The organism is Vibrio sp. MACH09 (genome assembly GCF_033238805.1).
In the GTDB taxonomy this organism is placed as follows: Bacteria; Pseudomonadota; Gammaproteobacteria; order Enterobacterales; family Vibrionaceae; genus Vibrio.
In genome coordinates, this window is sequence record NZ_BSFZ01000001.1 from 3,055,409 (window position 1) to 3,170,751 (window position 115,343).

Here is a 115,343-nt window from a genome sequence, read left to right on the forward strand (position 1 = left end):
AGCGCCACCTCGCATCTAACGGTAGATACCCAGTAATGCATTTGAGTAGATTAATTGTGTTCTCAGTGCATTCTGGATTACCATACCATTTGTTATCACACCCCAATGAAGTAGAAACGTGGCGAATAGAGATTATGTAAGACGTGGGCAGGGACAAAAGAAAAAACCGGCCCGAAAAAAAACCTCCGGCACTCCTTGGAAAGCCGGTATTCTCGCATTAGTTCTTGCGGGAGGGTTTGGCTACGGACTCTATTTATTGAATAATGATCCCGAACCACCAACACCCGCTCCAAGTGTGAAAAAGGCCAGCAAACCTGTTAAGAAAAAAGCGCTACCTCCGCTTCCAGAAGAGAAATGGGAATATGTGAAGTCTTTACCCAATAAAGAAGTAAAGGTTGAAGCTAAAGAACAAGTTATCTCTGAAATTCCTTATATAATGCAGTGCGGCGCTTTTAAAACTCTGCAGCAAGCGGAAGAACGAAAGGTCAATATTGCTTTTCAGGGCATAACCAGCAAAATCCGTAAAAAAGAGGGCAGTAGCTGGTACCGAGTAGTATTAGGTCCATATACGCTAAAGCGCGAAGCAGAAAAAGATCGTCATAAACTGCAGAAGGCCAAAATAGAGCCTTGCGCGATTTGGAAAGAGTCCCAGTAATTTTCTCCTATTTAAGTAGAGATGAGATCCGCTAAAGATCTCATCTTTACCTTGAAAACTCCCCCAACTATCCTCATATATTCTTCAACTCACTAGTTAAATATGAAGAGGCTAATCTCGTGACTACTATCGTATCAGTACGCCGCAATAATAAAGTTGTTATTGCCGGTGATGGGCAAGTATCTCTTGGCAACACAGTAATGAAAGGGAACGCCAAAAAAGTACGTCGCTTATATAACAACAAAGTACTAGCAGGGTTTGCTGGCGGAACAGCAGACGCATTTACTCTTTTTGAGCGCTTTGAGAGCAAACTTCAAATGCATCAAGGCCACTTGACCAAAGCTGCCGTTGAACTGGCAAAAGATTGGCGTAGTGATAGAGCACTTCGAAAACTAGAAGCCATTTTAGCCGTAGCCGATGAAACGGCCTCTTTGATAATCACGGGTAACGGTGACGTGGTTCAACCAGAAAACGATTTAATCGCCATAGGTTCTGGTGGCAATTTTGCTCAAGCAGCCGCAACAGCTCTGCTAGAAAACACCGAATTAGACGCTCGTGAAATAGCGGAAAAGTCACTCAAAATTGCGGGTGATATTTGCGTGTTCACTAATCATCACCATACGATTGAAGAGCTAGAAGTCACGGCCGAATAAGAATTGAGGAAATAGCATGTCTGAAATGACTCCTCGTGAAATAGTTCACGAATTAAATCGCCATATTATTGGCCAAGATAAAGCCAAACGTTCTGTTGCCATTGCGCTAAGAAACCGTTGGCGCCGTATGCAGCTTGACGAAGATCTGCGTGCTGAAGTAACCCCTAAAAATATTTTAATGATAGGTCCAACAGGCGTCGGTAAAACAGAAATTGCTCGCCGACTTGCGAAGCTCGCTAATGCGCCATTTATTAAAGTAGAAGCGACTAAATTTACTGAAGTTGGTTATGTTGGCAAAGAAGTTGAAACCATCATTCGCGACTTAACAGACGTTGCCGCTAAGATGACTCACCAGCAAGCGGTTCAAAAAGTGCAATTTCGCGCACAAGAACAAGCTGAAGAACGAGTACTTGATGCTTTGTTGCCACCACCTCGTGACGCATGGGGACAAAACGAGCAACCCGCAGAAGACAACTCCAATACTCGTCAAATTTTCCGTAAAAAACTGCGAGAAGGAAAACTCGACGACAAAGAGATCGAGATTGACGTTGCAGCCCCGCAAATGGGTGTCGAAATCATGGCTCCTCCTGGCATGGAAGAGATGACCAACCAACTTCAAGGCATGTTCCAAAACCTTGCGGGAGATACAAAGAAAAACCGCAAGATGAAGATCAAGGATGCCTTTAAAGCGTTAACAGAAGAAGAAGCCGCAAAACTTGTCAATCAAGAAGAGCTTAAAGAGCAAGCTATCTATAATGTTGAGAATAACGGCATCGTTTTTGTCGATGAAATAGATAAAATCTGTAAACGTGGCGAAAGCTCTGGCCCAGATGTTTCACGCGAAGGTGTTCAACGTGATCTATTGCCGTTAATTGAAGGCAGTACCGTCTCCACTAAACACGGCATGGTAAAAACGGATCACATCCTATTCATCACCTCTGGTGCATTTCAGGTAGCCAAACCGTCAGACCTGATCCCTGAATTACAAGGTCGTCTACCCATTCGTGTCGAGCTTGAAGCATTAACTAGTCACGACTTTAAACGCATACTAACTGAACCTAGAGCGTCATTGACGGAACAGTATATCGCCCTAATGAAAACCGAAGAGGTCGATATTTCTTTCTCTGAAGATGGCATTACCCAAATTGCAGAAGCCGCATGGCAAGTCAATGAGACGACCGAAAACATCGGTGCTCGTCGTTTACATACTGTAATGGAGCGATTAATGGATGAAATATCCTTTGATGCTACTGACAACCCAGGTAAGCAGTTAGTTATCGATAAAGAATATGTCGACAGTCGTCTTGGTGAGTTCATCGAAGACGAAGATCTAAGCCGCTTTATCCTGTAATTTGTCAGATAAATTACTTTAGCTGCTTTAAAAACTGGTATTTTTTATAGCATTGCGAGAGAAAGTCCACCTGAGCGATTCAGGTGGGCTTTTTATTATCTGTACAATTGATATACTTCGAACATTAATTTGAGGTAACAATGTAAATGAAGCAGTCAATAGCAATATGGCTTGATGCCGCTAGGCCAAAAACTTTGCCCCTAGCACTCGTCTCAATAACCACTGGTAGCAGTTTAGCCTACGCCAATGGCCATTTTTCCTTTGCTATCACTGCGCTTGCATTACTAACCGCCATTTTTTTACAAATACTGTCCAATCTCGCCAACGATTTTGGCGACACGCTCAAAGGCACAGATAACGAACAACGCTTAGGCCCTACCCGAGCAATGCAATCTGGTGCAGTGTCCACGCAAGAGATGAAAAAAGCCATTATAATCAATATCGTTTTGACCATAATTTCTGGCTTAGCACTTGTTCTCTACTCTTTAGACAGTTTCTCTAATATTCTCACCTTTATCGGTTTAGGCTTACTCGCTATTTTAAGCTCGATTGCTTATACCATGGGCAGCAAACCGTATGGTTATGTCGGATTAGGTGATCTATCAGTATTTATCTTCTTTGGTTTATTAGGTGTCGGTGGCACATTCTTCTTACATACTGGTGCGGTAAACTTAGACATATTAATTCCTGCGATTGGCTGTGGGTTACTGGCGGTTGCAGTATTAAATATCAATAACATGCGTGACATTGAAAATGATGAGGCTTGTGGAAAAAGAACCGTGGCCGTTCGACTCGGTCAGCAGTCCGCTAAGTATTATCACATCGTATTAATTGGTGTCGCTTTTTGCTCTTTTGTCTATTACCTTTACACGCACAGCACCACCATCTGGATCATCGTTCCTTTCTTTCTATCCGCAATAACGCTGTTTAAACATGGCCGAGAAGTACTTGAGTCAAGCTCACCACTACTGATCGCCCCAATGATGCCGACAATAGTTAAATGCGCCTCGATTACTAACATTCTGTTTTCTCTGATAGTTGTGGCACAAACTCTTACGAGATAATTGAGCCTCGTCATTGCAAAGACATTATCAACAGATATACTTCTAAAGATATTAACTAAATAAATGAAGATGATGCGTATGGAATATAATACTTCTGCCCTGTGCGATATTTACCTAGATCAGGTTGACGTTGTGGAACCAATGTTCAGTAACTTTGGTGGGTGCGCTTCATTCGCAGGTCAAATCACCACAGTTAAGTGTTTTGAAGATAATGGCCTTATTCGTACCGTACTTGAAGAAGACGGTAATGGACGAATCTTACTTGTTGACGGTGGTGGCTCACTCCGCAAAGCGCTCATTGATGCTGAATTAGCTGCGCTTGCTGAAGAGAATGAGTGGGAAGGTATGGTCATTTATGGTTGTATCCGCGAAGTCGACGAACTTGAAGACATGAGTATCGGTATTCAGGCATTAGCCTCTATTCCTGTTGGCGCGAGTAAAAATGATATTGGTGACATTGATGTGCCAGTCAACTTTGGCGGCGTCACATTCTTACCTGAAGATTACGTTTATGCAGATAACACCGGCATTATCTTGTCACAAGAGCCTCTTGAAACTCAGTTGGATAGCACTGATGAAGATGATGAGGACGATTTTGATACGATAATGGATGACGATCAGTAAGTTATCTCTTGTTCACAACGAAAAAAAGCCATTGAGTCGCTGATCGAATTCAATGGCTTTTTTGTATTTAGACTGAGTCAAGTAACTTTAAAATGGACTAGAAATTACTCCACATCTTCCATTTTACCAAGTAGCGTTCTTATCCGCTCTTGCCACGCGTCATGCTCTACTTGCATCTGCTGGTTTTGTTGCTCTAATTCTGCTTTTTCAGCTTTCACCGAATCCACTTCTTCACCAATTTGTTGGTTGGTTTGTTTTAACTCTTCAACTTCCATTTGAAGCAAGGTAATAGTATCTACCGCAGTTTGAATTTTCGCTTCAAGTTGTTCCAATACATCTAAAGACATTTTCGCTTACCTTAAATAATTCTGTATCGCTTATTCTACTCAGACCTCGCTCAATAGGCATATACTATCTGATAAAAAATGTGTCAGATGCTCAAATTTAACTCGATTATTTACAATTCCATGATGAAACAACTGATCAGCATACCGTTAACAAGCTCCTCAAGGGTAACTATTGGCTTTGTTGTAAACACACAAGTTAATCAAATAATGTCTAACTAGAACAGCTTGTACTAAGCCATTTTGCACATCAAACAAAAGCAAACGTTTACTAATTTGTGTGATAAAATCCCGCCAAAATTTTCCTATACAATTTAATTGGAGCGAATATGAAACGCGATTTAGCAATGGCATTTTCTCGAGTAACTGAGGGTGCTGCACTTGCTGGCTATAAGTGGCTGGGACGAGGAGACAAAAACGCGGCGGATGGTGCTGCCGTTGAAGTAATGCGTAGCTTGCTAAATAAAACCGAAATCGATGGCGAGATCGTCATTGGTGAAGGCGAAATTGATGATGCCCCAATGCTTTATATTGGCGAGCAAGTTGGCGTCGGTGGCGACAGCGTTGATATTGCAGTAGATCCTATTGAAGGGACTCGTATGACAGCAATGGGACAAGCCAACGCATTGGCTGTTCTTGCTGCTGGAGAAAAAGGGAGTTTTCTAAAAGCGCCTGACATGTATATGGAAAAGCTTGTTGTCGGTCCTCAGGCAAAAGGATGTATCGATTTAAACAAGCCGTTGGCTGAGAACTTAGAAAACATCGCCAAAGCGTTAAATAAAACGCTTGATACCCTTGTTGTTATTACTTTAGCAAAGCCTAGACATGACCAAACTATTATTGAAATGCAAAAAATGGGTGTACGTGTTTTTGCTGTTCCAGATGGCGATGTTGCAGCGTCTATTCTTACCTGTATGCCAGATAGCGAAGTGGACGTAATGTATTGTATTGGTGGCGCACCAGAAGGCGTTGTCTCCGCTGCTGTAATTCGTGCGCTCGATGGTGACATGCACGGAAGACTTCTACCTCGTCATGAGGTAAAAGGTGACACTGAAGAGAATCGTCGCCATGGCGAGCTAGAACTCACTCGCTGCAAAGAGATGGGCGTGACGGCTGGTATTGTATTAACCATGAATGATATGGCACGTAGTGATAATGTTGTCTTCTCTGCCACAGGTATTACCAAAGGGGATCTGCTAGAAGGTATTACTCGTAACGGTAACATTGCCACAACCGAGACACTGCTTATTCGCGGCCGCTGCCGAACGATTCGCCGTATTAAGTCTATCCACTACCTTGAGCGAAAAGACCAAGAAGAGAGAGCGTTTATTCTTTAGATCGTCTTTACTCTCAATCAACGACATTGAATAACCGAAAAAAGCACGCCTGTGTCGTGCTTTTTCATTTCGATTAATCAAGCATTTGCTTTATAAATTACTTTCTTCATAATATGTATTAACCTTGAAAGGGAATCCATTTCTTCGATTATCTTTCTTGAACTGAACCTGTTGATGCCGTTCTGAATCCTGCATCTTGAGGTCACTTGAGTATATGCTTGCTAACTTGTCTTATTGTTGATTAGGGTAAAAATGAAAACCGCAGATGTAATTCTAGAAAAACTGAAAAGAGACGGTTCAGTTACAGCAAAACAGCTCGCTGAAGATCTTAACATGACCAGCATGGGTGCAAGACAACACCTACAAGCTCTAAATGATGCAGGTTTGGTGGAGTTTTACGATGTTAAAGTGAAAGTAGGACGACCCACACGAAACTGGAAGTTAACCAATAAAGCACACAACCAATTCTCGGATCGACATAACGAACTTTCTATTCAGGTGATTGAAGCGGTGGGCACACTATTTGGTCAGGAAGGCATTAATCAGGTTGCCTTAGAGCGTGAAAAACAGATGCTATCCCGTTATCAAAACGAATTAGAATCTATTGATAATCTAACCGATAAAATCAGTAAGCTTGTTTCGCTTAGAGAATCTGACGGCTACATGGCAGAAATGCAAATCACCGCTGAAGGGACATTGCTGATCGAAAATCACTGCCCAATATGCAAAGCAGCTACGTCTTGCCCAACATTATGTCAATCCGAACTCAATGTTTTTCAATCACTTTTTGGCGACGACGTTCATATAGAACGAACCGAACACATCATTAATGATGAGCGCCGCTGCGTCTATCTAATCACCCAAAACTGATATTTTTCTTTCCTATCTCTTGTTATTCATCCAAATCTGATAAACAGCCTGACCAATCAAAATTTCACCTTATTGGCCTTTATTGACTAAACTGTAGTTAACGGCCAGCTTGTATGTAAGGAGAGCTTTATGGAGAATAGTGCTGTTTATGACCCAGAGTTACCATCATTTGACGAGTTGGTTGACTTAGCAGAGAATGATCCGCAAGAGTTCGACAGATTCAAGTTGGAGCTGTGTGAGCAAGTGATTACTATCGCGTCGGTAGAGATGCAACCAAGGTTACGAGCCCAACAAAGCCATATAGATCGTGTCATTAAACGCTGTAAAAACCCCTATCAAACCAACATGGTATTAGCGCAAGAGCTCAGTGCTCAAATGGGAAAATTTAAAGTCGCTTTAGAAGGGGATCTTGATAGTGTACAGAGCGCAGAGATCATTCCTTTTTCTCCACGACAAACACAATGATCATCAAGTTATAAAACGACTTTTTGGAAGGTGCTTCTATCCATATCTCGCATATTTACCGATAAACTTTTTACACCGCTAGCCTGTTCAGTAAGTACGGCCATTAAGTTTGCTGACAGTTGCTGCTTTTGTTCTTGCGTTCGACCATCTAGCAGCTCAAACGTAATATGGATAAAATCTTCACTATCGCTTAGCTCACCTATCAACCAATGATGACAACGGAGAGCACGAGATTTAACGTCAATGGCTTGAAACAGATCACTATCAATAGCAACCTGATGTAAGTCTTCTAACAGTCCCTGAATATTCACTCGTTCATCTACAGAATTGGTGTACTCTAATACTAAGTTTGGCATTAAGTCGTCCTTGCACCTTTTGTCTCTCTATTGAAACTAGGATTTTAAAATTAATTAACATTTAAGATACATTAAACATCGCATCCTCTGTAAAATTAGCTATCATTTTGTTTGCTAGATCACTCTCAACCATTTTTGCTCCATTCTGTTGTCGGAAAGATCCGCAAAAGACATGATTAGAGTCATGATCTAGCAACCGTTATCTGTTATATTCTTTCGTAATCTTGTTTTATTTTTACATTAATTATTTTGGAGATATCCTTATGCGTCATCCTGTAGTTATGGGTAACTGGAAACTAAACGGCAGCAAAACAATGGTCACTGAGCTGCTAAATGGACTTAACGCTGCACTTGAAGGCGTAACTGGAGTTGACGTAGCAGTAGCTCCACCTGCACTTTATATCGATCTTGCTGAGCGTCTGATCAAAGAAGGCGGCAACAAAATTATTCTTGGTGCTCAAAACTGTGACGTAAACAACAGCGGTGCTTACACTGGTGATATGTCTCCTGAAATGCTTAAAGATTTCTCTGCATCACACATCATTATTGGTCACTCTGAGCGTCGTGAGTACCATGAAGAATCCGATGAGTTCGTAGCTAAGAAATTTGCATTTCTAAAAGAAAACGGCCTAACACCAGTACTTTGTATTGGTGAGTCAGAAGCACAAAACGAAGCTGGTGAAACGGTAGCAGTATGTGCTCGTCAACTTGATGCTGTAATTAAAACACAAGGTGTTGAAGCATTAAACGGTGCTATCGTAGCGTATGAGCCAATCTGGGCTATCGGTACTGGTAAAGCAGCAACAGCTGAACAAGCACAAAACATCCATGCAGCTATTCGTGCACACATTGCTGAATCAAGTGAAGAAGTAGCGAAGAATCTTGTTATCCAATACGGCGGTTCTGTTAAAGCTGAAAATGCAGCAGAACTATTCTCAATGCCTGATATCGATGGCGCGCTAGTTGGTGGTGCAGCTCTTGATGCACAAGGTTTTGCCGCTATTGCTAAAGCAGCAGCTGAAGCAAAAGCTTAATAAACTCTGTTTATAGCATTGAACGAAAAAGTCAGCATTTGCTGGCTTTTTTTATGGCTCATTCATAGTCACTCTACTCAACTTCTCGCTCTGTAGAGTGAAACTTGAAAAAGTAGACATAAAAAAACGGCAATCATCAGATTGCCGTTTTTGAATCTTTTACCATAGTAGATTGCGTTAGAACAACTCGTCAGCCACTTGATACAGATCGGTACGAACAGGACGCTTCATATTTTCAATCGCATCAATAATGTCGTGATGTACCAACTCTTCTTTTTGGATGCCAACACAACGTCCACCATGGCCTTCCATTAATAGGTGCACGGCATAGTTGCCCATACGAGAGGCTAAGACACGGTCAAACGCTGTAGGACGACCACCACGTTGAATATGACCAAGAACTGTTGCTCTTGTTTCTCGACCCGTTGCCTGCTCAATATCTTTGGCTAGATCGTTCGCATCCATCATCAACTCGGTTAAGGTAATAATAGCGTGCTTCTTACCTTTGGCGATGCCATTTTGTAAGCTTTCTATTAGCTCTTCCTTGCTCCATGGCTGCTCTGGCGTAATGATGTACTCACAACCACCAGCAATAGAAGACATTAGAGTAAGATCACCACAATGACGTCCCATAATCTCAACAATAGAAATACGTTGGTGAGAAGATGACGTATCACGTAAACGGTCAATCGCATCTATAACAGTGTTCAATGCGGTTAAATAACCGATAGTATAGTCGGTTCCAGCAATATCATTATCGATAGTACCCGGAAGACCAATACATGGATAGCCCATCTCAGTTAGCTTCTTAGCTCCCATATAAGAACCATCACCACCAATAACAACCAGAGCTTCAATACCATGTTTATTAAGGTTTTCTATCGCTTTTTCACGAATAGAAACCTCTTTGAACTCAGGAAAACGGGCAGAACCTAAGAAAGTACCACCGCGGTTAATCACATCAGAAACACTAGAACGGTCAAGCTTTTCAATGCGACCTTCATAAAGGCCAAGATAGCCATCATAAATGCCGTACACCTCAACACCTGCTGACAAAGCGGTACGAACAACACCGCGAACCGCAGCATTCATTCCGGGTGCATCACCCCCACTCGTCAAAACACCGATTTTTTTAATCATGCTCACCCTCGATATCAAATCAAATATAAAACTTTAAATGCCATAAATGGCGAAAATATAAAATGCGTTGTACTTGTTCATTGTTTTTCAGCTATTTCTTTTATAGTACAACACTGAAACTTTTTTACTTATGAAAGAGTATTACAATTTTGCTGAAAAACTTAGTTGATTCATATCAGAATCGAACTTACTTTCACTCTTTTGCACAAAATATAGTCAAACAATGGCTAAAATGCCCTATTTCTGTAATAAAATATCTTTACCACCCTTGTTCTAATTGCTCTTTTTCACTGCTATAAACAACAGAATATGGGTCTTGATGAATAATAATATCCGAACCGGGAAAAATCTGTTCAATGTTGCTTTCAACCTGATCCGAAATCTTATGCGCTTCAATCAGGGCGATTTCATCACTCAGTTCTAAATGGAGTTGTATAAAACGAACGGGGCCAGACATTCGAGTTCTCACTTGGTGCACCCCGAGAACGCCATCCACTTGGACGGCAACTTGACGAATTTTATCTAGCTCTTCTTCAGGAAGTTGGCGATCAAGTAATGATTGAATCGCTTCGCTCACCATTTTGTACGCGCTGATTAAAATAAAAATACCAATTACAATGGCGAACACCGCATCGGCTTTGGTTACGCCGAAATAACTTAACCCTAGTGCGACTGCAATTGCTAAGTTCATATAGAGGTCAGTTTGATAATGCAAAGAATCGGCAGCGATAGCTTGGCTACCGGTTTTTCTAACCACGTATTTTTGAAAAATCACCAGACCAAGCGTGATAACAAAGGCAAAAATACTGACGTAGACACCAAGTTCAGGAGAGTTAAGCGGTTGAGGACGGAAGAAGCGATCAATACCATTTAAAATGAGAAAACAAGCGGAACCGGAGATGAACATCGCCTGTGCCAATGCCGCTAGCGATTCGGCTTTACCATGACCAAATGTATGTTCTTTATCTGCGGGCTGTAAGGCATACCGAATAACAACGAGGTTAACCCCCGATGCTGCAATATCCAATACAGAATCGATCAGTGAGGCCAACAAGCTTACTGAGCCCGTTATCCACCAAATAGCAATTTTAACAATCAGTAATAAGGTCGCTACGCCAGTTGCCGTCCATGCGGCAAGAGTAACTAGTCGACGGTATTCCTTTTTCATATTCAGCTAAAATGAGTGTATTTCAAGCTGATTATAGCGGTCATTATGTGACTTGGGTATGGATTTATCATGAAATAAAATAGAAAAGAGGCAGCCCTGTGGCTGCCTCATTGATGTTGTTAACGAAAAGTCTGCAATCCTAATTTGATTGAGTATTCTTCATCTTACTCATTTTGCGCTCCATTCTTTCTGAGCATTGTTCCATTCTCTCTTGCTGAAGTTCTTTCACTTTCGCTTTTTGCTCATCCGTTAAAATGTTCATCATTTCATGGCGAGCTTGCAGCATTGCAACACGGCGTTCAGTCTGTTTCTCTACCATAGTTGCCGCAAGTTCCTGAGCTTTTTGTTGGTCAAAATCAGCGGCTAATACCAAGTCTTGTACTTCTGCTTGATACGCTTTCATTTCGGCCTGAAATTCGGCTTGATTCTCAGAAAATTTTCCACGCATCTCATCACGTTTTGCCTGACGAAGGTCTTGGAACTGATCTTTCTGCTCATCGGTTAGGTCTAAATCGCGAAGCATACCTCTATCCATGCCACCACATTTACCACCAAAACCATCTCGGTCCATACCTCGGCCGCCATCTTTACCACCAAAAGCATAAGCACTAGCCGTTGCAAACATCATTGGAAGAACAGCAGCAGCGATAACGATTTTTTTAGTCTTGTTCATAATTAATTCCTTACTCAACTTATTATTCGGTGCTGTCTTCACAGCGGTTGAGTATAGAATAGGATCTGCAAGGTAAAGCAACGTATAGACAACGTAAAGAATCGTAAATAGACAAGCAGTAGCGTTTTTTCTTTGTAAGATCAACAATAGTAAACAGCAATTAGCGAATACAAAAGGTGGCTTGGTTATGAGTGCAACAAACATTTTATTGGTTGATGATGACACTGAATTAACATCATTACTAAAAGAGGTACTCACCTTTGAAGGGTTTAATGTTACCGAAGCCAATGACGGCGAAGCAGGACTTGCATCAGTGCATGAGAGTATCGACCTTATTCTATTGGATGTCATGATGCCAAAAATGAACGGCATGGACATGCTTAAAAAGCTTCGAGAGAACTGGCAGATCCCTGTACTTATGCTGACGGCAAAAGGAGAAGAGATCGACAGAGTGATCGGTTTAGAGCTCGGTGCCGATGACTACCTGCCAAAACCCTTTAGTGACCGTGAGCTTCTTGCCAGAATTAAAGCCATATTACGTCGAACTCAGCCATTAAAGTCCAACAAAACCAGCGACTATATCCAATACCAAGACATTAAGGTTTATCCAGGAAAGCAGGAAGCATTCTGCTCTGATGCGCCACTGGATCTCACCACAACAGAATTTGCTCTTTTAGCTTATTTTGTGCAACACCCCGGAGAAAGTGTCACCAAAGAGTCATTAAGCATGGAGGTATTAGGCAAAAGACTGGCGCCTTTCGATCGAGCGATTGATATGCATGTATCCAACCTGCGAAAAAAACTTCCCGAGCGTGCCAATAAAAAGCCTCGAATAAAAACCCTCAGAGGAAGAGGATATCTGTTGGTTGAGGAGGATTAATGCGCATTCCTAAAATCTCTAACCTATACGGCCGAATATTCGCTATTTTCTGGTTTACCATGTTTTTGGTTCTCATTGGCGTTCTGATCGCACAGCAGTTTGACCCAAGACAGATCCATTCCGCACCACAACGGAATATAAACAAGTTAGAGCGAATTGCCGGTTACATTACGGAAGAGTACGGAGATCGTTATTCTCTAACGGCTTCTCTGATGGAGTTAGATCGTTTTTCACGCAAAGAGAGAGGGGACGATAAGAAAAACTACTACTTAACGGATACCAATGGCGCACTAATTACGAAACATAGCCGAATGCAAAGTAAGGCCATACAAAACTTCATCACCGGTTTGGACAGCTTTGATCATCCTCAGCAGCGTCTCTATGGTCGCCTATTAATTGTGGGGCCAGAACCTGTAGTTATCGCTGGTACAACCATGTTTCTCTACCTTAGCGAGAAATGGGACAACAGAACGCCGCCATTTTTATTGCAGTTATTTGATAAACCTTTTCAGCTGCTCCTTGTGGTGATGTTCATTAGTACACCGCTACTTATGTGGCTGGCTTACGCATTAAGTAAACCCGCAAGACGTTTACAACAAGCAGCCTTAAGAGTCGCCAACGGAGAATTTGTGGTTGATCCTAAATTGGAGAAAGGCAGCTCAGAATTTAGAGAAGCTGGAGCCGCATTTAACCAGATGGTACTGGCAATTAACCAAATGATGTCAGGCCATCAGCGGTTACTTTCTGATATTTCTCATGAGCTTCGCTCCCCATTGACACGCTTACGTATGGCAAACGCACTAGCAAAAAGAAAACAAGGGGACAGTGACGAACTCACTCGAATTGATACCGAAGCAGAACGCTTAGAGAAAATGATTGGTGAGCTGTTAGAACTGTCGAGAATGCAAATGAACAGCCATCAACAGCGCGAAGAACACAGCGCTTCAACACTATGGGCGGAACTGATTGCTGATGCTCAATTTGAAGCAGAGCAAGTAAACAAAGCGCTGGTCTATAGTGACATTCCGCAATGCAATATCACGGGAAATCCAAGCTTATTAATGAGTGCCGTAGAGAACATTGTGCGCAATGCCATTCACTATTCTCATGGCAAAATCGATGTTCAGTTCACTTTACAACAGCAAACTCTTAGCATTTGTGTTTGCGATGATGGTGGTGGGGTACCTGAATCTGAATTAAGCGATATATTTAGGCCATTCTATCGAGTGTCAACCGCTAGAGATAGACACTCCGGTGGGGCAGGATTAGGGTTAGCGATAACGGAAAGCGCCGTACGCCAGCATAATGGCTCAATTAAAGCAGAAAAAAGCACTTTGGGCGGCTTAAAGGTCACCATTACACTTCCCGTCCAGCAGTAAGTGTCCTGTCATTAAAAAACTTCACTGCGGTACTGGTTTGTACCGCAGCATTCGTTATACTTTCGCCTCATTAACCAATTCGCATCATCAGTACATCCATACTGCCAACAGAGTGACCACAGATACATGTTAGACATCGCTTTATATGAACCTGAAATTGCGCCGAATACCGGTAATATTATTCGCCTATGTGCTAACTGTGGCGCTAATCTTCACCTAATCGAGCCACTAGGATTTGACTTAGAAGAGAAGAAAGTTCGCAGAGCGGGGCTAGATTATCGTGACCTTGCTAGAGTGAAAAGGCATAAAGATTTAGCGGCATTTATAGAGTATTTAACCGATCAGCGAGAAGGTGATTTTCGTTTAATTGCCTGCACAACAAAAACCACTGGCCACCATATTGATGCGAGTTATCAGGATGGCGATGTTCTACTTTTTGGCCCCGAAACACGAGGACTGCCTGCGGAGCTTATTGAAAGTTTACCGATGGAACAGAGAATTCGAATTCCTATGATGCCTGATAGCCGTAGCCTAAACCTCTCTAACGCCGTAGCCATTATTGCGTTTGAAGCATGGCGTCAGCAAGGTTTTGAAGGTGCAATATAATCTAGAGTTTATTAGAGCCAAATTAATTTAAGCGGTTATTACCGTCATTGTTGTTTGGCTTTGTATCAGCCTCATCCTCTTTACGCTCATATTCTCCCTCGAAGGTATTGTTATCATTTTGAGTGGAGTTGAATGGATCTTGTCCAAATGGAGATTGACCAAAACCGCTCTGAGCATGAAAGCCGCCCGAAGAGATAGAATTCACTTTCACTCGCTTCATTAACTCTTTGGCAATTTTAGCTCTAGGCGCAGGAAGCAATACCAACATACCGAATGCGTCTGTCATAAAACCGGGAGTCAATAACAACACGCCGGCAACCGCCAACATTACCCCTTCAAGTATCTGCTGAGCCGGTATTTCACCTTGTTGAAGGCGACCTTGTACTGACATTAGCGTCTGAAGCCCCTGACTTCGTACCAACGATGCTCCCACAAAAGCCGTCACCAACACCAATGCCATTGTTGGCCATAACCCCAGAAATCCACCGACTTGAATAAATAGGCCAATTTCAATGACAGGAACACAAATAAACAGCAACAGTAAGATAGGAAACACAGGCACTCCAGTAGAATATTATTCACCTCATGCTATGAGGTTTTGTTAGCTTACAGCATACCCTATCAAGCGACGAATAAATAATCTAGCCTTACAGGAGCACACTAAAATGTCCTACAAAAATTCGCTTATATAGAAATATGTGATATCACGTACATATAGAAAAAAAAATGACATATTATTGACAATAAAGGTGATCCATCTACTACTTTTCTAACTATAAAGAAGTATTATGCGCCTGAAGCCCGGAAGGATTAGGAGCCAAAAAATCTGTCGAATGGATTCTTTGACACAGAAATGGCCAGAAACTAAAACAATGTCAGCATAATTATCCAAAGGCTAAAATTATGACTAAAATTAAGAATCCAAAAGCAAAACCAGCAACACGTATTGAGCACGATCTACTCGGCGAACGTCATGTTCCTAACGATGCTTACTACGGTATTCACACTCTTCGAGCTATCGAAAACTTCAATATTTCCAACAACACCATTTCTGACGTACCAGAATTTGTTCGCGGCATGGTAATGACCAAAAAAGCGGCCACATTAGCAAACAAAGAGCTGAGCGTTATTCCTAGCCAAGTAGCAAATTACATCATTCAAGCGTGTGACGTTATTCTTGAAAGTGGTAAATGCATGGATCAGTTCCCTTCGGATGTATTCCAAGGTGGCGCAGGTACATCAGTCAACATGAATACTAATGAAGTAATTGCCAACGTTGCGTTAGAGTTAATGGGAAAAGAAAAAGGTCAATACGAGTTTATTAACCCAAATGACCATGTAAACAAAAGCCAGTCGACCAACTGTGCTTATCCGACAGGATTCCGCGTTGCTGTATACAACAGTATACAAAAGCTTATTGACGCCGTTGAATACCTTAAAGGGGCATTTGAACTAAAAAGCCAAGAGTTCGATAAAGTTCTGAAAATGGGCAGAACTCAGCTTCAAGACGCTGTTCCTATGACTGTAGGACAAGAGTTTAAAGCGTGGGCCGTCACCATAGACGAAGATATTCGTAACTTAAGATACACATCCAAACTATTGCTAGAAGTGAATTTAGGTGCAACCGCTATTGGTACTGGTCTAAATGCGGCTGATGGTTACCAAGTTCTTGCCGTTAAGCACCTTGCTGATGTATCAGGTTTAAAATGCGTTCCAGCGGAGAACCTGATAGAAGCAACTTCAGATTGTGGCGCTTACGTAATGGTTCATGGCTCACTAAAACGCTTAGCCGTAAAATTATCCAAGATCTGTAATGACCTTCGTTTACTTTCATCAGGACCAAGAGCTGGTTTTAACGAACTCAATTTACCGGAACTACAAGCAGGATCTTCTATTATGCCTGCAAAAGTTAACCCTGTGGTTCCAGAAGTCGTTAACCAAGTCTGCTTTAAAGTGATGGGTAACGATACCACCATCTCTTTTGCCGCTGAAGGTGGTCAATTACAACTTAACGTAATGGAACCTGTTATTGCACAAAGCATGTTCGAATCACTCGATCTTCTTAAAAATGCTTGTATTAACCTACGTGACAAGTGTGTAGATGGCATCACAGTAAACAAAGAAGTATGTGAAGCGTTTGTGTTCAACTCTATTGGTATTGTGACCTACCTGAATCCATATATTGGCCATCACGAAGGCGATATCGTCGGCAAAATCTGCGCAGATACCGGCAAGAGTGTTCGCGAAGTAGTACTTGAACGAGGACTACTGACAGAAGATGAGCTTAACGACATTTTCTCTGTCGGCAATCTAATGAAGCCGCAATATAAAGCGAAACGCTACGATTAGCAGGGATAAGCAACGGAAAGGATTCCTCAAATTTAACAAGGGCTTACACTTTAAGCCCTTTTTTAAATCCAGTTTTTATTCTTTTACTACACATTTTAATAAAACTTTGAGGTACAACCTATGGTTATGATTCAATTATTGGTCGTTCTACTATTCATATTCTTGGGGGCAAGAATCGGTGGTATTGGTATCGGCTTTGCTGGTGGTGCAGGTGTGATCGCACTTACCATGCTACTTGGACTAGACGCTGGTAGCATACCAGTTGACGTTATTCTAATTATCATGTCAGTTATCACTGCAATCGCGGCTATGCAAGTTGCTGGTGGTATGGATTGGCTGGTTGATCTTGCTGAGCAATTTCTACGTAAAAATCCAAAACACATTACCTTTTACGCACCAATCGTTACTTACGTAATGACACTGCTTGCGGGTACAGGTCATACGGCATTCTCTACTTTGCCGGTTATCGCCGAAGTAGCAAAAGAGCAAGGAGTTCGTCCATCACGACCTCTATCTATTGCCGTTGTTGCCTCACAAATCGCGATTACAGCATCACCAATTTCAGCCGCGGTTGTTTTCTTCTCTGGGATTCTTGAGCCGCTAGGTGTTGATTACCTAACACTACTTGCGGTATGTATTCCAACAACATTCGTTGCCTGTATGGTCGGTGCTTTTGTGGCTAACCTAATGGGTAAAGAACTCAAAGATGACGATGTTTATCAAGAGCGTTTAGCAAAAGGGCTAATTAAAATGAAAGGCGCAACAAAGCGTGACATTTTGCCTTCAGCTAAAACATCCGTTTACATCTTCTTAGCGGCAATCGTTGCAGTAGTCACCTACGCGACAATGATTAGTGGCACAGTAGGATTAATCGAAGAACCTACTATTGGCCGTAACCATGCCATTATGGCGCTTATGTTAACAGCGGCGACCGCCATTGTTATGATCACAAAGATTGACGCATCTCAAATCGCCAATGCTGCGACATTTAAGTCTGGTATGAGTGCTTGTGTGTGTGTTCTTGGTGTTGCATGGTTAGGTGATACCTTTGTTTCCAGCCACATTGCTGAAATCAAAGAGTTCTCTGCAAACCTTCTAGAACAGTATCCTTGGATGCTTGCGATTACTCTATTCTTTGCATCTATGCTGCTTTATTCTCAAGGCGCAACAACTACAGCGCTAATGCCAGCGGCACTTGCTATTGGTGTTGCACCACTGACTGCGGTTGCTTCTTTTGCTGCGGTAAGTGCACTGTTTGTACTACCAACATACCCAACACTGCTTGCAGCTGTTGAGATGGATGACACGGGCTCTACGCGTATTGGTAAATACGTATTTAACCACCCATTCTTCATTCCGGGTGTGGTTACTATCGCAACATCTGTTGCACTTGGTTTTGCTTTCGGTGGTCTTATTCTGTAATAGTTAAGTCACTTTAAGGTATTCATATAAGGAGGCTCTGCCTCCTTTTTTATTTCTCACCGTAGCAAAACTCTGCACTTAACTCATAGTCGATTAAGCTGCACCAATAACTCGCCATATATTGGGTATAAAATTTGATTAAATAACGATAAGATGAAACTAATTGTTTGGATCATCGGTCTGATGTTTCATAAGTAATAATTGGGTTTACTACATTTTATGCGCGCATTTTTATCCATTGTATTTATTAGCCTGCTTTCGATCTCTTTCTCCTCTTTTGCCTTATTTGGCAAAAACGATCAACAGAGCGCAGTTTCTTCATTTGATAATGGCAATAGTCGTTTTGTTACCGTTAATGAGGCATTCCCTTTCTCCTCCAATCAGGTAAATAGTACCGTTTACTTAAATTGGGATGTAAAACCAGAGTATTATCTGTATCAGCATCAATTCTCCGTTAGCATCGAAAACGGTACGATTGGCTCTCTTGTTCAGCCACAAGGAAAGCCGTATAAAGATCAATTTTTTGGTTCGGTTCAAATTTACACCGAGCCGCTCACCATACAAGTACCGGTTACCAGTATTAATGATAAAGCGCGACTTATTGTTAAGTACCAAGGCTGTGCAAAAGCAGGGTTCTGCTATCCCCCTGAAACACGTTTAATAGAGGTAAATCCTCTCTCCGCAAACGACGCCTCCGTGGCTTCATCAGCGGAGCAAACTAGCGCAACGAGTAACAACACCGTTCAGCAAAACACCTTATCTGACAATCAAGAATCGTTACTTGCCGGACAGCTAGCGGACAACTGGTGGACGCCATTACTTTTTCTTGCTCTAGGTATTGGACTGGCGTTTACACCTTGCGTGTTCCCTATGTATCCAATATTGACTGGTATCGTTCTTGGTAATGGCAAATTATCGCAATCTAGAGCGTTAAGCTTATCCTTTGTTTATGTACAGGGGATGGCTTTAACCTATACCTTACTTGGTTTAGTTGTTGCCTCTGCCGGATTACAATTTCAGGCGGCGTTGCAGCACCCTTACGTGCTCATTGGCCTAAGTATCATGTTTATACTATTGGCACTTTCTATGTTTGGTGCGTATACCTTGCAACTGCCCTCCGCCATTCAAACCTGGTTAAACAATCAAAGTAACAAACAGCAAGGTGGCAATATTGGCGGGGTGTTCTTAATGGGCGCCATCTCAGGCTTAGTCTGTTCACCTTGCACTACCGCACCACTTTCTGGCGCCTTGCTTTATGTCGCACAAAGTGGCGACCTACTAACGGGAGGAGTCGCTCTTTATGCACTCGGCCTAGGTATGGGTATTCCACTGATCACCGTTGCCGTATTCGGTAATAAATTGCTACCTAAAGCGGGTGCATGGATGGACAGGGTAAAAATCCTATTTGGCTTTATATTGCTTGCCGCCCCTATCTACTTACTAGAACGTATTATTCCAGCACAGTGGGCTGTCACATTATGGGGGCTACTAGGTATTTTTGCCTTTGGTTGGCTATACCATTTAAAAAACAGCCTAGAGTTTGCTGGCTGGAAACAGAGTTTATTAGGTATTGTCGCCATGTTAGGCATTTTAGCCTCTGCACTCCCCGTTTATAATCAATGGAGTGGCAACCACTCATCTGATGCCTATCAACCTACCATTAGCTTTACTCGAATCGCATCGGTAGAAGAGCTGGAACAGCAACTTGTTCTGGCCAACAAAGCCAACAAACCTGTGATGCTCGACTTTTATGCCGATTGGTGTGTGGCATGTAAAGAGTTTGAAAAGTACACCTTTCACACGCCCGAAGTTGAAGAGAAACTAAAAGGCTATATCTTGCTGCAAGCAGATGTCACCAAAAACAGTCCGGCAGACATTGCACTGTTTAAGCGTTTAAAAGTGATGGGGCTACCGACCATCGATTTTTGGGATGCTGATGGTAATTATCAGTCTCGATCTCGATTGACCGGTTTTATGGAAGCAGAACCATTTATAGAGCACCTAAATAAACAAAATTAAATGATGCTAGGGGATTTCTATACCCTAGCCTTGTTTATTTGCAAATGACGCTTCAATACGCAACTAAAATCAGATAAAAGTCGATACTGTTCAGAAATTTAAGCTAGAGTTATTGTCCAAAATACCAAAGCGTACAATACTTGCTTTGTTAACTGAATATTTACTAAATAATAAAGAGTGTATAACGTCATGGATTCGACCTACACAATTATCATCGCTGATGATCATCCATTATTCCGCAACGCGCTATTTCAGTCAGTTCATATGGCGATAAGTGGCGCAAATCTATTGGAAGCGGATTCTCTTGATGCCCTACTACAACTACTCAATAAAGAAGCGGAACCCGATCTATTACTGCTTGATTTAAAAATGCCCGGAGCCAACGGCATGTCAGGTTTAATTCAACTCCGCGCAGAATACCCAGACCTACCGATTGTGGTGATTTCCGCCAATGAAGAACCCAGTGTTGTTGCACAGGTAAAACTTCACGGTGCTTTCGGTTTTATTCCCAAATCCAGTGACATGCGAGCATTAGTTAGCGCGTTGAACCAAGTGCTTAATGGTGACCCCTTCTTCCCTGAAGAGCTGTTAAAAAACAGCCATGTTAATACTGACTTATCTGAAAAAATTGCCTCGTTAACACCGCAGCAATATCGTGTGCTTGGCATGTTGTCTGACGGGTTGCTCAATAAGCAAATTGCGTATGAGTTAAATGTCTCTGAAGCCACCATAAAAGCGCATATGACCGCCATATTCCGTAAGCTAGGAGTCCAAAACCGGACTCAAGCTGTGATCCTTCTACAACAACTTGAACCAGAAGGTTAGACCTTCGGCTAAGTTAACATCTTATTAACAAGGTCATTTTCTAACTCACCCTTCATAAACGCCCATATATTGGGCGTTTATCTATTTTAGCCCCCGACTAAAGTTGCACTGAGATATTCTAATAAGGCTGCTAATCTAAATTCCGTAACAGTTTATTAACACCAATAACACAACGGAAGGAGAAGGCCATGGCATTCGAATCATCGAATCACGCTCAAGCCTACTGGAAGGAAAACTTGACCATCATGGGGTCGCTACTTGCAATCTGGTTCTTAGTCTCTTATGGCGCAGGAATTTTGTTTGTAGATGCTCTGAACTTAATTCAATTTGGCGGCTTTAAACTAGGTTTCTGGTTTGCTCAACAAGGTTCAATATATACCTTTGTGGCGCTGATTTTTGTTTATGTTGCGCGAATGAATTCGCTCGATAAAAAATACAACGTACAGGAAGACTAAGAGGCTTTGGAAATGGATATTCAAACTTGGACCTTTATTTTAGTCGGTATTACATTTGCGCTATATATCGGCATCGCAATTTGGGCTCGCGCAGGCTCTACAAGTGAATTCTATGTAGCTGGCGGTGGTGTACACCCTGTCGCGAACGGAATGGCAACCGCAGCAGACTGGATGTCAGCAGCTTCATTTATTTCAATGGCAGGTATCATCTCGTTTATCGGTTATGACGGTGGTGTATATCTTATGGGTTGGACAGGTGGCTACGTATTGTTGGCACTATGTTTAGCTCCGTACCTACGTAAATTTGGTAAGTTTACCGTGCCTGATTTTATCGGGGACCGTTACTACTCACGTACAGCGCGTATGGTAGCCGTTTTCTGTGCCATCTTCGTCTCGTTTACTTATGTAGCTGGACAGATGCGTGGTGTGGGCGTGGTATTTGCTCGATTCCTAGAAGTTGATATCAATATGGGTATCATCATAGGTATGGGTGTGGTTTTCTTCTACGCTGTATTAGGTGGAATGAAAGGCATTACTTATACTCAGGTTGCTCAGTACTGCGTACTTATCTTCGCATTCATGGTTCCAGCAATCTTTACTTCACTGATGATGACAGGTTCACCGGTTCCGCAACTTGGCTTCGGTTCAACCATGGCAGGCAGCGATGTCTATCTACTGGATAAACTGGATGGCTTAACGCAAGAACTTGGCTTTACCGCCTACACCGACGGCTCCAAGAGTATGGTTGACGTATTCTTTATCTGTGCGGCTCTAATGGTTGGTACTGCGGGTCTTCCTCACGTAATCATCCGTTTCTTTACGGTACCAAAAGTATCTGATGCGCGTATCTCTGCGGGTTGGGCTCTAGTATTCATCTCAATTCTATATACTACTGCTCCTGCCGTTGCTGCATTCGCTCGTGTAAATATGATTGATACCATTAACGGTCCAGACATGAAAGGTGTTGCCGCAGCAGAAGCACCAAGCTGGTACAAAAACTGGGAAAGCACAGGTCTGGTAGCATGGGAAGATAAGAATGGCGACGGTAAAATGTTCTATTCTGGTGACTCTCGTAACGAAATGAAGATCAACCGAGATATCATTGTATTGGCATCCCCTGAGCTTGCTCAACTTCCAAACTGGGTTGTTGCACTGCTAGCAGCGGGTGGCTTAGCGGCTGCATTGTCTACCGCGGCAGGTCTGCTCTTGGTTATCTCAACCTCCATTTCGCATGACTTGTTGAAGAAAGGCTTTAGGCCCAACATGACGGATAAACAGGAACTGCTCGCCGCACGTTTAGCCGCCTTCTTTGCCATTGTTTGTGCGGGCTACTTAGGTATTAACCCTCCAGGGTTCGTAGCACAGGTGGTTGCATTCGCCTTCGGACTAGCTGCATCGTCCTTCTTCCCTGCCATTATCCTAGGTATCTTCTATAAGAAGATGAACAAAGAAGGGGCAATTGCCGGTATGCTTTCTGGTATCGCATTCACAGCGGCTTACATTATTTACTTTAAGTTTGTAAACCCTGCTGCGAATACACCAGACAACTGGATGTTTGGCATCAGCCCTGAAGGGATTGGTACACTAGGTATGTGTGTTAACTTCGTTGTTTCAATTGTAGTGAACAAGTTTACTGCAGAAGTTCCAGCAGACGTACAAGAGATGGTTGAGTCAATTCGTTACCCTAAAGGCTCTGGCGCAGCGCACGATCATTAATTATCGAAGGATTTAACATCCAAGATAACTCAAAGAGCAAGCTAACTTAGCTTGCTCTTTTTTATTTCCTCTCTCAATATAAAATACCATTTAACCTGAGCCCACCTACCCTTCTTTCAGAAAATACCTATATCATTTTTAGTCACAAAATAACCTATCAATCTAAAATAATGAATCAGAAATGATTTAACCCTTACCTATAAAAAACCTCTCTTTTTACAAGTAAAACCCTAAATATAAAATTTTAAACAAAGAAGAATTTTCCTATTTATTAGTTTTAAAAGAAGTGTGACTCTTACCCAAAAATAAATAACACCATAGGATTTAATAGATGAGCATCAAGCCTATTTTTAGTCACCCTTTATCTATAAAAATCAATTTATCCCCACCCAAAAGATCCACTGCTAAAATAATCACATTTATAGCAACGCTATTTCATATCACTGGTTACACTAGCGAAGGATTAAACAATGACACAGTAACCATGGTTCCCTTTATTGGTATACAAGGGGAATATAATCTTCCAGAAGATAAAAGTTATAATAGTAAAGAACCAGAAACGTTTGGTTATGGCATTTTGTTTGGCATTCAATTTAATCAAGCCATGAGCTGGGATCTAACCTACAACTTCGACACCCAATATTCCACCAAGGATACCAACGTTGATATCAACGCGGTCATATGGCAAACCGGTGTAAGGTACGACTACTACCTCAATAATCAATTCAGCCTATATGGCAGATTAGCAGCCAGTTACTGGGATGTAGAAAAAACCTTTTCTACAACCAGAGTGAAACAATCAAACAGCGGGCTTTCTCCTACAATCGAAATGGGCTTTGGATATGATCCGAAACCCAATTTATCCTTATACTCCGGCTATCAACTAATCAGTGGTATTGGAGGAGACAGTACCGGCTCTTATGATGACCATAGTTTACTGATAGGGGCAAAATATCGCTTTGCTAACAATAATCTCACCGCTAAAAAAACATCCGTTAAAAAAGAAGAAAATGAGCGCGTAGAGCCCAACATTAAAATCGTTAAAAGTCGTGATAACTTTGTTTTCCTCCAATTAGACTCTAATAATTTTTCCAGCAACAGTGCAAAGCTAAGTTACCGTAGCTTATCTAAACTCGATGAACTGATTTTATTCCTTAAAAAATACCCTAACTCAACAGTTAGAATAGTGGGTCACACGGACTCAACTGGCTCCTATAGTCACAATATGAACCTGTCGTTGAAACGAGCCAAATCAGTCTCGTATGTATTATTAAACAGAGGAATAGAAAAGAGCAGAATAAAAGTAATTGGTCGAGGTGAAGAACAACCCATCGCCTCAAATTCCACCTCTGAAGGACGAGCGCAAAATAGAAGAGTCGACATTATCATTCCAAACTTTAATAACCAACAATAAGACATAATTAATAAAAAATACACTTATACATCCACATCCTTTAAATGCTTTTAATATTTAGGTCTTCCCAATGAAAATATATTCATTTGTAACGCTATTGATTAGCTCACTCTTTATTATTACTGGCTGTAATAATGAAGATGCGTTTTCCAATCCTAATAATTCCGCCTCAGAAATTACAGCCCCTCCACCCGTCGTTCGCCCCCCAGCAACAGCAAACTTACATAGCTTAACTATCGTGCCGCATGATTACGGCACTGTCGTGACATCCCCTCAAGAAATGTTTGTCAACTCATCACTAAGATTAAAAGTAATCGGTGCATTTGATGACGGGCTTGATTACGACCTAACGAATAAAGTCACGATAAGCAGTAGTAACAATACCGTTGCGTCCGTCACTGGCAACTTAGTACAAGGAATGGCATCCGGATCCGTACAACTATTTGCAGACTCTAATGAGCATACCGGCATAAGAAGTCCAGCATATGACCTAAACGTGCTAGATAGCAGTGATGCAGGCACTATCAATGCTGGTGTTTGTGGTAGCCAAATAAATGATAACAACTTGACCAATGCTAAAGATGGCTGCATGAAACTCATCAGCGATGATCGCGGAAACTGGTTTACCTCAAATCCAAGTATAGTATTTATTAATGCACAAGCTGGTTTTACCCCAGTTCACAGTTCAGATCCCGCGGTCCCACGCCCATATAAAACTTATTCAGGAGAAGATAGTGAAATTGGCTATACCCCAGCAGGATTAACGAACTTTGCCCGATTCTTCCAAGGTTATCCTGACAATTTTGACGGAGGACAATATGAGCTATGGTGTAATTATCTGAATGAAATAGAGTTCGCAGGAAAAAAGAACTGGGATAGAGTAACAGCACCCGAACTTGCCAATTTAGTCTCCTACAGAGGCGCGTTACGAGCCAACTATGGTTGGCCAGCGGAAAACCACTACCACACCAAAACTGTAGCACCAATTACTGGTGCAATCGCGGTAAAAGTCAACGGAGTTCTAAATGAAAAAGTGATAACAACAGGCAGACCCTACTACGCCAGTTGCACTTCTCGCGGCAACAACTAGAGACTCTTAGTCACAAAAAACAGAGAGAATAGCAAGGTTAGCATTGGAGTCACAACACGCTCGAATGCTACCTCTTCTTTAGGTGTGGCTTTGATTGTCTAACCCTAACTGATCCATGGTAATAATAAGATGATAAAACTTGTTTTGGTTCTGTTTCTATTTCTAGTGGTATTTATCGATCTAGTACTGATTGAATCTCAATTTACCTATGATAATAAACAGCAGCGACTTAAGCTCAGTAATATAGAGCTTATCTCTAATGGTTATGTTTCCTTTTGACGCTAGATTCTACACACCATAAGAATCAACTCACTCGATTCAACACCGCTCGTAGTTTTAACGGTTTGACAGGTTTAGCAATAAAGCTAAAGCCATTAGATTTGATGGCGCTTAACATATCTTCTGTTCTATCGGCACTGATAATAACCCCTTCAAAGTTATCTCCTAACCTTAAACGACACTGTTGTAGCACCTCTAATCCAGTTCGGTCATAATCCAGTCGATAATCAGAGAAAATAACATCAGGAACCCACTCATGCTCAAGTATCTTCATGCTCTCAACCAGATCTTGAGCGGTTTTTACCTCACAGCCCCAGCGTTCTAACAAGTTACGCATTCCAAGTAAGATATCCAGCTCGTTATCTACACAGAGCACTTTTACATGTTGCAATGGTGGGCTAACAGGTTGAGGAGTGACCTCCAATAACTCTGGTAACGCGCTACCACGAGATAAGGTGATAGAAAATACCGTCCCCTCTTCTGGCCATGAACGTAATCCAATCTGATGTTCTAATACTCGCGCTATCCCTCTAGATATTGCCAAGCCTATCCCCAATCCCTGTGACACATGGCTTGGATCTCCCCGGGTAAATTCTTCAAAAATTTCGGTCTGCTTTTCTGGAACGATCCCCTTGCCGTTATCCCATACCTCGATTCTAACGTCACCGTTCACACGTCTCGCCCCGAGCAATACTTTTCCTCTCGGGTTATAACGAAACGCATTAGTTAAAAAGTTTTGCAGTACTCGCCGGAGTAACTTGGCATCAGAATTAACGATCAGTTTGGAGGGCACCATGTGAAAATCGATTTGCTGCTGCTTTGCCAGTGCGCTAAATTCTGCATTGAGATTATGCAATACTTCATCAATTGAAAAATTCTTAATATTGGTTTCAAGCTTTCCTGATTCTAGGCGGGAGATATCAAGCAGATCACCAATCAACTCTTCAGCCGCGCCAAGTGCGCTTTCAATATGGCCTGACAGTTTCTTAGTTTCTGATTCCTTTGCGGTTTCAGAGAGTGAAGAAGCAAAAAGACGTGCTGCGTTTAATGGCTGCATAAGATCATGGCTCACCGCGGCGAGAAAACGGGTTTTAGACTGTGACTCTGTATTGGCGTTTTGAGTAGCAGAAACCAACCTTTTGTTCAGCTCTTCCAACTCTTTCGTTCGCTCTAAAACTCTACTTTCTAAGTTCTCATTGGCTTCTTTTAATGCCTTTTCTGCCTGACGAAATACCGTGATATCGGTAAAGCTCATAACAAAGCCACCACCAGGCATCGGATTACCTTGCACCTCAATAACCCGTCCATCAGGATAGGTTCGGGAAGAAGTATGCTGAGTGCCACACTCTAAGTGATAGACCCTTTTTCTTACATGTTCTTCAGGATCACCGGGGCCACACAAACCTTGCTCAGCATTGTGCCTAATCACATCAGCTATCGGTCGTCCGACTTGTACTAGACCCGCCGGAAATTCAAACATTTCAAGATACCTTTGGTTCCAAGCAACCATTCTCAACTGCTTGTCCACCACGGTAATACCTTGGCTAATATGCTCAATCGCCCCTTGTAGCAGACCCCGACTAAAGTCATACAGTTCGGATGCTTCATCCACTATGGTTGCCACTTCTTCCAACTGCATGTTTTTACCCTTCAATGCAGAAGTAAGTACCAACTTCGCAGATGAGGCACCAAACACACCAGCGAGCAATCGTTCTGTATGACGAATTAACCCAGAAGAAGCTTGCTGATTAGGAAGCAGTGTTTTGTTTTGCTGACGCCAAAAATTATTAAATGATAAGCGCGCTCTGGGTCGACCTACAAAACGAGATGCCAGCATTTCTAGCTCAGCCACAGTGACTCGACTTTGATAGAGACTGACATTTTCACTTTCAGGTAATGGGGTACCTACAAATGCTGCCGACTGTAAGCGTTCACTTAAACTGGCTCTAGTAACCAGAGAAATGGTGATATAGCAGAACGCATTGATGAGCAGGCTTAGCGCCATTCCCCAATCAGAATCGGTTAACGACCAGCTGGCTAACAGCTCTGGTGGCTGTATCAACCACAACAATAAATTACTGCCAGAATCCCCCGCTAGCATATCAGTCTGGCTCATCAAGGTAACAAGCCAGATGGTAAAGCCAGCTAACAGACCAACATAAACCCCTTTTTTATTTCCTAGTCTCCAGTACATTCCACCAATCAATGACGGGGCAAACTGTGCAATTGCAGCAAAAGAGAGCAAGCCAATAACCGATAATGATCGAATGCTATCCAGCGCCATGTAAAAACCCCAAGCACCAAATAAGATAAGTAATATTAATGCTCGACGAATATTAAGTAGTAAACCGGAAAAGTGGAGATGGGTTCGCTGAGAAAGGCGCATCCGACGTAGCAGAAGAGGTAAAACAAGATCATTAGAGACCATAATGGCCAATGCGATGGTGGAAACAATCACCATACCACTCGCCGCCGATGTGCCACCTAAAAAGGCCAATAACGCAATATCGTCAGCGCCAAATGCCAAAGGCAAACTGATCACATAGGTGTCTGCCGGACTACCAGATAACAAGCTCTGTCCAACCCATGATATAGGCAGAACAAATAACCCCATCATAATCAAGTAAGCTGGAAACACCTTTCTCGCAACATGCAGGTCTTGCGCTCTCTCATTCTCCACCACCATGGTGTGGAACTGCCTTGGCAAACAGATGATCGCGGCCATGGTTAACAGGGTATGAATAACCAATCCCGGTATATTTGGCGACTGATAACTTTCAATCGCCATATCAATCAACTTAATCTCTGAACGGCTTATCGCAAGGTAAACAATGAATAACCCCACCACCAAAAACGCCATAAGTTTAACAATTGACTCAAACGCAACAGCCATCATCATGCCTCGATGATGCTCCGTGTTATCAATGTGTCGCGTGCCAAACAACATGGTAAAGACCGCCAAAGCCCCAACCACAAACCATGATATATGACTGTCTTGATAACCCAATTGGCTATTCAAATCCGGGGCGAGGATATCAAGCCCCATGGTAATACCCCTAAGCTGAAGGGCGATGTAAGGTAAAATTCCGACGACAGCAATAAGGGTCACAGTGACGGCTAACCCTTGGGATTTCCCATATCTGGCGGCAATAAAGTCAGCAATAGAGGTGATATGTTCACGCTTAGCAATAAGAATTAGCCGCGCCAGTATCCGCCAGCCAAAAGCGAACACAATTATCGGGGCGATATAAATGGGTAAAAAAGACCATGGGTTGCTACTGGCTTGCCCCACGGTGCCGTAAAATGTCCAAGAGGTACAATAGACGGCAATGGAAAGGCTATAAATCCAAGGGCGCCAATTAGACAACCACTTGGTTTGCCTATCTCCGTACCAAGCAATAAGAAACAGAATCCCGAGATAAGTGAGCGTAACGGGAACAACCAGCCAACCTTGCATTTATATATCCTTATATAAAAAACCGAGATATTGGAATCTCGCCAGTTAGTGTATACCCAAAATGTTTCAAGTTGCAGCAAGGCTGACGTTAAATGAGATCCTTAAAACAGAGAAATTTAATACAGGTCAGTTTAGAAAAGAGAATATCAGGCAGGAGAAAGTAACCAAAAAAAAGCATGGGAAGTCAGACAACATTCACCATGCTTTAATCATCATTGCTATTTTACAGACATAAGCGCTAACTCGACATTTTCGCTTCGGTCAAAGAACTGTTCTTCTCCACCTTGACAAATAGAGCCATCACCCCCATTGCCGCCATGCCCCAAAAAACATTGGCACCATATAACTCATATCCCCAGCCGGTTAATGCCGTCATTAAGGCGGTAAACGCGCCCATTGGAATGGCATTATAGAGGGCTTGAAGTGGCACAACCTCGCTCTCTCTTGCTCGCTGAATATATTGAATCGCAGCGATATGCGCCGCAGCAAAAGTCACACCATGCAGCATCTGTACGAAAGCCAGCACCCACAACTCGGTCGTTAATGCCGTCAGGCTCCATCGGACGATCACACCTACTGAGGCTATCAAAAATAACGTACGTAAACTCAAACCAGCGAACAAGCGTTTACTGGTGGCAAACACGGTAATTTCTGCGATAACACCAAGGCTCCATAAATAGCCAATAATGCTTTCTGCGTGCCCTGCGCCTTTCCAGTAGATCGAACTGAAACTGTAATAAGCCGCATGACTACCGTGCAACAAAGAAAGCAGAACAATAAATCTCAACACTTCTTTATCAGCAAGTAGAGCCATTAATTTTGGTCGTTCACTGCTCTCTTCATCGGTTGTAATTGGTGCTGGTGTCGGCGTTCTCATCGCCAAAAGCAGACCGACTGCAGTACCAGCCAATGCCGTATGCACAATCATATCTGTGCCATAGAGAGAAACCAGATAACCCACTACGGTGGAGCCGGCTATAAAGGCAATTGACCCCCATAAGCGCGTCCGACCGTAATCGAGCATCTTCATCTTGGAGTAGTAGTTAGCCATTGCATCAGACAGCGGAATTGCAGGACCACAACAAGCATTAAATAGAATGGTGGCTAATGCCATCAGCCAGAAGTTTCCACCGGTAAAAAAATGGAACCAGATAAAGATTACCGACAAAAAGCTTAGCCAACGAATCGCGGGAAGCAGATACTCTACCTTATGTAATCTTGGTGTTAGCACTAGGTTGGCAACGCAACGGGCGCCAAACGCTATCCCCATAAGTAGGCCAATATCTCCCGCTGATACACCTTGGTCTTCAAACCAAAGCGCCCAAAACGGAATATACACCCCATAGGCAAAAAAGAAGCCAATAAAGTACTGTGAAATCCAGCCATAAGGGGTCGGAGAGAACATAATAAACCTGAACTTTGAGATAAGAATTGTCGCGCATATTATGCAGTGCTTATCTCTCGCAAAAAAGGAAATTGTTGAGTTATTTTATTTCCTCCTAACTCATTCATGTTTGTTACAAAAAAAATGGCGTATTAGACCAAAGTCGTCTGGATGAAAACAGCAAATTAGTCAGACTTACAGTAAGGTTATTTCACTGGTACTTATCGAGCTATGCCTGACAAATTTAATATGCAGTCGCCACCATTTGATCGGCTACTGGAAGATCAACAAAAACTACTACGCTCTTCACTGGACGTGGCCTACTATCGTGAAACAGAGACGATATTAAAGTCTGGTGCAAAAAGTGAATACCTGTTTATCCTCATTAAAGGGGCCGTTGAAGAACGCTCTGCTGACGACAGCGAAATATTTGCTCACTATGCCAACGATGATATTTTTGATGTACGTTCTCAATTCGACGACTTAAATAAGCATAAATACATCGCCTTAGAAGATACCCTTTCCTACCTTTTACCAAAAAAAGTATTCCTAGATCTTTATAGCGCTAATGGCGAATTTGCGGCTTACTTCGACAATAACCTCGCTAAGCGACAAGAGCTGATTGAAGCGGCTCAGCAGCAGCAAAACTTAGCGGAGTTTATTCTCACCAAGGTGGATAACTCGATATATCATCCACCATTAATACTGCAACCAACGCTGCCACTTATTGATGTCACGAAACAACTAAAAGAGAACGGCATTGATGCCGCACTAGTGAGACTGGACGACAATGATCCTCGTATTCTCAATCAACCCAACCAACATCCATACGGAATCGTAACCCGCACTAATATGCTGCACGCCGTCATGCTAGACAATCACCCTCTTGATACACAAGTTGGTGATATCGCCACTTTTCCAGTGTTCCATGTTGATGATGGTGACTTCCTGTTTAACGCCATGATCACCATGACCAAAAACCGCATGAAACGAGTGATGGTTTGCGATGGCAATGACGCCGTTGGCATGCTAGATATGACGCAGATACTCAGTGCTTTCTCTACTCACTCCCATGTACTGACTTTAAGTATCGCCCGAGCCACCAGCATAGAAGAGCTCGCTCTAGCGGCAAACAAACAGAGACAACTGGTCGACAGCCTGTTAGGAAATGGCATCCGAACTCGATTTATCATGGAGTTAATCTCTGCCGTTAATGAACAAATTATCGAGAAAGCCTTCGAACTGACTATTCCACCCGCAGTAAGAGAACAGATATGTTTGGTTGTTCTCGGCTCCGAAGGTCGAGGCGAACAAATTCTAAAAACCGACCAAGATAACGCCCTGATCGTAAAAAATGGCTTTAACTGGCCAGAAATGGAACAGACGATGAATAACTTAACGCATGTTTTGCAGCAGTTAGGTTACCCTCTGTGTCCCGGGAAAGTAATGGTCAATAACCCAACATGGGTTAAGTCAGAAAGCAACTGGAAGAAAACTTTATCTGCATGGGTGAACAAAGCACATGCAGAGCAGGTAATGAAAATTGCCATCGTGGCCGATGCTCACGCGGTGGCAGGAAACCACTCTCTACTGGCACCAATCAAGCAACACCTCATCACCTTAATGGCCAATCAGGAACTTATTTTAACCGAGTTCACCCGACCAGCACTCAACTTCTCTATTCCGCTAACACTGTTTGGTAATGTGAAAGCTTCCAAGTCAGGAGTGGATCTAAAACAAGGGGGGATCTTCCCAATTGTTCATGGCGTCCGGGCTCTTGCGCTAGAAAACAGCCTAAAAGAGAACAACACCTTTGAAAGAATAGAAGCGCTACAAAAACACAAAGTTCTGGAGCAGGAAACCGCAGACAACTTAACCGAAGCACTAAAACTGTTTTTTAAACTTCGCTTAGCGCAACAGCTATCACAACAGCACAGTCACAATAAAATAGACCTCAAACTGCTAGACAGAACTGAACGAGATCTTCTTCGTCATAGTTTGCACGTGGTCAAGAAATTTAAACAGTGGCTTGGTTACCACTATCAAATCAGAGATTAGGCCTATAGGTCTTAAGTAGTAGATATGAACTGGCTATCAAGAAAGTGGTGGCATTACAAACTTAAAGGCTCACCCTATCAGCCTCTATTTTTGCCTTGCGATCATAAAGAGTATGTATCATTAGACTGTGAAACCACCAGCTTAGACCCCCTTCGGGCAGAGCTGGTGACCATTGCTGCGACAAAAATCATCGACAATAGAATCATCACCAGCCAACCTTTCTATGTCCGTTTACGCGCACCGCAATCCTTAGATTCAGGCTCCGTAAGGATCCATCGTATTCGTCACCAAGACCTGATAGATGGTATGAGTGAAAAAGACGCCATTAGCGCTCTGCTAAAATTTATCGGCAACCGTCCATTAGTGGGTTACCACATTCGCTACGACAAGACTATTCTCGATATCGCTTGTCAAAAACACTTTGGTTTTCCTTTGCCAAACCAATTAGTCGAAGTCAGCCACATTTATCATGAAAAGCTAGAACGTCATTTACCTAACGCCTATTTTGACCTGAGCTTAGACGCCATTTGCAAACATTTAGATCTACCGGAACAGGATAATAAACATGACGCATTGCAGGATGCGATATCCGCGGCTTTGGTTTATGTCCGGCTTACCTATGGTGATTTACCCGCACTGACATCGGCCTATTTGCGTTAGCTCACTCACTGGTCAGCTAAGCTGCTAATTTATCCTAAAGTCTAATTGAGAAAACACCCGCTATAACCGACAGTTACATCACTAAAAGCGACTATGCTTATACAAGAACATAACAAAGGTGTGCAAAACCACGCCTCTGATAGTCAAAAGCCCAATAAAATAAACTCAACGGAAGTTTGCTGAATCACAAGGAGAGAAGCAATGAGTGTGTATCCGGTCAAAGAAAATATCAAGGCTCAGACCCACGTTGACAACGACACCTATTTATCAATGTACCAACAGTCCGTTAGTGACCCTGAATCTTTTTGGGGTGAACACGGCAAGATCGTCGATTGGATAAAACCATTCAGCCAAGTTAAAAACAGTTCATTCGACCCCGGCCATGTTGGTATAAAATGGTTTGAAGATGGCACGTTGAATGTATCGGCAAACTGTATCGACCGTCATTTAGCGGATAAAGGTGATGACGTTGCCATTATCTGGGAAGGCGACGATCCAGAAGAAGATGAAAGCATCACATTTAACCAACTGCATGAAAAAGTCTGTCGTTTCTCTAATGCATTGAAAGAAGCGGGCGTAAACAAAGGCGATGTCGTTTGTCTTTATATGCCAATGGTGCCTGAAGCCGCAGTTGCTATGTTGGCATGTACCCGCATTGGTGCGGTACATACCGTGGTGTTTGGCGGTTTTTCTCCGGAAGCTTTATCGGGCCGTATTATCGACTCCAACGCGAAAGTGGTCATCACAGCTGATGAAGGTATTCGTGCAGGACGTGCGGTTCCACTCAAGAAAAATGTTGATGAAGCGTTAACTAATCCTGAAATCAAAAACATCTCTAAAGTTTTGGTCTTTAAACGTACAGGTGCCGATGTAGCTTGGCATGAACATCGCGATGTTTGGTGGCACGAAGCGGTTGCTAATGTATCGGACAACTGCCCACCAGAAGAGATGAAAGCAGAAGATCCACTCTTTATTCTTTATACGTCTGGCTCTACAGGCAAGCCAAAAGGGGTACTCCATACCACCGGCGGTTACCTAGTTTATGCGGCCATGACCTTTAAGTACGTCTTCGACTACCATCCAGAGGATACCTTCTGGTGTACCGCCGATGTGGGCTGGATTACCGGACACACCTACTTGGTTTATGGTCCATTGGCTAATGGTGCAAAAACCATCTTATTTGAAGGTGTCCCTAACTATCCAAATACTAACCGCATGAGTGAAGTGGTAGATAAACACAAAGTGTCTATTCTTTATACCGCTCCAACGGCTATTCGTGCACTAATGGCGAAAGGCAATGAAGCGATCGAAGGCACCAGCCGAGACAGCTTACGCATTATGGGCTCAGTAGGTGAACCTATTAACCCTGAAGCGTGGGAGTGGTACTACAAAACCATTGGCAACGAAAAATCACCGATTGTCGACACATGGTGGCAAACCGAAACGGGTGGAATCCTAATTACTCCGTTACCGGGTGCGACAGAACTAAAACCGGGCTCAGCGACTCGTCCTTTCTTTGGTGTACAACCCGCGCTAGTAGACAACATGGGTAACATCGTTGACGGAGCTACCGAAGGTAACCTAGTGATTTTGGACTCATGGCCGGGACAGATGCGTACCGTATATGGTGATCACGACCGCTTCGAACAGACATACTTCTCGACGTTTAAAGGCATGTACTTTACCGGAGATGGTGCGCGACGTGATGAAGATGGCTACTACTGGATCACCGGACGTGTCGATGACGTACTAAACGTTTCTGGACACCGTATGGGTACAGCAGAGATCGAATCAGCACTCGTGGCGTTTGATAAGATCGCCGAGGCGGCAATTGTTGGTGTACCTCATGACATCAAAGGTCAGGCCATTTACGCTTACATCACCCTTAATGATGGCGAGTTCCCAAGTGCAGAACTTCATAAAGAGGTAAAAGAGTGGGTTCGTAAAGAGATTGGCCCAATCGCTACCCCAGATGTTTTGCATTGGACCGATTCCTTACCAAAAACTCGTTCCGGTAAAATTATGCGTCGTATTCTTCGTAAAATTGCAACCGGAGATACAGGTAATCTTGGAGACACCTCCACACTGGCAGATCCAAGCGTTGTCGACAAACTGATCGCAGAAAAAGCAGAGATGTCGTAGCTCGCGAACGCACTTTACTCCATTAAACCGCCGCAATTGTGGCGGTTTTTACTTTCTCCATTTTCACTTCTCTTGTCATTTTCCCATTACTTCACTCGCAATTGGCGACATAAACACCGTTTTTCAGCCTCATTGATTGTCAAAAGTGTTAACCCGGTTACAAATCAAAAAACTCAACCATGGAGATTAGACCAGTAAATTGCTGCTATTTGCTGTGAATTAACTATAATCGGAGTCTAAAACGATGATTGACTGAATTTTGACTGGAAAAAACACATTTGCTCGCAAATAATTAGAACATTCTAATTTGTAGCCACGTTAAAGGAAGATAACTCCAAGATGACAGCAAAGTTACGCATTCTGCTCTTAAATGGGCCAAATCTTAACCTGTTAGGTGTTAGAGAGCCGGGTCATTATGGTTCTCAGACTCTGGAACAGATTGTCGCAGACCTATCTAATCATGCTCAACAAGCGGGTGCAGAGCTGCAACATCTTCAATCAAACCGAGAGTATGAGCTGATCGAAGCGATACACGACGCTCGGGATAACATCGATTTTATCATTATTAATCCGGCAGCATTTACCCATACCAGTGTTGCTTTGAGGGACGCTTTACTTGGGGTCGCAATCCCATTTATTGAAGTGCACTTGTCCAACGTTCATGCACGTGAACCATTTCGCCACCACTCATACCTTTCAGATAAGGCAGTGGGCGTAATTTGTGGACTGGGTGCCCAAGGTTACCAATTCGCATTGACTGCAGCGATTAATCAGCTTCAGTCAAACTCATAAAGAACTAATATCGTTTCGCTCTGTCATAAGTAGCGAGAAACGTTTAACAGATAAAGAGAAAGAAAAGATGGATATTCGTAAAATAAAGAAGCTAATCGAACTGGTTGAAGAGTCTGGCATTGCTGAGCTTGAGATTTCTGAAGGTGAAGAGTCAGTACGAATCAATCGATACAGCAACGCACCAGCGGCTGCCGTTCAATATACAGCAGCACCTGTAGCAGCAGCGCCTGCGGCACCTGCAGCGGCACCAGTAGAAGCAGCAGCACCGGTTCCAGCTGAACCTGCGGGCCATAAAGTTCTTTCTCCAATGGTAGGTACTTTCTACCGTTCTCCAAGCCCTGAAGCGAAAGCCTTCGTTGAAGTTGGTCAATCTATTTCTGCTGGCGACACATTATGTATCGTTGAAGCAATGAAAATGATGAACCAAATTGAAGCGGACAAATCAGGTGTGGTTACCGCTATTCTTGTTGATGACGGTGCAACCGTAGAATTCGATCAACCACTTGTTGTTATCGAATAATAGAGGTTAGCCAATATGCTAGATAAATTAGTCATCGCGAACCGAGGTGAAATTGCACTTCGTATTCTTCGCGCATGTAAAGAGTTAGGGATCAAAACGGTTGCCGTTCACTCAACGGCAGACAGAGACCTAAAACACGTATTGCTTGCCGACGAAGCTATCTGTATCGGTCCAGCAAAAGGGATCGACAGTTATTTAAACATCCCACGTATTATTTCAGCAGCTGAGGTAACTGGCGCTATCGCTATTCACCCTGGTTATGGCTTTCTATCTGAAAATGCCGACTTTGCTGAACAAGTAGAGCGCAGCGGATTTATCTTTGTCGGCCCGAAAGCCGAAACGATTCGCATCATGGGCGATAAAGTATCTGCTATTACGTCAATGAAAAAAGCAGGCGTTCCTTGTGTACCGGGTTCTGATGGTCCATTAGATGACAATGCAGAACTAAACAAAGCCCACGCTAAACGTATTGGCTACCCAGTCATTATCAAAGCATCTGGCGGCGGCGGCGGTCGTGGTATGCGTGTTGTTCGCAGCGAACCTGAACTAGTTGAAGCAATTGCTATGACTCGTGCAGAAGCTAAAGCAGCCTTCAACAACGATGTGGTTTATATGGAGAAATTCCTAGAAAACCCTCGTCACGTTGAAGTTCAAGTGATTGCCGATGGTCAAGGTGGTGCAATTCACCTTGGTGAGCGTGACTGTTCAATGCAACGTCGTCACCAAAAAGTCGTTGAAGAAGCACCTGCTCCGGGTATTACCGCAGAAATGCGTAAATACATCGGTGAACGCTGTACCCGTGCTTGTTTAGAAATCGGTTATCGTGGTGCTGGTACGTTTGAGTTCTTATATGAAAACGGCGAGTTCTACTTTATTGAAATGAATACTCGTATTCAGGTAGAGCACCCTGTTACAGAAATGGTGACTGGCGTTGACCTAATCAAAGAGCAACTTCGTGTTGCAGCAGGACAACCCCTCTCCTTTACTCAAGACGATATTAAGATCCGTGGCCACGCGGTTGAATGCCGAATCAACGCCGAAGATCCTGAACGTTTCTTACCTTGTCCGGGAACAATCAACCGTTTCCATGCTCCGGGTGGAATGGGAGTTCGCTGGGAATCTCATATCTACACGGGCTATACGGTTCCACCTCATTACGATTCAATGATCGGCAAGCTAATCACCTTTGGTGAAAATCGCGATGTGGCGATTGCTCGTATGAAGAACGCACTGAGTGAAATGATTGTTGAAGGCATTAAAACTAACGTGCCGCTGCAGCAAGAAATTATGAATGACGAAAACTTCCAACACGGTGGCGCAAATATCCACTACCTTGAGAAGAAACTTGGTCTTCAATAAGAAACTGCTATTCACTAAAAACGGCCTCAATTGAGGCCGTTTTTTTTTCGCGTTCTGCTCTCAAACTAGGCTTAATTAAACCCCAGATTCATTGCCCCATAAATACACATGCAACTGTGGCAACACTTTTACATCAAACCAGCGCCGCTTGGTCACTTCTTCCACTAAGGTTCTGGTTTTCTCTGTTAACTTTGCTATATCTGCCTCACCGTCTAGATCCGTATTGCACGGTTGCAAGTAAATCGGAATATCCACATAGCGATCACGAATATCACTCACCCATTGCAGATCCATATCCTCAGCAATGACTATTTTAATACTCACCTCAACATCACCGGCACTAATTAAGCAATGCTCAAAACGTTCTCGAATAAATTTCATTTTACTCGACGGAGGCTTGGGGCTAAAAGTAATCTGGTCAAGCATCGAAAACCAAGGCGCCGCAACACTTCCTTGCGTCTCTAAAGCAAAGCTATAGCCTTTTTCTTTACCCAACTTAATAAGCTGAGAAAGATCCTGCGTAGCTGGATTCCCGCCCGATAAGGTAATCAAAAGGGGTTTACCGTCACTTAGTGCGACCACTTTTGCCATCACCTCATCCGCGCTCATTTCTACCCACTGAGAACGATAGTGATTATCCACCGCATAAAGGGTGTCACACCAACCACAACGAAAATCACACCCTGCGGTACGAACAAAAATGGTCGGTGTGCCTATTGCGCTTCCTTCCCCTTGAATTGTCGGGCCAAAAATTTCAGAGATGATTAACATGGTCGATACTCTGCCCACGTTTTTTCTGTTTCAGATACACTCACCGCACAAACTTCAGGCCATCGTGCATAACACCAATCAAACAGGTGCTTTGCTAACTGTTCTGCTGTGGTGTTGTCATCACCCAACACATCATTTAGGTGACGATGATCCAAATGCTCATCAATGTAATTTTTTAGATCAGATAATTGGCGATAATCACGAACAAAGCCGCTTTCATTTAGAGTCTCTGCTGCCAACTCAACCACAACTTTATAGTTGTGACCGTGCAGACGGGTACAAGGATGATCTTCCGGTAAGTTGCGTAACTGATGAGAAGCGCAAAACTGAAACGATTTACTAATTCGATACATAAGTGCATTGTCCTATAGATAATTAACAATGCAGCACAAAAACTCACCACTGAATATCAGAGTGAGTCTGTTTTTAACCTGGTGCTACGACAGGGCTTATAAAAGCCCACACAGTCTATCATTTCATCTCCTTAGAACAAGTCACTTGAACATGGCGCTTTTATTCATGATTCCCTGTACAAATAGACAGTTAAATGCTTGAATGTCTCTGATATCACATTTAAAACCGAGTTTGTTATGGCGCAACTTTTATCTACAATTTCTGTTACTTCACTATCAGGTGTCGGGGCGAAAGTCGCAGAGAAGTTGAGCAAAATAGGCGTTAACTCGGTTCAAGACCTTTTGTTTCACCTACCCTCTCGTTATGAAGACCGCACCCGCATTTATCCCATAGCCCAACTTCACCACGGTTTGTGGGCCGCCGTTCAGGGCGAAGTCATGGCTGTTGATACTATTTTTGGCCGCCGAAAAATGTTGACGGTAAAAATTAGCGATGGCAACGGTACGGTTACCTTGCGGTTTTTCAACTTTACCGCAGCAATGAAAAACAACTTTGCTCAAGGTAAACAAGTTCAAGCTTACGGTGAAGTTAAGCGTGGTAACTATGGGCTAGAGATTGCCCATCCAGATTACACCTTTCTTCATGGTGAGAAATCCCCCGCGAGCGAACAGAACCTAACACCGGTTTATCCCACCACAGATGGGTTAAGGCAGCTCACCTTACGTAATTTAACGGAGCAGGCATTAGCCCTATTGGATAAAGTCGCGGTCGAAGAGTTATTGCCTTCTGGCTTATACGATCGTCAATTAACCTTGGCAGAGGCGTTACACCACATTCATCGGCCTCCATCCACCACCAACTTAGACGATTTTGATTTAGCAAAAACACCCTCGCAAAGACGGCTGATTATTGAGGAGCTGTTGGCACAAAACCTATCTATGCTTGCGGTGCGCAGCAAAGGCCAACAAGATAACGCCATTGCATTGCCTTATGCTCAACGGTATCAACAGCAGTTACTCTCTCAATTGCCCTTTACTCCAACCGCCGCGCAAACCCGTGTGGTCAAAGAGATACAAGAAGACCTAAGCAAGCCTCACCCAATGATGCGCTTGGTGCAAGGAGATGTAGGTTCAGGAAAAACCTTAGTGGCGGCATTAGCAGCCTTACAAGCGATCGAACAGGGTTACCAAGTTGCATTAATGGCTCCGACAGAACTGCTTGCAGAACAGCACGCTGTAAACTTTACTCAGTGGTTAGAACCTATGGGGATTTGTGTGGGATGGCTTGCAGGAAAACTCACTGGAAAAAACAAACAGCAGCAGTTATCACGAATCGCCACTGGTGAGGCGCAAATGGTAGTTGGTACTCATGCACTGTTTCAGCAACATGTAGAGTTTAACCATCTGGCATTGGTAATCATTGATGAACAGCATCGCTTTGGTGTTCATCAACGCCTCATGCTGAGAGAGAAAGGAGAAGCTCAAGGAGCATTCCCTCACCAGTTAATAATGACCGCCACTCCTATTCCACGGACACTGGCAATGACCGCTTACGCGGATTTAGAAACGTCTGTAATTGATGAGTTACCGCCGGGACGTACGCCGATACAAACGGTGGCGATCCCTGATACCAAACGGCAAGATATCATTGAACGCGTTAAAAATGCTTGCCTGAATGAAGGTAAACAAGCCTATTGGGTATGTACCTTAATTGATGAGTCCGAAGTGTTAGAAGCACAAGCTGCCGCAGATACCGCGGAAGAGTTGCAGCGAAGCTTGCCAGAGTTACGTATTGGCTTAGTACATGGCCGTATGAAACCAGCCGAAAAACAAGCGGTCATGCAGCAATTTAAAGAGAACCAATTGCACCTGTTAGTTGCTACTACCGTGATTGAAGTTGGTGTGGATGTCCCTAACGCCAGTTTGATGATCATAGAGAACCCAGAACGTCTTGGCTTGGCGCAATTGCATCAGTTGAGAGGCCGAGTAGGTCGGGGGCAAATTGCCAGCCATTGCGTGCTTCTCTATCACGCACCACTATCAAAGACAGCACAAAAGCGCCTTGGAGTATTAAGGGAGAGTAACGACGGCTTTATCATTGCGCAGAGAGACCTAGAAATACGAGGACCGGGTGAATTACTCGGAACAAAACAGACTGGCCTGGCGGATTTTAAAATTGCCGACTTAGTAAGAGATCAGCAACTTATTCCTGAGATCCAAAAAATGGCACGTTATATTCACGATAATTACCCTAAAAACGCTCACGCTATTATTGAACGTTGGTTAGGCGAACGAGATATATTCGCCAAAGCCTAACTCTGCAAAATCTCACTCACTAAAGCTTGAATCACTAAAGTATTGAGCACCTCAGTGAGCGGCTTCAATTCTCCCGAGCTGAGGTTACTTACCGGCTGGAAAACTGATTTGGGCTTTGAGCCCTCCATCATGGCGATTATTAAAAGATATGGCGCCAGAGTGATGGCGTATTATGCGCTTAACAATGGCTAAACCCAGCCCAGTACCTTCACTGCCTCTGGCACTATCTCCTCGAGTAAAAGGTTCCATCAGTTTTCCGACTTGGCTAGGCTCAATACCGGGGCCATTGTCTTCGACACTGATCCAAATAAAATGGTTATCCGCGGTTCTCCCCGATGAGACTTTTATCCACCCTTCCCCATACCGTGAAGCATTAACAACTAAGTTGGTGATGGCGCGCCTAATTGCGGTCGGGCAAGCCTGAATCGTGCTGTCGTGTTCCATCAAATCAAGGTGGATGTCCAGTTTATTGTCTGTCGCGGTTGCAGACACAACCCCTTTTATCTGTTCATTCACATCGACACTTTGAAAATCTGCCAAGTTGGCAGGTTTTAAGTAATCCATAAATTGATTGATGATTTCATTACACTCTTCTGTATCTTGAATAATGCCTTCAACCAAGTAGTCATCTTTGGTCTCCATCATTTCTGTTGCCAGACGAATACGCGTTAATGGAGTACGCAGATCATGGCTGATACCTGCCATTAATAAACCTTTGTCATCTTCTAGCCGTTGAATACCTTCTGACATTTGATTAAAAGCCTGACTCACCGCTTTAATCTCACTGGCTCCCCTCTCTTTAATTGGAGGAGGGACCTCCCCTCTTCCCACCATATTTGCCGCGTTAACTAAACTCATTAATGGCCTATTTTGAGCTCGAATAAATAGCCAGCCACCAATAAAAATAATCACAGCCATAAATAAGCTATTAAAAAACAACAGAATAAACTCTTTTTGTTGCAGTTCAGATAGGGGGACTCTCAGCAATAAATCGGGTAAGGCATCTAATTTCAACCATAAAATATAACTCTCTTTACCACTGGCCAGCCTTACTTCTGTTGGGGTATCAAGATACTCACTCATCTCTTCACTTAAAAAGTCGATGCTGGTAGCACGATCAAACTCCAGATGAATGGGCTCACTACTTACATGAGCCGTTACTCCCAGTTTCTCCAACAGTTTTCGTTTAGAAGGCGCTTCCAGATAAACCCCTTTCTCTAACTCAACGTCTTCTACCAGCATCAGTTTTACTTCATAGGAAAGTATTTGGTTAAACTGCTGAATACTAGGCAATAAAGCGTAATTTATAACGGTGAAGTACGAAAAAATCTGGCTGGCGATAAGCACGAATACAAACAGTACAATTGCTCGAGTGCGGGAGCTCTTAAATGGCATAGTGGCCTCAAATAAAACCCCGAGGGTAGAGCTCGGGGCTGTGATCAAATCAATTTAAACATCTTTTCCGTCAGGGACAAAAACATAACCTAATCCCCATACTGTTTGAATATAGCGTGGATGACTGGGATCTTCCTCTACCATTCTGCGTAATCGAGAGATTTGAACATCAATGGAACGTTCCATTGCTGAATATTCTCGTCCTCTGGCCATATTCATTAGCTTGTCTCTGGACATCGCTTCACGCGGATTATTAACCAAGGCTTTAAGAACAGCATACTCACCAGACGTTAATGGCATAGCCTCATCACCACGGAACATCTCTCTGGTGCCAAGATCCAACCGAAAATCACCAAACTCGACATACTCACCATCACTGCTTGGGGCACCCGGCACCTCGACGACTTGACGACGAAGTACAGCATTGACTCTCGATAACAACTCTCTAGGGTTGAATGGCTTAGGCAAGTAATCATCTGCTCCCTGATCCAAGCCGAGAATACGATCAGCTTCATCACCTTTCGCAGTCAGCATAACAATAGGAATAGTATTCCCTGCTTTTCTTAGTCGCCGACAGATTGATAAGCCATCTTCACCGGGAAGCATCAAATCCAATACCATCAAATTAAAATTTTCACGCTGCAATAAGCGATCCATCTGTTCTGCATTAGCCACACCCCGAACCTGAAACTCTTGCTCGGAAAAATAACGTTCAAGTAATGAGCGTAATCTTACGTCATCATCTACAACTAAAATTTTATTATTCTCTTGCATTCAAACTCTTCCATCACTCAGTTAATGGTTATAGCACTAAAAAGCATACTCAAATATCACATTTGTTTAGTAAAAATCATGAAAACAATTGTTAAAATTTGTGTCAATTATGAACTCAAACTGAATAAGTGGCTCATAAACCATTAAGTCGCCACCACTATACTCACCCTATTTCCAATGCATCCTAAATATCTTACTTTACTGTTGAGAGTACTGTTGTGAGCCAAGTTAGCCTTTTTCTAGGCGCATTTTTAGATGCGCTGATAGGACCCAATTTAATTGTACCGGGAGAACCATTTTTAATTGCTGCCGGTTATCAATTGCATCAAGGCAGTTATCTGGCGGTATTCTCAGTCCTGTTAGGTGGTTTTTTAGGTGACCAACTCAGTTATCAAATAGGTAAAAAATACGGCCGAAAAGGCAGTAAAAAACTGATTAACTGGCAACCAAAACTACGCCGCACCATGGCCAAATGCCGACTGTTAATGGTCAAAAAAGGTAACTATGTTCTCTTATTTGCAAGGCTACTCGGCCCTGTCGCTTGGGTCGTGCCTTTTATGGCTGGCACCAATGGCATTCGCTGGCGACGATTTACCGTTTATTCTTCTATAGGTCTGATACTTGGTGTGGGACAGTTTATTGTATGGGGGTATTTGCTCTCTTATGGAGTAGATAATGTTGCCGCGTTAAGCAAGGTTAAAACATTTTTACTCGCCCACCAGTATAGTTTACTCGCTCTATTCGCCGCCGGACTGTTTCTTTATGTCGGCATAAAATACAAGTACCGCAATATTGCGTTAAAAAGCTTCTCCATTTTTTTACTTGGAATGTTGAGCGCTAACTACAACTACTTTTTTTGGTCTGCTGATGACTTTCAACCCAGCAGCAATAACGCAACGATCTCGTTGCAAACTGAACAAATTAGCTTTAAGGCTTACCCGTCTCCATCAATAAATGATGACGCACAAGCGATCAATGTTATTTTTATTGGTGCCTCACCTGCACCATTGATGAACAGACTAGGTTGGATAGAAAATAAAACCTTCTCTCGGCACGATATTGGATGGACAGATTACATTGCGCTGCTAATGGCAAACACCCCACCTGTTTCGGATCTATTTTGGCAAGATCAACCTCAACAGCTGGCCTATCAGTTACCCGGCAATTTATTACATCGCAGCCATATTCGCTGGTGGAATGCAGGGATTGATGCCACTTCAAACCAGCCAATATGGCTGGGGGCCATAAGCTACGACAATGGACTTAAAATTACTCCCTACCTTGGCATGCTCACTATTTTGCACAGTATTGATCCTGATGTGGATGAACAACGCGACAAACTCGCTATGCAAATCAAAACCAGTCTAACCACTCACTTTTCAGAGTTGGTTGCTATTGGGCACCCTATACCACCAAGCCAACAACTCGACTATTTTACCGATGGCCACATACTGGTAATAAATGACACGCCCACCTCCCTTGCCCTTAGCCAATAAATAAGGGAGGTAAACAGGCTAACCGTTTAGGTTAAGCGGCTTGATATACCAGTCGTGGTAATCCGTGTTACTGCTTGTAATCAATTGAGTTGATAAACCACTCTTTCTCACCCTCTGGCGTGCGAACCACAAACTCGTCGTCCACCTCTTTTTTTAACAGAGCACGTGCCATTGGAGAGTCGATAGAGATATAGTCTTTAGCATCGCCATAAATCTCTTCAGGGCCAACGATACGAAAGTTCTTTATTTCGCCCGCCTCATTTTCTATCTCAACCCAAGCACCAAAAAAGACTTTGCCTTCTTGCTGAGGCGAGTAATCCACAATGGTAACCTCAGGCAAAAACTTTCTTAAAAAACGAACCCGCCGATCGATCTGTCGAAGCAATCGCTTGTTAAAGGTGTAATCCGCATTTTCTGAACGATCCCCTAAACTTGCAGCCCAAGTCACTATCTTCGTCACCTCTGGTCGCCGTTCATGCCATAAATAGTCGTGCTCTTTTTTTAGCTTGTTATAGCCTTCACGAGTAATTAGCTTGGTTTTCATACTTACCTTAATTTATATACGTATCTTCGTTTTATGTTTATCGAGCACTTACCAAAATAGTACCAAGATAACCGCTTTTTCTCTTCCCCTATTGTAACGAGTGAATCGAGGACAGACACTTTAATGACGATTAATTGAGGACGCTAAACAGATTTCTGCTAAACTCCATGGCAATTTAAGCTACCCATAGAATCATTCCCATGCCTTGGATTCAAATAAAATTTAACGCCACTGATAAAAATGCTGAGCGCATCAGCGATATGTTGATGGATGAAACTGGCGCACTTTCCGTGACCTTTTTGGACGCCAAAGACAATCCCATTTTTGAACCCTTACCAGGCGAAACTCGTCTATGGGGAGAAACGGACATCGTTGCCCTTTATGATGCAGAAGTAGATACCAACCAAGTCATCGAACAAGTTAAAGCCTCAGATATGCTAACCGCTGACTTTGCTTACAAGGTTGAGCAACTAGAAGATAAAGACTGGGAACGGGAATGGATGGATAACTTCCACCCAATGCAGTTTGGTGAGCGCCTGTGGGTTTGCCCAAGCTGGAAAGAAGTGCCAGACCCTAGCGCCATCAACGTTATGCTAGATCCCGGCTTAGCATTTGGTACTGGCACCCACCCAACCACCTCTCTCTGTTTAGAATGGTTAGAAAAAACCGACCTCAAAGGAAAGACCGTTATTGATTTTGGTTGTGGTTCAGGAATTTTAGCTATTGCCGCCATAAAATTGGGGGCAGAGAAAGTCATTGGTGTCGATATTGATCCTCAAGCCATCATCGCCTCTAAAGATAACGCAGAGCGAAATGGCGTGGCAGATCAATTGCAACTTTTCTTACCTCAAGACCAGCCAGAAGGACTGATCGCCGATGTGGTTGTCGCCAATATTTTGGCTGCACCATTAAGAGAACTCTCTGGAGTAATCAAAGGATTAGTCAAAAATGGCGGTGAAATTGCCATGTCAGGTGTATTAGATACACAAGCTGAAGACGTCGCAAATTATTATAAAGATGAATTTGCCATCGACCCAATTGCAGAAATGCAGGAGTGGTGTCGTATCTCTGGTAAAAAAAGCCAATAAACAGCACCAGTAATTGATTGAATTTTAGACAATTTACAAAACAAAATGTAAATGCTCAAAATTTAGTCTTTTCACGCATCAAAAAAATGCGTAAAATGCGCGCCCTTGCTGGTACAGAACTGTGAAGACGTTTTGAGAATCGGAAAACACCAACTTAAGAACAATTTGATCGTCGCGCCGATGGCCGGAGTTACTGATCGACCTTTTCGTGAGTTGTGCCTTCGATACGGCGCGGGCATGGCAGTCAGTGAAATGATGTCGTCTAACCCGCGTGTATGGAAAACGTCAAAATCCCAACAGCGCATGGTGCATGAAGGTGAATCGGGCATTCGCTCAGTACAAATTGCCGGGTCAGATCCACAGCTAATGGCAGAAGCCGCTCAGTTTAATGTTGATAATGGTGCACAAATTATCGATATCAATATGGGTTGCCCTGCAAAAAAAGTAAATAAGAAACTTGCAGGTTCAGCACTACTGCAGCATCCGGAGATGATTAAAAATATCCTCTCTGCGGTGGTTAATGCGGTAGATGTACCAGTCACACTGAAAACCCGTACTGGCTGGGACACAGACAATAAAAACTGTGTAGAAATTGCAAAAATGGCCGAAGACTGTGGCATACAAGCCTTGGCACTCCATGGGAGAACAAGAGCTTGCATGTACAAAGGCGAGGCAGAATACAACAGTATTAAAGCGGTAAAAAACGCCATTTCAATACCCGTTATCGCCAATGGGGATATCGACAGTGTTGAAAAGGCAAAATATGTACTGGATTACACCGGTGCAGACGCTTTAATGATTGGTCGGCCTGCCCAAGGTCGTCCTTGGATTTTTAAAGAGATCCAACACTATTTGGAAAACGGCACCACGATGCCCGCGCTCCCTTTAGAGGAAGTAAAGGCAATTTTACTTGGTCATGTTCAAGAGCTTCATCAATTTTATGGTGAGTTTCTTGGCCCCCGAATTGCTCGTAAGCATGTTGGGTGGTACTTAAAAGAACATGAGCAAGCCAGTGAGTTTCGCCGTACCTTCAATGCCATTGATGTTGCTCATGAGCAGCTTGATGCGCTAGAAGGTTACTTTGTAAAATTTGCATCATAAATTACGAGAAGAGCTAGACATAATATGTTCGAACAAAATTTGACTTCCGAACCACTAACAGTAACTACTGTAACTTCACAAGATCAAATCACTCAGAAACCTCTGCGTGACTCTGTAAAAGCATCTTTGAAAAACTACCTTGCTCAGTTAAATGGTCAAGACGTGAGCGAGCTTTACGAATTAGTATTAGCAGAAGTTGAACAGCCGCTACTAGACACCATTATGCAATACACTCGCGGTAACCAAACTCGCGCAGCTAACATGATGGGCATTAACCGTGGCACTCTTCGTAAGAAGCTGAAAAAATACGGCATGAACTAATCTAGATTAGTTAACAAAATGATTTTAAAGCCCAAATAGCATTGCTATTTGGGCTTTTTGTTTTGTTGCTAGAAAAACCTTCTACTCACATTTACTTACAAACTGATCTGCCTCAACCAACAAGCAATTATTGTTAATACAAATAGATTTGTTAATAAAAAATAAGTAATACTGATTAAAAGAGGATTAAGTTCATTGTAGTTGGTGACTTTATGGATATATACACCTTAGCAATCTACAGCTCCATATTAGCAATCATAATCGCTAGTGCACTGCTAATAACTCATAGATACATGTTTGCAGGGATAGCAGTGGGAGTTGATCAAGTGGGTTATGCTGTCCTGTTATTGGGCTTAAGCATTGTTCCTCTAGCACTAGGTTTTACTCAATCTTCAACATATGTGGTTTTTTTCTCAAACTGCACATACACCATAGCTTTTTGTTTATTACTTGCAGGAATAACAATATTGCGAGGGGCAAATCACTCTCTACTTTTAGTGTCGATTATAGTGACTATTTTTGCCATTGGTTTCTTTGCTCACAATACCATTCTCTCTCCCTCTGTTACATCAAGGATTGAAACGCGAAGTGTCTTAGTTGTTGCCATATGTGTACTAACTATTTACGCAAACCATTCAGGGACAAGGAAAGACAATGATAAGGCCAGGCTTCTACTGAATCTGACTTTAATCATAAATGCTTTGTACATGACTTTTCGGGCCATAGTAACCTTATCAGACGGGCAGATCTTAGATTACTATTCAACATCAGATATACATAAACTGTCCTTTGTTATCACCACCATCACCATTATCAGCTTGGTATTTACTGTATTTTGGATGTTAACCGATCGATTATTAAAACAGATCTACCACTCCTCTATAACAGATGAACTTACGGGACTTTATAATAGAAAAGGTCTACGAAAGCTTATTCCTCGTTTTATCCATAAAGAGCATGAAAGTAATATATCGATACTTCTTGCTGACATAGATCACTTTAAGGTGATTAACGATACGTTCGGTCATGACTATGGAGATAAGGTGATAAAACACTTTGGTGAAATCCTTATAAAATCATGCAGAGAAAATGACGTTTGTTTTCGTTACGGGGGAGAAGAGTTTATTGTTATTTTGCCGAATACTAATGAAGCCCAAGCAATGCAAATAGCTGATAGAATTAAGGTTTACACTAAAAGTCGCTCAGAGGCAGAACTCTCATCTGGTCAATACACCGTGAGCATTGGCTTAACAAAGGCTCAGAATAGTGATGACTGGAGCTCCTTAGTTAACAGAGCGGATAATGCTTTATATGATGCGAAAACCAAAGGACGTGATTGTATAGTTAAACACTAACTAACGAGTTTCAGCACCTTTGATAACCTAACAAATCAAACTCTTATTGCACACGATTCTTCATTTTTATACTCTTACCAAGCACTGGCAACATCCAGTGTCGGGATTAGAGACCTCGCATTCATTTCTGGGCACATGAACACTAGCAACCTCTAGTATCTAATGTGCGTTGTTAGCACACCTATAAAATTTGCTCGGGCTCTTTAACCCGTAGTAATGAAATATTGGTGAGTTAAACTGGCAACTATAGCTGGCTACTTCGTACATAAAAACCTTGTTCAGTTAAATATCAAGGACTGGAGTCTTTCTGGTGTTCGCTATTGATATTGATGGAGGCATTTATGTCCGATTTTTACCAACAAGTTGAAGATTTTATTCTTTGTGCGGTCGCTGATAATTCAACAGAGGATCATGCTAACAATACCGAGGTTGCCCTGTTTCTGTTGTCATTACTCTCTAGCCATAAGAGAGAAGAGTTAGCGCAATTACAGCAAGATGAGTCGTAAACATTTAAACGCCCTTGTGGGCGTTTTATCATCTGAGACGAGTATACATTCGGAGAATGGCGACGAACTTTAGAGGGTGAAGGTAAACGATTAAAGCCTATTTACTCTTCCTTGGTTGGCTCTTGCTGCTTTATAGAGGCTCTTCTATTCCATATGTACTCAGGGGCGCAACTGGCACAATCATTACATACTATAGTTTTCTCTAAAATCCTACTTCCCCATGGAGGAAGCGCCCACTCTTCAGATAGTATTGAACTTCCGCAAAATGGGCATGGTTTGCTATCACTGAACGAGATATCACTATCTTCTTTCATTTATTATCACCATTTGACGTTACTTAATTAATGAAAAATGGCTTTCTAACTCGTTAAGCCAGCGAGAACGTTTTTTATCTGATGCAGGCTTTACTTGTGCGTAATTTATCCATTTTCGATTCTTCACGCCAATCTTCCAAAAAGTACCAAGAAGCATGGCTTTTTTAATGGCGTTACCAAACAGAAGACGATAAGCAAAAGAGGGGGTATTCATTGTCGTGATCATCGTGACTCCTTTTAGATTATCTAAAAGCGAATACATCCCTAATCCAGTATCTTTATATTGATATGCAATGCCCGGAAAAACGACTTTATCTATAAAGCCTTTCATTAGTGCTGGCATCAACTCCCACCAAATCGGGAAGATAAACACAATATGATCAGCCTGCTCAATACGCTGTTTATATTGCAGTACTTGAGGGTCTAACATTTGATGTGCTTTCTCAGGTTCAGTTCGTGCCAACGCAAAAGCTTGCAGATCTTTTGCTCTCATCACTGGGTCAAAGTTATCTTTATCTAAATGGATCAAATCAATGTCATGATTGGCGGAGGTTAAACCATTCGTAACGGAATTTAACAGGGCATTACAGAAACTTCCCTCGTAAGGATGATTGAACACTACAAGAACTCGCATATATACCTCTTTTACAAAACGGCGACGCGAGACATCTTAGAGCAGCAGGAGCCACAGCAACGATAACATATGTTATCAATTGCTCTATTTTCTACATCGGATTCGGCTTAATGACACAGATGTAATCCCCAAATACGACGCGATGTAATGTTGCGGGATCATACGGATGCTCTCAGGATGGGTTTTAAGTAACTCTTGATAACGTTGCTGAGGCGTATCTTTAATGCGGGATAGAAAAAGCCGTTGGTAGTGCCTTAACCTCTCACTGACGAGTTTAAACCCAGCTTCTTGTAACTGCGGAGACTGAGAAATTATTTGCTTAAAATCCACCATGGGCATGGAATGTAAGGTTGTAGGTAACAAAGCTTGATAGGAAAACGGGCTAGGTTCGCTAAATAATAAGCTATCACAAGCCGTTATGATGCTGCCCTGCATAAAAAACTGAAAGGAGATATCTTTTCCGTCTTGGTTGAACCAAGAGCGAATACACCCAGTTTCAACAAAATAGACGGTATCACATACCACACCTTCTTCAATAATGGTCTGTTTTTTACTGAGTTCAGTTTTTACTACATGGGGCTCTAACGCCGACCAGATAACGCGGGCTGTGTTCATAGGCTTACCCCATTAATGATATTTAACTATGCTGCCAGGGTCTGTACTAAAAATAATAAATTAAAATATAAAAAGAGACACACCCAAACCCGCCATCAGCTGGTTTGGGTGTAATGTTCATTACTTTAACGGATCATTATCAGGCAATGCGCTGTGTATCCACAGAGCCAGTCGTTTTTTAACATTTTTGCCGTCGGTTTTATCGGCTGGGAGAGGAGTGATTTGCTTTACTTCGACTAAGAACAAGTAAAGTGCCTTAGCTTTTATGGGTTGCGCAGTTGCGTCATCAAACAGCTGAAAGCCCTGCATTTTCGCCATCTTACTGCCCACTTCTAATGCTTTTTTGAACAGCTTGTCTTCATTCATTATCTTGGTCGTTTTCGACACATGCTCACCATAGATATCATCAAATTGTTCAATGAGTATATATTAAAAAAAAGCGCTTTGTTTTTAAACTGATAGCAAATACTAAGCGTTGTACTTTTAATATTTCTATAGCAAATCCGATATCCTCTATTATTTCTATCTCTACGAAATGCTGATATCTTTACCCGCAGTCGTCATTGAACATCACGCTCACTAGGAAGCTTCATTATGAAATCAGCAAGCACAGCCGTATTAGCCCTTAGCGCTGTACTTTTTGTATCTGCCTGTGCAGAAATTAAAGAGACAGGAAAAACCATTGGACACTCCACCAAAGAGATCACGACATCGATCGGGCACGCTTCTCGCGACGCGGTTAAAGCCGTTGGTGAAAGCACGTCTAAGGTTGCCGATGATATTGAAAAAGAGCTGAATAAATAACAAGATAGCGTCCGTCAGTTCACTAATTCTTGCAAAAATACGTACCTATTAGCATTTTCATTAATTTGAAGAATAAAAACTGCTGTTTTAATAGTCGAAATGTATTAAATATGTCAGTATCCACTCGACAATAATAACTACATATCGTTTTAACGCAGTGATAGGTAACACAGTAAATGTTTGATATTTTTATAGAAACCGTTGCAGCACTTTTTGCTACAGTGGTTTTCTTTACGATCTTAAAAGCAACTACCCACAATTTAATTAAACAGCAGTCCGGCATTAAGTTAGTTGTTGCTGGATTTGGGTTGCTGCTATTTAGCCTAATTATTGATGTTACAGATAACTTTCCTTCTCTAAACTATCTAGTTGTTATTGGTGATACTGAGTTTCAAGCTTTCCTTGAAAAAGTACTTGGAACGCTACTGGGCTTTATTATTCTCGCCATGGGCTTTCGTCGCTGGCTTCCTAGTATTCGCGAGTTGCTGGAAACCCGTGAGTCTTTGGATCAACTCACCATTAAGTTAGATCAACGAGTTAATGAGCGCTCACTAGAGCTTCTGCAATCTAATACCCAATTAAAGCAACAAATTGTTCAACGTGGGGAAATAGAGCGAGAACTAAAATATCAAGCCCTGCATGACGCTTTAACTAAGCTACCAAACCGTCCTGCACTGATGGACTTCTTGAACTGTGAAATTTCTCGCGCTAGCTGCCAACAATATTTTAGTGCAGTGTTATTTTTTGACTTAGACAATTTTAAACAAATTAATGATTTACTTGGTCACGAAACCGGAGACAAAGTCTTAAAGATCACCAGTGATCGGTTAGAGAAAATTCGTCGCGACAAAGACTTTTTAGGCCGTTTAGGTGGCGATGAGTTTGTATTAGTTTTAACCGCGTTAAGCTCAGATAAAGAGAGTGGCATTCAAAAAGCACAAACTATTGCACAAGATATTATCGACACATTAGATAAGCCAATACACCTTGCTGAACATAAACTAAAAGCAGCCAGCTGTATTGGCATCAAACTATTTCCGGAGCAGAGCAATGAGTCTGTCGGCGATATTTTAAGACAAGCAGATACCGCGCTATATCATTCAAAATCTCTAGGTTCGGGACGTTTTAGCTTCTTCCATCATGATATGCAGAAACGAATAGAAGAGAGAGTAAATTTAGCCAAAGAGTTGCACGAGGCATTAGAGTCGCAACAATTTTACCTTCACTATCAACCACAAATTGATAGTAACGGAGCCGTGTTTGGGGTTGAAGCTCTGCTTCGATGGGATCACCCTACTCGTGATTTTATAGGTCCAGATGAATTTATCCCTATTGCAGAAGAAGCAGGACTCATCGATAAAATTGGTCTTTATGTGTTACGCCAAGCGCTTGTTGAATGCTCACAGGCGTTCTCTCAAGTGAAAAATACTCATTCACACGCATCTCATTTACCAACTGAACAGCCCCAAAGTGATCTCTCCTCAAATACGCACTCATTAAATGCACAGAAGGGTCTGTCCTTTAATGACATGTCTTTTAACGACATATGTTTTACTGACAAAGTGCTAAAAATTGCGGTCAATATTAGTCCAAGCCATTTTTTGCAAGAGGACTTTGTCGAGCAAATTCTGCAAGTTGTTCAGTCCTTCGATCAGGAGAACTTTCATCTTGTTTTAGAGGTCACAGAGAGTGTTGTCATTCAAAATATCGAAGATGTCTCTCGAAAAATGGAAACATTGCGCCAGATGGGAATAGGCATTTCCCTTGATGATTTTGGTACTGGTTACTCCTCTCTTAATTATATTAAACGGCTGCCTATTGATACATTAAAAATAGATCGATCGTTTATTTCGGATATTCTCCATGATCATCACGATGCCGCCATTGTAGACGCGATATTGGCGATGACAGATGCTCTAGGGGTTAAAGTTATCGCCGAAGGGGTCGAAACGGAGCAGCAACGACTGTTTTTGCAACAACGTGGCTGTCAGTTATATCAAGGTTATCTATTTTCTCGTCCAGAACTTATGTCGCAGTTAATTGCAAAGGGCATATTCTTGCAGGAGTGTGCCGAGGTAAAAAGTAAACACGACTCTGAGGAAGAGAGTTTGGCCTGCTGTACCAATGAAAATAGTATCGCGACTGCGTACTAGAAATTGACAGCCGACGTCGAGCTAACCGTTCGTTCGAATGGTTTATTACTTAACTTTAACTCAAAATAAAAAGGCAAAAACAGAAATAAAAAAGCGCCAAACCTATCATGATTTGGCGCTTTTTATGATTTTAACGGTTACTTTTTAGCATCCAAGATTCGCTGAATTCGAGGGTCAAGCTGCTTACCATGGCTAGCTTCAAACTCTTCTCTTTTTAGATCATTTAAGTTCTTAACTGAATGTTCTGCCAACAAGTTGCGAGGCAGTTCAGTCACTAGCATCCCGCGTTCCTGAAGGCTTTTCGCCTCCAGATAGTAACGTTTAAACAACTCATCAAGCTTGTACTCAGGCACGCGTTTTAGCTCATACAGTTTATTTTGTACTAACCATTTTTCTAGCTCATTGCTTGGTGCACGGTTTAACACCCTAACGCGGCTATCCATTCTCTCTTCAGTGGTTAGCTCTTTACTAAGAACTTGCAGTTCACCAGTGGATGGAGGCCAATACTCTCCACGTTGAATGCGTTCTCGACAGTGGCGCAATAGCCGATCAAAGTCCTCTTCCGTTAACCCTTCAGTAAACAAGATGAATTTGATGTTTGGCTCACTGCCATGGACGTGTTCCCATTTTGACTCATAGATTGAAAACAGCGTTCCAAATACGCTAATACACCAATCCGTAAGCTCTCCACTATCAGCATCAAAATGCTGTCCAACGCTGCTTTGTTGAGCAGGCTGAACAGATGTCTCTTGACTGGCTGCGCCTTGATAAGACGCAGGGGGCACTTCACTTGCTTGCAAAGCGTGCCCACTATCTGTTTCTTGCTGTATAGAAGAATCAGAACTTAGGTTTGTGTCCTTTTTGGATGACTTGCTGCCTGAAACGCTCAGATGGGCTAAGCTTCTGTTGATACCCAGCTGCTTTAGCTTTTCCTCCATCTCCTGAAGGTGTTGATCGACCGGTTTGCTGCCTTTCATATCTTTTCTCATTGGTTAGCCAGTTCTGAAGCTTAGATTCCACTCTAGAAATGGTCATCAATTCATTCGCACGCGCTTTATGGTGCATAACAAAATTCCGCCACACTACAGTGTGATCATTTGCTATTCCAGAAAAACGAAATGCACGTTCAGCCCAAGTTGGAATGCTGTTTTCATCTAAATCATAGGTTGAGATGGCATTGCCTTCACTACGCTTACTTCCCACATACTGAGAGCTGGCAGGAAATCCACCACTGTTCGTCTCTCGCATTGAATACACAGGTATAGCCGAGCTTTGATTATTGTCCATTGCAGGCTGAGAGAGGCTATTATCACTCTGTACCGGCATCATATCTGACACAGCAGGTTGTTGGTTAGCCACCGGTGATGCAATATTCAGTTTAAAGGTTAACGTCTCTTGCTTACCTTGACCGTCACGGCGAATTCTCTCAATGAATCCTTGCTCAGCTAATGACGTTAGGTGTGTTGCCATACCGATATCGCTTAACGAACAAAAATGACATACATCATTGAGACAAATAGAGCTATAACCATTTTCATTAGCATAATCCGCCAGTAGCAATAAAATCAGCTTATCGGTTGGATTAGAAACCGTCATTTGCCACGCAAAGTAGCTATATTTAGCACTCAAAGTCAGCGCCTCTGTTAGTGGTGCAATTAATTAAGCCTGATCTTAAGTTAACCGCTAGGTAAATTATAGTCACTTCGGTCAAATTCCTCGTTTTTAGCCAGTTTATTTTAACGCCTCTAATATTGAGCAATGGCTGGCATTATCATCATTGTGTCCACAGCAGGCATCATTGATCTTTTTTAACGCAGTACGGATTTTTGTCAGCTCCGCTATTTTCTCATCAATTACTGTCAGTTTTGCACTGGTTATTGCTTTTACTTCTGCACAACTATGCTGCGTCGCTTCCAGTCGAATATCGAGTAACTCTTTGATCTCTTCCAAACTTAAGCCAAGTTGTTTGGCATTCAATACAAACTTTACCTGTTCAATGTTGTTTTGATCATAAAGACGATATCCCGACTCACTGCGGCCTTTTGGCTCAATTAAACCGTTTTTTTCGTAAAAACGAAGCGTATCAACCGTCACGCCTGCGGTTTTCGCCAGTTCTCCAATTAACAACATATTACTGCCTTGTTTTTCATACTATTTACTGCAAATGATAGACTGAATTGAATAAACAACGAAAAAAGCAATCGATTGCGCGAGCATTTTACAACCAAATTAGTTAGAATACGCGCCATCAAATAGACGATAGAAAACGAGTTGACTCATAAGGTCTTTACCAAAAGTGCTTATTTACGATTATTCACAATCTGTAAGGTCATTTTATACCATATAGTAACGCTTTGATTCTCATGGCGATGCTATATGAATAATAACGATAAATACCCTAGACAAGGCTGGCATATCAGCTTAAAAAGGTATCATCACTACTGGATGGATATAATGAAGTAATTAAGCCCTATTTGGCAAATATCTTTATATCGACTCACTCGGAGAACTTGAGGAAAATGGAAGTAATGAATAATGTTCGCCCTATTCGCCGCGCATTGATCAGCGTATCAGACAAGACAGGTATTGTTGAGTTTGCAAAATCACTCTCTGAACGAGGCGTAGACATATTGTCTACTGGCGGCACCGCTCGCTTACTCTCAGAGCAGGGAATCCCCGTTACTGAAGTATCCGATTACACTGGTTTTCCTGAAATGATGGACGGCCGGGTAAAAACGTTACACCCTAAAGTTCATGGCGGTGTATTAGGTCGCCGTGGACAAGATGATGGCATTATGGCCCAGCATGGCATCAACCCTATCGATATGGTTGTGGTTAACTTGTACCCGTTTGCCCAAACAGTGGCAAAAGAGGGCTGCACTTTAGCTGACGCGGTGGAGAACATTGATATTGGCGGGCCGACCATGGTGAGAAGTGCCGCGAAGAATCATAAAGACGTGACAATTGTCGTCAATGCGAAAGACTATACACGCGTAATTAATGAGATGGATGCGAACCAACAGTCTGTTACCCTAGATACTCGCTTTGATCTTGCCATTGCCGCATTTGAGCATACTGCCGCTTACGACGGAATGATTGCTAACTATTTCGGCACTATGGTTCCTTCTTATGGCGCCAACAAAGAAGGGGATGAAGAGTCACCTTTCCCACGAACTTTCAATCAACAGTTCGAGAAGAAACAGGATATGCGTTATGGCGAAAACAGTCATCAAGCTGCCGCCTTCTATGTTGAAAGCAATCCTGAAGAAGCCTCTGTTTCTACCGCTTCGCAAATTCAAGGTAAAGCCCTTTCTTACAATAATATTGCCGATACGGACTCTGCTCTAGAGTGTGTTAAAGAGTTTTCCGAACCCGCTTGTGTGATTGTAAAACATGCCAATCCTTGTGGTGTTGCGTTGGGTAAAGACATTCTTGAGGCATATAACCGTGCTTATCAAACGGACCCAACCTCAGCGTTTGGCGGTATTATCGCCTTTAACCAAGAACTCGATGCCGAGACTGCGCAAGCTATCGTTGAACGTCAGTTTGTCGAAGTAATCATCGCGCCTAAGGTCTCTCAACAAGCTATCGAGATTGTTGCGACCAAAAAGAACGTGCGTTTACTGGAGTGTGGTGAATGGACAAACAAAACAACCGCATTTGATATTAAACGTGTGAATGGTGGCTTGCTGGTTCAGGACCGAGATCAGGGTATGGTTTCTCTTGATGACCTAAAAATTGTGTCCAAGCGTCAACCTAGCGATGAAGAGCTAAAAGATGCACTATTTTGCTGGAAAGTGGCTAAATACGTTAAGTCTAATGCGATTGTCTATGCAAAAGGCGACATGACTATTGGCGTTGGTGCAGGACAGATGAGTCGCGTTTACTCAGCGAAAATCGCGGGTATAAAAGCGGCCGATGAAGGCTTAGAAGTCGCAGGTAGTGTTATGGCATCTGACGCCTTTTTCCCATTCCGAGATGGTATTGATGCGGCTGCAGAAGCAGGCATTAAATGTGTTATTCAACCGGGCGGGTCTATGCGAGACGATGAAGTCATTGCTGCGGCGGATGAACATGGAATGGCGATGATCTTTACCGGAATGCGTCATTTCCGTCACTAGATTTCTCTTTATCTCTATTTATTGTTGTTATGAATAGAGTTTTTTTAAGCAATTGATGCCCAATCATTTTTAGATAAAAGGGAGAGCACGCGAACAAAAGATGGTAGAAAGCGTGCTCAACCAAAATGACTTAAAATGGTGCTGCTGTAAGGATTAAAAAATGGACGTATTAATTATAGGTGCAGGTGGCCGTGAACACGCTCTTGGTTGGAAAGCGGCGCAAAACCCAGACGTTGAGACAGTTTTTATTGCCCCTGGAAACGCAGGTACAGCATTAGAAGCGAACCTTGAAAATGTCGACATCGGTGTAGAAGATATTGAGGCATTGGTGGCATTTGCTCAGAAAAAAAATATAGGCTTAACCATCGTTGGCCCTGAGGCTCCGCTTGTCATAGGAGTGGTCGACGCCTTTCGTGAAGCAGGGCTTGCTATCTTTGGACCAACCAAAGCAGCGGCTCAGTTAGAAGGCTCGAAAGCATTCACTAAAGACTTTCTCGCTCGTCATAACATTCCTACCGGTGCGTATGCTAATTTTACTGAGATCGACCCTGCCATTGAGTATGTTCGCCAGCAAGGTGCGCCAATTGTCGTCAAGGCAGACGGATTAGCCGCTGGAAAAGGGGTTATTGTCGCAATGACTCTGGAAGAAGCGGAAGCCGCCATTAAAGATATGTTGGCTGATAACGTATTTGGCGAAGCTGGTAGTCGCGTCGTCATTGAAGAATTTTTGCAAGGTGAAGAGGCCAGCTTCATTGTTATGGTCGATGGCACCTCTGTACTTCCTATGGCCACCAGCCAAGACCATAAACGTGTTGGAGATGGCGATACAGGGCCTAATACTGGTGGAATGGGAGCTTATTCACCTGCGCCGGTCGTCACTGCTGATATTCACAATAGAATCTTGGAAGAAGTGATTTACCCGACGGTGAAAGGGATGTACGAAGAAGGCAACCCTTATACTGGCTTTTTGTACGCAGGTTTGATGATAGATGAGCACGGTACTCCTAAGGTAATTGAGTACAATTGTCGTTTTGGTGATCCAGAAACACAACCGATCATGATGAGAATGGAATCAGACTTGGTGGATCTCTGCTTGGATGCGATTGAAGAGAGACTTGATAGCTGTGAATCCTTCTGGGATCCAAGAGCTGCAGTTGGCATAGTATTAGCCGCAGGTGGCTACCCTGCCGATTACGCAAAAGGAGATGTCATCTCCGGTTTACCTACTGACGAAATCGAAGGTGAAAAAATCTTCCATGCCGGAACCCGAGAAGAAGCAGGTAAGGTGACGACGAATGGTGGCCGAGTACTGTGTGCAACAGCCCTTGGTGAGACCGTTTCACAAGCTCAGCAACGTGCTTACAAGCTGACAAAGCAGGTAAGCTGGAACGGTGCATTCTATCGCAATGATATTGGCTATAGAGCGATAGCGCGGGAGCAGGAATAGCAAGGCTAACCTCGCTGCAATATAACGACCATTAAAAAAGGCACTGTAATAAGTGCCTTTCTCATATCCATCATATTATTGAATAATGATGCTTGTCTTAGTCTTTGATTAAATTTGGTCTTTCTACACAATCAAAGCTATCGTCCGCTAAATTATACATATCTATTACTGTCAATGTAGAAGGCGTGGTAGCCGCTAAAAATGCAGCATAACTATCAAGACTGGCAAGACGATTAATTACAAAATTAGGCAAAGCCTGATTTATCTCAAATCGAGCATATTCCTTACCTGAACAGGTAGTAAACACTTTGCCGTCCCAGTAGCCTTGAACTAGCTTCTGCCCATTACTATTTTGTTCTAACACGGTTTCACGAAGCGTATCAGCATTATTGATTACAAACGCAATGTCTTCTTGTGGAATAGGAAGCACCTTACCATCAACTCGGTATTGTTGGTAAACCGCCTCACCTTTATCATTAAACCGCAAATGCAATTTATAAGGTATTAAGCCTTTATTGAGTTTCAACTGTTCTCCCTCTCGGACAACTTCTCGAATTACACCATCACGTCTCCAGCGATAATCGGATTTGTACCAACCATAATCTCCTGAAGTCACAAAATCTGCCGCTGAAAGAGGAAAGTTATATTGTTCGGTGTACCAAAAATAACTAACGCTATCTCCTAACGATTGACCACCCGTCATATTGGTAACTAGTCGCGTTGAACTATCGATGGAAGGGTCGGAGGAGCAGCCTAAAAGAACAGCGGTGAGGAGCGTAGGTAAGAGGAATTTTTTCATAGAGATAAAGCCACGCCGGATACAATATCTGTATCCGGCGTATCTAAATTACTTCACTGAATCTTTCAGTGCTTTACCAGCAACAAATGCAGGTACATTTGCAGCAGCAATTTGAATCTCATCACCAGTCTTAGGGTTACGACCAGTACGAGCAGCACGGTGATTTACTTTAAAAGTACCGAAGCCAATTAGTTGAACTTGGTCACCTTCTTTAAGTGTATCAGTCACACTTTCAAGTGTCGCTTCTAGAGCAGATTTAGCTTGAGCTTTTGATAGATCCGCTTTTTCAGCGATAAAGTCGATTAATTGGGTCTTGTTCATTAGGTTTCCCTTCTCATGTGTTATCGAAATCTGAACCCACTCTAAAGCATAAACCCCCCGTCTGGCAAAGGGTTGTCTGTAAACTTTTTCTTAAAACAACCATATTTAGACAGAATATGAGTAATAACTCACAATTTGTTGCTTTATACGATATAAAAATGACAGTAAGTTTACCTATAAAGCCTGTAATTACCGTAACTAAGAGGTAATATAGATGTCATAAATATATCCAAATTCGGACTCTAAACAGGAAATTTGTCACAAATTCATGCTGCTTTTAACTATCTACATCTCATTGTCTATTGGCGTATCATTTATTTGCTCGGTACTGGAAGCTATTTTGCTCAGCATAACGCCGAGCTATCTTGCTCAGTTAAAGCAGAGTGGTCACCCTTCTGCGGAAAAACTCACCCAACTAAAGAACGACATTGATCGCCCTCTGGCATCGATTTTGACGCTAAATACCATTGCTCATACTATTGGTGCCGCCGGTGCTGGTGCTCAAGCCGCACAAATATTTGGCAACCAATGGTTAGGTGTCTTTTCTGCCGTGCTGACTTTAGGTATTTTGCTGTTGTCTGAAATCGTACCAAAAACCATTGGTGCGACCTACTGGCGTCAACTCGCTCCTATGGCAGCAAACATACTAAAATGGATGGTTTGGGGACTCACCCCATTTGTTTGGGTATCTGAGCAAATAACCAAGCGACTAGCCAAAGGACACATACCACCAAAACTACGAGATGAAATCTCAGCAATGGCGTTATTGGCACACGAAAGCGGCGAATTTTACGAAGGTGAATCAAAAATACTGAGTAATCTACTCTCTATCAGCGATGTTCCTATCACCCAAGTGATGACACCAAGACCGGTAGTTTTCCGAGTTGAAGCGGAGCAGAGCATAAATGAGTTCTTGGATCGTCATAAGGACATTCCCTTCTCGCGTCCGCTTATTTATAGCCAACAAAAAGACAACATCATCGGTTTTGTACATAGGTTGGAACTATTTAAATTGCAGCAAATGGGGTGTGGCGAGAAGCAGCTTGGTGCGGTAATGCGGCCAATCAATGTACTTTTAAACAACATGGCTTTACCCAAAGCATTTGATCACATGATGAAAAACCGCTTGCAATTGGTTCTGGTAGTGGACGAATACGGAACTATTCAAGGCATAGTGACATTAGAGGATATCTTCGAGCATCTATTAGGAGAAGAGATCATTGATGAGGCCGACAAAACCACTGACATGCAGCAACTCGCCTACCAACGATGGGAAATTTGGAAGAAAACTCACGACGTTAAGCAGAGTGATGAGTAAGATCGTTCTGCTTTAAGGACACACACTTTTATCTGGGGATAGCCTCTTAAAGCTGTCCTCTTTTGAAATAAGGACAGTCGCCTAAAAGTGGAATGCAATAACTCTAAGAGCTTAGTTTAAGCAGATAGATTAATAAAAGTAATGTGTTTGAGGACTTAACAAGAATTAGCGTTAGATATTGTACGATTGATATTAATTTCTATAGATAATAGTTATAAATGCTGCAGCAGGAATAGCTTACCAATGCAAGCTTTGAGCATGTAGTCTGGAGTATCTGATTTTTTGTCAGCAATCCAATTTGAAAAGGTGAATTCTTGATTTATGCAAATATCGCTTAGCATGCTCAAGTCGACTAATATCACCAATCGCGCTAACTCTGCGACGCTCCATATAAGTACAAACATTAAGCCAACTTTGCTGACTAATAGTCAGCTTTTGTAATATTGAGAGAGAATCAGCACTTAGTGTCGCTTTCTCAGCTCGATATTGTCTCGCAGTAGAATCAACCAGCTCTAGGTAGTCCTGCAATCGCAGAGGGATTCCTTGCACATACTCTTTGTTACTTACATTTCCAATAAACGGAAACAATAATGGCGCAGTTTGCTTTTGTTCTTTCAGAGCTCTAAACCGGGCTTTAATTGACGTGTACTGAGATTGCTCCGGCTGTGTTGAGATTCCCGCTCTTACTGGATTTAAATCGACATATACCATTGCTGCAGCTAATGCTTTTTCATCCAGTAGCGCTTGGCTTTTAAAGCGGCTTTCCCAAAAATGTCCAGTGCATTGGTCTTCTTTGTTAGCTTTGAGAGCAATATCGAAATTGAGCTCTTTCATGAACCAACTAAGGCTCCAAAGTCGATTCCTCCATTTTTCGATAATGGACAAACACATTTGCGTCTCTACTTTACTCAACGGCTGTTCAGAGAACCAACGTTGAACCAAAAAGGGCAATTTATGATTTTGCATCCAATGTTCAACGACTTCACGGTCAGAGAGCGTAAGGGCTTTGTTCTTGTTGATATGCACGACTAAATGGTAATGATTACTCATGATGGCATAGGCACAAATATCGATACAGTAAGATTTCGCCAAGGAATAAATCTTATTTTCGATCCAGTCTCTTCTATGCTGATAGCTCTGTTTTGTATGAGGGTCCGTACCGCAAAGAAAACTACGCCGAACACACCTCGAAACACAATGATAATAGGGTGTTGATTCGACTGACACCAATTGTTTTCGAGCTGTTGTCATCACTTCTCACCTTTTAAGTTGTAAAGATAAAAAGAAGAGTAATGTGGCATTTTGTTCGGCTTAACGAGAAACAGTATTTTTTTAGACCAATACGACAAAAGTAACTAAGACCTAACAAGTCCTAAAATATACTTTGCGATATATGTCTACATTGAAATATTGAAGTGTGTGTCCCTCAAAAAGAGGGACTCGACGTGAATGTTGAGGTGTGTGTCCGTATTAAGGTTTGTCCGAATATAGGTTATGCTTCTATTCCGATATTGCTGACAGCTTCATCACGAAGTTCTGCTCTTAAGTCTTTTATCAAGTCTATATCGCGCTCTTCGGCTTCGCGTAATGGACGATAAATAGCCCATTGTACATCCCATTCAGCACACACAGCTTCGTTATCTTTTTGATTGTCATTATCAATGACATCACCTGTTTGCGCTTCTTCGAGCTGTGCTACTGTTACCACAGAGATCTGACTAATTTCTTGCATATTTTCAAATAGATAATCTCTATCTAACAAACCGTGCAATAAGGTCGATAATGCAACACAAGCATCAATGGCTGGGTAAACACCATAAAAGTCAAATTCATCAGAAACGGGTATTAGCTCTTCAAGTTTCTCTAATTGGCGTTCAAAATTAATTTTCGCTTTTTTAACGGTAAGCAACTCCCAGATACTATCGAGAATATCTCGGTAAACCCTAGCATCGGCATACTCTGTTGTTTCACAAAACGCTGCATAATTCGGGTACATGCGTTCACATAAAGAAACCATAAAAGTAATCTGTTGCCATGGTTCAAATTTTTCAAGGCGAACTTGAATAGGATTCTGTAACATAAGAGCTCTAACGTTGAATTTTCAGACAGCAGAAGTGTACTTGATAAAGGGAGAGGGGAAAAGAAAGCATATGGATAATTTCACCAATAAAGTAAAAATAATTACCGAATACGACCAAGAGTTCCACACCTTGATTTCTCAAGCGGATCTACCTGACTTAGCTATCACCGAGGAAAATAGTGAAGCTAATATTTTACTGGCCTCCCCTCCTAAAATTGCTTCTATTCTGGACTCTTTCCCTCAACTAGAATGGGTTCAGTCAATGTACGCTGGAGTTGATGCACTTACTCACTCCTCTCAGGATCCTGACTACCTACTCACTAATGTTAAGGGCATCTTTGGCCCTCAGATCGCAGAGTATGTATTGGGCTATACCATTGAGCATTTTCGTCACTGGGATCTATATCGCCAACAACAGAGTGAAAAAGTATGGCAACCTCATCGATATCGAACCATAAACGGAAAACAAATGTTTATTTTTGGGACGGGTTCTATTGGTAATCATCTAGCCAAGACTGCGGCCGCCTTTGGTGTTCATACTATTGGTGTAAACCGTACAGGAATACCACCAAAGGAATCAGCATTTAACGAAGTCGTTCATATTGAGCAGGTAAATGAACAACTTAAGCGAGCTGATATTGTTGTCTCAACCTTACCTAAAACTACAGCTACAACAGGGCTATTTAATCAGTCTCTCTTTGAACACTGTACCAAAGCACTGTTCTTCAATGTTGGTCGAGGCGATGCTGTGGTCACAGAGGATCTCCTCGCTGCACTAGATAATGGGGCGATTCAACATGCCTATTTGGATGTTTTTATAAATGAACCTATCTCACAACAATGTCCTTATTGGCACCACCCATCCGTCACTGTCACGCCACATATTGCGGCCAACAGTTTTCCCGAGTTGGTGTTTGAAATATTTAAACAAAATTACTTGCTATGGCGGGATGGTTTTCAGCTTAACAACCGAATCGACTTCAACAAAGGATATTAATTAACGTCAAATAAATGTTTCTCCGAATAAAATTTAACTCATGAGATACGGTGTGTGTCCTTTATAAATTGAGGCGTGTGTCCTTGATAAATTACGAGTTGGTGTTTGAAATATTTAAACAAAATTACTTGCTATGGCGAGATGGTTTTCAGCTTAACAACCGAATCGACTTCGACAAAGGATATTAATTAACGTCAAATAAATGTTTCTCCGAATAAAATTTAACTCATGAGATACGGTGTGTGTCCTTAATAGGAAACTCTTACTTGGTTAGGTGTGTGTCCTTATAGTAAAAGCTAGCCTGCGATAATGTCTGCGGTGCAAACGGTGGGGTAATTGACGCCATAATGAGATGGTCGGGTTTCTACCTGGTTGCCGACTCGTGTCACTACAATTTGCTCATTCAGCCACAATGGTGAAGCGATGCTGCCTTTCAGTTCATTGATGAAAAAGTCGGAAGAGAGAAGCGCCACATACTCTTGTTGGTTGGCAATACGACTTTTGTCGGAAAGGCTCCCGCAGAACCATTTGGCTCGTTCAAAACTCAGTTTAGAGAGTGTTTCCAAACTCGACATAGGCAAGTAAAAGTGTCGCTCGCCTGACGAACCCACGCCTTTAAACCACACTTTTTTGTTTTGATTATTCGCGACTGAGGGCGATACTGCTGCTGTTTTTTGTTCTGCTACCGCTTTTGCTTTTGCCTGTGAAGTGTCATCTTTTTGGGGCTGTGTCGTTGGGTGAATCACTTCATCTATATTATTTTTGAAAATAAAGGGAAGCCACTTTATCAGTGAGTCCTGATAGCCCAGCTTTCTTAATTGCGTTTTATACTGAGACCTGTACTTAGGTTGTATAGGCCCAGCAAAGAGCCTATAACCACCTTTTATAGATTGCATTGCTACATTTATGTCTGTCTTTGTTTTTACTCTAGTCAACTCTTCAGTGGCTACATCGAACGAACTGTCAACAAACTTAAATTGAAGTACTATGGAAGTGGAGCCTGAAGGTCTTCTTAGATCTATATTGCATGCGTCAGAAAAGACCATCACACCATTTCTTTGAAAAACAGTGCACGAATTAGCAACTACTACAGGTAAGTACCCCCACGATATCAGAGTGACTCCTATCACAAGCCACCAGCGACTGTTTGCGAGATACTTATGCATTGTTTTTTTCAACATTTGCTATCGCTTACTGCAAAGCAAGAATAATTTCTAATTGAGCATTAACAGATCCAGCAATAACAGATTGGCTAGCTATTCTTTTTAGTTCTGCAGAAAACTTACCACTGTACATTTTAATGCCGTCAGAAGTGGTTCCATTAGGGCTAGGTAATAGATCCCGATAACCATACCAGCCTTTATTGTTACCACCGCCTATACTATTGTCTGCGAGAAGATTTAGATAATTAGACGACCCGATTTTTTTTACTTGAATTCCAACCCCTTGCGCGACACCCGAACGACCATATTCATTATCCAGTAGATAAGTTAATCCTCCTTCAGAAGTTTTCAAACCCAGTTGTTGAGCTTTTCTTATTGCGGTATCACCTTTTACCAATAACCCCATCGCGACTTGAGTATTCATAGTTCCTGAACCACCTACGTTATCAGCACAGGCCACGGAAATACTAAAATCTTTTTCCCTAACCGCACCGTCTCGTAACTCAACCGCACCAATCGAACCAAAGTCCACCGTCTTGGTATAGTCGGTAATGCGGCAACTATTAATACGAGTAATATTGACAGTTGGTCGCCATACCATTGGGTAATTTAGGTAGTGCGAATTATTTGTCAAGATGAAACCCTTCCCAGATAGATCTGAAAAGTCAGCTAAAGTATTTAATATTTTGTTGGGATATCCGGCGTAAAGTCCTCGGTTATCAGGGTAACCTGGATTACTATGACTTTCATTTTGAAAAAGAGTGTAGGCTAGTGGTTGCCCCTTTACTACATCAACAAAACCCACAGTATTACCATCGACAGCCCATTTAGGTGAGTTTTTTACTCTTATAAATTGAATAGTAACACCACTAAATGCTGACGCAGGAATAAATGCCCGACTGTTCCAATTCATTGAGCTATCATCACAAGAAGTTTTGTTATAGATAGGAAGCAAAGTTCCCAAAGCACTCGCACAAACCCACGAAGATTTTGGCAACGATCGACGTTGCCATCTTGCCTTAAAAGGCCTATCTGTTTTAGTATTTAATATTCTGACCCCTACATTTTTGAAACGAGTGTAATATACCCCTAACAATCCACCCGAATTATCAAGATTCGTAATTTCTTCGAGGTATTTCTTACTATTCCACCCTCTATTTATCGCATAATACTCCATAAGACGAGGAGCTACCCATGGATGGAATATTGTAAGAGGTACAATCTCATTAGCACTTTTTGTTGACGTCCTACATTCAAACAATAGATCATAGTTATTATACCCATAGCTAACCACACTCCCCCCCCACGAAGTGTCGTATCCTTTTCCTTTTCTATAATCCATTGTTACAGAGCCAATCACACTACCTACTCGCTGAAGGCTTTCATTCGCGTTAACTTGTACATTTACGTTTGTAGGATAGTATGCCCCTGATGTTGCCCCTCGCCCTCTCGCGGGAGCTCTATAAGGACTTAACCCAACAGGATCAATAGCGTGGTTTATACCATAACCGTTAATCAAGCCTGGAAGTGTAATAGAAAAAATATTTGCCTCGGATATCCTATAACCACAACGTGCAAGTGCTTCTTTTGGTAGCAAAAGTAAGCTCGCAATGATCATCAAGTATGTAAGATGGTTTTTCATAGATATACTCTAATTAATTAGTCAGATAACCATACTGAGATAAAAAATCTTGGCTGGTTATCTAGTGACTGATGACTGATTGTTCAGTTAATAACCTGTTGGTACTGCCAGCTATTGCCATTATCGTTGATAATGGCGTAACTCACTTTGCTCACATCCAACGGCACATCGGGCACGGCTATCTGTTCCCCAGGGGCAATAAAAGGAGCAACCACTTCTTTGCCATCTAAAGCTAAATACGAAAAAGTGATGTGCCACTGAGTTGGATTACTGATCAACAAGTCATATTGTGTTTTTTTGTTACTCAAATCAGCGTTAGCGCTAGGAGAGACAGCAAACAACAGTTTTTCTGCCGAAGCTTTTTCAAGTTTCTCAACGCCGTCTGGACGTACCAACAATTTGACCCTTAGTCTCAATGGAAGCTGTAAGCGATCTTGCGAGCTATCACTATCATTAAACAGCGACTGAGGAACCTGATAAATATTGATCCAATAAAGTTGTTCGTTATGATTTTTTGCCAACTGGCTTCGATCTACAATCGCACGTACGCTGCGAATTTCTCCCGGTTGCAAGCGAAAAATTGGTGGTTGTAGAAATACTGGAGTTTTCACCAAAGATGGTGAGGCGGTAACATCGCCATAATCGGTCCATAACTGAACAACCACTTCATCTTCTCCTTCGTTGACCAAACGGAAACTATTCTGTTTTTGCTCGCTATTTATAACCACTCTTGTACGCTCAATATTCACGGCAGCGTATACATTTGTTGCAAGTAGAGACACAGCAACCAACGCCATCGCACGAACCGTTCTTAACGCTTTCCTACACCAACTTAGCTGCATATCGCTTCCATTTTCGAAATAGGAGAAGAATCCTCGGCGACTTGCTCTACCGTAATGGAACACTGCTCACTTTGCGCTTTCCCCCAGCGCAGTTTTAACTGGGTATCTTGAGGTTCTAATCGGGCATATATCACACCAGCCTGACCCACGATTCCAATACGGCGGTTATCAACTGTTATTACGTCACTGCCTAGCGGTGGCACCCCACCTTCGCTGAGTTTGGTATCGATTAAGTATGCTCTACCTTTTCTGGTATTAAATTTCACTTTTACAATGGCACCAGAGTAAGGCACTACTTTTTTGTGAGTACGAGTTAACTCCACATCCTCTTCTAGTTCAGTAGTATCGAGATCTATGTCATTGAAACGATAAGGGCTTAACGAAGGATGAATAGCATAACCAAATGAGTCTACTTTGCTGTCACTCCAGCCGGATATGGCCGCCCCTTCTGCTCCACTTGCTTCAACTAAGGCAAAGCTATCTCCAACATAAGGTCCAACCGTCACTCCTCCGCTATGCAATAGTACTGTGCCATCCAAAACGGTAGAAAAATTCCCAGACGCGTTTAAGCCACCGTTTGAGTAAGAAGCCGATACTCCTCCGATTGGGGTCTGCTGGGTAGCCGATACACTATAAAAGGAGCCTGAGTCGTTATGTGAGCCCATTAATGAGTAACTAAAATCGTCTCCGATTGAGTTACTGTAACTGGCGGTTGAGCTTCCATTGTCACCCACATTATTTGTTACGGTATGACCCAAGTTAAACAAGCCGCCCCCCAAAGGAACACTTAGCCCTAATGAGACAACCGTCTGATAGCGGTTTCCACTCGAGACATTGCTCTCTCCTGAGTATCGGGATATTTTTTGTCGGTCGACGTTAACGTTGTAAGAGACACCCCAAAGGGTGTGACTATATCGTGCAGAATAGTTATAGGATGTCGGTCTATTCTGATAATAATCAGACATTTGAGCAGAGAGGCCTATCTGTCCATAATCACCCAGACTTTGATTTAACAGTATATTAAAATGGTTACGTTGATTGAGCGTACTTGAGTCATAACTTCCATCACTAACTTGACGTAAACCAAATACATTCTCTAACGTTCGGTACCCCTTGGTGGAGTTTCTCATCGCCACCATAGTAATGTTAAAACCGGAATCAAATGAACGGCCATAATTTAGTTCAGTTTGCCAACCTTGATAACCCGCTTGATTCGCATCTATGCGAGTATGAGAATAGGTAGCATTGAAGCCAAACGCCCCATACGAAGAGGAAAATACACCACCCAATAGATACGCTTGATATCGGTCTGCAAATCGAAAGCCGTAGTTTGTGGTAATCACGTTGCTATAACCCTGTTTGAAAGTGCCTTCCAAAAATAGAGCATTAACGTCACCAAAATCTCGCGCCTCACCGATAACAAAGTTATATTCCGTATTACCAAATCGCAATGAATCAGGCAGTACGCTATAAGGCACGGTAGATGTTTTTATTGAACCATCCGCTTCATAAACATTAACCGTTAAATCCCCCTGCTGTGGAATACTTAACAGGTCATCAATTAAAAATGGGCCAGGAGGAACAGAAACTTCGTATATGGTGTTGTCACCCTGCTTAATCTCTACTCGGGCATTACTTAATGCAACTCCCGTTACTCTAGGCGCGTATCCTTTGCGAGAACTCGACCACATACGAGTATCAGTGGCCCAATTAAGTCCTGTATAACTTAAGCTACCAAACAGACCTCCAGCAGTGAAATTTTCTCCAGCAGTAAAAAGGCTTTCATAGCGAGCAACAGGAACCTGAAAATAGGAGCGATAAGATTGATATTCGGAACCATTGCCACTGTCAAAGTCATGCCTAAAATAACCGTTATGACGAAATTGAACTAAACCAATATTGACTCCCGCATAAATACTGCCTGAGAGCTGATTATAGTCATCCTGATCTTTATAGGCTTGATAGCTGTATGACGTTCGATGTTTTACATAAGCGGCCGTTATCCCTTCATCCCACAACTCTTTAGCAACACCATCCCCAGCACTCTTTTTCAACATGATTTGCGGCATGGTAATATCGAGTTGCAGTTCACTCTTGTTATAGTGCCAACGACTATATTCAGAGATATCTGATAGCAAGTAGCAGTTCTGTTCGGTTTTTGCTAGCGGTACGTCAACTAAGTTTAATTGCTGAAACTGCTCTTGGCTCAGGCAAGGCTCTGCTTTGTCGGTATTGTTATTCTTTACAAACCGCACCTCAGTGTCTCGGTTATTGAGCTTGCCATTTAGATAGACATCGAGAATATGACGGTTATTTAGTAAGTCCCCCTGATCAAGCTCATCTCCAGACAGCAGTGCAGAAACATCCACATTGCCATAAAAAAGATTGCGATTTACCTCAGCTCCATCACTGGTCATTGCTGTTGTTTGAGCGGAACACAGCAAGAGAACCACTATGCTAACAAACCTAGACATGGTCATGTTATTTTTATAAATCAACATCATAGTGTTCTTCCAAGCTCGCACCAAAATCATTGATTAAATAGATGGATAGCTGAGCAGTGTCAGTAGATGTGCTGGGTTCTATATCAGAAAAAACAAAGTCATGAGTAGAATAAGGGGCGATCATGGTACTTTCGGCAAAATAGTCACGCTCTGCTATCTGCAACTTAGCCTCACCCGACATAGAAAGGTAATAAGGACTATTGTTGCTATAACGCAATATCAGATTCTTGCCATTTCTAATGGTTTGCAAAACAGCATCACGAGCTATTTTCCTCGTCTGCTTTTGTACCGCTTCTGGGCGGTAAAACAGTTTAAGTTGGTGTCGTACAGTCAGTTGCAGCTTATTGCCATCACTATTATCCATTACAGCTTCACTGTATGGCACTTCTAGGAAGTTAAAATAGAAAATAGACTCTCTGTCTTGAGGTAAAATCTGTTGATGGGTGAAGGATATTTTAAATTTTTGTTTTTGATTACCTACTAATTTCGCGATTGGTGGTGTAACAACAAAAGGCACTTTATCAGCACTTGTTTGATCGTCTGAAAACTGACTTACCCATGATTGAACAATAAAGGTCGCTTCTCCTAAGTTCCTTAACTCTACGTTTACTCCCTTGCTTGCTTCAGGGTAAACAATGCGCGTCCCTAGCATGGACACTCCCGCCTGCAAGCATGGTGTTACCAACAATAACATCAAAGAAATAAGCTTTTTCACTGTTTACCTTCCAATTACCAACCAGCTACAGATAAGACGTTGAGCACGACTTCTCATTGATCTTTATCCATAACAATAAACACATAGAAGAATAAGGCCCTGCATCGGTCACAAGGCCTTACTAGAGTTAGTTGTATTTAATTGCATACTGCAATGATGAACTAATACTTCCCGTCGTGACACTGGTGGCAGTTGCTACATACTCAACTCCATACGTCGCTGATGCTGTAGTTTTGTTAGCAGCTATAGTAAGGTCGTTCCCTACATACTCACCTGTTGGTGCAAAGTTTATAGGTGTACCATTAGGAGCAACCAACTGGATCTCCACCCCTTCAGCTTTATTGGCTGGTGCGAGATTCCCTAAGTGACCGCGAGAGCTAACGCCCCCATTTGGCACAAATCGAGTTTTAAGAGTTCGAGCCGATGTTTGTGTGGGGCAATCTGAAAGTTGAACATTGAATTCTTTTCGCTCAACTGTTTTACCAACCGAAATTGCAGGAGGAGTCCCTACTTGAAACGCTTTTAGACTAACCGTTGGTAACACAATTAATCCACCATCCTTCCCATCGATTTTTACCGTACAAGTTTCGGGAGCCACCTCTCCCTTAAAATCAATAGTATTGGATGCACTTGCGGTTGAGCAGAGCATTAAAGCCGCACTGCAAAGCATGATTTTATTTAGTTTGTTCATTTTCTATCCTATTTATACGTTGTAAGTTAAAGGTTTTATCAAAAAATTATTCTATTAAACAATTAGTTATATAACTCTCTCTTCATTCCCTCCCTAAATTACTGTACAGGTAACAGATCGCTATTTGTGGTATCTACAGGCTCTGCATAATCAAACGGTAGAGCAATTAGCTCCACTCGGCGGTTTAGGGAGCGGCCTGACTCGGTCTTGTTATCAGCAACAGGATCCAACTCGCCAACACCAATGATTTGTAATTGTTCAGCATCAATACCACGTCCAATAATCTGTTCAGACACCGCTTTAGCTCTTCTTTCGGAAAGGGCTTGGTTATCATCTTCAGAACCGATGGAGTCAGTATGCCCAACCACTTTTAATCGAGATTGTGGATAGGTATTAAGCAGATCCTCTACTATCAGTAGATATAGCTCTGTCTGTGGAGAAACCTGAATACTATTGGAATCAAAATAGGTACTGCCGATAACGGTATGCGCAAACTGCTTGATCACCGGTTTCGGTTTGGCAAGCTTTGATGATGATTCTTCTTCCGATACCAGCTCTTTTTTTGATTCAACAGGCCCTTCAGCAGCAGATGGTGGAGTTTCGGTGATATTAGAGCTAGGGGCAGGCTCTATTTGCGACGACACGCTGGAAAGTTGGCTACTAGGAATAAAGGCATAATTAAACCCGAGCAGGATGGCGTGACTATTAAACTCTCGTTGAGTTTTTTTCCCTAACCAACTTATATATTGATAACCAAGACTGACTGAAAGTTGAGGATTCAACTGATAACTTACCCCTCCTTCCATCACAGGAGATAAACCGCTGGTAGATGAGTCGTAGTAAGCAGGATGATCACTTTTCACCGACCAATACCCTATGGCTAGGCGACCATAAAGATCGATATCTCCTTCAAAGTTGGTGGTATAACGGACTCCACTATCGAGTAACAATGTATCGAACTTAGCATTATCAAAATCTTGATCATTATGGTACTGAACACCAACGTCCCATATCCAAGAAGGATCAAGTTGCATCCCTGCATAAAGGCCAACCAAACTGCTATCGCTTCGAACATTGTTATCGTCTAAGGAGATTTGATAACCCAACTTCGCTGACATAACAGGTATAGGTTCAAATGGAGTCACATCACTACTACCAGCGTAACTAACAGCAGAATACAGAGAACAGACAAGCACCATATTTTTCTTGTTCAACCTTAAATCTCCACCGTAATCAGAGAGTAATGAATAACTCGCTTACGAAATGCCTTATCGGCAGTTCTCACGAATACGCTTACTCTTCAATAAGTTACAACTAGTTAATTGTTATCAGGTGTAGAATATTATCGGCATGAAGGGGGATTAAAAATTACATATCTAATTCTTAATTATATTTATTTGAAGATTTATCTGACATCGGAATAACCTATTTGACCTGTTATCTAGGCACAAATAGCGACTGAACATAGCAATAGTTATGTTTTTTTTAATCGTTTTATGTAAACGGTATAACCTCGATGTTGGCATAACGCTATATTTACAACACAAGGTAGCAATTATTTCGATTCTCTTTTATCTCTTTGCTCCCCCTGTATTGATGAAGTGAATTAGGTGTGTGTCCTTTTAAATTGTTTTAAATTTTTTTTGGTTTTTAGATACAAAAACACCAGCGGGTTAGCGCTGGTGTTTTAATGATGAAGCCTGAATGTATCAGCTAGTCATGCGGTTTACTTATGGTACGGCTTAGAAAGATCGTGTACTGCCTCAACAAATACACCTGCGTTTTCTGGTGGTACATCTAGGTGAATACCATGACCAAGGTTAAATACATGACCAGTTTCGCCTTGACCAAACCCTTCAAGAATGGTCGCGACTTCTTGGCGAATGCGATCTGGTTGAGCATAGAGGATTGATGGGTCCATATTGCCTTGCAGTGCAACTTTATCACCAACACGCTTTTTCGCATCAGCAATATTAATTGTCCAATCAAGGCCTACCGCATCACAACCCGTTGCTGCGATTTGCTCTAACCACATTCCACCATTTTTAGTAAACAAGGTAACAGGCACGCGACGACCATCATTTTCACGAATCAACCCATCGACTATTTTATGCATGTATTGCAATGAGAAGAGGTTATAGTCTGTTGGTGTTAAAACACCACCCCAAGTATCAAATACCATTACGGATTGTGCACCAGCTTTAATTTGAGCATTGAGATATTCAATCACACTGTCCGCTAGCTTATCTAACAATAGATGTAAGGTTGCCGGCTCGGCATACATCATTTTTTTGATTTTAGTAAAAGCTTTTGAACTTCCACCTTCTACCATATAAGTTGCAAGCGTCCATGGACTACCGGAGAATCCAATAAGAGGGACATCACCATTTAAATCTTTACGGATTTGGCGTACGGCATTCATTACATATTGCAGCTCGCCTTCAGGATCTGGCAGGCCAATTTTCTCGACATCAGCTTTGCAAGTGATTGGGCGTTCAAATTTAGGACCTTCACCAGTTTCAAAGTGTAGACCTAACCCCATCGCATCTGGAATGGTCAAAATGTCAGAAAAGAGAATTGCAGCATCTAGAGGAAAACGACGTAATGGTTGTAACGTTACTTCAGAAGCCAGTTCTGCGTTACGACAAAGGGACATAAAGTCACCGGCTTGGCTACGTGTTTCTCTATATTCTGGTAAATAACGGCCTGCTTGGCGCATCATCCATACAGGGGTGTAATCAACAGGTTGTTTTAAAAGGGCGCGTAAATAGCAATCATTTTTTAGTTCGGTCATTCCGTTATTTTCCATTCTTTGCTTTTCTATGAAAGCCAATAGTTTAACACTCTTTCAACACTTCGATAGTGGCGCTTTGCGTCCTAGATCATGTTATCAAGTTTTTAATTAATAATATTTTTGCCATGAATAGTCTAGCTGTGCTACAAATTTGTCCGCTAGCGAAAACAATAATAAGTTGGGCCAATAGATGCCCGACCATCTCATAACGACATCTTACTTACCCCCTCCCTTACCGGAGGGTTTTTTTTGTCTTTTTTCTCGATTTTGATCTGCTGTTTATTGTTGTTGAAACATATTGAATACATCAGGCCAATCGTAACGTTGACGAAAATTAAGCTAGCTTCTACTCATCATTTTCCGTTATATCTGTAATTGTCTGTTCGATTAACGCTCTCGCTATTGTCCCCACGGGTGCGAGCTCTGGTAGCTCATCAATAGAAAACCAACGAGCATCAGATAGCTCGCTATAATCCACTTTAATATCGCCTGCGCTATAATCGGCGATGAATCCGACCATCATACTTGAAGGAAAAGCCCATGGCTGGCTAGCAAAATAGCGAATATTTTTCACCTCAATGCCCGTCTCTTCTTTCACTTCTCTCGCCGCACATTGCTCTAATGTTTCTCCTACCTCCATAAAGCCGGCGATAACGGTATACATACTACTTTTGTGTCTTGCATGTTGGGCAAGCAATATCTGATTCTCTTTGCGAACTGCGATGATTGTGCACGGATAAATACGAGGATAATGAATGCTTCGACACTCTCCGCATTGCATGGCAATTTCTATGTGGTTTAAGAAATTACGACCACCACAATGTGGACAAAAGCGCAGTGTTTGGGTCATGTGTCCGTATTGCACTGCTTTACTTGCTAGCAGAAATAGCGCCTGAGGCAACAGGAGAAGCTCTCGCAGAGATGTTAGCTCTAGTTGTCGTTCTACATCGCTTTCATTAATCCACATCACAGCGAGGTTATTATAGCTGCCTACGCATACTGCATTTTCTGCTGGCAGTTCTAACTCTGACGCTGTTCCAGTCGGCAATTCACCATTGATTGTCCAGATATCGCTGCCATTCACCACGATCCAGATTGCTGTTGTTATCTTGTTGTTGTCACTGTTTTTTAACATCCTTTGATCTCTTCACTTGAAGTTAATTACGTTTACTGGCAATCTAAAAACATACTAGAAACAGATAATACCCGAATTAATAAGGGTAACCTCTAGTAGTATAAAAAAACAATGTGTTAATTGGACTCCTGATTTTTCAGGAATTTTTGATTGCTAATAATTAGCAATCTGATCATGAGGGACATGGTCATGCTAAATAAATTCAAACAAGTACAGCAACAGTGGGGCGGGTCAAGTGAGGTAATTGATCATTGGCTTGATACTCGTCAAATTCTAATAGTAGAGTATTGTAAGCTTGCTTCACTAAATCCAAGTGTTGGGACAAAACCTGTCTGTAAACTGCCAGCGCCAAATGAGCTTCAGTCTTTCAGCCAACACCTTGTAGACTACATTTCTGAAGGTCACTTTAAGATCTATGAAATGGTGATGGATAAATGGAAGTCTACCGGCTTTTCTCCAACCGATGACATTAATAACACATACGGGCAAATCGTGTTAACTACCGATCCGCTGCTGAATTTTACAGATAAGTACGCCAGCGTTGACGCTAGTGACCCGTTAGAAGATTTTGATAATGACTTATCATTGATCGGTGAAATTATCGAAACACGCTTTGCAGTAGAAGACCAGTTAATACAATTGATTGCGGATAGTTTAGCGGTACCTCCGGGCGCATAAAACTGCACAATAGCAACATACCACTAGACCATTGAATTTAGGGTCAGGCTTTTATAGGTCTGACCCTTTTTGTTTGGCAAATTTATTTACTTTTATCCGGCACTTTTATTCAGGACACACACTTTAGATATTGAGTTTTCTTTCGTGCCTGTCCTCAAATATTTAGGCGCCTGTCCCTGTTATAGGTCACTATCTTACAGGCACAAAAAAGGCACCTTTCGGTGCCTTTTTATTATCAATAACAATACGTTATGCTTTACTCTTCAGAAGAGAATCCAGCATTAAGTAGTGCGGCTAGGTTGTCAGTCGCTTGTTCTGCTGACGGGCCTTCTTGCTCTACTTCACGTTGTTTTTGACGATCTTGGTGGTATGCGAAACCTGTACCTGCTGGAATCAGACGACCAACAATTACGTTCTCTTTTAAGCCACGTAAGTCATCACGCTTACCAGAAACCGCAGCTTCTGTTAGTACGCGAGTTGTTTCCTGGAACGATGCCGCAGAAATAAATGACTCAGTTGCAAGAGACGCTTTAGTGATACCTAGTAGTTCACGTTCAAAGCGTGCAGGCTCTTTGCCTTCAGCTTCAAGTGCACGGTTAGCAATCTTAACTTGAGCGTACTCAACTTGCTCACCTGCAAGGAACTCGGAATCACCCGCAAACGTAATAGTACATTTACGAAGCATTTGACGAACGATAGTTTCAATGTGCTTATCGTTAATCTTAACGCCCTGTAGGCGGTAAACTTCTTGTACTTCATTTGCGATGTAAGACGTTACAGCACGGATACCACGTAAACGTAGAATGTCATGCGGAGTTTCAGGACCGTCGGCGATAACATCACCACGTTCAATCTTCTCACCTTCAAACACGTTCAGCTGGCGATGCTTAGGAATCATCTCTTCGTAATGCTCATTGCCTTCACGAGTGATGATTAAGCGACGCTTACCTTTTGTTTCTTTACCAAATGAAACTGTACCTGTGTGCTCAGCAAGAATTGCTGGCTCTTTTGGCTTACGAGCTTCAAATAGGTCAGCAACGCGAGGTAGACCACCAGTGATATCTTTGTTTCCGCCAGATTTCTGAGGGATACGAGCTAAGGTGTCACCGATACCTACTTCAGCACCATCTTCAATTTGAACGATCGCTTTGCCCGGCAGGAAGTAGTGAGCTGGCATATCAGTACCAGGAATCATTACATCTTTGCCTTTCGCATCAACAAGTTTGATAGCTGGACGCATATCTTTACCTGCAGATGGACGAGCTGCTGCATCGGTCACTTCACTTGAAGATAGACCCGTTAGATCATCCGTTTGACGTGAAACAGTTACACCATCAATCATATCTACAAATTGGATACGACCTGCCACTTCAGTGATGATTGGCATGGTGTGCGCTTCCCAGTTGGCAACTACGTCACCAGCGGTAACCGCTTCGTCATGTTTCTTACTCAACAATGAACCGTATGGTAGTTTGTGCTTCTCTTTAGTACGACCGAACTCATCAATGATGGTTAGTTCAGATGCACGAGAAGTGATCACAAGCTTGTTGTCTTTGTTGGTTACGAACTTAGCATTATGAAGTTTCACAGAACCTGTGTTCTTCACTTGGATGCTGTTCTCTGCCGCTGCCGTTGATGCTGCACCACCGATGTGGAACGTACGCATGGTAAGCTGTGTACCCGGTTCACCGATAGACTGAGCAGCAATAACACCCACTGCCTCACCTTGGTTCACTAGGTGACCACGTGCTAGGTCACGACCGTAACATTGTGCACAACAACCGAAGTCTGCATCACAGGTAACTACTGAGCGCACTTTCATGCTGTCTACAGAGTTTTCTTCCATGATTTGACACCACTTCTCATCAATCAGAGTATTACGTGGAATCAGTACTTCTTCAGTACCAGGCTTAAGTACGTCTTCAGCAACAACACGACCAAGAGCCAGCTCAGAAAGTGCAACTTTAACGTCACCACCTTCGATATGAGGCATCATGTCGATACCTTCATGCGTGCCACAGTCATGGTCATGAACAACAACGTCTTGAGCAACGTCAACTAAACGACGAGTCAGGTAACCTGAGTTCGCTGTTTTCAGTGCTGTATCCGCAAGACCCTTACGAGCACCGTGCGTTGAGATAAAGTACTGAAGTACGTTTAGACCTTCTTTAAAGTTTGCGGTGATAGGCGTTTCGATGATTGAACCATCTGGACGCGCCATCAGACCACGCATACCGGCAAGCTGACGAATCTGAGCAGCAGAACCACGAGCACCGGAGTCAGCCATCATATAGATGCTGTTGAATGACTCTTGTTGTTCGTCTTCGCCGTCACGGTTAACAACCGTTTCAGAAGATAAGTTATCCATCATCGCTTTCGCAACACGGTCGTTGGTAGACGCCCAGATATCGATAACTTTGTTATAACGTTCACCTGCAGTTACAAGACCAGATTGGAATTGTTCCTGAATTTCGCGAACTTCTTCTTCTGCTTCAGAAATCTCAGTGTATTTCGCCGCTGGTACAACCATATCGTCGATACCAACAGACACACCTGAAAGTGCTGCGTATGCAAAACCTGTGTACATGATTTGGTCAGCAAAGATTACTGTATCTTTAAGACCAAGCTTACGATATGCCTCATTCAGAAGGGTAGAAATTTGCTTCTTACCAAGCTTCTGGTTAACTAGGCTAAATGGTAGGCCTGTTGGCACGATTTGCCAAAGCATTGCACGACCAACAGTGGTATCTACCATACCTGTTGATGTTGTGCGGTTACCATCTTCATCGACAACCGTTTCAGTGATACGAACCTTAACGCGAGCATGCAGCTCAGCAGATTTCGTACGGTATGCCTTCTCAGCCTCTTCAGGGCCAGCAAGGTACATACCTTCACCTTTCACGTTGATCTTATCGCGAGTCATGTAGTAAAGACCCAATACAACGTCCTGTGAAGGTACGATGATAGGATCACCTGATGCTGGAGACAAAATATTGTTTGTCGACATCATCAGTGTACGTGCTTCTAATTGAGCTTCCAGAGTCAGAGGTACGTGTACCGCCATCTGGTCACCATCGAAGTCGGCGTTATAAGCGGCACACACAAGTGGGTGTAGCTGAATCGCTTTACCTTCGATTAGTACTGGTTCAAACGCTTGAATACCAAGACGGTGAAGTGTTGGTGCACGGTTTAGCAGTACTGGGTGTTCACGAATAACTTCGTCCAGGATATCCCAAACGATCGCTTCTTCGCGCTCTACCATTTTCTTCGCTGCTTTGATCGTCGTAGCCATGCCACGAGTTTCTAGTTTGCTGTAGATAAATGGTTTAAATAGCTCTAGTGCCATCTTCTTAGGAAGACCACACTGGTGCAGACGTAAATATGGACCTACTGTGATTACAGAACGGCCAGAGTAGTCTACACGCTTACCTAGTAGGTTCTGACGGAAACGACCTTGTTTACCCTTGATCATATCAGCAAGAGATTTCAGAGGACGCTTGTTAGAACCTGTGATCGCACGACCACGACGACCGTTATCAAGAAGTGCATCAACAGACTCTTGCAACATACGCTTTTCGTTACGTACGATGATGTCCGGAGCTGCTAGCTCTAGTAGACGCTTCAAACGGTTGTTACGGTTAATCACACGACGGTATAGGTCATTCAGATCAGACGTCGCAAAACGACCGCCATCTAGTGGTACTAGAGGACGAAGATCTGGTGGTAGCACAGGAAGAACCGTTAAGATCATCCATTCTGGGTTGTTACCAGAAGTGATGAATGCTTCAACAAGTTTCAGGCGCTTAGTGATTTTCTTACGCTTAGTTTCTGAGTTAGTAGACTCAAGTTCTTCGCGCATTTGCTCTGTTTCTGCTTGTAGGTCCATAGTAGAAAGCAGATCTTTGATCGCTTCCGCACCCATTTTCGCAGTAAACTCATCACCCCACTCTTCCAGACGATCCAGATACTCTTCTTCTGTAAGCATCTGACCTTTTTCAAGGTCTGTCATGCCCGGCTCAGTCACTACGTACATTTCAAAGTAAAGTACGCGTTCGATATCACGCAGTGGGATATCCATTAGTAGACCGATACGAGACGGTAGCGATTTTAGGAACCAGATGTGTGCAACTGGTGAGGCAAGCTCGATGTGGCCCATGCGGTCACGACGAACTTTAGTCTGTGTAACTTCAACGCCACACTTCTCACAGATAACACCACGGTGTTTTAGACGCTTATATTTTCCGCAAAGACACTCATAGTCTTTAACCGGACCAAATATACGCGCACAGAAAAGACCATCGCGTTCTGGTTTGAACGTACGATAGTTGATCGTTTCAGGTTTTTTAACTTCACCAAACGACCATGAACGAATCATGTCTGGAGAAGATAGACCGATTTTGATTGCATCAAATTCTTCGGTCTTATGCTGTGCTTTTAGAAAGTTTAATAAGTCTTTCACAATCAGCTCCTGTGAGGAGTTAAAAGGGACTCGCCACCTTATTTAGAATAGCGAGTACCTTTCTACAAATAATCCGTCAGGATTACTCTTCGTCTTCTAGCTCGATGTTGATACCTAGCGAGCGGATCTCTTTCAACAATACGTTGAAGGATTCTGGCATACCAGGTTCCATGCTATGGTTTCCGTCTACGATGTTCTTATACATCTTAGTACGACCATTCACGTCATCGGACTTAACTGTCAACATCTCTTGTAGAGTGTAAGCAGCACCATATGCTTCAAGTGCCCATACTTCCATCTCACCAAAACGCTGGCCACCGAACTGAGCTTTACCACCAAGTGGTTGCTGAGTTACTAGGCTGTAAGAACCTGTTGAACGTGCGTGCATCTTATCATCAACCAAGTGGTTCAGTTTCAGCATGTACATGTAACCTACGGTTACAGGACGCTCAAACTCATCACCTGTACGGCCATCAAACAGACGTAACTGACCAGATTCTGGTAAATCACCCAGTTTTAATAGCTCTTTAATTGACGATTCTGGAGCACCATCAAATACCGGCGTTGCGATTGGAAGACCGCCACGTAGGTTTTTGATCAATGTACGTACTTCATCGTCAGATAACGCAGCAATGTCAACACTCTGACGAGTATCGCCAAGATCATAAACCTTCTGTAAGAAATCACGGAACTTAGCAAGTTCTTGTTGTTCCTTAACCATTTGGTTGATCTTGTCACCGATGCCTTTCGCCGCTAGACCCATATGAACTTCAAGGATCTGACCGATGTTCATACGAGACGGTACACCCAGTGGGTTAAGTACGATGTCAACAGGCTGACCTTTTTCATCGTATGGCATGTCTTCAACAGGGTTAATCTTAGAGATTACACCCTTGTTACCGTGACGACCGGCCATCTTATCACCAGGTTGGATACGACGTTTAACCGCTAGATAAACTTTAACAATCTTCAGAACGCCAGGTGCAAGATCATCACCTTGTGTGATCTTACGGCGCTTACTATCAAACTTCTTATCGAAATCAGCTTTTAGCTCATCCCACTGCTCGGCAAGTTGCTCAAGCTGAGTTTGTAGTTCTTCATCATCAAGAGTTTGTTCTAACCATCTCTTACGACCAATAGTGTCTAGCTTCGCTTCAGAGAATCCACCTGCAACCAATACCGCTTTAACACGCGCAAGTAGACCACCTTCTAGAATTTCGAACTCTTCAGTAAGGTCTTTCTTCGCTTCTTTAAGCTGCATTTGTTCAATTTCTAGTGCACGCTTATCTTTTTCTACACCATCACGAGTGAAGACTTGAACATCGATAATCGTACCTGAAACTGAGTTTGGCACACGTAGAGAGGTATCTTTAACGTCTGATGCTTTTTCACCGAAGATGGCACGTAGTAGCTTCTCTTCAGGAGTAAGTTGTGTTTCACCTTTAGGGGTTACTTTACCAACCAGGATGTCACCACCCTTCACTTCTGCACCGATGTAAACGATACCTGACTCATCCAATTTGGACAGAGCAGATTCACCTACGTTTGGAATATCCGCTGTGATCTCTTCGCTACCAAGCTTAGTATCACGAGCCACACAAGATAGTTCTTGAATGTGGATAGTTGTGAAACGGTCTTCCTGAACAACACGCTCAGAAACAAGGATTGAATCCTCAAAGTTATAACCATTCCATGGCATAAATGCCAAACGGATATTCTGACCAAGCGCCAATTCGCCAAGGTCTGTTGAAGGACCATCAGCCAGTACATCACCTTTCGCGACAGGTTCGCCAGGTAGTACTGTTGGACGCTGGTTAATACAAGTATTCTGGTTAGAACGTGTGTACTTAGTTAGGTTATAGATGTCGATACCCGCTTCACCAGGTACTAACTCACTTTCGTTAACCTTAACTACGATACGAGATGCGTCTACTGACTGCACCATACCGCCACGTTTAGCAACAGCTGTAACACCAGAGTCAACCGCTACATTACGTTCAATACCTGTACCAACTAAAGGCTTATCAGCTCTTAATGTTGGAACAGCCTGACGTTGCATGTTCGCACCCATCAAGGCACGGTTCGCATCATCGTGTTCTAGGAACGGGATAAGCGAAGCAGCGACAGATACAACCTGGTTGGTTGCAACGTCCATGTAGTTAACTTGATCACGTGGGTGTAGACCAGATTCACCTTTCTGACGAGCAGTAACCAACTCTTCTTCAAAAGAGTTATCACCGCTTAGTGCAGAGTTTGCCTGAGCAATAATGAACTGACCTTCTTCAATCGCTGATAAGTAATCAACTTCATCAGTCACAACGCCATCAACAACGCGACGGTATGGCGTTTCTAGGAAACCATAATCGTTACAACGTGCAAACGCTGATAGTGAGTTAATTAGACCGATGTTTGGACCTTCAGGCGTTTCGATCGGACATAGACGACCGTAGTGAGTTACGTGAACGTCACGTACTTCAAAACCTGCGCGTTCACGAGTTAGACCACCTGGACCCAATGCAGAAATACGACGCTTGTGCGTTACTTCAGACAACGGGTTGTTCTGATCCATAAACTGTGAAAGCTGTGAAGAACCAAAGAATTCTTTAACAGCAGCAGAAATAGGCTTAGCATTGATAAGATCTTGAGGCATGATTGCATCAAGGTCGCCAAGGCTTAAACGCTCTTTAACTGCACGTTCAACACGTACTAAACCAACACGGAATTGGTTTTCAGCCATTTCACCTACGCTACGAATACGACGGTTACCAAGGTGGTCGATATCATCCACTTCACCGATGCCGTTACGAATAGCAATAAGCTTCTTCATTACTTCGACAATATCAGTTTCGTCAAGGATACCTTGCTCACCTGCATCATCGCGTCCGATAGAGCTGTTAAACTTCATACGACCAACAGTCGATAAGTCATAACGCTCAGGAGAGAAGAATAGGCTATCAAATAGCGCTTCTGCAGCTTCTTTTGTTGGTGGCTCACCAGGACGCATCATGCGGTAGATTTCAACTAACGCAGATAGACGGTCAACAGTGCTGTCAATACGTAATGTATCAGACATGAATGGACCGTGGTCTAGATCATTGGTGAACAGAACCTGTAGATTTTTGTGACCAGCTTGTGACAAGTTCGCTAGAGCTTCTAAGCTGATCTCTTGGTTCGCGCCTACGATGATTTCGCCAGTCTCTTCATTGATATAATCTTTTGAAGATACTTTTCCAACGATGTACTCAACCGGTACTTCGATGAACTCAACGCCATCTTTTTCTAGATTGCGGATATGACGAGCAGTAACGCGACGACCAGTCTCTACGTAAGTCTTACCATTTGCTTCAATATCAAAGTTCGCCGTCTCACCACGTAGGCGATCAGGAACCAACTCCATCATTAGAGTTTGGTCTTTCACTTCAAAGTTCACTTTTTCAAAGAAGATATCTAGGATCTCTTCTGTTGTTTTGCTAAGTGCACGAAGAATGATTGAAGCTGGCAGTTTACGACGACGGTCGATACGTACGTATAAATTATCCTTAGGATCGAACTCAAAGTCTAACCATGAGCCACGATAAGGGATAACACGTGCGTTATATAAAACTTTACCTGACGAGTGGGTTTTACCCTTATCGCTGTCGAAGAACACGCCTGGGCTTCGGTGCAGCTGGGATACGATAACCCTCTCAGTACCATTTATTACAAAGGTACCATTGTCAGTCATGAGTGGGATTTCACCCATGTAGACTTCTTGTTCTTTAATGTCTTTTACAGTACCTGCTGGTGCATCTCGATCATAAACAACTAAACGCAGTTTAACGCGCAGTGGTTTTGAATAAGTTACACCACGGATTTGACATTCTTTAACATCAAAAACTGGCTCGCCAAGACGATAGCTAACGTATTGCAGCTCAGAATTGCCATTATAGCTCTGGATAGGAAATACAGAACGAAATGCCGCTTCAAGACCGTATTGTCCTTCAGGATCCTGTTCGATAAATTTATCGAATGAATCGAGCTGGATCGATAGCAGGTATGGAATGTCCAAAACTTGTGGACGAGTACCAAAGTCCTTACGGATGCGCTTTTTCTCGGTATAAGAGTAAACCATGGGGTTCCTCAGCTCGCTGATAAGTGACCCAAACTATCCATTCATTTTCTTAAGAAAAGAGCGGGACAGTAACTAGCAACTGTTTACTGTAGACCCTATGTTTAATAGAAAAAACATAGCGGTTTTTTGCATAGATATTGACGCTTAAACAGCGGAAAATTCGTCAACACCCTACAGCGCAAAAAGGCCGGTGGTCATTAAACCACCAGCCATTAGCCTTTCGGCTAAGAAATTAAGTAATAATTACTTAACTTCAACAGAAGCACCAGCTTCTTCTAGTTGTGCTTTAAGAGTTTCTGCTTCTTCTTTAGAAACAGCTTCTTTAAGTGGTGCAGGTGCACCGTCAACTAGACCTTTAGCTTCTTTAAGACCTAGGCCTGTAGCAGCACGTACTGCTTTGATAACAGCAACTTTGTTACCGCCAACAGCCGTTAGAACTACGTCAAATTCAGTTTGCTCTTCTGCAGCGTCGCCGCCAGCAGCGCCGCCAGCAACAACAGCTGCTGCAGCAGTAACGCCGAATTTTTCTTCCATAGCTTCGATAAGCTCTACAACTTGCATTACAGACATTTCTGCAACTGCATCTAGGATTTGTTCGTTAGTAATAGACATAACAATTCTCTTTTAAGTCAACAATTAGTTTATTTTGCAATCGGGAAAAAGCAAGGCTTATGCCGCAGCTTCTTCTTTTTGATCGCGAACAGCAGCGATTGTACGTACCAGCTTGCCAGCTGAAGCTTCTTTCATGCACATCATTAGGCGTGCAATAGCTTCGTCGTAAGTTGGTAGTGTCGCCAATACTTCAGCGTCAGTAACCGCGCCTTCAAATGCAGCAGCTTTGATCTCAAAGTCTTTATTCTCTTTCGCGAAATCTTTAAAGATACGCGCAGCAGCACCAGGGTGCTCGTTAGAAAAAGCGATCAAAGTTGGACCTACGAATACGTCTTGTAGACATTCGTAGTCTGTGCCTTCCACAGCGCGACGTGCTAGTGTGTTGCGAACAACTCTCATGTAAACACCCGCTTCACGAGCTTGTTTACGTAGAGAAGTCATCGCGCCAACAGTAACGCCACGAGAGTCAGCTACAACTGCAGAAAGTGCATCACCGGCCGCTTCGTTGACTTCAGCAACAATTGCTTTTTTGTCTTGAAGGTTTAAAGCCATTTTGGATTTACTCCTGGTTGTTGTTACACCACTCAATACCTTTGAGGTAAAAGTAATGAGAGTTAATACAGTGCATTCCCAGAAGAAAGACAATCTATAAAAGTTTGGCTTTCTGTCAGTTCGGGCACCATCTACGTAGGTTTTATTAAGCTCCTTTATTCTTGCGAATATCAGAACGCCTACGGTCTTGGACGGAGACTAAGTTCACTAATTTTGTTTAAATCAAAAGCTAAAAACAAAATCTTGTGTCCACAGCCCCAACCACAATTAAATAGGCGCAAAATTATACACAAATTTCGCGCCTATGCAAATTAACTTGCTAGAGTGTTTAAGCTAGCCTGATCAACCGCAACACCAGCACCCATAGTTGTAGAGATGCTTACTTTCTTCAGGAAAGTACCTTTCGCTGAAGACGGCTTAGCTTTCTTAAGTGCCACTAGAAGAGCTTCTAAGTTCTCTTTTAGTTGGTCGCTTTCGAATGAAGCTTTACCGATTGTAGTGTGGATGATGCCGTTCTTGTCGTTACGGTAACGAACCTGACCTGCTTTAGCATTTTTAACTGCTTCAGCAACGTTAGGAGTTACAGTACCAACTTTCGGGTTAGGCATAAGGCCACGTGGACCTAGGATAGTACCTAGTTGACCAACAACGCGCATTGCATCAGGAGAAGCAACAACTACGTCGAAGTTCATTTCGCCTTTCTTAACTTGCTCAGCAAGATCTTCCATACCAACGATATCTGCGCCAGCTTCTTTAGCTGCTTCAGCGTTTGCACCTTGAGTGAACACTGCAACGCGGATTTCACGGCCAGTACCGTGAGGTAGCACAGTTGCGCCACGTACGTTTTGGTCAGATTTACGAGCGTCAATGCCAAGATTAACAGCTACGTCAACGCTTTCTACAAACTTAGCAGTTGCTAGTTCTTTTAGAAGAGCAACAGCTTCGTTGATTTCGTATTCTTTAGTTACGTCAACTTTTTCGCGGATTACGCGCATACGCTTAGTAAGTTTTGCCATGATCTTAACCCTCTACCACTAGGCCCATTGAACGAGCAGTACCCGCAATAGAACGTTTCATCGCTTCAACATCAGCGCCAGTCATGTCTGCAGCTTTAGCTTCTGCAATTTCTTGCAGTTGAGCGTCAGTTACAGTACCCACTTTTTCAGTGTTTGGACGACCAGAACCAGACTTGATACCTGCTGCTTTCTTAAGAAGAACTGCTGCTGGTGGAGTCTTAGTTTCGAATGTGAAAGAACGGTCGTTGTATACAGAGATAACAACTGGGATCGGTAGACCTTTCTCAACAGATTCTGTTTTTGCGTTAAACGCTTTACAGAATTCCATGATGTTCACACCATGTTGACCTAGAGCAGGACCAACCGGTGGACTTGGGTTTGCCATACCCGCTGCAACTTGCAGCTTGATATAAGCTTCAACTTTCTTAGCCATGATATTTCCTAAAGTTTGGGTTCAGACGCCAATCATTCGATCAGCTCCCCGGTATTGATAAATACTTCTTACCACAATAAGTGATAAAAAGGCGCGAAATTATAATCACATTTCGCGCCTTAAACAAGCTTATAGAGATGTTTTTTTAATCAAGTTTATCCACTTGACCAAATTCAAGCTCAACTGGTGTTGCTCGACCAAAGATCGATACAGACACTTTCAGGCGGCTTTTCTCATAATCGACTTCTTCAACTGTACCGTTAAAGTCAGCAAATGGTCCTTCATTAACACGTACCACTTCACCCGCTTCGTACATAGTACGTGGGCGAGGAGCTTCGCTCGCTTGTTCTAAGCGATTTAAGATAGCATCAGCTTCTTTATCAGTGATAGGCGCAGGACGGTCAGAGGTACCACCAATGAAGCCCATTACACGAGGAACACTACGAACAAGGTGCCATGATTCATCGTTCATCAACATCTGTACCAGAACATAGCCTGGGAAGAACTTGCGTTCACTCTTGCGGCGTTGACCTGCACGCATTTCTACAACTTCTTCGGTTGGAACAAGAACTTCACCGAAATAATCTTCCATCGCGTGCATTTTGATATGTTCACGTAGAGATTGAGCCACACGGCCTTCATAGCCAGAAAAGGCTTGAACCACATACCAACGTTTTTTTGGAGCTTCAGTCATGAATTAAAACCCTCACGCCCCAGTTACAAGAGATATTAGACGCACCATAATGCCGTCGATACCCCAAAGAACTAAAGCCATAACAATACATACTGCCAATACGATCAATGTTGTTTGCACGGTTTCTTGGCGTGTAGGCCAAACCACTTTACGAACCTCAATACGAGATTCTCGTGCAAAGATGATCGCTTCTTTACCTTTCGCTGTAGTAGCGGCAACACCGAGTGCAGCAGCAATTAATACCACAACACCTGCTACTCGAATAACAACAGACAATTCACCATACAGGTAATTACCCACAACAGCAGCGGCCAACAGAGCAAAAGCGACAATCCACTTAAAGATATCTGCTGTATTTGAGCTACTTGGAGTTTCAGCGTTTGCTTTCATAAAACCAACCTGTCACAAGTCTTAAATATAGACGACAACAACCCCGCTGTTGCAGGGCTCATTCTTAATACGCTAAAAAAAACTGCGTACCGATAAGCCAAGATTATACACCTCGACCATGTAATTCTTTGCTTTTCAATGAGTTAGACACTTACGTGCATCTTCTCTTTTGTCTTGCGCAGAAAAAGGGCATCAAATGATGCCCTTTTTACTAGCGGTTCGTCAAATCTTATTCAAAGATTTTAGCAACAACACCAGCACCAACTGTACGGCCACCTTCACGGATTGCGAAGCGTAGACCTTCATCCATCGCGATTGGAGCGATTAGATCAACAGTCATTTGGATGTTATCACCAGGCATTACCATTTCTACGCCTTCAGGTAGCTCGATGTTACCTGTTACGTCAGTTGTACGGAAGTAGAACTGTGGACGGTAGCCTTTGAAGAATGGAGTGTGACGTCCACCTTCGTCTTTAGACAGAACGTATACTTCTGACTCAAACTTAGTGTGCGGAGTGATTGAACCAGGAGCTGCCAATACTTGACCACGCTCAACGTCTTCACGCTTAGTACCACGTAGTAGTGCACCAACGTTCTCACCAGCACGACCTTCGTCAAGAAGCTTACGGAACATTTCAACACCAGTACAAGTAGTAGTTGTAGTCTCTTTGATACCTACGATTTCTACTTCGTTACCTACGTTTAGGATACCACGCTCGATACGACCAGTTACAACAGTACCACGACCTTGAATTGAGAATACATCTTCAATTGGTAGTAGGAACGGTTGGTCTACTGCACGCTCTGGCTCTGGGATGTATGAATCTAGCGCTTCTGCTAGTTCAACAATCTTGTCTTCCCACTCTTTTTCGCCGTTTAGTGCGCCAAGAGCTGAACCTTGGATTACTGGTAGGTCATCACCTGGGAATTCATATTCAGAAAGAAGTTCACGAACTTCCATTTCTACTAGTTCTAGTAGTTCTTCATCATCAACCATGTCACATTTGTTCATGAATACGATGATGTAAGGGATACCAACCTGACGGCCAAGTAGGATGTGCTCACGAGTCTGAGGCATTGGGCCATCAGTCGCAGCTACTACTAGGATACCACCGTCCATTTGCGCAGCACCTGTGATCATGTTTTTAACATAATCGGCGTGTCCTGGGCAGTCTACGTGTGCGTAGTGACGTGATGGAGTATCGTACTCAACGTGAGAAGTTGCGATTGTAATACCGCGCTCACGCTCTTCTGGAGCGTTATCGATTGATGCGAAGTCTTTCGCTTCACCGCCGTACACTTTTGAAAGAGTAGTACAGATAGCAGCAGTTAGAGTTGTTTTACCGTGGTCAACGTGGCCGATAGTACCAACGTTTACGTGCGGTTTCGTACGTTCAAATTTTTCTTTAGACATGAGTTGTCCCTCTAGGTACGGATTTAGGTGGCTTTGATGACCACGCAACCAAAAAAATCTTGGTGAAAAAATGTTCTTAACAACTAAACTTAGTTTAGTCATCCAAAAATATCAAAAGGAAATAATTGCTTCAGAGCTGGTGCTGATAGGCGGATTTGAACCGCCGACCTCACCCTTACCAAGGGTGCGCTCTACCAACTGAGCTATATCAGCACTTTTATAGATTGGAGCGTGCAGCGGGAATCGAACCCGCATCATCAGCTTGGAAGGCTGAGGTAATAGCCATTATACGATGCACGCACTCGTAACTCTGAGAGCTATTTCCTTAAGAATATGGTGGAGGGGGACGGATTCGAACCATCGAAGGCGGAGCCGGCAGATTTACAGTCTGCTCCCTTTGGCCACTCGGGAACCCCTCCAAAATTCTTTTTCTTAAAAGCTCTTTACTTTTAAAAAATGGTGCCGACTACCGGAATCGAACTGGTGACCTACTGATTACAAGTCAGTTGCTCTACCTACTGAGCTAAGTCGGCACATAAGTGGAGCGCATTCTATGGGATGATCTTTACCCTTGCAATAGGAAAATTGAAAAAAATATCTTTTATTCTCTTTCATCGCGATTTGATGTTCAATTTCATAGCAAAACGCTGTAAATTTGCACAGTAAATTGCTATAAAATACCATCTGGAACGAATCGCTGTTAAAATCTTTTCTCTCCCAAAACAGCAGATAAAAATCGATTAAAATTTACTCAACTACACTCATATCACAACGAGATGGCCGCTTTATTGCTCTTTTTTTGCTTTTTTTCTTCTTGGTTATTCTGTTCTGTAGTCAATATCTCTTGAATTCATCTTCACTTGATGTATTTTCGCAAGCTAGCTAATAAAAAATCGAGATTTTCTATGAGTCCTTATATGTCATTTAGCCGCAATCAATGGGCAGAACTTCGCAACGCTGTCCCTATGACATTGTCGGAAGAAGACTTACAAGAGCTTCAAGGTATCAATGAGAGCCTTACCATGAAAGAAGCGGTGGAAATTTACTTGCCACTATCTCGGTTACTAAACCTCTATGTATCAGCTCGACAAAGTCGCAATACCGTATTGCAGAGTTTCTTAAATAAGCAAGAGCCGTCAACGCCCTTTATTATCGGCATTGCAGGCAGTGTCGCGGTAGGAAAAAGCACCACCGCCCGTTTGCTTAAAGCGTTACTGTCTCGCTGGGATAAACACCCCAAAGTAGAGTTGATTACCACCGATGGTTTTTTGCTACCCAATCGAATATTAAATGAACGGGATTTGATGAAGAAAAAAGGCTTTCCTGAGTCTTATGATATGCGTCGCCTTGTTCAGTTTGTTTCAGACGTAAAAGCAGGAAAGAGGAATGTATCAGCGCCTGTTTACTCGCATATCACTTACGATTTAACCCAACATGAAAAAGTCGTTGATCGACCCGATGTGCTGATTATTGAAGGGTTAAACGTGCTGCAAAGTGGTATGGATTACCCTCATGATCCTCACCGGGTATTTATTTCTGATTTTGTCGATTTTTCTATTTATGTCGATGCCGAATCCGATTTGATCGAGCGATGGTACGTCGAGCGATTTTTGCAATTTCGCCAAAGCGCATTTAAAAAACCGGGGTCATACTTCTCCCACTACACCAAGATGAACCAACAACAAGCGATAAAAAAAGCGGAAGATATCTGGCGCTCTATTAATGGAAAAAACCTAAAACTCAATATCTTACCCACCAGAGAGAGAGCCCAACTGATCCTGAAAAAAGGGCTTAATCACACAGTTGAAGAAGTGTTACTTAGAAAATAGATGTCATCTTATTAAAGCTTATTCGCCTACTGAAAGGTGAATAAGCTCGCGATATCATTACTGCGCTCGAAGAGAAATTTCACCGCCAATAAAGCTCTCTACCCCTTGTTCAGTTTCTAAGAGCAGAGCTCCTTGTTCATTAATACCCTGAACAATGCCACTGATCTCCCTTTTGCCAAGGAGCAGTTTGGCTGGACGACCAATGAAATTATCAAGCCGATTCCAACGTTCCACAAACCCTAGCATCCCATTACTTTCATAATCCGTTAACGCGGCCTGCCACGCCTTTATCAATCCCACCGCCATGTCGTTACGCTCTGGCAATGACTCTGCCACTTCCATAAGTGACACCCAAGGTTGGTCGATACCCGATATTTTTTTCGACATGCTGACATTAAGTCCCATACCAATCACTAAATGTGCTGCACCACCAGCTTGCCCACTCATTTCAACCAAAATACCAGCCAATTTTTTGTCTTGATAATAGAGATCATTAGGCCACTTCAATTTAACCCCGTTGATCCCCATTTTTTCTAACGCTTCAACAATGGCGACACCGACAACTAAACTGAGTCCCATCGCGGCTGCCATGCCCGCATCTAACTTCCAGTACATGGAGAGGTAAAGATTGGAACCAAATGGAGAGATCCACTGCCTGCCTCGTCTGCCCCGACCTTGCGTCTGATATTCAGCAAGACAAACCGAGCCGCTTTCTAATTGCTCAACGTTATTCAATAAATGCTCATTGGTGGAATCAATAACTGAAATAAGTTCTACAGGCGATGAGATTTTCTGTTGTAAATAACGAAGATCTAGCAGTTGTAACGGCGTTGCTAACTTATAGCCTCGCCCTTGAACACTAAATACATCTAATCCCCAATCGATTAATCCTTTAATATGCTTGCTTACCGCAGCACGAGAAATATTGAGTTGTCCGCCGATTTCCTCTCCTGAAATAAACTCACCTTGTGCCAGTAGCTCAATGATTTTATGCTTTGCGAGATGCTCTCTCATCAATTTGTTCTCTCTATCAGCGCCAATAATGACGTTTCTTGCTGACCATCCATAAACCGAACTTCATGCTCTAAAGAAACAGAAAACTTATCGTAAACCACTTGGCGAACATGCTCAGCGAGAGCAACAATGTCTTCCGCGCTAGCTTTATCATGGTTAATTAATACTAACGCTTGCTTCTGATGTACTTGAGCGCCACCAACCTGCTGACCTTTTAGGCCACTTTTATCAATCAGCCACCCAGCGGCCAATTTCATCTCACCTGCAAATGGAAACGCGACAAGATCAGGAAACTGCTGCAATAGCGTTTGATAGTGAGAAACAGATACCACTGGATTTTTAAAAAAACTTCCGGCATTACCCATTACCGCAGGATCAGGTAACTTGCTCATTCTAACCTGACACACTTCATCAAATACACGCTGAGGCGTCAGGTGTTGCGCGGGAATATCCGCTAAGCTTCCGTAATTCACCAGTGGTTGCCACTCTTTATCTAACTTAATTCCCACCGCCATTATTACCACTCTGTTGTAGAGTGATTGTTTAAATATTGAATCCCGGTAGGCAAACAGACATTCATCAGCGCTGAGTCGTTGTTCAGATAGGTCATCTAGATGTAGTACATCAACGTATTGGCAAACATCTTTAAACTCTTTTCCATATGCACCAATATTTTGAATAGGAGCCGAACCGGCGCAACCTGGAATCAGAGCAAGATTTTCTAACCCCGCCATGCCTTGCTTAACGCTCCACTCAACCAGCTTAGGCCAATCTTCTCCGCCATTAACATGCAATAACCAGTTATTGCTATCTTCTGCGACGGTAATGCCTTTAATACGGTTAACAATAACCACACCATTATAATGCTGTGTAAACAGCAGATTGCTTCCTTTACCCAGCATCAATTTAGGTAATGAGGACCATTGCGGATCTTTATAAACGGATATGAGTTCTTCTTTCGACTCAATAATGACCAAAACCTCACAACTAACATCAATGGAAAAGGTATGAAAAGGTTTAAGGTTGGCTTTTTTATATATCTGCATAACGTTCAAGGATAGAATAACACTGGACCTATTCTACCCTATTGATCGAAGAAGCACAGTTTTGAATGAACGCTATCATTATTGAACCATTGGAGCCGATAAAGCTCCCATTAGTGCAGAAGTTATATAAGCAATATTACCCTTCTGCCAAAGCAAAAAAAGATGAACTAATTTTTACTGCATATTGTCATAATGATCTCTGTGCAGTAGTACGCTTTCGTACTATTGATAAGTGGCGGCTGTTAACGGGTATGCTAGTGATTCCTGAATATCGCCAACAAGGTATTGCTCATTTATTAATGCAAGAATGCCAGCGGCAGACATTAAAAGAAGGTGACTACTGTTTTGCCTTTGAACATTTAGCGCAGTTTTATACTCAACATGGTTTTAAGTCCGTCGCAGCCAATGCGCTTCCTAATACACTTGAGCAGCTATTTCAACGCTACTCAAATAGCGGTAAACACATTATCGCTATGAAATTTGTCAATAATTAACACTATCCAGTAAAAGTGACGATTATTATTAGTCACTAAGCATCTATCTTTGATAAAATTTGCTACTGGCTATTTTGAAGTAACCGAGGTCAACAACTCAATATGATGGCGTTTAATACTCCTTTTAAGAACATGCCGACAATTGCCGTAGAACCAGAGCAATTTGAAGTACTATTTGCAGCAAAAGATTTTCGTCACCGTTTAATCGAAAAAATACGCGTGGCAAAAGAACGGATCTATATTACTGCTCTTTATCTTGAGGATGATGATGCTGGACGCGAGATATTGACAGCGCTATACGAAGCTAAGCAGAACAATCCTCAGCTGGATATTATTATTTGTGTTGACTGGCATCGTGCTCAACGGGGACTCATTGGCGCAGAAAGTTCCGAAGGAAATGCGGCACTCTACAAAGCTTTTTCTCAAAAATATCAACACAAAATCCCAGTTTACGGAGTCCCGGTTAGAGGCCGAGAAGTATTTGGCGTACTTCACTTAAAGGGGTTTATTATTGATGACACCGTTTTCTATAGTGGCGCCAGTTTAAATAATGTCTATTTGCACTTTGATCAAAAATACCGATTTGATCGCTATCATATTATTGAAAACAAAACACTCTCTAATAGTATGGTGAGCTTTATTCAATCAGAAATGCTGTCTCATCCGGCGGTGAATAGATTATGCTGCGATGACAAACCTCATACCAAAGAGTTGAAGCAAGCTATTCGCCAGTTTCGGGCGTCATTGTCGCAATCTAGCTATCATTTTGTTGATCAGTCTATTTCTGACCAGCAAGTTGCTCTAACTCCATTAGTCGGGTTAGGTAAACGAAGAAACCGTTTAAATAAAAAAATAAATCAGCTACTTGCAAGTGCAAAAGATGAAATTTTCATTTGTACGCCCTATTTTAACTTCCCTAAAAGTGTCGCTAAAGAAGTAAAAAAAGCGATAAAACGAGGTGTAAAAGTCTCTATCGTAGTGGGAGACAAAACCGCGAATGATTTCTATATTCCACCAGAAGAAAGGTTTAAGACCATTGCGGGCTTACCATACCTATATGAATTAAATTTAAGACGTTTTGCTAAGGCGAATGAAGCAAATATGGCAAGCCGAAAGTTGTCTATTTACTTATGGAAGCATGATAAAAACAGCTACCATCTTAAGGGCATCTGGGTAGACAAAAAGCACATGCTGTTGACGGGTAATAATTTAAACCCAAGAGCTTGGAGTTTAGATCTAGAAAACGCGTTATTACTGCAAGATCCAAATGGTTTATTAAAAGAGAAGTTTGAGCATGAAATGGATAATATTCTGGAACATACTTCGTTAGTCGGCAGTTACCGGCACTTAGATAAAGTCGATACCTATCCAATGGAAGTGCAACGTTTACTAAAGAAAATCACTCGAGTTAAGGCGGATAAAGTACTGCAGAAAATACTATAGTATCACTCTCCTTCAAGAGTACCTCAGTTCACGACTCTATCTCTTACAAAGCCTTCTAATTTTAGAAGGCTTTGCTGCATTTTTAACAAGCACCATTGCATTCGTTGCAACATTGTTAATAAGAAACCATGAAATTCCTTCGCTTCTGAAACAATGTGAAAAGTACTATTTACTTTTTTTCTTATCATTATTTTCTTATCAATATTTTTTCTATCCCTACTCATTTTGGAGTAGATAAAATTAACCCTTAAGTGGTACAAGCCCCACATAGCAAGGGATTCATGGCTTGTATAAAAAAATGAACAGAGTAGTACCCACAAAGTGGTAAGGGTTAAAATGGTTATTTTCCCACCTATCAATAAAATTGAACTCAGCGCAAATTTTTGCAGAACGCTTTTCTGTTTGTCTCTGCAAATTGATCTAAATCAACCGTAATTGTTAGTTCAGTGTTAACTTTTATTAGTCATTAGTTTAGTTAGAGCTAATATACCTCGTTCTACTTATAATTAATATGTCTGTTAACAATAAAAAATAAAAAGGAAGGCCCATATGGATGGCTACGATCTCCTAGAGAAAAACGGCATAACCCGACGCTCTTTTATGCAATTTTGCACTGGTTTAGCCGCAACGATGGGAATCCATAACGCTTCTGCTGGTCAAACTGTTGCCGACGCACTAACACAAAAAACCAGACCTCCAGTAATTTGGATTGGTGCTCAAGAGTGTACAGGCTGTACTGAATCTTTACTTCGTTCTACTCACCCTACTGTAGAAAATCTCATTTTGGATATGATATCCCTTGAGTATCATGAAGTACTGTCCGCTGCTGCTGGACACAAAGTCGAAGAAAACAAGCATCACGCGATCGAAAAATACAAAGGAAAATATGTTCTTGTCGTGGATGGTTCCATCCCAATCAAGGATGGTGGTGTGTATTGCATGGTGGCGGGAAAACCAATCGTTGAACACATCAAGGAAGCGGCCGAACATGCCGCGGCTATTATTGCCATTGGTTCTTGCGCAGCATGGGGTGGTGTACCATCCATTGGTGTAAATCCTACAGACGCTCGTTCTCTGCAAGATATTCTTCCAGGAAAAACTATTGTGAATATTCCTGGCTGCCCACCAAACCCACACAACTTCTTAGCAACGGTCGCCCACCTTCTTACTTACAATAAGTTGCCTGGATTAGATGAAAAAGGCCGACCAACATTTGCTTATGGCCGACTTATCCATGAAAACTGTGAACGCCGCCCTCATTTCGATGCTGGCCGCTTTGCCGTTGAGTTTGGTGATGAAGGACACCGCGAAGGTTGGTGTTTATACAAGCTTGGCTGCAAAGGCCCAGAAACCTACGGCAACTGTCCTACTTTGGAGTTTTGTGATGTGGGTGGTGGCATATGGCCTGTTGGTATTGGTCACCCATGCATCGGTTGTAATGAAGAGAATGTTGGCTTTACCAAAAGCATTCACCAACTATCAAACGTTCGCTTACCCACACCTCCTGCCCAACTTCCTGAAGTAGGAACACAAGTCGGGGAGTCCGCCTCTCCGGGTGCATCTGCGCTACTAGGCGGCATAGCTGGGCTTGCTGCGGGTGTGAGTGTCATGACGGTTCGTGAACTTACTCGTCAAAATAAAGCCAAGGAAACCTCATCCGAAAATAATGAGGAGGCGTAATGGATCGCCGAAATTTTTTGAAGCTATCAGCGTCGGGGGCGGTTATTGCGACCACCAGTAACCCCTCTGCTGCTCGGGAACCGCTTCTTCCCCCATCGGAAGCTATTGGTATGCTCTATGACGCGACACTTTGCATTGGCTGCCAAGCTTGCGTGGTAAAATGTAAAGACGTGAACCATATGGAACCAAATCCAAATGGTGATCCTCAATGGGAGCAAAATAGCCATTTATCACCATATGCACTGAATGTTATTCGTAAATATTCTAGTGGTGATGGCACAGAAAAAGATGTTGAGTTTAATGGGTTTTCCTACGTTAAACGTCAATGTATGCACTGTGTCGATCCAAACTGCGTATCCGTTTGTCCTGTATCTGCAATGCAGAAAGACCCTGTTACTGGCATCGTCACTAACGATCCCGACATTTGTACCGGCTGTCGATACTGCATGGTTGCATGTCCTTACAACATTCCTAAGTATGAATATCACGACCCGTTTGGTCAGCTGCAAAAATGCCAGTTTTGTAACCAGGAAGGCGTGGAAAGAATCGACAATGGTCTTCTTCCAGGCTGTGTAGAGGTGTGTCCTACAGGTGCCATTCTTTATGGAAAACGTGATGAGCTGTTAACTGAAGCCAAAAAGCGCTTAGAGATGAAAGTGGGTGAAGATTACCGTTACCCAAGAGAGCGTATTGATGCCGGATTAGAACACCAGAAAGCGATACCTAAATACCACCCGCACGTTTATGGTGAAACGGAAGGTGGGGGTACTCAAGTACTGGTTTTATCTGGTATTCCACATGAGAAGCTTGATCTGCCTGACATGCCAGCCAAGTCATACGGAGCTCGTTCAGAGACGGTACAGCATACTTTGTATCAAGGAATGATGTTGCCATTTGCAGCATTTATGGGACTGATGTACGCCACGCGCAAAAACATGTACCAAGATGACAACAGTCATTCTGATACAGACTCATCAGCAAAAGATAAGGAAGATAGTCATGAATGATCATTCTGATGTAAAACCTTTGGGTGGTCGATTATTTACTTGGCCAGTCCTATTTTTTGGCTTTTTTGCCATTGTCTGTGTTGTGGTTATAGGCAAACGTCTGGTTCTCGGTTTAGGACCTGTCACCAACCTAAATGGTGGTTACCCTTGGGGAATCTGGATCGGTTTCGATCTATTAGTAGGTACGGGGTTTGCCTGTGGAGGATGGGCGCTCGCTTGGGCGGTGTATATCTTCAACAAAGGTGAGTATCACCCACTCGTCCGCCCTGCTCTACTGGCCAGTTTATTTGGTTACGCTTTGGGTGGTTTATCTATTTTGATGGATATCGGTCGCTGGTGGAACTTACCGTATTTTTATATCCCCGGATATTTTAATACCAACTCGGTTCTATTTGAAACGGCCATCTGTATGACCATTTATATGTTTGTACTTATGGTGGAGTTTGCCCCTGCCCTGTTGGAAAAACTAGGCTTGAAAATCCCTCTTAAGGTACTGAATAAGATCTTATTTGGTGTCATCGCGCTAGGTGCTCTATTACCTGCAATGCACCAATCATCAATGGGTTCGTTATTCTTATCTGCGGGTCACAAAATTCACCCATTATGGCAAAGCTACGAGTTCCTTCCGCTGTTTTCTTTACTTGGCGCTCTAATCATGGGCTTTTCCATTGTGGTATTTGAAGGTGGTTTGGTTGCTGCCGGAATGAAAGGGCGGATGCCCGATGAAAGACCACTGTTTAATAAACTTATCTCATTTGTTCAGATCTTAGTTGGGATGTTTATTGTGGTTCGTTTCCACTCTATCAACCTTACGGATAAATGGGAGTACGTGTTTGCAGGGGACATCTATTCTTGGCTTTTCTGGATTGAAAACTTCCTACTTCTATGGCCAATTTTATTGATCAAGCGTGTTCATAAGAGTGCAGTAATGCTATTTGCTGCCGCGATTAGTTTGCTCGTTGGCGCGGCTATGTATCGTATTGATATGGCCATTGTCGCCTACAACCCAGGTGACGGATATAACTACTTCCCATCTATAGAAGAGATACTACTTTCATTTGGCTTAGTTGCTATCGAAGTCGTGGGTTATATCGTCATCATTAAACTGCTTCCGGTACTTCCCGGTGTCAGTACTACAAACCGTATACACAAAGCCTAAGTGGCATAGAATAATTACAAAGGGATATCACAATGAGTCAACGTATTACTATTGATCCGATTACCCGCATCGAAGGCCACTTGCGTATCGATTGCGAAATAGAAGATGGAAAAGTTACCAATGCATGGTCATCAGGGACTATGTGGCGAGGAATGGAAGAGATATTAAAAGGGCAAGATCCTAGAGATGCTTGGGTGATCACTCAACGTATTTGCGGAGTGTGTACCACTGTTCATGCGATCGCTTCTGTTCGCTCTGTAGAAAGTGCTCTGGATTTAGATATTCCAGTGAATGCACAACATATTCGTAATATGATTGTTGCGGCCCACGGAATACACGATAACGTGGTTCACTTTTATCAACTATCTGCGCTGGATTGGGTTGATGTTGTTTCTGCTCTTTCTGCGGATCCAGTCAAATGTGAAAAAATCTGCGCACCTTTATCGACTTGGTCTCTAAACTCTGCTGCAGAATTCCAAAAAGTAAAAGACAAGCTACAAGGTTTAGTTGACAGTGGTCAGCTTGGTATTTTTGCTAACGGATACTGGGGACACAAAGAGATGAAACTCTCTCCTGAAGTGAACCTAATTGCCGTTGCTCACTATTTGCAAGCACTTGAATATCAAAGAAACGCCAACCGAATCGTTGCGATTCTTGGCGGTAAAACCCCTCATATCCAAAACTTGGCCGTGGGCGGTGTAGCGAACCCGATCAACCTTGATGCTCCAAGTGTGCTAAACCACGAACGATTGATGTACATAAAATCATTTATCGATCAGCTGGATGAATTTATCGAACAAGTGTACAAAATTGACGTGGCTATTGTTGCAGCTCACTATCCTGAGTGGCTGTCGATTGGGGAAGGGGTGACAAACTATCTATCCGTTCCTGATCTACCAACAGATGGCAAAGGCGGCAGTTTCTTAATGCCTGGTGGCTATATTGAGAATGGAGACATTTCTACCTTTAAGCCTATTACCAGCCATAAAGATCAATACCTAATCGATGGTGTAGAAGAGAGCAGTAAACACTCTTGGTACCAAGAGGATGGCCCATTCCATCCATGGGATGGTAAAACAAATCCGAACTACACAGGGTTTGAAGACGAAGGTAAGTACTCGTGGGTTAAATCTCCAACCTTCTACGGTAAAGCGGTTCAGGTAGGGCCTCTAGCTCAAGTTCTGTGTGCCGTCGCTGCTGGTGATGAATCCACCACCAAACATCTAAACGATGTACTTGGTACCTTTGAAGCTCTAACGAATATTAAACCTGAAATTAAGCACCTTCACTCAACTCTGGGCCGTCATGCAACAAGAGCCGTAAGGTGTGCCGTGTTAAAAGATATTCTCGCGACTGAATGGCAAGCACTTATAGACAATATTGCCACTGGCGATACCACTACGTTTGTTAAACCTTACTTCCCTTATGGTGTAGTAAAAGGAGTCGGCTTCCATGAAGCACCACGCGGTCTGTTGTCTCACTGGATTGTCATTAAAGATGGCAAAATAGAGAACTATCAAGCCGTTGTTCCTTCAACTTGGAACTCGGGTCCAAGAAACAGTAATGACGATCTAGGCCCATATGAACATTCACTGATTGGCACACCAGTAGATGACCCAGAAAATCCTTTAGAGGTGATTCGGACCATTCACTCATTTGACCCATGCATGTCATGTGCGGTGCATATTGTTGATACCCGAGGAAAAGGTATCACCAAAGTAAAAGTATTGTAGTCATCTAAACTAACCAAACGATGGCATAGCACTATGCCATCGTAATCATTAAACCACCTTTACCAAGTGAGTCGTAAGAGGGAAATTCCATTGAATATTCTAGTGTTAGGTGTCGGTAATTTATTGCTTAGCGATGAGTCCGTAGGTGTCCATACAGTGAATCAACTTGAAGATGAGTATCTCTTTCCAGAAGGAATCGATGTCGTTGACGGGGGGACAGCTGGAATGGAACTGCTTGATTATATCGCCAATAGAGAACATATCGTCATCGTTGATGCCGTATTAACTGGCGACGAACCCGGTACTGTCGTCACTCTTAAAGACGATGATGTTCCAGCACTGTTTAACAACAAGGTCTCTCCTCATCAGTTAGGCTTGTCCGATCTTCTCGGTGCATTAAAGCTAACAGGAGAGTCCCCAAAAAACATTTTATTAATCGGCATAGTTCCTGAATCAGTAGAACCGGGATTAGAAATGACCCATACCGTTAGCAAAGCCATTCCAACCATTAAAAAGTTGGTGGTAGACCACCTGCAAGACATCGGTATCACTTTGCAAAAGAGAGAGGCACCTGTATGTGCATAGGTGTGCCTTCCAAAGTCGTTAGTTTGTCTGATGATAATTTATCTGCGGTGGTGGAGTCCAAAAATGGTCAACAGACCGTCAGCCTACTGATGATGGACAGTGGTGTTCAAGTAGGTGATTACTTACTTATTCAGGTGGGTGGGTTTGCCGTAGACAAAATGGATAGTGAAGAAGCACTTAAAGCGATTGAGTTAATAAAAGCCATTGAACATGGAGACATAGAACGTGCCATTGAACTTTACTAATAATCCTGCGGAACTCGTTGAGCAAGTATTTACCGACATTCATCTCAATGAGATGGCTGACTTGCCTTTCGTGAATCCATATCTATCTGTAAAAAGTGTTGGTTTCGCTCTCTTTGAGGGTGATTGGCTTGGTATATTGCTTACTCCTTGGACATTAAGTGCACTGGTTATCGCAGGTCCTAATCGAAACTGGCAAGATTTTACTGTCGGCGACAAATTTGGCCTAAAGCTACCATCCGGTGACTACACTTTTTTTGTAGGGCAACATGAAAAGTTAGGTACTTATCTCTCTTGTTCATTGCTCTCTCCAGTTGGCGATATTGCGAATCAACAAGCAGGATTAAAACTGGCGGAGGATATTCGCCGCTTAATTACCGCCATTCCAACCACTGAATTACATGTAGATGACCAATCTCGTCGAGCGTTATTTGGCAAGCTACTAAAAACTGAGCTAACCAGTTAAATGTCTACTCAATTGCCCACCAACAAGATAGCTATTGCGGCTCCTTCTGCCGGGCATATTAATTTATACGTAACGGTTGAAGAGACAGTAATCACGAACGTATCCATTGCCAATAAACGCCCTCAACATATAGGGCGCTTACTGTGTAACTTATCTTCATCTGACGCACTAAATCGAATTCCAACACTTTTTATGTTGTGCTCTCAAGCACAGCAAAGTGCCGCACTTGGTGCATTATTACACGCAACAGGAAACGCTTTTTCCAGCACTCAAATTGAACGTATGTCTGTCGGCTGTGCACTTGAATGGTTAAAAGAACACTGCTGGCAATTATGGCAAATGGAGAGAGAGCTATTTGGAGCTGACTTTGCAACAGAAGAGAGCATTGCATTAAGTCGTCTGCTGCTCCAGCAGTTACGAACACTGACACCATTATCTATGTCTGATTGCCAACCAGTACCTCAACCAGATTGGCACGCGATTCAATTAGCACTTGAACCACTGTTTGGTGTACCAGTACAAACATTTATCGATTTTTCCATGAAACAACTCGATCAATGGGCTCAATGTAACTCCCCTTATGCACAACTTTTTTCCGCCATGCTAGCAACAGAAATCAAAAATTTTGGAGCCACAGCCGGTGAACAGTGCGACCAAGAGAGTGGCCCCCTCTTACGCCAGAAAAATCATCCCCTTGTGGTGAGTGCAATGAGCAACTGGGGAAACAGTATCACCACCAGAACGTTAGCTCGACTGGTGGAAATAGCCTCTGTCAGCCAACACCCTGAACAAGCAATGCCGACTATGATGGGAGAAGCCTTCGCTTCAAGAGGTACGGTAAGTCATCAAGTCTCGATGGATACGCAAGCGAGAATAACCAACTATAAAATTGATGCACCGACTGACCGTTACTTCTCTGACAATGGCTTCGTTGTCCGTTCATTGATAGGACAAAAGTTTGTTGGCGAACAGTGGATTAGACAGTTGATATGGGCAATTGATCCCTGCGTTGAATTTTCTATCCATCTCAATACAACACATGGAGAGCACTAAATATGCATGAAATGTCATTGTGCGAAAGCTTAATTCAAGTCGTAGAAGAACAAGCAAAAGCGCAAAACTATTCCAATGTCAAAACAGTATATTTGGAAGTGGGTGCTTTTTCAGGTGTAGAAAAAGACGCTATGTGTTTCTGTTTTGATGTCGTTTGTCGCGGAACCATAGCAGATTCAGCAAAATTAGAGATAACGGAATTACCCGCAACAGCTTGGTGTTTCGATTGCAGTAAAGAGATAGCAATTTCTAGCCGTTTAGATTCATGCCCTGATTGTCATGGATACAGCATACAAGCGAAAGGCGGAGATGAAATGCGAATTAAAGAATTGGAGGTTTACTAATGTGTACAACATGCGGCTGCGGAGCTGGAAACGTTAGAATAGAGGGTGCTCACCATCATCATGAACATGATCACCAACACGATCACGCTCATCATAACGATCATAATCACACCCATGATGATGGACATGACCATCATCACTCACATGACCACTCTCCTCAGGTCGTTCATCACCACCATTACCATGGGCCAGTACATATTCATTACCACATGTCTGCTGAAGGCCAACCCGATGCTCCGCATTCTCATCCTCATCCACACGACCATGATCATAGCCACAGTCACACGCATGAGCATGAGCATGAGCATGAGCATGAGCATGAGCATGAGCATGAGCATGAGCATGAGCATGAGCATGAGCATGAGCATGAGCATTTTAAAGCAGAAAAACAGGGAGAAGACCTTCATTTTGGAAAAGGTGCTGCACACTCCCACGCTCCCGGAATGACGCAAAGCCGAATGGTGCAGATTGAAAAAGATATCCTAGGTAAAAATGATGCTATTGCAGAAAAAAACCGTCAGTTTCTGCATAGCAAAAACATTACTACCCTAAATTTAGTTTCTAGCCCCGGCTCTGGGAAAACAACGCTGCTCACTGAAACATTAAGTAAATTAGATCACCTAAAATGTGCCGTAATTGAAGGCGATCAACAAACTACAAATGATGCAGATCGTATTAGAAAAACCGGAGCAAAAGCGATACAAATTAATACAGGTAAAGGTTGCCATCTAGATGCACAAATGGTTTCTGAGGCCATCGCCCATCTTTCTCCTAACGATAACACGACTCTATTTATTGAGAATGTAGGCAATTTAGTCTGCCCTGCTGCATTCGATCTTGGAGAGAGCCATAAAGTAGCGATTCTTTCCGTCACAGAAGGAGAAGATAAACCACTTAAGTATCCAGATATCTTTGCTGATGCTGATCTAATGATCATCAATAAAATCGACTTGCTGCCTCATCTTACATTTGATTTGGATGCTTGCGTCCAGAATGCAAAACGAGTGAACCCAAACATCCAGCCACTGCTTGTTTCTGCGGTAACTGGGGAAGGAATGCAAGAATGGCTCGATTGGCTAGGGAGTCATTAAGATATGTGTTTAGGTATTCCGGGACAAATAGTGGAAATCACTGATGCGCAAACCATGTTAGGCAATGTTGTGGTTAGCGGCATCAAGCGTGAAGTCAATCTGGCGTGTGTCGTTGATGGTGATATTAGCGATCTAATAGGAAAATGGGCATTGGTACATGTCGGTTTCGCCATGTGTATTATTGATGAAGAACAAGCAAAAGAGACCTTACACGCACTCGAGTCCATGCAAGCTCTTGACCATGAAATTGATGATTTTAGTCAACGCCAGCAGATAGGAGAGTAATGATGGATTATGTAGATGAGTTCCGCGACCCTCAACTCGCTAAGGCGATTATTGCCAAGATTAAAAAAGTGGTTGATGCAATACCTGAAGAGATGAAACCACTACAGATTATGGAAGTATGTGGCGGGCATACTCATACCTTGTTTAAATACGGCATCCTACAACTACTACCTACAAGTATCGAGTTTGTCCACGGACCTGGTTGCCCTGTGTGTGTATTACCTAAGTCCCGACTTGATCAGTGTATCGCCATCGCAGAGCAACCAAATACTATTTTATGTACTTTTGGCGATGCAATGAGAGTTCCGGGAAGCAACGGTTCACTATTTGATGCCAGTTCACGAGGTTGTGATGTCCGTATGGTTTATTCTCCTATGGATGCGCTACTTATTGCGGAAAAAAATCCCGACAAACAAGTGGTGTTCTTTGCATTAGGGTTTGAAACCACAATGCCTGCCACCGCAATGACATTACAACAAGCCAAACATAACAACATCAGCAACTTTAAACTATTCTGTCAGCACATCACTTTAATGCCGACCCTTGTTGCGCTACTAAATCAAGATGATGTACGCATTGATGGTTTCTTACTACCCGGCCACCTTTCTATGATTATAGGAACCAAGCCTTATCAGCCATTGGTGGATCAATTTCACAAGCCAAGTGTTGTTACTGGCTTCGAACCTTTGGATATGCTGCAAGCCTTATTAATGCTAGTCAAACAGTTACAAGAGAAACGTTGTGTTATCGAAAATCAGTATTCTCGCGTTGTGGCAGATGAAGGCAATAAGAACGCACTGAGTGCAATGGCTGATGTGTTCCAGATAAAACAAGCGAGTGAATGGCGAGGGTTAGGTGTAATTGAAGGTTCCGGCATTAAATTGTCACCAGATTACCAACCTTTTGATGCAGAACTTCATTTTAAACCGGAAAGTAGCACCGCCGCGGATCCGGAAGGGAGCCGATGTGGTGAAATTCTTGCCGGCCGCTGTAAACCTGATGACTGCCCACTGTTTGGTCATGCTTGCACCCCTGAAACAGCCATTGGCGCGTTGATGGTCTCTTCAGAAGGCGCTTGTGCTGCCTATTATAACTATCGCAGAGAACCACTTGCAGAGGAACAAAATTGATGGAAGAGAGAATCACCTTAGCCCACGGTAGTGGTGGGAAAGCGATGCAGCAATTAATTGATCGTTTATTTATGAAGCAGTTCTCTAATGACACGCTTTGTAAGCAAGAAGATCAGGCTAAAATTCCTTTAGCACCACTGCTCACTAATGGAAGTCATCTCGCTTATTCAACCGACTCTTTTGTTGTTGATCCTATCGTTTTTCCCGGCGGAGACATTGGTAAGCTGGCGATTTATGGCACGGCAAACGACGTGGCAATGAGTGGCGCAAAACCACTCTATCTATCCAGTGCTTTCATTTTAGAAGAAGGACTACTTTTCTCTGAACTGGAAGCCATTGTTATCTCTATGGCCAATGCGGCGAAAGAGGCCGGTATTCAAATTGTTACCGGGGACACCAAAGTCGTGCCTAAAGGCGCTGCTGATAAACTGTTTATCAATACTAGCGGCATTGGTGTTGTTCCTGAAGGTATCCTTTGGGGTGCTGAGACAATAAAGAGTGGTGACAACATTATCATCTCTGGAACATTAGGAGATCATGGCGCAACCATACTAAATTTGAGAGAAGGTCTGGGGCTAGATGGTTTGCTACAGAGTGACTGCCAACACTTATACCCATTAGTAGAGGCGTTACTGCCGATTAAAGGAGTGCGAACTCTTAGAGACGCGACGCGTGGAGGCGTTAATGCCGTACTACACGAGTTTGCGTCATCATCAGGTTGTGGCTTTCAACTTAACGAGGAATCACTACCAATGACTCAGGAAGTCAGAGGGATTTGTGAGCTACTCGGATTAGAAGCCATTAACTTTGCCAACGAAGGCAAATTAGTAGCCATTGTCTCTCCACAAGATACAACATCAGCCCTTGAAGCATTAAAACAGTTATCTGGTGGTAAAGATGCTGCGGTAATTGGCCAGGTCAATGCCAGTAAGAAAGTCACTATTGCGAATGCTTTTGGTGGCAGCCGTTGGTTAGACCTACCATCAACAGAACCGATGCCGAGGATCTGCTAGCCTATGATAGGGATTGAGATTCGAGTAAAAGGCAAGGTACAAGGGGTTGGCTTCCGCCCCTTTGTCTGGCAAATCGCTCACCAGTTAGAAATTAAAGGTGAAGTGCTTAATGATGGGCAAGGCGTCGTTATACGTTTAACCGATGCTGATCAGCTAGATGAATTTGTTCGTTTACTGCAAGCTGAGTTACCCCCTCTTGCTGAAATCGAATCTCTTGATACGTATGACTATTGTTGGGTATCAATGCCGGAGGCGTTCTCCATTGTTCAATCTCAATCGACATCCGTAGATACACAGATAGTTCCTGATGCCGCAACCTGCCCTGAGTGCATTGAAGAGCTCTATCAGCCAGAGAACGCTCGATACCTCTACCCATTTATTAATTGCACCCATTGTGGTCCTAGATTCACCATAATCAACGCCCTTCCCTATGACCGCCCAAAAACGGTCATGAAGCACTTCCCGTTATGCTCTCAATGCAGTTCCGAATACGGTAACCCCGCAGATAGAAGATATCATGCACAACCCGTCGCCTGCCCTGAGTGCGGACCTACTGTCTGGTTATTAGATCGCCATGGAGAGAAGATCAGCGGTAACTGGCTAGAAGTCATTGCAGATCAATTAGAGCAAGGAAATATTGTCGCAATCAAATCTGTTGGCGGCTTCCACCTTGCATGTGATGCCAGTAACCGTATTGCAGTGCAAACGTTGAGAGCTCGCAAAAATAGACAATTTAAACCTTTCGCTGTTATGGCAAACAATATCGATAGCGTCGTCGCTATTGCTCATTGCTCTGCATCACAACGTGAAATGCTACAAAGTCGTATCGCACCGATTACATTGCTTGAGAAGAGGGAGAGTAAGCTGCTTGCCGACAACATTGCGCCTGAGCTGGCTGAAATTGGCGTTATGCTACCATCTAATCCTTTGCAGCATCTCATTTCCAGCTACTTTCCTAAACCCGTTGTAATGACGTCAGGTAATGGTTCAGGGCTTCCTCCTGCATTAACAAATGAACAGGCGATATGCGAGTTGGCTGAAATAGCCGATATATTTGTCCTCCACGACCGAGAAATATTGCATCGCTGTGATGATTCACTCGTTCGGGTCAGTGACGAAGGAGAACTAGAAACACTGCGTCGCTCTAGAGGTCTAGTTCCTGATGCTATTCGTCTACCCAAAGGGTTTCCTTCTGCGGACGGTTATTTTGCTTATGGCGGTGACTTAAAGAGTGCTTTCGCGATAGGAAAAGGTCAACAGATCATTGTTAGCCAATACCTTGGTGATCTTGCCAATATCGAATCGCAACAACAATACAATCATGCAATTGAGCATTTTCAGTCTGTCTATCAGCTCTCCTTTAAACACCACATTGCCGACCTGCATCCCGGCTACTATAGCCATCAGCTAGCAGAAAAAACCTCAGAGTCAGTACAGTATGTGCAACATCATCACGCCCATATTGCCAGTTGCTTAATCGAGAATGGTTGGCCGAATAATGGTGATAATGTTCTCGCTCTTGCTCTTGATGGATTAGGCTTTGGCAATGATGGTGAGTTTTGGGGAGGAGAGCTATTTATTGCCAATTATGCTCAGTACAAAATCATTGGCGGAATACCTTCGGTGACGCTTATCGGAGGAGATAGTGCTGCGAGACAGCCTTGGCGTTCTTTTTACTGCCACTTGAAAACATTTTTACCTACACTTTCAACCTCTCAACTTGATGCGCTTTTTACCGACAAGCCGTATAAGTTGCTTGATACCGCCATTGAAAAAAACATAAATACCCATGTTACCCGCTCTGCCGGGCGTTTATTTGACGCCGTAGCAGCATCATTAGGCATTGCTGTAGACGCCATTGAGTATGAAGGACAAGCGGCTTGCCAGTTGGAAGCTCTTGCTTCTCAAGCTACTAGCACGGTGCCTTGCCCTATAAAAATTGAACTCACAGATCTGAAGCTAAATCTTCAGGCATTCTGGAAGCAGTGGTTACATCTTGAGGGCCGTCGTTGTGATAAAGCTCGATGGTTTCACATAGCTCTTTCTACCGCATTAGCAAAAATGGTTAAACGTGCTAATCAGACACATAACATTGATCACTTAGTGCTAACCGGTGGTGTATTTCACAACAAACTTTTGACCTCTTTGCTAAAAAAGGAGTTAGAGCAGTCAATGACGATCTTACAACATAATAAATATTCATGTGGCGACGGTGGAATTGCTTTAGGGCAATTGGCTGTCGCACTTAGTCAAAACATACAAGCTAATTAAAAAGTAATACCATTAAAGGAAAATGAAATGAAAAAATTACTTATCTCTACATTGATTCTACTTCCAGGTTTGGCGTTCGCACACCCGGGAGCAGCTCACTCTCACCCTGAAGAGCTTACTGGTGGTTTAATGCTATTGGCCGCGGCAGTAGGTGCTTACTATATTTGGAAGAATAAGTAACTTCTGTTCTAAATATTTTTAGTCCGTTAGTTCTAACTTGCTATAACGAGGAATTTTCTCTTGTTATAGCAAGTTGACGGTTCAATATCTTGGTGCAATTATTCTTTAATCCAGCGCCATGCATCATTTAATTTGCTTATTTCAAAATGCTTTTCATCTATCCCAACTAACTTTCCAAAAGGGCTGTCTGCAGCGACAAGTAAGCCGATCAGTTTACTATCAGACACAATCGCCAATTTATTAATGTTCTTCAAATTTGAGAATGTCCATTTCAAATCTTTATAGACCACATTAGCATCCATTGAGAATTTGCCATTAAGTACAATAAGCACATTAATTGCGCCCTGCTCTTGTATAAGATTATCCAGTTTCTCAATCCATTGATTTTCTTGTTGTGAATCTATTTTTCCTGAAATCTCAAGGCCAATAGTCGCACCTTCACTCTCTATTAATTGTTTGATCATTTTTTCCACCAATGATGTCAATAAAACTCAATATTGATTATGCATGATGCTGCTTAGGTTAATGTCAGAAAAGTGTATTCATGCTTCTATTTGATCGAAGTCGATATTTCCTGACCATTTAACAGATATAAAAAAGCCTCAGCATTTTCTGCTAAGGCTTACTGTTCTTATTCCTAAGAATAAGTTGCGGAGTGGACGGGACTCCCTGCTCGTTGAAAACAAGGTCGATCCCCGGCGTGACAGGCCGCTTTCTCTAACAAAGAGGCTAGAATCTCCATGGAAGGAGTGAATGCCAATCAATGTCGGGAACATTGTTGGCACAACTGAACTACCGCGCTTAAACACAAAAAAGCCTTAACATCTCTGCTAAGGCTTACTGTTCTTATTCCTAAGAATAAATGGCGGAGCGGACGAGACTCCCTATTCGTCGAAAACAAGCGCGCCCCCCGGCGTGACAGGCCACTTTCTCTAACAAAGAGGCTAGAATCTCCATGGACGGAGTGAATACCAATCAATGTCGGGAACATTGTTGGCACAACTGAACTTCCGCTCCGCTGCCCACTTTATTAGAACTAACCATTGGTATTTTTATAACCGCTAAAACACAAAAAAGCCTTAACATCTCTGCTAAGGCTTACTGTTCTTATTCCTGAGAATAAGTGGCGGAGTGGACGGGACTCCCTATTCCTTGGAAACAAGCGCGGCCCCCGGCGTGACAGGCCGCTTTCTCTAACAAAGAGGCTAGAATCTCCATGGACGGAGTGAATGCCAATCAATGTCGGGAACATTGTTGGCACAACTGAACTACCACTCTATTGCCCACTACTAGAACTAACCATTAGTATTTTTATAGCCGCATAAACGCAAAAAAGCCTCAGCATTTCTGCTAAGGCTTACTGTTCTTATTCCTAAGAATAAATGGCGGAGTGGACGGGACTCGAACCCGCGACCCCCGGCGTGACAGGCCGGTATTCTAACCAACTGAACTACCACTCCGCTGTGGTATCATTCGTTTTAATAACGAATGTACTTAAATTAAAGCCTGGCGATGTCCTACTCTCACATGGGGAAACCCCACACTACCATCGGCGCTATTGCGTTTCACTTCTGAGTTCGGCATGGAATCAGGTGGGTCCACAATGCTATGGTCGCCAAGCAAAATTTGGATAAATACCCCTAAAAGGGATATTTAATAATCTGGAAAACTAACTTTAAAAGTTCTTTACACATTCAATGTTCTATTTGAGTCCTTCAAAACCCCTTGGGTGTTGTATGGTTAAGCCTCACGGGCAATTAGTACAGGTTAGCTCAACGCCTCACAACGCTTACACACCCTGCCTATCAACGTCGTAGTCTACGACAACCCTTTAGGATACTTAAAGTATCAGGGAGAACTCATCTCAAGGCTCGCTTCGCGCTTAGATGCTTTCAGCGCTTATCGATTCCGAACTTAGCTACCGGGCAATGCCATTGGCATGACAACCCGAACACCAGAGGTTCGTCCACTCCGGTCCTCTCGTACTAGGAGCAGCCCCTTTCAATTCTCCAACGCCCACGGCAGATAGGGACCGAACTGTCTCACGACGTTCTAAACCCAGCTCGCGTACCACTTTAAATGGCGAACAGCCATACCCTTGGGACCGACTTCAGCCCCAGGATGTGATGAGCCGACATCGAGGTGCCAAACACCGCCGTCGATATGAACTCTTGGGCGGTATCAGCCTGTTATCCCCGGAGTACCTTTTATCCGTTGAGCGATGGCCCTTCCATTCAGAACCACCGGATCACTATGACCTGCTTTCGCACCTGCTCGAATTGTCATTCTCGCAGTCAAGCGGGCTTATGCCATTGCACTAACCACACGATGTCCAACCGTGTTTAGCCCACCTTCGTGCTCCTCCGTTACTCTTTGGGAGGAGACCGCCCCAGTCAAACTACCCACCAGGCACTGTCCTCATCCCCGATCAGGGGACTAAGTTAGAACATCAACACTACAAGGGTGGTATTTCAAGGTTGACTCCACTCCATCTAGCGACGAAGTTTCAAAGTCTCCCACCTATCCTACACATGTAGGGTCAATGTTCAGTGCCAAGCTGTAGTAAAGGTTCACGGGGTCTTTCCGTCTAGCCGCGGGTACACTGCATCTTCACAGCGATTTCAATTTCACTGAGTCTCGGGTGGAGACAGCGTGGCCATCATTACGCCATTCGTGCAGGTCGGAACTTACCCGACAAGGAATTTCGCTACCTTAGGACCGTTATAGTTACGGCCGCCGTTTACCGGGGCTTCGATCAAGAGCTTCGACCTAAGTCTAACCCCATCAATTAACCTTCCGGCACCGGGCAGGCGTCACACCGTATACGTCATCTTGCGATTTTGCACAGTGCTGTGTTTTTAATAAACAGTTGCAGCCACCTGGTATCTGCGACTTCCGATAGCTCCATCCGCGAGGGACTTCACCGTCAGAAGCGTACCTTCTCCCGAAGTTACGGTACCATTTTGCCTAGTTCCTTCACCCGAGTTCTCTCAAGCGCCTTGGTATTCTCTACCCGACCACCTGTGTCGGTTTGGGGTACGATTTCTTACAATCTGAAGCTTAGAGGCTTTTCCTGGAAGCATGGCATCAATGACTTCACGCCCTTGGGCGCTCGACATCGGGTCTCAGCCTTAGTGATTTCCCGGATTTACCTAAGAAATCAGCCTACACCCTTGAACCTGGACAACCGTCGCCAGGCCCACCTAGCCTTCTCCGTCCCCCCATCGCAATTGTAAGAAGTACGGGAATATTAACCCGTTTCCCATCGAC

106 protein-coding genes, 5 tRNA genes and 2 rRNA genes (2 of these 113 running past the window's edge) are annotated in these 115,343 nt (G+C 42.9%); 61 read left to right on the forward strand and 52 right to left on the reverse strand.

Annotated elements, in window-relative coordinates; genetic code table 11:
- The 6 genes from cytR to rraA all read left to right on the forward strand — a co-directional run.
- On the forward strand, positions 1-19 hold the 3' end of the coding sequence (gene cytR, locus CHJ_RS13730) for a DNA-binding transcriptional regulator CytR (protein WP_171752757.1). Its footprint begins 986 nt before the window's first position; 19 of the gene's 1,005 nt are visible here — the last part of the coding sequence; the start codon falls outside the window, past its left edge; its stop codon occupies positions 17-19.
- Between the two features lie 99 nt (positions 20-118).
- Positions 119-655: an SPOR domain-containing protein gene (locus tag CHJ_RS13735; RefSeq protein ID WP_171752758.1), complete on the forward strand. Its 537-nt coding sequence runs from the start codon at positions 119-121 to the stop codon at positions 653-655.
- 119 nt (positions 656-774) lie between these two features.
- Positions 775-1,308 (forward strand): ATP-dependent protease subunit HslV, encoded by a 534-nt coding sequence (gene hslV, locus CHJ_RS13740; RefSeq protein ID WP_171752759.1) that lies wholly within the window; start codon positions 775-777, stop codon positions 1,306-1,308.
- Between the two features lie 16 nt (positions 1,309-1,324).
- Complete coding sequence (gene hslU, locus CHJ_RS13745) at positions 1,325-2,659, forward strand: HslU--HslV peptidase ATPase subunit (RefSeq protein WP_171752760.1); 1,335 nt, start codon at positions 1,325-1,327, stop codon at positions 2,657-2,659.
- 146 nt (positions 2,660-2,805) lie between these two features.
- Positions 2,806-3,723: a 1,4-dihydroxy-2-naphthoate polyprenyltransferase gene (locus tag CHJ_RS13750; RefSeq protein ID WP_171752761.1), complete on the forward strand. Its 918-nt coding sequence runs from the start codon at positions 2,806-2,808 to the stop codon at positions 3,721-3,723.
- Positions 3,724-3,801: 78 nt separating this feature from the next.
- A complete protein-coding gene (gene rraA / locus CHJ_RS13755) occupies positions 3,802-4,347 on the forward strand; it encodes a ribonuclease E activity regulator RraA (RefSeq protein WP_317917931.1) in 546 nt (181 codons plus the stop codon).
- A 104-nt stretch (positions 4,348-4,451) separates the two neighbouring features.
- Here the strand turns inward: rraA and zapB are convergent, their stop codons facing one another.
- A complete protein-coding gene (gene zapB, locus CHJ_RS13760; RefSeq protein ID WP_171752763.1) occupies positions 4,452-4,694 on the reverse strand; it encodes a cell division protein ZapB in 243 nt (80 codons plus the stop codon).
- 326 nt (positions 4,695-5,020) lie between these two features.
- Between zapB and glpX the strand changes: the two genes are divergently transcribed.
- From glpX to CHJ_RS13775, 3 genes are all read left to right on the forward strand, one after another.
- Entirely contained in the window at positions 5,021-6,028 is a 1,008-nt protein-coding gene (glpX, locus tag CHJ_RS13765; RefSeq protein ID WP_171752764.1) for a class II fructose-bisphosphatase, read from the forward strand.
- A 252-nt stretch (positions 6,029-6,280) separates the two neighbouring features.
- Positions 6,281-6,898, forward strand: a complete 618-nt coding sequence (locus CHJ_RS13770) for a helix-turn-helix transcriptional regulator (RefSeq protein WP_171752765.1) — start codon at positions 6,281-6,283, stop codon at positions 6,896-6,898.
- 129 nt (positions 6,899-7,027) lie between these two features.
- Positions 7,028-7,363: a DUF3135 domain-containing protein gene (locus CHJ_RS13775; protein ID WP_171752766.1), complete on the forward strand. Its 336-nt coding sequence runs from the start codon at positions 7,028-7,030 to the stop codon at positions 7,361-7,363.
- Between the two features lie 8 nt (positions 7,364-7,371).
- On the opposite strand, the gene CHJ_RS13780 is transcribed toward CHJ_RS13775, so the two are convergent.
- Positions 7,372-7,719, reverse strand: coding sequence for a 5-carboxymethyl-2-hydroxymuconate Delta-isomerase (locus CHJ_RS13780; RefSeq protein ID WP_317917932.1), 348 nt, complete (start codon positions 7,717-7,719; stop codon positions 7,372-7,374).
- Positions 7,720-7,982: 263 nt separating this feature from the next.
- On the opposite strand from CHJ_RS13780, the gene tpiA reads away from it, so the two are divergent.
- Positions 7,983-8,753 (forward strand): triose-phosphate isomerase, encoded by a 771-nt coding sequence (gene tpiA, locus CHJ_RS13785; protein WP_317917933.1) that lies wholly within the window; start codon positions 7,983-7,985, stop codon positions 8,751-8,753.
- A gap of 177 nt (positions 8,754-8,930) precedes the next feature.
- Here tpiA and pfkA read toward each other — a convergent pair whose 3' ends face one another.
- The 3 genes from pfkA to CHJ_RS13800 form a co-directional block, all read right to left on the reverse strand.
- Entirely contained in the window at positions 8,931-9,893 is a 963-nt protein-coding gene (gene pfkA, locus CHJ_RS13790) for a 6-phosphofructokinase (RefSeq protein ID WP_171752769.1), read from the reverse strand.
- Between the two features lie 259 nt (positions 9,894-10,152).
- A complete protein-coding gene (gene fieF, locus CHJ_RS13795; protein WP_317917934.1) occupies positions 10,153-11,061 on the reverse strand; it encodes a CDF family cation-efflux transporter FieF in 909 nt (302 codons plus the stop codon).
- Between the two features lie 139 nt (positions 11,062-11,200).
- The gene (locus CHJ_RS13800; RefSeq protein ID WP_317917935.1) at positions 11,201-11,734 is read right to left on the reverse strand and encodes a CpxP family protein; all 534 of its coding nucleotides are present in this window, start codon (positions 11,732-11,734) and stop codon (positions 11,201-11,203) included.
- Between the two features lie 187 nt (positions 11,735-11,921).
- Between CHJ_RS13800 and CHJ_RS13805 the strand changes: the two genes are divergently transcribed.
- The 3 genes from CHJ_RS13805 to trmL all read left to right on the forward strand — a co-directional run bounded on the left by CHJ_RS13805 (position 11,922) and on the right by trmL (position 14,599).
- Complete coding sequence (locus tag CHJ_RS13805; RefSeq protein ID WP_317917936.1) at positions 11,922-12,614, forward strand: response regulator; 693 nt, start codon at positions 11,922-11,924, stop codon at positions 12,612-12,614.
- Entirely contained in the window at positions 12,614-13,993 is a 1,380-nt protein-coding gene (gene cpxA, locus CHJ_RS13810) for an envelope stress sensor histidine kinase CpxA (RefSeq protein ID WP_317917937.1), read from the forward strand. Before CHJ_RS13805 ends, cpxA begins: the two co-directional genes overlap by 1 nt.
- A 126-nt stretch (positions 13,994-14,119) precedes the next feature.
- Complete coding sequence (gene trmL, locus CHJ_RS13815) at positions 14,120-14,599, forward strand: tRNA (uridine(34)/cytosine(34)/5-carboxymethylaminomethyluridine(34)-2'-O)-methyltransferase TrmL (RefSeq protein ID WP_171752774.1); 480 nt, start codon at positions 14,120-14,122, stop codon at positions 14,597-14,599.
- Positions 14,600-14,621: 22 nt separating this feature from the next.
- On the opposite strand, the gene CHJ_RS13820 is transcribed toward trmL, so the two are convergent.
- Positions 14,622-15,155, reverse strand: coding sequence for an FxsA family protein (locus CHJ_RS13820; RefSeq protein ID WP_171752775.1), 534 nt, complete (start codon positions 15,153-15,155; stop codon positions 14,622-14,624).
- 347 nt (positions 15,156-15,502) lie between these two features.
- Between CHJ_RS13820 and aspA the strand changes: the two genes are divergently transcribed.
- The 9 genes from aspA (at position 15,503) to CHJ_RS13865 (ending at position 26,168) form a co-directional block, all read left to right on the forward strand.
- Entirely contained in the window at positions 15,503-16,948 is a 1,446-nt protein-coding gene (gene aspA / locus CHJ_RS13825; protein ID WP_171752776.1) for an aspartate ammonia-lyase, read from the forward strand.
- A gap of 120 nt (positions 16,949-17,068) precedes the next feature.
- Positions 17,069-18,370, forward strand: a complete 1,302-nt coding sequence (locus CHJ_RS13830) for an anaerobic C4-dicarboxylate transporter (protein ID WP_317917938.1) — start codon at positions 17,069-17,071, stop codon at positions 18,368-18,370.
- Between the two features lie 219 nt (positions 18,371-18,589).
- Entirely contained in the window at positions 18,590-20,389 is a 1,800-nt protein-coding gene (locus CHJ_RS13835; RefSeq protein WP_317917939.1) for a protein-disulfide reductase DsbD, read from the forward strand.
- Between the two features lie 189 nt (positions 20,390-20,578).
- Entirely contained in the window at positions 20,579-21,214 is a 636-nt protein-coding gene (locus CHJ_RS13840; protein ID WP_171752779.1) for a response regulator transcription factor, read from the forward strand.
- 188 nt (positions 21,215-21,402) lie between these two features.
- The gene (locus CHJ_RS13845) at positions 21,403-21,669 is read left to right on the forward strand and encodes a DUF4212 domain-containing protein (protein ID WP_171752780.1); all 267 of its coding nucleotides are present in this window, start codon (positions 21,403-21,405) and stop codon (positions 21,667-21,669) included.
- A 12-nt stretch (positions 21,670-21,681) separates the two neighbouring features.
- Complete coding sequence (locus tag CHJ_RS13850) at positions 21,682-23,385, forward strand: sodium:solute symporter family protein (RefSeq protein ID WP_171752781.1); 1,704 nt, start codon at positions 21,682-21,684, stop codon at positions 23,383-23,385.
- A 331-nt stretch (positions 23,386-23,716) separates the two neighbouring features.
- Positions 23,717-24,799: an OmpA family protein gene (locus tag CHJ_RS13855; RefSeq protein WP_317917940.1), complete on the forward strand. Its 1,083-nt coding sequence runs from the start codon at positions 23,717-23,719 to the stop codon at positions 24,797-24,799.
- 70 nt (positions 24,800-24,869) lie between these two features.
- Positions 24,870-25,889, forward strand: coding sequence for a hypothetical protein (locus CHJ_RS13860; RefSeq protein ID WP_317917941.1), 1,020 nt, complete (start codon positions 24,870-24,872; stop codon positions 25,887-25,889).
- Positions 25,890-26,018: 129 nt separating this feature from the next.
- Positions 26,019-26,168: a hypothetical protein gene (locus tag CHJ_RS13865; protein WP_171752784.1), complete on the forward strand. Its 150-nt coding sequence runs from the start codon at positions 26,019-26,021 to the stop codon at positions 26,166-26,168.
- Between the two features lie 25 nt (positions 26,169-26,193).
- On the opposite strand, the gene CHJ_RS13870 is transcribed toward CHJ_RS13865, so the two are convergent.
- A complete protein-coding gene (locus CHJ_RS13870; RefSeq protein ID WP_317917942.1) occupies positions 26,194-29,625 on the reverse strand; it encodes a PAS domain-containing hybrid sensor histidine kinase/response regulator in 3,432 nt (1,143 codons plus the stop codon).
- A 61-nt stretch (positions 29,626-29,686) separates the two neighbouring features.
- Here CHJ_RS13870 and CHJ_RS13875 point away from each other — a divergent pair, with 61 nt between their 5' ends.
- Positions 29,687-29,860 (forward strand): hypothetical protein, encoded by a 174-nt coding sequence (locus CHJ_RS13875; RefSeq protein WP_317917943.1) that lies wholly within the window; start codon positions 29,687-29,689, stop codon positions 29,858-29,860.
- A gap of 3 nt (positions 29,861-29,863) precedes the next feature.
- Here CHJ_RS13875 and CHJ_RS13880 read toward each other — a convergent pair whose 3' ends face one another.
- A complete protein-coding gene (locus CHJ_RS13880; protein ID WP_317917944.1) occupies positions 29,864-31,030 on the reverse strand; it encodes a 3-phenylpropionate MFS transporter in 1,167 nt (388 codons plus the stop codon).
- Positions 31,031-31,240: 210 nt separating this feature from the next.
- Here CHJ_RS13880 and CHJ_RS13885 point away from each other — a divergent pair, with 210 nt between their 5' ends.
- The 6 genes from CHJ_RS13885 to accC all read left to right on the forward strand — a co-directional run bounded on the left by CHJ_RS13885 (position 31,241) and on the right by accC (position 38,540).
- Positions 31,241-33,067: a putative nucleotidyltransferase substrate binding domain-containing protein gene (locus tag CHJ_RS13885; RefSeq protein ID WP_317917945.1), complete on the forward strand. Its 1,827-nt coding sequence runs from the start codon at positions 31,241-31,243 to the stop codon at positions 33,065-33,067.
- Positions 33,068-33,091: 24 nt separating this feature from the next.
- A complete protein-coding gene (locus CHJ_RS13890) occupies positions 33,092-33,727 on the forward strand; it encodes a 3'-5' exonuclease (protein ID WP_171752788.1) in 636 nt (211 codons plus the stop codon).
- Between the two features lie 201 nt (positions 33,728-33,928).
- Positions 33,929-35,869 carry an acetate--CoA ligase gene (gene acs, locus CHJ_RS13895; RefSeq protein WP_171752789.1) on the forward strand — a complete coding sequence of 647 codons (1,941 nt, stop codon included), beginning with the start codon at positions 33,929-33,931 and terminating at the stop codon, positions 35,867-35,869.
- A gap of 339 nt (positions 35,870-36,208) precedes the next feature.
- Positions 36,209-36,661 (forward strand): type II 3-dehydroquinate dehydratase, encoded by a 453-nt coding sequence (gene aroQ, locus CHJ_RS13900; RefSeq protein ID WP_171752790.1) that lies wholly within the window; start codon positions 36,209-36,211, stop codon positions 36,659-36,661.
- A gap of 67 nt (positions 36,662-36,728) precedes the next feature.
- A complete protein-coding gene (gene accB / locus CHJ_RS13905; RefSeq protein ID WP_171752791.1) occupies positions 36,729-37,181 on the forward strand; it encodes an acetyl-CoA carboxylase biotin carboxyl carrier protein in 453 nt (150 codons plus the stop codon).
- Between the two features lie 15 nt (positions 37,182-37,196).
- The gene (accC, locus tag CHJ_RS13910; RefSeq protein WP_171752792.1) at positions 37,197-38,540 is read left to right on the forward strand and encodes an acetyl-CoA carboxylase biotin carboxylase subunit; all 1,344 of its coding nucleotides are present in this window, start codon (positions 37,197-37,199) and stop codon (positions 38,538-38,540) included.
- 75 nt (positions 38,541-38,615) lie between these two features.
- On the opposite strand, the gene queE is transcribed toward accC, so the two are convergent.
- Together queE and queD are read right to left on the reverse strand one after the other, a co-directional pair.
- Entirely contained in the window at positions 38,616-39,311 is a 696-nt protein-coding gene (gene queE / locus CHJ_RS13915; protein WP_317917946.1) for a 7-carboxy-7-deazaguanine synthase QueE, read from the reverse strand.
- Positions 39,305-39,664 carry a 6-carboxytetrahydropterin synthase QueD gene (gene queD / locus CHJ_RS13920; protein ID WP_171752794.1) on the reverse strand — a complete coding sequence of 120 codons (360 nt, stop codon included), beginning with the start codon at positions 39,662-39,664 and terminating at the stop codon, positions 39,305-39,307. The genes queE and queD overlap by 7 nt, the downstream gene beginning before the upstream one ends.
- Before the next feature lie 237 nt (positions 39,665-39,901).
- Between queD and recG the strand changes: the two genes are divergently transcribed.
- On the forward strand, positions 39,902-41,980 hold the full coding sequence (gene recG / locus CHJ_RS13925) for an ATP-dependent DNA helicase RecG (protein WP_317917947.1): 2,079 nt from the start codon (positions 39,902-39,904) through the stop codon (positions 41,978-41,980).
- An 84-nt stretch (positions 41,981-42,064) separates the two neighbouring features.
- Here recG and envZ read toward each other — a convergent pair whose 3' ends face one another.
- Positions 42,065-43,375, reverse strand: a complete 1,311-nt coding sequence (gene envZ / locus CHJ_RS13930) for a two-component system sensor histidine kinase EnvZ (RefSeq protein ID WP_317917948.1) — start codon at positions 43,373-43,375, stop codon at positions 42,065-42,067.
- Between the two features lie 54 nt (positions 43,376-43,429).
- Complete coding sequence (gene ompR / locus CHJ_RS13935; protein ID WP_171752797.1) at positions 43,430-44,149, reverse strand: two-component system response regulator OmpR; 720 nt, start codon at positions 44,147-44,149, stop codon at positions 43,430-43,432.
- A gap of 218 nt (positions 44,150-44,367) precedes the next feature.
- Between ompR and CHJ_RS13940 the strand changes: the two genes are divergently transcribed.
- Positions 44,368-45,645, forward strand: a complete 1,278-nt coding sequence (locus CHJ_RS13940; protein WP_317917949.1) for an LssY C-terminal domain-containing protein — start codon at positions 44,368-44,370, stop codon at positions 45,643-45,645.
- A 67-nt stretch (positions 45,646-45,712) separates the two neighbouring features.
- On the opposite strand, the gene greB is transcribed toward CHJ_RS13940, so the two are convergent.
- Positions 45,713-46,189 (reverse strand): transcription elongation factor GreB, encoded by a 477-nt coding sequence (gene greB / locus CHJ_RS13945; RefSeq protein ID WP_171752798.1) that lies wholly within the window; start codon positions 46,187-46,189, stop codon positions 45,713-45,715.
- Positions 46,190-46,389: 200 nt separating this feature from the next.
- On the opposite strand from greB, the gene prmA reads away from it, so the two are divergent.
- The 5 genes from prmA (at position 46,390) to CHJ_RS13970 (ending at position 50,560) form a co-directional block, all read left to right on the forward strand.
- Positions 46,390-47,277 carry a 50S ribosomal protein L11 methyltransferase gene (gene prmA, locus CHJ_RS13950; RefSeq protein WP_317917950.1) on the forward strand — a complete coding sequence of 296 codons (888 nt, stop codon included), beginning with the start codon at positions 46,390-46,392 and terminating at the stop codon, positions 47,275-47,277.
- Between the two features lie 132 nt (positions 47,278-47,409).
- Entirely contained in the window at positions 47,410-48,378 is a 969-nt protein-coding gene (gene dusB, locus CHJ_RS13955) for a tRNA dihydrouridine synthase DusB (protein ID WP_171752800.1), read from the forward strand.
- A 24-nt stretch (positions 48,379-48,402) separates the two neighbouring features.
- On the forward strand, positions 48,403-48,699 hold the full coding sequence (fis, locus tag CHJ_RS13960) for a DNA-binding transcriptional regulator Fis (RefSeq protein ID WP_171752801.1): 297 nt from the start codon (positions 48,403-48,405) through the stop codon (positions 48,697-48,699).
- 212 nt (positions 48,700-48,911) lie between these two features.
- Entirely contained in the window at positions 48,912-50,054 is a 1,143-nt protein-coding gene (locus CHJ_RS13965) for a diguanylate cyclase (protein WP_317917951.1), read from the forward strand.
- Positions 50,055-50,395: 341 nt separating this feature from the next.
- On the forward strand, positions 50,396-50,560 hold the full coding sequence (locus CHJ_RS13970) for a hypothetical protein (protein ID WP_171752803.1): 165 nt from the start codon (positions 50,396-50,398) through the stop codon (positions 50,558-50,560).
- 101 nt (positions 50,561-50,661) lie between these two features.
- Here the strand turns inward: CHJ_RS13970 and CHJ_RS13975 are convergent, their stop codons facing one another.
- The 4 genes from CHJ_RS13975 to CHJ_RS13990 form a co-directional block, all read right to left on the reverse strand.
- A complete protein-coding gene (locus CHJ_RS13975) occupies positions 50,662-50,874 on the reverse strand; it encodes a hypothetical protein (RefSeq protein WP_317917952.1) in 213 nt (70 codons plus the stop codon).
- A gap of 19 nt (positions 50,875-50,893) precedes the next feature.
- Positions 50,894-51,508, reverse strand: coding sequence for an NAD(P)H-dependent oxidoreductase (locus tag CHJ_RS13980; protein ID WP_317917953.1), 615 nt, complete (start codon positions 51,506-51,508; stop codon positions 50,894-50,896).
- Between the two features lie 84 nt (positions 51,509-51,592).
- The gene (locus tag CHJ_RS13985; RefSeq protein WP_317917954.1) at positions 51,593-52,123 is read right to left on the reverse strand and encodes a Crp/Fnr family transcriptional regulator; all 531 of its coding nucleotides are present in this window, start codon (positions 52,121-52,123) and stop codon (positions 51,593-51,595) included.
- 120 nt (positions 52,124-52,243) lie between these two features.
- On the reverse strand, positions 52,244-52,510 hold the full coding sequence (locus CHJ_RS13990) for a DUF5062 family protein (protein ID WP_317917955.1): 267 nt from the start codon (positions 52,508-52,510) through the stop codon (positions 52,244-52,246).
- 207 nt (positions 52,511-52,717) lie between these two features.
- On the opposite strand from CHJ_RS13990, the gene CHJ_RS13995 reads away from it, so the two are divergent.
- Together CHJ_RS13995 and CHJ_RS14000 are read left to right on the forward strand one after the other, a co-directional pair.
- Positions 52,718-52,927 carry a hypothetical protein gene (locus CHJ_RS13995; protein WP_171752808.1) on the forward strand — a complete coding sequence of 70 codons (210 nt, stop codon included), beginning with the start codon at positions 52,718-52,720 and terminating at the stop codon, positions 52,925-52,927.
- Positions 52,928-53,103: 176 nt separating this feature from the next.
- Positions 53,104-55,080, forward strand: coding sequence for a putative bifunctional diguanylate cyclase/phosphodiesterase (locus tag CHJ_RS14000; RefSeq protein ID WP_317917956.1), 1,977 nt, complete (start codon positions 53,104-53,106; stop codon positions 55,078-55,080).
- A 137-nt stretch (positions 55,081-55,217) separates the two neighbouring features.
- On the opposite strand, the gene CHJ_RS14005 is transcribed toward CHJ_RS14000, so the two are convergent.
- From CHJ_RS14005 to zntR, 3 genes are all read right to left on the reverse strand, one after another.
- Positions 55,218-55,997, reverse strand: coding sequence for a hypothetical protein (locus CHJ_RS14005; RefSeq protein WP_317918124.1), 780 nt, complete (start codon positions 55,995-55,997; stop codon positions 55,218-55,220).
- On the reverse strand, positions 55,918-56,709 hold the full coding sequence (locus CHJ_RS14010) for a helix-turn-helix domain-containing protein (protein ID WP_171752810.1): 792 nt from the start codon (positions 56,707-56,709) through the stop codon (positions 55,918-55,920). Before CHJ_RS14010 ends, CHJ_RS14005 begins: the two co-directional genes overlap by 80 nt.
- A 102-nt stretch (positions 56,710-56,811) precedes the next feature.
- Positions 56,812-57,210 carry a Zn(2+)-responsive transcriptional regulator gene (gene zntR, locus CHJ_RS14015; RefSeq protein WP_171752811.1) on the reverse strand — a complete coding sequence of 133 codons (399 nt, stop codon included), beginning with the start codon at positions 57,208-57,210 and terminating at the stop codon, positions 56,812-56,814.
- Positions 57,211-57,608: 398 nt separating this feature from the next.
- On the opposite strand from zntR, the gene purH reads away from it, so the two are divergent.
- Together purH and purD are read left to right on the forward strand one after the other, a co-directional pair.
- Positions 57,609-59,201, forward strand: a complete 1,593-nt coding sequence (gene purH, locus CHJ_RS14020) for a bifunctional phosphoribosylaminoimidazolecarboxamide formyltransferase/IMP cyclohydrolase (RefSeq protein WP_317917957.1) — start codon at positions 57,609-57,611, stop codon at positions 59,199-59,201.
- Between the two features lie 160 nt (positions 59,202-59,361).
- Positions 59,362-60,648, forward strand: coding sequence for a phosphoribosylamine--glycine ligase (gene purD / locus CHJ_RS14025; protein WP_317917958.1), 1,287 nt, complete (start codon positions 59,362-59,364; stop codon positions 60,646-60,648).
- Between the two features lie 97 nt (positions 60,649-60,745).
- Here the strand turns inward: purD and CHJ_RS14030 are convergent, their stop codons facing one another.
- A complete protein-coding gene (locus CHJ_RS14030) occupies positions 60,746-61,447 on the reverse strand; it encodes a DUF1481 domain-containing protein (RefSeq protein WP_171752814.1) in 702 nt (233 codons plus the stop codon).
- Between the two features lie 48 nt (positions 61,448-61,495).
- Positions 61,496-61,768, reverse strand: coding sequence for a nucleoid-associated protein HU-alpha (hupA, locus tag CHJ_RS14035; RefSeq protein WP_171752815.1), 273 nt, complete (start codon positions 61,766-61,768; stop codon positions 61,496-61,498).
- Positions 61,769-62,036: 268 nt separating this feature from the next.
- On the opposite strand from hupA, the gene CHJ_RS14040 reads away from it, so the two are divergent.
- The gene (locus CHJ_RS14040; RefSeq protein ID WP_317917959.1) at positions 62,037-63,086 is read left to right on the forward strand and encodes a CNNM domain-containing protein; all 1,050 of its coding nucleotides are present in this window, start codon (positions 62,037-62,039) and stop codon (positions 63,084-63,086) included.
- A 285-nt stretch (positions 63,087-63,371) separates the two neighbouring features.
- On the opposite strand, the gene CHJ_RS14045 is transcribed toward CHJ_RS14040, so the two are convergent.
- Positions 63,372-64,337, reverse strand: a complete 966-nt coding sequence (locus CHJ_RS14045; protein WP_317917960.1) for a transposase — start codon at positions 64,335-64,337, stop codon at positions 63,372-63,374.
- Between the two features lie 241 nt (positions 64,338-64,578).
- The gene (locus CHJ_RS14050; RefSeq protein WP_317917961.1) at positions 64,579-65,166 is read right to left on the reverse strand and encodes a YjaG family protein; all 588 of its coding nucleotides are present in this window, start codon (positions 65,164-65,166) and stop codon (positions 64,579-64,581) included.
- Between the two features lie 70 nt (positions 65,167-65,236).
- Between CHJ_RS14050 and CHJ_RS14055 the strand changes: the two genes are divergently transcribed.
- Entirely contained in the window at positions 65,237-66,163 is a 927-nt protein-coding gene (locus tag CHJ_RS14055) for a D-2-hydroxyacid dehydrogenase (RefSeq protein WP_317917962.1), read from the forward strand.
- A gap of 296 nt (positions 66,164-66,459) precedes the next feature.
- On the opposite strand, the gene CHJ_RS14060 is transcribed toward CHJ_RS14055, so the two are convergent.
- From CHJ_RS14060 to nudC, 9 genes are all read right to left on the reverse strand, one after another.
- On the reverse strand, positions 66,460-67,344 hold the full coding sequence (locus CHJ_RS14060; protein ID WP_317917963.1) for a hypothetical protein: 885 nt from the start codon (positions 67,342-67,344) through the stop codon (positions 66,460-66,462).
- 10 nt (positions 67,345-67,354) lie between these two features.
- Positions 67,355-68,968 (reverse strand): fimbrial protein, encoded by a 1,614-nt coding sequence (locus CHJ_RS14065; protein ID WP_317917964.1) that lies wholly within the window; start codon positions 68,966-68,968, stop codon positions 67,355-67,357.
- 83 nt (positions 68,969-69,051) lie between these two features.
- The gene (locus tag CHJ_RS14070) at positions 69,052-69,810 is read right to left on the reverse strand and encodes a fimbria/pilus periplasmic chaperone (protein ID WP_317917965.1); all 759 of its coding nucleotides are present in this window, start codon (positions 69,808-69,810) and stop codon (positions 69,052-69,054) included.
- A complete protein-coding gene (locus CHJ_RS14075) occupies positions 69,801-72,314 on the reverse strand; it encodes a fimbria/pilus outer membrane usher protein (RefSeq protein WP_317917966.1) in 2,514 nt (837 codons plus the stop codon). Before CHJ_RS14075 ends, CHJ_RS14070 begins: the two co-directional genes overlap by 10 nt.
- Entirely contained in the window at positions 72,298-72,966 is a 669-nt protein-coding gene (locus CHJ_RS14080; RefSeq protein ID WP_253822067.1) for a molecular chaperone, read from the reverse strand. Before CHJ_RS14080 ends, CHJ_RS14075 begins: the two co-directional genes overlap by 17 nt.
- Before the next feature lie 190 nt (positions 72,967-73,156).
- Positions 73,157-73,720 (reverse strand): fimbrial protein, encoded by a 564-nt coding sequence (locus tag CHJ_RS14085; protein ID WP_171752825.1) that lies wholly within the window; start codon positions 73,718-73,720, stop codon positions 73,157-73,159.
- 98 nt (positions 73,721-73,818) lie between these two features.
- Positions 73,819-74,934 (reverse strand): OmpA family protein, encoded by a 1,116-nt coding sequence (locus tag CHJ_RS14090; protein WP_171752826.1) that lies wholly within the window; start codon positions 74,932-74,934, stop codon positions 73,819-73,821.
- Between the two features lie 512 nt (positions 74,935-75,446).
- Entirely contained in the window at positions 75,447-76,514 is a 1,068-nt protein-coding gene (gene hemE / locus CHJ_RS14095; RefSeq protein WP_317917967.1) for a uroporphyrinogen decarboxylase, read from the reverse strand.
- A gap of 346 nt (positions 76,515-76,860) precedes the next feature.
- Positions 76,861-77,649 carry an NAD(+) diphosphatase gene (gene nudC, locus CHJ_RS14100; protein ID WP_317917968.1) on the reverse strand — a complete coding sequence of 263 codons (789 nt, stop codon included), beginning with the start codon at positions 77,647-77,649 and terminating at the stop codon, positions 76,861-76,863.
- A gap of 183 nt (positions 77,650-77,832) precedes the next feature.
- Between nudC and rsd the strand changes: the two genes are divergently transcribed.
- Complete coding sequence (gene rsd / locus CHJ_RS14105; RefSeq protein WP_171752840.1) at positions 77,833-78,327, forward strand: sigma D regulator; 495 nt, start codon at positions 77,833-77,835, stop codon at positions 78,325-78,327.
- Positions 78,328-78,583: 256 nt separating this feature from the next.
- Here rsd and rpoC read toward each other — a convergent pair whose 3' ends face one another.
- The 13 genes from rpoC to CHJ_RS14170 form a co-directional block, all read right to left on the reverse strand.
- Entirely contained in the window at positions 78,584-82,786 is a 4,203-nt protein-coding gene (gene rpoC / locus CHJ_RS14110; RefSeq protein ID WP_171752829.1) for a DNA-directed RNA polymerase subunit beta', read from the reverse strand.
- A gap of 82 nt (positions 82,787-82,868) precedes the next feature.
- Positions 82,869-86,897, reverse strand: a complete 4,029-nt coding sequence (gene rpoB / locus CHJ_RS14115) for a DNA-directed RNA polymerase subunit beta (protein WP_171752830.1) — start codon at positions 86,895-86,897, stop codon at positions 82,869-82,871.
- Positions 86,898-87,140: 243 nt separating this feature from the next.
- The gene (rplL, locus tag CHJ_RS14120; protein ID WP_171752831.1) at positions 87,141-87,509 is read right to left on the reverse strand and encodes a 50S ribosomal protein L7/L12; all 369 of its coding nucleotides are present in this window, start codon (positions 87,507-87,509) and stop codon (positions 87,141-87,143) included.
- A 57-nt stretch (positions 87,510-87,566) separates the two neighbouring features.
- Positions 87,567-88,061 carry a 50S ribosomal protein L10 gene (gene rplJ / locus CHJ_RS14125; RefSeq protein ID WP_171752832.1) on the reverse strand — a complete coding sequence of 165 codons (495 nt, stop codon included), beginning with the start codon at positions 88,059-88,061 and terminating at the stop codon, positions 87,567-87,569.
- Positions 88,062-88,372: 311 nt separating this feature from the next.
- Entirely contained in the window at positions 88,373-89,077 is a 705-nt protein-coding gene (gene rplA, locus CHJ_RS14130) for a 50S ribosomal protein L1 (RefSeq protein WP_171752833.1), read from the reverse strand.
- A 4-nt stretch (positions 89,078-89,081) separates the two neighbouring features.
- Positions 89,082-89,510: a 50S ribosomal protein L11 gene (gene rplK, locus CHJ_RS14135; RefSeq protein WP_171752834.1), complete on the reverse strand. Its 429-nt coding sequence runs from the start codon at positions 89,508-89,510 to the stop codon at positions 89,082-89,084.
- A 145-nt stretch (positions 89,511-89,655) separates the two neighbouring features.
- Positions 89,656-90,204: a transcription termination/antitermination protein NusG gene (gene nusG / locus CHJ_RS14140; protein WP_171752835.1), complete on the reverse strand. Its 549-nt coding sequence runs from the start codon at positions 90,202-90,204 to the stop codon at positions 89,656-89,658.
- A gap of 12 nt (positions 90,205-90,216) precedes the next feature.
- Positions 90,217-90,594, reverse strand: coding sequence for a preprotein translocase subunit SecE (secE, locus tag CHJ_RS14145; protein ID WP_171752836.1), 378 nt, complete (start codon positions 90,592-90,594; stop codon positions 90,217-90,219).
- A gap of 229 nt (positions 90,595-90,823) precedes the next feature.
- Complete coding sequence (gene tuf / locus CHJ_RS14150; protein WP_317917969.1) at positions 90,824-92,008, reverse strand: elongation factor Tu; 1,185 nt, start codon at positions 92,006-92,008, stop codon at positions 90,824-90,826.
- A gap of 137 nt (positions 92,009-92,145) precedes the next feature.
- Positions 92,146-92,221 (reverse strand) — tRNA-Thr (locus CHJ_RS14155).
- Between the two features lie 12 nt (positions 92,222-92,233).
- Positions 92,234-92,308: transfer RNA gene (locus CHJ_RS14160), tRNA-Gly, on the reverse strand.
- A 34-nt stretch (positions 92,309-92,342) separates the two neighbouring features.
- A tRNA-Tyr gene (locus CHJ_RS14165) sits at positions 92,343-92,427 on the reverse strand.
- Positions 92,428-92,465: 38 nt separating this feature from the next.
- Positions 92,466-92,541: transfer RNA gene (locus tag CHJ_RS14170), tRNA-Thr, on the reverse strand.
- Between the two features lie 372 nt (positions 92,542-92,913).
- Here CHJ_RS14170 and coaA point away from each other — a divergent pair.
- Positions 92,914-93,837 carry a type I pantothenate kinase gene (gene coaA / locus CHJ_RS14175; RefSeq protein WP_317917970.1) on the forward strand — a complete coding sequence of 308 codons (924 nt, stop codon included), beginning with the start codon at positions 92,914-92,916 and terminating at the stop codon, positions 93,835-93,837.
- A 57-nt stretch (positions 93,838-93,894) separates the two neighbouring features.
- On the opposite strand, the gene birA is transcribed toward coaA, so the two are convergent.
- Positions 93,895-94,851, reverse strand: coding sequence for a bifunctional biotin--[acetyl-CoA-carboxylase] ligase/biotin operon repressor BirA (gene birA / locus CHJ_RS14180; protein WP_171755226.1), 957 nt, complete (start codon positions 94,849-94,851; stop codon positions 93,895-93,897).
- Positions 94,851-95,897 carry a UDP-N-acetylmuramate dehydrogenase gene (murB, locus tag CHJ_RS14185; protein ID WP_317917971.1) on the reverse strand — a complete coding sequence of 349 codons (1,047 nt, stop codon included), beginning with the start codon at positions 95,895-95,897 and terminating at the stop codon, positions 94,851-94,853. Before murB ends, birA begins: the two co-directional genes overlap by 1 nt.
- A gap of 65 nt (positions 95,898-95,962) precedes the next feature.
- On the opposite strand from murB, the gene CHJ_RS14190 reads away from it, so the two are divergent.
- The 17 genes from CHJ_RS14190 (at position 95,963) to CHJ_RS14270 (ending at position 112,073) form a co-directional block, all read left to right on the forward strand.
- Entirely contained in the window at positions 95,963-96,391 is a 429-nt protein-coding gene (locus CHJ_RS14190) for a GNAT family N-acetyltransferase (protein WP_171755224.1), read from the forward strand.
- A 102-nt stretch (positions 96,392-96,493) separates the two neighbouring features.
- Positions 96,494-97,834: a CDP-diacylglycerol--serine O-phosphatidyltransferase gene (gene pssA / locus CHJ_RS14195; protein ID WP_317917972.1), complete on the forward strand. Its 1,341-nt coding sequence runs from the start codon at positions 96,494-96,496 to the stop codon at positions 97,832-97,834.
- A 549-nt stretch (positions 97,835-98,383) separates the two neighbouring features.
- Positions 98,384-99,514 carry a hydrogenase 2 small subunit gene (gene hybO / locus CHJ_RS14200; protein ID WP_171755222.1) on the forward strand — a complete coding sequence of 377 codons (1,131 nt, stop codon included), beginning with the start codon at positions 98,384-98,386 and terminating at the stop codon, positions 99,512-99,514.
- A complete protein-coding gene (hybA, locus tag CHJ_RS14205; RefSeq protein ID WP_171755221.1) occupies positions 99,514-100,521 on the forward strand; it encodes a hydrogenase 2 operon protein HybA in 1,008 nt (335 codons plus the stop codon). Before hybO ends, hybA begins: the two co-directional genes overlap by 1 nt.
- The gene (gene hybB / locus CHJ_RS14210; protein WP_171755220.1) at positions 100,514-101,680 is read left to right on the forward strand and encodes a Ni/Fe-hydrogenase cytochrome b subunit; all 1,167 of its coding nucleotides are present in this window, start codon (positions 100,514-100,516) and stop codon (positions 101,678-101,680) included. The genes hybA and hybB overlap by 8 nt, the downstream gene beginning before the upstream one ends.
- A 32-nt stretch (positions 101,681-101,712) precedes the next feature.
- Positions 101,713-103,413 (forward strand): hydrogenase 2 large subunit, encoded by a 1,701-nt coding sequence (gene hybC / locus CHJ_RS14215; RefSeq protein WP_171755219.1) that lies wholly within the window; start codon positions 101,713-101,715, stop codon positions 103,411-103,413.
- Positions 103,414-103,503: 90 nt separating this feature from the next.
- Positions 103,504-103,998, forward strand: a complete 495-nt coding sequence (locus CHJ_RS14220; RefSeq protein WP_171755218.1) for a HyaD/HybD family hydrogenase maturation endopeptidase — start codon at positions 103,504-103,506, stop codon at positions 103,996-103,998.
- The gene (locus tag CHJ_RS14225; RefSeq protein ID WP_171755217.1) at positions 103,989-104,243 is read left to right on the forward strand and encodes a HypC/HybG/HupF family hydrogenase formation chaperone; all 255 of its coding nucleotides are present in this window, start codon (positions 103,989-103,991) and stop codon (positions 104,241-104,243) included. Before CHJ_RS14220 ends, CHJ_RS14225 begins: the two co-directional genes overlap by 10 nt.
- Positions 104,224-104,706: a [NiFe]-hydrogenase assembly chaperone HybE gene (gene hybE / locus CHJ_RS14230; protein WP_171755216.1), complete on the forward strand. Its 483-nt coding sequence runs from the start codon at positions 104,224-104,226 to the stop codon at positions 104,704-104,706. Before CHJ_RS14225 ends, hybE begins: the two co-directional genes overlap by 20 nt.
- A complete protein-coding gene (locus CHJ_RS14235; protein WP_317917973.1) occupies positions 104,707-105,759 on the forward strand; it encodes a hypothetical protein in 1,053 nt (350 codons plus the stop codon).
- Between the two features lie 2 nt (positions 105,760-105,761).
- Positions 105,762-106,103: a hydrogenase maturation nickel metallochaperone HypA gene (gene hypA / locus CHJ_RS14240; protein WP_171755214.1), complete on the forward strand. Its 342-nt coding sequence runs from the start codon at positions 105,762-105,764 to the stop codon at positions 106,101-106,103.
- Positions 106,103-107,194 carry a hydrogenase nickel incorporation protein HypB gene (hypB, locus tag CHJ_RS14245; RefSeq protein WP_317917974.1) on the forward strand — a complete coding sequence of 364 codons (1,092 nt, stop codon included), beginning with the start codon at positions 106,103-106,105 and terminating at the stop codon, positions 107,192-107,194. Before hypA ends, hypB begins: the two co-directional genes overlap by 1 nt.
- 3 nt (positions 107,195-107,197) lie before the next feature.
- Entirely contained in the window at positions 107,198-107,479 is a 282-nt protein-coding gene (gene hypC, locus CHJ_RS14250) for a HypC/HybG/HupF family hydrogenase formation chaperone (protein WP_171755212.1), read from the forward strand.
- The gene (hypD, locus tag CHJ_RS14255) at positions 107,479-108,609 is read left to right on the forward strand and encodes a hydrogenase formation protein HypD (protein WP_317917975.1); all 1,131 of its coding nucleotides are present in this window, start codon (positions 107,479-107,481) and stop codon (positions 108,607-108,609) included. The genes hypC and hypD overlap by 1 nt, the downstream gene beginning before the upstream one ends.
- On the forward strand, positions 108,609-109,622 hold the full coding sequence (hypE, locus tag CHJ_RS14260) for a hydrogenase expression/formation protein HypE (protein WP_317917976.1): 1,014 nt from the start codon (positions 108,609-108,611) through the stop codon (positions 109,620-109,622). Before hypD ends, hypE begins: the two co-directional genes overlap by 1 nt.
- A gap of 3 nt (positions 109,623-109,625) precedes the next feature.
- Positions 109,626-111,893: a carbamoyltransferase HypF gene (gene hypF / locus CHJ_RS14265; RefSeq protein ID WP_317917977.1), complete on the forward strand. Its 2,268-nt coding sequence runs from the start codon at positions 109,626-109,628 to the stop codon at positions 111,891-111,893.
- 27 nt (positions 111,894-111,920) lie between these two features.
- Positions 111,921-112,073: a hypothetical protein gene (locus tag CHJ_RS14270; protein ID WP_171755209.1), complete on the forward strand. Its 153-nt coding sequence runs from the start codon at positions 111,921-111,923 to the stop codon at positions 112,071-112,073.
- A 98-nt stretch (positions 112,074-112,171) separates the two neighbouring features.
- On the opposite strand, the gene CHJ_RS14275 is transcribed toward CHJ_RS14270, so the two are convergent.
- The 4 genes from CHJ_RS14275 to CHJ_RS14290 all read right to left on the reverse strand — a co-directional run.
- Positions 112,172-112,537 carry an STAS/SEC14 domain-containing protein gene (locus CHJ_RS14275; RefSeq protein WP_317917978.1) on the reverse strand — a complete coding sequence of 122 codons (366 nt, stop codon included), beginning with the start codon at positions 112,535-112,537 and terminating at the stop codon, positions 112,172-112,174.
- A 919-nt stretch (positions 112,538-113,456) separates the two neighbouring features.
- Positions 113,457-113,533: transfer RNA gene (locus CHJ_RS14280), tRNA-Asp, on the reverse strand.
- Between the two features lie 44 nt (positions 113,534-113,577).
- Positions 113,578-113,693, reverse strand: a 5S ribosomal RNA gene (gene rrf / locus CHJ_RS14285).
- Between the two features lie 116 nt (positions 113,694-113,809).
- Positions 113,810-115,343: ribosomal RNA gene (locus tag CHJ_RS14290) — 23S ribosomal RNA — on the reverse strand; it runs 1,357 nt beyond the window's last position.

Bases quoted from the DNA above. Each gene is read 5' to 3' on its own strand.
- hypF (WP_317917977.1), top strand. From the start codon at position 109,626: ATGATAGGGATTGAGATTCGAGTAAAAGGCAAGGTACAAGGGGTTGGC.
- hybO (WP_171755222.1), top strand. From the start codon at position 98,384: ATGGATGGCTACGATCTCCTAGAGAAAAACGGCATAACCCGACGCTCT.
- CHJ_RS13870 (WP_317917942.1), bottom strand. From the start codon at position 29,625: ATGCAAGGTTGGCTGGTTGTTCCCGTTACGCTCACTTATCTCGGGATT.
- pssA (WP_317917972.1), top strand. From the start codon at position 96,494: ATGATGGCGTTTAATACTCCTTTTAAGAACATGCCGACAATTGCCGTA.
- CHJ_RS13885 (WP_317917945.1), top strand. From the start codon at position 31,241: ATGCCTGACAAATTTAATATGCAGTCGCCACCATTTGATCGGCTACTG.
- CHJ_RS14075 (WP_317917966.1), bottom strand. From the start codon at position 72,314: ATGATGTTGATTTATAAAAATAACATGACCATGTCTAGGTTTGTTAGC.
- CHJ_RS13840 (WP_171752779.1), top strand. From the start codon at position 20,579: ATGGATTCGACCTACACAATTATCATCGCTGATGATCATCCATTATTC.
- CHJ_RS13995 (WP_171752808.1), top strand. From the start codon at position 52,718: ATGAAATCAGCAAGCACAGCCGTATTAGCCCTTAGCGCTGTACTTTTT.
- aspA (WP_171752776.1), top strand. From the start codon at position 15,503: ATGACTAAAATTAAGAATCCAAAAGCAAAACCAGCAACACGTATTGAG.
- CHJ_RS13830 (WP_317917938.1), top strand. From the start codon at position 17,069: ATGGTTATGATTCAATTATTGGTCGTTCTACTATTCATATTCTTGGGG.
- trmL (WP_171752774.1), top strand. From the start codon at position 14,120: ATGTTAGACATCGCTTTATATGAACCTGAAATTGCGCCGAATACCGGT.
- recG (WP_317917947.1), top strand. From the start codon at position 39,902: ATGGCGCAACTTTTATCTACAATTTCTGTTACTTCACTATCAGGTGTC.
- aroQ (WP_171752790.1), top strand. From the start codon at position 36,209: ATGACAGCAAAGTTACGCATTCTGCTCTTAAATGGGCCAAATCTTAAC.
- acs (WP_171752789.1), top strand. From the start codon at position 33,929: ATGAGTGTGTATCCGGTCAAAGAAAATATCAAGGCTCAGACCCACGTT.
- CHJ_RS13970 (WP_171752803.1), top strand. From the start codon at position 50,396: ATGTCCGATTTTTACCAACAAGTTGAAGATTTTATTCTTTGTGCGGTC.
- murB (WP_317917971.1), bottom strand. From the start codon at position 95,897: ATGCAGATATATAAAAAAGCCAACCTTAAACCTTTTCATACCTTTTCC.
- fis (WP_171752801.1), top strand. From the start codon at position 48,403: ATGTTCGAACAAAATTTGACTTCCGAACCACTAACAGTAACTACTGTA.
- CHJ_RS14045 (WP_317917960.1), bottom strand. From the start codon at position 64,337: ATGACAACAGCTCGAAAACAATTGGTGTCAGTCGAATCAACACCCTAT.
- hypB (WP_317917974.1), top strand. From the start codon at position 106,103: ATGTGTACAACATGCGGCTGCGGAGCTGGAAACGTTAGAATAGAGGGT.
- secE (WP_171752836.1), bottom strand. From the start codon at position 90,594: ATGAAAGCAAACGCTGAAACTCCAAGTAGCTCAAATACAGCAGATATC.
- CHJ_RS13845 (WP_171752780.1), top strand. From the start codon at position 21,403: ATGGCATTCGAATCATCGAATCACGCTCAAGCCTACTGGAAGGAAAAC.
- queE (WP_317917946.1), bottom strand. From the start codon at position 39,311: ATGTTAATCATCTCTGAAATTTTTGGCCCGACAATTCAAGGGGAAGGA.
- rsd (WP_171752840.1), top strand. From the start codon at position 77,833: ATGGTCATGCTAAATAAATTCAAACAAGTACAGCAACAGTGGGGCGGG.
- CHJ_RS14050 (WP_317917961.1), bottom strand. From the start codon at position 65,166: ATGTTACAGAATCCTATTCAAGTTCGCCTTGAAAAATTTGAACCATGG.
- CHJ_RS13850 (WP_171752781.1), top strand. From the start codon at position 21,682: ATGGATATTCAAACTTGGACCTTTATTTTAGTCGGTATTACATTTGCG.
- CHJ_RS13965 (WP_317917951.1), top strand. From the start codon at position 48,912: ATGGATATATACACCTTAGCAATCTACAGCTCCATATTAGCAATCATA.
- hypE (WP_317917976.1), top strand. From the start codon at position 108,609: ATGGAAGAGAGAATCACCTTAGCCCACGGTAGTGGTGGGAAAGCGATG.
- coaA (WP_317917970.1), top strand. From the start codon at position 92,914: ATGAGTCCTTATATGTCATTTAGCCGCAATCAATGGGCAGAACTTCGC.
- rplL (WP_171752831.1), bottom strand. From the start codon at position 87,509: ATGTCTATTACTAACGAACAAATCCTAGATGCAGTTGCAGAAATGTCT.
- cpxA (WP_317917937.1), top strand. From the start codon at position 12,614: ATGCGCATTCCTAAAATCTCTAACCTATACGGCCGAATATTCGCTATT.
- zapB (WP_171752763.1), bottom strand. From the start codon at position 4,694: ATGTCTTTAGATGTATTGGAACAACTTGAAGCGAAAATTCAAACTGCG.
- greB (WP_171752798.1), bottom strand. From the start codon at position 46,189: ATGAAAACCAAGCTAATTACTCGTGAAGGCTATAACAAGCTAAAAAAA.
- queD (WP_171752794.1), bottom strand. From the start codon at position 39,664: ATGTATCGAATTAGTAAATCGTTTCAGTTTTGCGCTTCTCATCAGTTA.
- nudC (WP_317917968.1), bottom strand. From the start codon at position 77,649: ATGTTAAAAAACAGTGACAACAACAAGATAACAACAGCAATCTGGATC.
- rplJ (WP_171752832.1), bottom strand. From the start codon at position 88,061: ATGGCTTTAAACCTTCAAGACAAAAAAGCAATTGTTGCTGAAGTCAAC.
- accC (WP_171752792.1), top strand. From the start codon at position 37,197: ATGCTAGATAAATTAGTCATCGCGAACCGAGGTGAAATTGCACTTCGT.
- CHJ_RS13805 (WP_317917936.1), top strand. From the start codon at position 11,922: ATGAGTGCAACAAACATTTTATTGGTTGATGATGACACTGAATTAACA.
- fieF (WP_317917934.1), bottom strand. From the start codon at position 11,061: ATGAAAAAGGAATACCGTCGACTAGTTACTCTTGCCGCATGGACGGCA.
- CHJ_RS13855 (WP_317917940.1), top strand. From the start codon at position 23,717: ATGAGCATCAAGCCTATTTTTAGTCACCCTTTATCTATAAAAATCAAT.
- hybB (WP_171755220.1), top strand. From the start codon at position 100,514: ATGAATGATCATTCTGATGTAAAACCTTTGGGTGGTCGATTATTTACT.
- hybA (WP_171755221.1), top strand. From the start codon at position 99,514: ATGGATCGCCGAAATTTTTTGAAGCTATCAGCGTCGGGGGCGGTTATT.
- CHJ_RS13800 (WP_317917935.1), bottom strand. From the start codon at position 11,734: ATGAACAAGACTAAAAAAATCGTTATCGCTGCTGCTGTTCTTCCAATG.
- hslU (WP_171752760.1), top strand. From the start codon at position 1,325: ATGTCTGAAATGACTCCTCGTGAAATAGTTCACGAATTAAATCGCCAT.
- hypA (WP_171755214.1), top strand. From the start codon at position 105,762: ATGCATGAAATGTCATTGTGCGAAAGCTTAATTCAAGTCGTAGAAGAA.
- CHJ_RS14085 (WP_171752825.1), bottom strand. From the start codon at position 73,720: ATGAACAAACTAAATAAAATCATGCTTTGCAGTGCGGCTTTAATGCTC.
- rplK (WP_171752834.1), bottom strand. From the start codon at position 89,510: ATGGCTAAGAAAGTTGAAGCTTATATCAAGCTGCAAGTTGCAGCGGGT.
- hypD (WP_317917975.1), top strand. From the start codon at position 107,479: ATGATGGATTATGTAGATGAGTTCCGCGACCCTCAACTCGCTAAGGCG.
- CHJ_RS14190 (WP_171755224.1), top strand. From the start codon at position 95,963: ATGAACGCTATCATTATTGAACCATTGGAGCCGATAAAGCTCCCATTA.
- CHJ_RS13750 (WP_171752761.1), top strand. From the start codon at position 2,806: ATGAAGCAGTCAATAGCAATATGGCTTGATGCCGCTAGGCCAAAAACT.
- CHJ_RS14270 (WP_171755209.1), top strand. From the start codon at position 111,921: ATGAAAAAATTACTTATCTCTACATTGATTCTACTTCCAGGTTTGGCG.
- hemE (WP_317917967.1), bottom strand. From the start codon at position 76,514: ATGACCGAACTAAAAAATGATTGCTATTTACGCGCCCTTTTAAAACAA.
- birA (WP_171755226.1), bottom strand. From the start codon at position 94,851: ATGAGAGAGCATCTCGCAAAGCATAAAATCATTGAGCTACTGGCACAA.
- hypC (WP_171755212.1), top strand. From the start codon at position 107,198: ATGTGTTTAGGTATTCCGGGACAAATAGTGGAAATCACTGATGCGCAA.
- accB (WP_171752791.1), top strand. From the start codon at position 36,729: ATGGATATTCGTAAAATAAAGAAGCTAATCGAACTGGTTGAAGAGTCT.
- glpX (WP_171752764.1), top strand. From the start codon at position 5,021: ATGAAACGCGATTTAGCAATGGCATTTTCTCGAGTAACTGAGGGTGCT.
- nusG (WP_171752835.1), bottom strand. From the start codon at position 90,204: ATGACTGAAGCTCCAAAAAAACGTTGGTATGTGGTTCAAGCCTTTTCT.
- CHJ_RS13835 (WP_317917939.1), top strand. From the start codon at position 18,590: ATGCGCGCATTTTTATCCATTGTATTTATTAGCCTGCTTTCGATCTCT.
- CHJ_RS14275 (WP_317917978.1), bottom strand. From the start codon at position 112,537: ATGATCAAACAATTAATAGAGAGTGAAGGTGCGACTATTGGCCTTGAG.
- CHJ_RS14225 (WP_171755217.1), top strand. From the start codon at position 103,989: ATGTGCATAGGTGTGCCTTCCAAAGTCGTTAGTTTGTCTGATGATAAT.
- CHJ_RS13775 (WP_171752766.1), top strand. From the start codon at position 7,028: ATGGAGAATAGTGCTGTTTATGACCCAGAGTTACCATCATTTGACGAG.
- CHJ_RS14070 (WP_317917965.1), bottom strand. From the start codon at position 69,810: ATGCAGCTAAGTTGGTGTAGGAAAGCGTTAAGAACGGTTCGTGCGATG.
- CHJ_RS14065 (WP_317917964.1), bottom strand. From the start codon at position 68,968: ATGAAAAACCATCTTACATACTTGATGATCATTGCGAGCTTACTTTTG.
- CHJ_RS14055 (WP_317917962.1), top strand. From the start codon at position 65,237: ATGGATAATTTCACCAATAAAGTAAAAATAATTACCGAATACGACCAA.
- CHJ_RS13880 (WP_317917944.1), bottom strand. From the start codon at position 31,030: ATGTTCTCTCCGACCCCTTATGGCTGGATTTCACAGTACTTTATTGGC.
- CHJ_RS13770 (WP_171752765.1), top strand. From the start codon at position 6,281: ATGAAAACCGCAGATGTAATTCTAGAAAAACTGAAAAGAGACGGTTCA.
- hupA (WP_171752815.1), bottom strand. From the start codon at position 61,768: ATGAACAAGACCCAATTAATCGACTTTATCGCTGAAAAAGCGGATCTA.
- CHJ_RS14000 (WP_317917956.1), top strand. From the start codon at position 53,104: ATGTTTGATATTTTTATAGAAACCGTTGCAGCACTTTTTGCTACAGTG.
- CHJ_RS13980 (WP_317917953.1), bottom strand. From the start codon at position 51,508: ATGCGAGTTCTTGTAGTGTTCAATCATCCTTACGAGGGAAGTTTCTGT.
- CHJ_RS14030 (WP_171752814.1), bottom strand. From the start codon at position 61,447: ATGAAAAAATTCCTCTTACCTACGCTCCTCACCGCTGTTCTTTTAGGC.
- ompR (WP_171752797.1), bottom strand. From the start codon at position 44,149: ATGCAAGAGAATAATAAAATTTTAGTTGTAGATGATGACGTAAGATTA.
- rplA (WP_171752833.1), bottom strand. From the start codon at position 89,077: ATGGCAAAACTTACTAAGCGTATGCGCGTAATCCGCGAAAAAGTTGAC.
- CHJ_RS14060 (WP_317917963.1), bottom strand. From the start codon at position 67,344: ATGTTGAAAAAAACAATGCATAAGTATCTCGCAAACAGTCGCTGGTGG.
- CHJ_RS13890 (WP_171752788.1), top strand. From the start codon at position 33,092: ATGAACTGGCTATCAAGAAAGTGGTGGCATTACAAACTTAAAGGCTCA.
- rraA (WP_317917931.1), top strand. From the start codon at position 3,802: ATGGAATATAATACTTCTGCCCTGTGCGATATTTACCTAGATCAGGTT.
- CHJ_RS13985 (WP_317917954.1), bottom strand. From the start codon at position 52,123: ATGAACACAGCCCGCGTTATCTGGTCGGCGTTAGAGCCCCATGTAGTA.
- CHJ_RS13865 (WP_171752784.1), top strand. From the start codon at position 26,019: ATGATAAAACTTGTTTTGGTTCTGTTTCTATTTCTAGTGGTATTTATC.
- pfkA (WP_171752769.1), bottom strand. From the start codon at position 9,893: ATGATTAAAAAAATCGGTGTTTTGACGAGTGGGGGTGATGCACCCGGA.
- CHJ_RS14080 (WP_253822067.1), bottom strand. From the start codon at position 72,966: ATGCTAGGGACGCGCATTGTTTACCCTGAAGCAAGCAAGGGAGTAAAC.
- purD (WP_317917958.1), top strand. From the start codon at position 59,362: ATGGACGTATTAATTATAGGTGCAGGTGGCCGTGAACACGCTCTTGGT.
- purH (WP_317917957.1), top strand. From the start codon at position 57,609: ATGAATAATGTTCGCCCTATTCGCCGCGCATTGATCAGCGTATCAGAC.
- CHJ_RS14235 (WP_317917973.1), top strand. From the start codon at position 104,707: ATGTCTACTCAATTGCCCACCAACAAGATAGCTATTGCGGCTCCTTCT.
- prmA (WP_317917950.1), top strand. From the start codon at position 46,390: ATGCCTTGGATTCAAATAAAATTTAACGCCACTGATAAAAATGCTGAG.
- rpoB (WP_171752830.1), bottom strand. From the start codon at position 86,897: ATGGTTTACTCTTATACCGAGAAAAAGCGCATCCGTAAGGACTTTGGT.
- CHJ_RS14040 (WP_317917959.1), top strand. From the start codon at position 62,037: ATGCTGCTTTTAACTATCTACATCTCATTGTCTATTGGCGTATCATTT.
- tpiA (WP_317917933.1), top strand. From the start codon at position 7,983: ATGCGTCATCCTGTAGTTATGGGTAACTGGAAACTAAACGGCAGCAAA.
- CHJ_RS13860 (WP_317917941.1), top strand. From the start codon at position 24,870: ATGAAAATATATTCATTTGTAACGCTATTGATTAGCTCACTCTTTATT.
- tuf (WP_317917969.1), bottom strand. From the start codon at position 92,008: ATGTCTAAAGAAAAATTTGAACGTACGAAACCGCACGTAAACGTTGGT.
- CHJ_RS13780 (WP_317917932.1), bottom strand. From the start codon at position 7,719: ATGCCAAACTTAGTATTAGAGTACACCAATTCTGTAGATGAACGAGTG.
- zntR (WP_171752811.1), bottom strand. From the start codon at position 57,210: ATGTTGTTAATTGGAGAACTGGCGAAAACCGCAGGCGTGACGGTTGAT.
- CHJ_RS13875 (WP_317917943.1), top strand. From the start codon at position 29,687: ATGTTTCAAGTTGCAGCAAGGCTGACGTTAAATGAGATCCTTAAAACA.
- envZ (WP_317917948.1), bottom strand. From the start codon at position 43,375: ATGCCATTTAAGAGCTCCCGCACTCGAGCAATTGTACTGTTTGTATTC.
- hybC (WP_171755219.1), top strand. From the start codon at position 101,713: ATGAGTCAACGTATTACTATTGATCCGATTACCCGCATCGAAGGCCAC.
- CHJ_RS13975 (WP_317917952.1), bottom strand. From the start codon at position 50,874: ATGAAAGAAGATAGTGATATCTCGTTCAGTGATAGCAAACCATGCCCA.